Here is a 109797-nt window from a genome sequence, read left to right on the forward strand (position 1 = left end):
TGCTGTGCAAGTACCGGCTGTGGCAGGCGCGCACCGCTGACTGGCTGATCGTCAACTATGCCGAGCGCCAGGAGCTGACGAGCACGTCTGAGGCCAAGCGTGAGGCGCAGTCGCGAGGTGGCCGCAAGTCCAGGTGCATCGCCAACCACGGTTCCGAGTGCGGTTGCTGGAAGGAGCCCAAGTGAACTTGCAAGGTGACTTGAAGTCGAACTTCAACACGGACGGACGGACGGACGGACTTAGAACCAACTTGCGGCCGGATGTGAACCACGAGGTAGTAGACGCGGGCGCGCATACGGCGAACGAGTCGTGGATCAGCGTCGGCGAAGTGCTGGCCGCCGGGCTCCCTACGGTCGCCGGCGACAGGCACCCCGTAATCCGCACCGGCGAGCGCGCGGAGATCCCCGGCTACGTCCGGCTGGCAATCTGGCTGCGCGACGGTGGACGCTGCAAGCTCTGCGGTGACGTCGAGCCTCACGACGGCATGCTGCACCTCGACCACATCACGCCGTGGTCGGCAGGCGGGCCCGACACCAGCGACAACCTCCGCCTCCTCTGCGAGCGCCACAACATCGAGCGCAGCAACTACATCGACCACGCCCGCCCCGCTCGACCGGCGACGTGGTGGTGCATCAACTGCTACAGCCGCGACGGATACGGCTGGGAGTACGACGCGCACACGGTCCGTTGCCCGATCCACGGCCACCACGGCTGCCGCGTGACCGCGCAGTACCGCCGCCAGGTGCTCGCAGCAGCCCAGACCGGCACCGAGATCATCAACTGGCACGAGCGCGAACCGATGCTGCTCGCCAACGCCACCACGCTCGCCTACTGCGCTCACTGCAACGCACCCGGCATGACGGACCAGCCGCTGTGAACGCTGACGAAGCACGCGACCGCGCGGTCAACGCCCTCGCTAACCGCTTCCGTGCCTTCGGGGCAACGGACCCCGCCATCCGCGCGCACGAGTACATCGGCGGACTCATGGCTGAGGGGTGGACCTGGCAGCCGACGGAGAACCGCCCAGTGCCGCCGAAGCGCGACGACGAGTGCCAGCAGCACGCCGGCCAGTGGGCGGGGCGCTGCGCCGGGTGCGCCGCCGACCAGCTCGAGGCCGCCACCGCCAAACGCGCGCAGCGAACGCCGCCACCCAAGGTCCCCAAGCCGCCACTGCCACGCGTACACCCGCAGCCCATCCGCGAGCTGCTGCCCAGCCCGCACGACACCACCACCGAGGAGAACCGATGAGCAAGCCCAATTCCTACGGCAGCAAGAGCAACCGCGCCCGTCGCAAGGCCGTTGCCGACGAGAACGCGAAGGCCGAGCAGGTCGAGTGCATCGACTGCGGCGGTCGTCACCGCGACGGGCGGCACTACCGATGAGCGACCGCTGCCACCCCCACAACTGCCGGGCGTGCAAGAAGTGCGAGGGCCGTGTCGCGGGGACGGTCGAGCTGACCGAGGAGCAGCGGGCCGAGTGGCGCGAGAAGGCAGCCGCAGACCGGTGCCCGCCGCAAGACGGCCGCATCCTTGCCCTGCTGGACGCGCTCGACGCTGCTGAGGCCCGGCTCGCGGCCGTGGAGGCCGATCGGGACGAGGCGCAGGAGCAGGCGCGTGTTGCAGCTCGCACATGCTGTGGATGCCACACCGTCGCCGCCATGCGTGCCGACGCCGCTGAGGCCAAGTTCCAGCGGTGTCTGGAGTCGGAGAACCGGGCACAGGACGCGCTCGCCACCGCTGAGGCTGAGATCGCGAGGCTGACCGCCGATCGGGACTCCCGGCATGACGCATGGGCGGCTGCTCTCAAGCAGGCCCACGCCGCTGAGCGGCGGGCCGAGAAGGCCGAGGCCATGTGGGCGGAACGGTCCACTGAGCGTGACGCACTCTCGGAGAGGTTCGTCCGGTCCGAAGGTCTTCGCATCCAGGCTGAGAAGAACGAGGACTGGCTCAACGGCCGTATCGAGTACACCGAGGCCGAGAACCGTCGCCTGACCGCGCTGGTCGAGGCCGGGCTGGCGCTGGCCGACCTTGGCGTCCGCGAGCAGTGGCCGCCCGACGAGTGGCGCGCAGGCATTATCGCCGCGCTCGGGGGGACGGCATGAGCGCCGACACCGACGCCCTGGCAGCGCTGATCGCCAAGCACCACTGCGACTACAAGATCAGCAGGGACTTGGTGGTCACGTTCGACTGCGGGTTCGTCTACACGTTCGACCGCGAGGAAGTGTTCACCCTCCGCAACGCTCAGGACGCCCACCTTGCCGCCGTGATCGCCGCCCACCACCGTAAGCAACTGGCGCAGGCACACGCCGCGTGGTCAGCGAACGTGCAGGCGTCCATCGACGGTGCGGTGCGGAAGATGCAGGCCGCTGCGTGGGACGAGGGCCGCGACCACGGCGACGAGTGCGTCTCCCTGTTTGTCCGCTGCATTGACAACCCCTACCGGAAGGACCAGGAGGCCGACCGTGGCTGACCACGAGGCGCTGGTCGAGAGGGCCGCTGAAGCGTTGTGTGCCGCCGATCAGATCAGCACGTCGAGGACATGGCCGATTCTGCGCGACGAGGCCCGTGACAACTACCGCAAGCAAGCCCGCGCCGTGGTCGCCGCCGTCTCGGACGCGCTCAAGGCTGAGGGCCTGCGAGAGGCAGCAGACGACTACATGGCTGAGTGGGTCCGTCGCGGTCCTGAGCGCGCTGTCGTGACCCGCGAGTGGCTCCGTGCCCGCGCTGACCGGCTCGACCCGAGGGAGGGCGCATGAGTGAGCCGATCACGCCGGAACAGCGAGCCGATTGGCGGGAATCTGCCGAGTCTTGGCACGGGACCGACACCAGAAGCGAACGCATCATCGCTCTGCTCGACGCCCTGGACGCCGCTGAGGCTGAGCGGGACGAGTGGGAGGGCATGTTCAAGCGGTGCCTGGAGTCGGAGAACCGGGCACAGGACGCCCTCGCCACCGCTGAGGCCGACAACGCCCGACTCCGCACCGTGCTGGCGAAGGTCGAGGCGCTGGCCGACGAGTGGCTCGCGACGGGCAGCCTGCTCGCCACAGATGGAAGCCGAGGGCTGGCCCTCCGCGCCGCCCTCCGCTCCTGCGCCTGTGGCACCGACGCGACCGCCATGGACCCCGCCGAGGTGGTCGTACACAGCGCCGCGGGATGCCGGATCGAGCGGCGGGAGGGGACGTCATGAGCGTCAAGCGCGTCGACTGCTTCACGGTGGTCTGTGACTGGCACGGCTGCGGAGCGACCGTGTGCGACGAGAGCGACTACTCCGGCTGGGATGTCGACGGCATCGAGGTCGAGGTCGAGAACGCCATCGACGCCGGATGGCATCAGGCACGCGATCGAGGGATGCTCGGCCTGCTGAGCGCCGGAACCGTCTCGGGTGAGCACTACTGCCACCGTCACCCCGCCGCCTGGGCCAGCGACGCTGAACAGGTCGCCTCGATGACCCCGCCATACCTGCTGATCCACGACGGCGACACCGAGGACCCAGACGACGACGGCAGAGTCACGCTCGTCCTGCGCCAACTCGAAGACCCGCGACAGCAGCCTCTCGCGTTCGGAGTCGGTCGATGACCCCCGAGTGCGTCATGCCCGCCTGCACCCACCCCGGCGCCGGGATCAACCGCGCCGGCCAACCCGTCTGCACCGACCATGCCCTCGTCGTGGTGTCAGGCAGCTTCGTCCCCGACCGACACAGCGAAGGAAGTCACGAGTGAACTGCCTGTCATGCCACGCCACGACCACCAACGGACTCGGGTTGTGCGAGCTCTGCACCTACGCCGCGTCCGAAGCGCTGGGTCATCGCGGCATCGTGGTCCACTTCGGCAACCTCGCCCGACAGCGAAAGCCCGCCCGGCCCAACGGCTCGCTCGGTGGCCGAGGGACGTGGCTCATCAAGCGCGGCGAGGTCTCCGGCAGCGTCATCGACCACGCGCTCTCCTTGGCCGCCAATGACCTCGCGACATGGGCCAGGGCGCTCCATGACGACCGGCCGCAGTACCAGCCTCCCGAGCAGGCCGACACTGAAGCCGCGACCGTGGCCGCGCTCTGCGCCAGCCTCGCCGAGCACCTGACCACGATCGCCTGCCTGGAGTGGGCCGGCCAGTTCGTCCGCGACACCACCCGCCATTACGCAGCGCTGCGGGAACTCACTCGGACCGTGATCCCCGGCTGGTACGCGGGCGCATGCAGGATCTGCACGGCCGGCGAGATGCGCGTCGTGCCCGGCGACAAGCTCGCCTCGTGCCGCGACTGTGGGGCCACGACGTTCGCACGAGACTCGCTGGCGGTGATCCTCGAGGAGGCAAGCGGGTGGGTGGCAACGCCGAAGCGGATCGCCGAGGCCGTGGTGGCGCTGAGTGACAGCGAGCCGAGCGTCGCCAAGGTCTATGACCGCGTGCGACAGTGGGCCAACCGTGGCGACCTGGAGCCGATCTACCGCTACAAGCGCGACCACGTCTACGACCTGGAGCAGCAGCGCATCGTCGTCGCTGACGTCAAGATCGGCCGTGCGCGCTACCGGTTCGGTGACGTGTTCGACCTGCTGACCGCGACACGACCAGCGAAGGTCGAGCAAGTGTCGTAACGACGCGCTACCCTTGTCACAGTTTCGCGGTGCGAAGCGTCCCCAAGGGCCAGCCGAGGTGCTGGCCTTCGTCGTTCCAGGGGGTAGCCCATGGCCGAGACGATCCGGGTCACCGACGAGACCACACGCGCCGAGCTGATCGAAGCGCTCGGCAACCTCTGCGCCTACGCCAAGCGACAGCCGCACGTGCTCGGGGTCAGCAGCCCTTCGCGATGGGATCTCGCGCACAGACGGATTGATGCGGTGCTGGATGAGATGGGCCGGCGGGCGTGAAGGTCTGCGCCGAGCCTGGGTGCCCGGCGTTACAGGCCGAGCCGCGATGCTTGGAGCACAGGCGTCAACGCGAACGTGCACGCGGCACCCGACAACAGCGTGGCTACGACGCCGCGCACGACCAACTCCGTGCGGACTGGCAGCGCCGACTCAACACTGGCGAGCGTGCGACCTGCTGGCGTTGCGGAAATGATCTAGACCCCAAGGCTTGGACTCTCGGTCACTGCGACGACGACCGCACCATCTACCACGGACCCGAATGCCCGGCATGTGACTACGCGACCGCGGGGCGGACCATGTGTCCCCACCCGTCGCATGCATGATCATGCATTCCGGCGCATGACCCCAGGGGGAGGGGCCACCTGCGGACCGATCTAGGGACCGCGGGTAAGGCGCCCGAGGGGTCCGCCGGGTTCAGAAGGTCGCGACCGTCCCGTGTGATGCATAACCATGCAGCCCCCTTCTCGGGCTGTGACGTGACGCCTTGGCGCGATGCCCTGGCGTAACCAGATGCGGCGCGATGCCGCGATCAGGAGGCAGTCATGCCCAAGGGTGGAGCGCGCGCCAACTCAGGTCCCCCGCCTGACCCGAATGCCCTCCGCAGGTCGCGCAAGTCTGACCCTGCGTGGACGAAGATCTCGGCAGCCGGCCGCTGCAAGCCGGCTCCTGAGTGGCCGTCGCCCGAGCCGTCGTCGCGCGAGCTCGAGGTCTGGCGCCGCTGGTGGACACTCCCGCAAGCGCTCATCTGGGACGAGTCGTTCTCGCTGGACTACGTGGCGCTGGTCGCTCGCATGTTCGTGGAGGCCGAGCAGCCGAAGGCGCGCACCGAGGACCGCAAGAGCGTGAACTCGATGATGGCGACCCTGTTCCTGACGCCGGACTCACTACTCCGAGCCCGGATCTTGATCACGGGCGACGCCGAAGACGACAACGCCGCACCCGCTCCAAGCCGCGACGCTGGCGTGACCGACATCCGATCGCGGTTGAACCGTGGAGGCGCGTAGCGGCTACACGGTCGACTTCCCGACCCTGTGGATCGTTCCCGCCTGGCATGAGCGGCACTGCATCATCCCGGACGGCTTCCGCAAGGGCACGCCGTGGCGCCACTACGACTGGCAGCTCTGGGTCACCGTCAACCACTACCGAGTGAAGCCCGGCGTCGAGCCGTTCGATGACGAGGGCTACCCGACCCGGGCCGCTGCGTTCGAGAACCGCCGCACGCAGGTTATCGACGCGCAGAAGAAGGGCAAGGGTCCGTTCGCCGCAGTCATCACCTGCGGCGAGGCCGTGGGCCCGGTGCTGTTCTGCGGCTGGGCCGAGGGCGGTGAGTTCTACCGCTGCTCCGACCACGGCTGCCACTGCGGCTGGTCGTACACCTACGAACCAGGCGAGCCGATGGGGATGCCCTGGCCGACCCCGCTGATTCAGCTGCTCGCCACCTCCCAGGATCAGGTCGACAACGTCTGGCGCCCCCTGCAGGCGATGGCTCGCGGGCCGTACCTCTCGGGTCTGATGCGAGTGGGCGAGGAGTTCATCCGCCTGCCCAACGAGGGCCGGATCGACGCCGTCACCTCATCCGCACTCTCTCGCCTGGGCAACCCAATCACCTTCGCGCTGCAAGACGAGACGCAGCTCTACACCGAGCAGAACAAGATGGTTCGGGTCGCGGAGACGATGCGGCGCGGCCTTGCGGGCATGGGTGGCCGGTCGATGGAGACCACCAACTGCTACGACCCGTCGGAGAAGTCGGTCGCGCAACGCACTCATGAGTCGCGCGCCAAGGACGTCTTCAAGTTCTACGAGCCTCCTCCGCCCAAGCTCAACTGGTCCGTGAAGGCTGAGCGCCGGCAGATCGTCGAGATGGTCTACGCCGACTCCCCGCACGTCAACATCTCCGCGATCCTTGCCGAGGCCGAGGAGATCGGCGAGAACGACCCGGCGCAGGCCGAGCGCTTCTTCGGCAACCGCATCGTCTCCGGCACTGACGCGTGGTGCTCGGTTTCGAAGTGGAACGCGCTGACCGAGCCGCGCGAGGTGGGGCCTGGTACGCAGATCGTGGTCGGCTTCGATGGCTCGGACACCGACGACTGGACGGGCTTCCGCTGCGAAACTCGCGACGGCTACCAATTCACCCCGAAGTTCCCCGACGGCCGCCCGATGATCTGGGATCCGGCGAAGACCAACGGCCAGGTTCCGCGGGTCGAGGTCGACGCCGGACTCGCGCACATCATGGACCGCTGGAACGTGGCCCGGATGTATGGCGACCCGCCCTACTGGGAGTCCGAGATGGACGCCTGGGCCGAGAAGTACGGCGAGAAGGTCGTCATCCGCTGGTACACCCGCCGCATCCCGCAAATGCACTCGGCGGCCGAACGGCTCCTGACCGACATCGGCAAGGCGGGGACCGAGTTCGCCCACGACGACTGCCAGACGACCGCACTCCATGTCTCAGCCGCCAGGCGGTCCCATCGTCCCGGCGGGCGCTACGTCCTCGCCAAGCCCGGCGACGGTCGCAAGATCGACATGGCGATCCCCTCGATCCTCGCTCACGAGGCGTGTGGAGACGTGACGGCGGCCGGTTGGCCCGAGCTGACGACACAGACCTACTTCCGACTGCCTCGCTGACCCAAAGGAGGGCAACGCACATGGCGCTGACGCCCTTCGAGGTCGAAGTGATCGACCGCCTCAAGCGTCGACTCGACGACCGCGCGCTGAGCGACGAACTGCTGCTGCGCTACTACCTCGGCCAGCAGCGGCTCGAGCAGCTCGGCATGGCGATTCCTCCCTCGATGCGTCGCTTCGTGGTCATCGCCAACTGGTGCCGCACCGTCGTCGATACGACCAATGACCGCCAGCAGGTCCGTGCGCTCATCCTGCCCGGCGAAGAGACCGCGGACCCGCAATTGCGTGCCATCTGGGACGCATCGAACCTCGACGCACACGTGGCGATGTTCAACCGCGACCGGATGATCTACGGCCGAGCCTTCATGTCGGTCGGCGCCAACGAGGCGAACCGCGAACTCCCGCTCGTCCGGGTCGAATCGCCCCGCGAGATGGTCGCCGAGATCGACTACCGCCTGGAGCAGATCACCGCTGCGGCTCGGTTCTACGGGCAGACCATTACTGGTTATGGGCCGACGAACGTCACGCTCTACCTGCCTAACTCCACCATCTGGGTCGAGCGCGGCGAGGACGGCCGTTGGTACGAGGTTGACCGCGACGACCACAAGATGGGCGTCGTCCCTGTCGTGATGCACCTCAATCGACGCCTGTCCGGCTCTTGGCGCGGCGAGTCCCAGATGAACGACGTGATCCCGCTGGTCGACGCAGCAGCTCGGTCCCTGACGAACCTGCAGTTCGCGCAGGAGGCACACGGCATCCCGCGCATGTGGATGGCCGGTGTCGCCAAGGGGGACTTCGTCGACGAGGACGGAAAGCCGATCCCCCAGTTCGAGGCGTACTTCGACGCGATCCACACGATCACGGATCCTCAAGGCAAGGTCGGCCAGCTTACCGCGGCCGACCTCAAGAACTTCCAGACCGCCTTGGAGATCTACGGCACGCAGGCCGCGATCACCACCGCTTTCCCGGCCCGCTACTTCGGCCTCCTGCCCACGAACCCGCCGACCGAGGGCTCGATACGCGCGGACGAGGCCGGGCTGATCCGTTCGGTCGAAGCACAGAACCTCGAGGTCGGCATGACGCTGGGCTGGATGGGCGCGCTGGCGATGCGGTTCTCCACCGGACGCATCCTGGAAGCCAACCAGGTCCGTGTCGACTGGTTCGACCCAGCAACACCAACCGTGTCCCAGCGAGAAGACGCCTTGGCGAAGCGCCGCGCTGCCGGCGTGCTGTCCCGCGAGGGCTACTGGGACGAGCTCGGCTGGTCCGAGGCCCGCAAGGCCAAGGAACGCGCCTACTTCGACGCCGAAGCCCTCGACCCGGTCACCAAGGCCGTAATGAGCGAGCTGCAGGGACAGACCAGCGCGGGCGTCACGACTCGCGCGGCCGGGCTGTAAGGGGCGTAGGCGGTGGCCCAGACCGCCACGCCGCCCCCAGCGGCCCGTAAGCACTACCTGTGGTCCGCCCTGCTCGCCACACGGGCAGTACGCGAGGCGCGGAAGGCCCGCGGGCAGGGCGCGACGGCCGTCTCGCGGGTCATCGCGACCCACCAGATCACCGCAGCCACGCGAGCGCCGATCGCGGTCGCGCGGATGCTGCTGGAGCAGGAGATCCAACAGGAAGCTCAAGCCCTGCTGAACTCCGCAGCCTTCACGACCTCGTTGCAATCGCTCACGGCGATGGCCGAACAGATCGCCACCGACTACGAGTTCGACCGCCTGGTCTCCTCACTGGTCCAGGACGCCGCGAGGACCGCCGAATCGGTCGCCACGGCTGTCATCCCGGACGTTGGCTACGTCCGCTTCCTCAACCTGCCCTCCTGCTCGCGCTGCGCCGTTCTGGCGGGCCGCGTGTACCGCTACTCGACCGGATTCGAGCGGCACCCCGGGTGCGACTGCGTGATGCTGCCGACCACGATTGCCAATGACCGGCTAGCCCAAGACCCGATCGAGCTGATGAAGGCCGGCCAGGTCACGGACCTGCCTAAAGCCGACCGACAGGCGATCCTCGATGGCGCCGACTTCGGCCGCGTCGTCAACGCCCGCCTCAGGAAGGGCGGAGTGCGCGACTCCGGTCTCGTGTTGACCCGCGCCGGCCGCCCCACTCCTGCCGCGATCTACAAGGCGGCCAAGACCCGCGATGACGCCATAGCAGCGCTCGTCGCAGCGGGCTACGTCCGCACCTAAACCACCCGACGACGCGAGGTCGTCGGGAAATCACTCCGCGATGGAGGAGCCCGACATGTCCGAAGACGTCACCGACACGACCGCCCAGCAGCCGCCCGACCAGGCCGGCGAGGTCACCGACAAGCCTCTCGGCGAGAACGGCGAGAAGGCACTCAAGGCCGAGCGCGAAGCTCGCGCCGCGGCCGAGAAGTCGGCAGCCGCACTGCAGAAGCAGCTCGATGACATCGCCGCGGCGAACCTCTCCGACCTGGAGAAGGCGCAGAAGGCGGCAGCAGACGCTCAGGCCGAAGCCGCGAAGGCCACGACCGAAGCCATGCGCCTCCGGGTCGCAGCCAAGCACGGCATCTCGGACGAGGACGCCGACCTGTTCCTCACCGGCTCCGACCTGGAGACCGTCGAGCGACAGGCGACAGCGCTCGCTGCCCGGACATCAACCGGACCCAAGCCCGACCTCTCCCAGGGAGCAAAGGGCAACCCCGCCACCGGATCACCGGAGACGGACTTCGCCAACTTCCTCGGCGCGCAACTCAGCGGCCGAGGCTGACCTGACTAAGGAGTCAGATTTCACATGGCTACCAACCTCTCGAGTGTCAACCCGACCCTCCTTCCGCCGACCGTAACCGGGCCGATCTTCGACCAGGCCATCGAGTCCTCGGCCGTCATGAGCCTCGCCCGTCGGGTGCCGCTCTCCATCACCGCCAACACTGCGATCCCGGTATCGATGGACGTCCCCGCCGCTGGCTGGGTCTCCGAGGGCGGCGTCAAGCCGGTCGGCAACGGCGCCGTGAGCGTCAAGACCATGACCGGCAAGAAGGTCGCCCTGCTCGTCCCGGTCTCCCAGGAGGTCGCGATGAGCAACGCCGCTGGTCTCTACGACCAGCTGCGCCAGGATCTGCCCACCGCCATCGCCCGGGCCTTCGACTACGCCGCGATCCACGGCAAGGACCTGCGGACCGGGGGTGCCGGGCCGTTCGCCGACTACCTCAAGCGTGGCGTGACCAGCGTCGAGCTGGGCACCGCCGCCCAGAACGCCGGCGGCATGTACGCCGACCTGGTCTCGGGCGAGAAGGCGGTCACCGACAGCGGGTTCGACTTCACCGGATTCGCGGCCGACCCGCGCCTGCGCCCGACCCTCAAGATGACCACCGACACCCAGGGTCGTCCCCTGTGGGTCGACGGTACCCAGGCTGGGCTCGCTGGTGGCAACCTCATCGGTTTCCCGGCGTACTACAACCGCGGCGTCTCGGGCTCGTACCGACGCAGCGGCAACCTGGTGCAGGTCATCACCATCACGGGGACCCCGACTGGTGGCACGTTCACCATCTCGGGCAACGGCGCCACCTCCGCGCCCATCGCTTACAACGCCGCGTCCAGCGCCGTGCAGACCGCCGTACGGACGCTCGGTGGCCCGTTCGCCAACGCCACCGTCGCCGGCTCGGCTGGCGGCCCGTACACCGTCACTCTCGGTACCACGGGCGTCGCAACCGGCCCCCTCCGCGCCGACGGATCCGCCCTGACTGGCGGCACCAGCCCGGCCGCCGTCGTCGCGCAGTCGCCGACGACCGACACCAAGCTCCGCGCGATCGGCGGAGACTGGAGCCAGGCGGCCTTCGGCGTCGGCATGGACATCACGATCAAGGTCTCCGACACCGCGTCCTACGTGGACGAGGCCGGCGTGACCCACTCGGCGTTCCAGGAGAACCTCGTCCTCCTGCTCGTCGAGGCGTACTACGGCTTCGTGTGCAGCGACAACGCCTCCAAGGCGTTCGTCGCCTACACCGACGCCGTCTGATCTGAACCAGAAGCCTAAGAGGAGGCGGTCATGCCTGTCGCTACCGAATCTGACGTAGAGACCGCGCTTGGCCGCCCCCTCTTGGCCGCCGAGGCCACCCAAGCCAACTGGTGGCTCGTCGGCATCGAACTCGCCATCGTCCACCGCCTTGGCGACGTGAGCGCCCTCAACCAGGACGCTGTCAAGTACGTCGAGGCCGAGGCTGTTGCTGAGAAGCTACGGCGTCGCGGGACGAATGAATCCAGCATCACCGTCGCGGTCGATGACGGTTCAGTCACCCGCCGGTTCGACAACCCGTCTTCGGCCGATGACATCACGGATGAATGGTGGAGCCTGCTCACCCCGAGCGGCAATGCCGAGTCATCCTCGATCCGACCCGGATTCGAGCCGGACGCTGTACGCTGGCCGGTTCGGCCGCCCGGGAGCTGGTGCTGGCCCAACAGCGTCGACTGGTGGGGACGATGAGCTTCGTAGCCGACGCGATCGCCGTCGAACTTCCCTTCCTCCGCGCCGAGGCCCGCGCCCGCATGACCTCCATCTGCACCATCCGCCGACGCTCGGCCACCCGCACGACCGGCGCCGACGGCATGGACGTCAACACGTGGGACGTCACCCACACCGATCTCCCGGTGCGTATCTCGGGCAACGCCCGCGGTGCCGCATCGATCACGGCCCGCAGCGAGCGAACCACCGAGTTCAACCGCTCTGACCGCACAGCGAGCCTGCCGTACGACACGACCGACCTGATGGACGGCGACCTCATCGAGGTCATCGCGGGCGAGAGCGCCGGCACCGTCTGGCGGATCGTCGAGGCCGACTGGCAGGACCAGGCAACCGCACGCCGAGTCCCCGTTGACGCCGTCGACCGTCCTGAGGAGTGGTGAGCGTGCGCATCATCGTCACCGACACCCTGGACGACCTGCAGCACGACCTCGAGGACGCCGCCGCCAAGATGCAGCGCAGTGTCACGAGCGCCCTCAACGACGCCCAGAAGCTGGGCACGCAGGTCGCGCGCAGGCACGCTCAGGCTGCCTCAGGGCCGCACGGCAAGAACTTCTACAAGCGCATCACTGGCGAGATGCTGACCCCGACCAGTGCCGAGTTCGGCATCACCGCCGACCAACGAGGCGAACCAGTCGGTGCGGGCTTCCGCCACGGTCCGCCGAACCGCGACTTGGCGGCTGCTGGCGACAAGGCCGCCGCGGAACTCGCGTGGCAGATCCGAAGCGCTATCGACGGGGTGCTTTGGTGAGTGACGAGCATTACGCCGCCGCAGTCAAGACGGTCATCGCTGCCGCCCTCGCTGATCTCACTGCTGGCCCGGTAGTGGCCTACGACTACGACGAGATTCCTGGCACGAGTCGCGGCGACAAGCCCGGCACTCGTCCGGCACGCTACGTCGCGATCGATCTGTCTCGGCGCTACAGCGATAACCGTCGCGCATCTGGCGAGGTCTCGTTTCCGCTCGGTCGTCTCGGCACGCGGTACTGCGCCGAGTCCGTGACCAGTCTGCGCGAGATCCGGCGCCGCGTTCGTGCCGCGCTGGAGTCACAGATCCTTCCCGGCGACTTCGGACCGTTCGACTTCGAGATCGAGTCCGAGGAGCTTCACGCCGACGCGCTCGGCTACACCGCTGTCGACGACTGGACCTTCTGATCCATCGCGGCACTCGCCGCATCCGCCCCGCTTCGCCTACCCGCAAGGGAGATCCCGCCATGCCCAGCAAGAGCACTTCTAAGCCGGCGAACGAGCCCGTTCGTCTCGATGTCGATGCCGCCGAGTTCGGCGCTGACGTCGCCGCCGCCGCCGAGTCTGCCCCGGAGTTGGCGACCCGCCTTGATGCCATCGACGGCACTCCTGAGCCCGACGAGTTCGGCAGGTACCGCGTCCGCGACGAGGACACCGGCCACGAACTGTCCGTGCATGCCGCCGCCCTGCCTCACGGCAACTACACGGTCCTCGACGAGCTCGCGAGCGACCCCGTCACCAGTGACCCGCTTCCCGTGAAGCACCACGAGTCCCTGTCGAGCCACCCCGCAAGCGGCCAGCTGGCCGACCCCGAGAAGGAGAACGCCAATGGCTGACACGCTTCGCCCCGACCCGACCAAGGTCTACGAGCGCGAGAACTGGGTCTTTGTGCCCACCTTCGCGGACTACACGACCCCGCTCGCCACGGAGGCGATCGCGGCATCCGCCCTGGACATCACCCGCATCGCCTTCGCTGAGAATGGCCCGGCGCCCGATCAGTCGACCGAGCTCGTGAGCCAGAACAAGCGGTACGGCGATGGCCGCATCTTCCAGTTCGTCGGCGACACGACGTACAGCGGCGGCGACATGTTCTACCAGTTCGCCCCGCAGGCAGCCGCGGGCTCGGATGGCAAGAAGGCGTACGAGAAGTTCCTCAACACCTCGGGCACGATCACCGGATTCCTGATGCGTCGCCAGGGCGTGCCGCGCGCTACGACGATCACCGCCGGCCAGTTCGTCGACGTCTACCCGGTCGAGTTCGGACCCTCGCTCCCGACCAAGGTCGGCGACGGAGCCGCGGCCGAAGCCGCCGCGAAGTGCACGTACGCCATCACCGGCGCCCCGGCCCTGAACAAGGCCCTGGGCTGATCCCAACGCCGAGGCGGGCGGGTTCGACAGTCGCCCGCCTCGGTCCCAGGCCCTCGCGGGCCATTCGCTGTCGATCTGTCGTTCTGTCGAAGGAGAACCCCTCATGGCCACCGTGATCATCTATGCCGATGGCGACCTCGAGCGCCTCAACGCTCTGGTCCGCGACCGCGTGCTCGCCGAGGTCAAGCTGGCCGAAGCGAAGGCCGAGCAGGCGACGGCGCTGCGCTATGGCGACGGAGAGGACGTCGTGCTCGCCGAGGCCGTCGAGGCTGCTCGTCAGGCGTACGACGACTTCGAGGCCGAGGCTGCTGATCGCGCAGAGGCGTGGGAGCTCCAGCCGATCGGCCACACCGAGTTCCGCGAGCTCGTAGCGGCGCATCCGGCCCGCCGGATCCCGAACCCTGAGGCGGGCGCTCCGGGCGAGCCGGCGACCATCGTGCATCCCGATGACGCCGAGTACGCCGTCGACGTGACGGCATTCGGCCGGGCGCTCCTCCTATTCGTCGACCCCGAGGATCCTGAGATCCGCACGGTTACCCAGCCAGCAGACGGTCTCGTTCGTCGACTCAAGCGCCTGCGTGCCGGGCACTTCGACCGGCTCTGGCGCACCGCCTACGACCTCAACACCGAGGACGTGCTGGACCCAAAATGGCTGCGCTCCTCGACCGCGAGGACGTCGAGCGAGATCTAGGAGTCTCCGAGAGCCTCGGGCTGACGCTGACAGAGTTCGATTCGCTGCGACCGATTGAACGGCGCCTGCGGATCGCACGCTGGGCACGGAAGCGCGAGACCTGCTCAGACTGCGGCCGACCGATCTCCGAGTGCTCGGACCCGAGGCCGAACCGCTACGCCTACCGGCTGATCTGCTACCGCACGATGGAGGCCGCGGCTGCTCAGGCGGCGTACGACGACCTGCACCGCAAGGCCGCATTCCATGACGGCACCTTCACCAATTGGGGCGAGAAGCGATCGCCCGAACATCCCTACGCCCATAACGACGGCGTGACCATCGGCGTGGCCGATGAGGATCTGATGCCCTGGGACGCGTTCACGACGAAGGTCGACGCGTCACCCATCCCGCATGAGCCGCCAGCCGGCGAGCGCGAGATTCACGACGGCGAACACGCCGCCGAGGAGTAGCAGCCAGCCGCCAACAACGGACGCGCCGCCGCTGCCCAGCACGAGCCCAACGAAGCCGACAACGGCGCCGATCAGTGCCGCGCCGAGCCGTGCCGTGGCACTCATCGGCGTCTTCATGGAGTCCTTCGAGGGCGGAATCGGTCCGTCGCTCCATGCCCAGCGCGTCCACTCGCGGATGTTCGCCATGCGCTCAACCGTAAACCCGCCAGGAGGCTCCCGTGAGTGTTCGCCGAGAAGCGGTCCGCCTTGACGTCGAGGGCAACTTCGCCGAGAAGGTGCTCGAGGACGCGGCCGCGGTGAAGCTGCTCGATCACGAGCTCAAGAACCTGTCTGGGCACTCGGTCCAGACCTCGCGCTCGCAGGACCGGCTGGCGAAGGACATCGACAAGACCGGGCAGTCGGCTCGCAAGGCGTCCGGCGACCTCGACCGCTATTCGGGGCGCCTGGGCATCCTGGCTGCCGCCGTCGGCGCGTTCGGTCCTGGCCTGATCCCGATCGGCGGTGTCGGGATCGCGGGCCTGGGCGGTCTGACGAACGACATGGGCATGGCCGCTGTGGCTGGCGGGTCACTGATCGTCGCTTTCCATGGCGTTGTCGATGCCGCGAAGGTGATGAACAAGGCCGCACTCGAGCCGACCTCAGCGAACCTCGAGGCCGCGCATCAGGCGATGGAGCACCTTGTTCCCGCCGCGCGCCAGTTCGTGATCGAGTTCCAGAAGTTCCGCCCGCTGCTGGGCCAGATCCAGCAGTCGGCGGCCTCGGGCTGGTTCCCCGGTCTAACGAAGGCGATGCACGAGCTTGTCCCGCTCGCCCCGACGATCGAGAAGATCTTCCACGACGTCGGCACCGCTGGCGGGAACCTGGTCGCCCAGGGCGCGAAGGCACTGGCCGGCCCTCAGTGGCGCGAGTTCTGGCAGTTCATCGACACCGAGGCGCCGAAGGCCATGGCGGCGATGGGCAAGGTCGTCGGGTCGCTGGCCCACGGCTTGTCGCAGGTCTGGATGGCGTTCCAGCCGCTCAACGACGGATTCAACAACTGGCTCATCAACGCCGCGCACTCGTTCGACCTGTGGGCCACGAATCTCTCCAAGACCCAGGGCTTCCAGGACTTCGTTTCCTATATCGAGCAGACCGGCCCGCAGGTTTCGCAAGCTCTCGGCGCGATCGCCAAAGCGGTGATCGCGATCATGCGCGCCGCCGCCCCGATGGGTGGCCCGGTCCTGAAGGCGGTCACGGCATTCGCGGACGCGATCGCCAAGATTGCCGACTCCCCGCTCGGCACCCCGATCATGGCCGCCGTCACCGCGATGTCGGCGCTCAATATCGCCACCAAGCTCGCCACCGGCTCGATGAAGGCGCTCGGCATTCAGGCAGTCCTCACGGGCGAGGAGGCCGCAGCTGCTGGCGCTGCAGGCGGCGCTGGTGGCGGCCTTAAGGGTAAGCTTCTCGGCCCGACCCTTGCCGCGATGGGGCTCCAGTACGCGGCCGGCCAGTCGGGTTCCGCGACTTCGCAGAACGCCTTCGCGTCGGCAGCGGCGGCGCAAAACCTTGAGGGCATGAAGGCCCACTTGGCCGACATGGAGAGCCACTACAACGACTGGCAGCACCTTGCTGGTCACGGTGGCGGTTTCTTCGGCGGCCTAGGCGTCATCGCCCATCACCCGCTCGACGCCGTGAACGACTCATTCTCCGACGTGCTTGGCGAGGGTCGAAGCGGACTCAAGGCCAAGATCGACGCTGCAAAGCACGCCATCGCCGATCTCGAAGCACAGGAGAACGGCGCCAAGGGGTCTTCGCGCGGCCTTGCGACTGCGATGAACGGCCTCGGTTCGGCGATGAAGCAAAGCGCCCAGGAGGCGCTCGGTGCGTTCGACGCAGAGACGAACTATCGCGAGGCGCTCAAGGCCGCCAAGAAGCAGGCCGACAGCAACAGCGCAGGCATCAAGGGCAACTCCGATGCCGCGCTCAAGAACCGCGAGGCGCTGGGGCAACTGGCGGCAGCGTGGCAGAACCAGTCTCAGGCTGTGCGGTCGAACTCGAAGCGCCAGCACGAGGCCCGGCAGGACTTCATCAGGACTGCCGAGGCGATGGGCGTTGGCATTCCGGAAGCCCGTCGGCTGGCCAAGGCCATCATTGACATCCCGCCGAAGAAGGTCATTCCGGTCACGGTCCAGGACCAGCAGGCGAAGGATTCGATCAACGTCCTGCGGAACCTGATCGAGGGCCACCCGATCATTCAGACGATCAAGGTGCAGCACGTCGGTCAGGCGCCCGGCAACGTCTCGGGCTCCGGCGCGATGGGCGCTTACCTGAACGGTGGTAAGGGAAACGGCAAGGCCGACGGCGGCACGATTCCGAAGACCGGCCTGCCCTACGCCGACCGGCACCCGTACCTGCTCGCTGACGGCGAAGAGGTCATCTCCAACCGCTACGGGCAGGCCGACCGCCACCGGTCGCTGCTCAAGGCGATCAACGCCGGCCGACTCGCGGACGGCGGCACGGTCGGACGCTCCCGTGCGATGGGCGGGACCGTGCGCCACGTGATCGAGGTGAAGGTCGTTGGCGGCGAGCTGGACCTAGGTCGCGCCAAGCAGCAGATCCACGCGATCGCGCGAGAAGTCTCCAGCGACGAGGACGGCCAGCAGTCCGCTTTCGATGAGTTCGTGGGGTGAGTCGTGGCTGAACTGATCCTTGATGCTGGGGTCGACACCTGGGTGGTGCAGCCGTACCCGGACACCACTCGCGATGTCGCGAAGTACCCGGTCATCCAGAACAGCTTGCGCCGCACCCTGGTGCAGATCAACGGTCTCGATCGGCTGCCCTCGACGGCCGTCATTCTCTCGGCGACGCTGTCGTGTCCGGCGCGTGGTGCGTGGGATCCGCAACTGGTGTCGGTCCAGGCTCTTGGCCTGAACGCGGACGGGAGTCAGTGGCGGGTCGCGCGGGCGACGTGGAACAACCAGCCCGGCGTGGTCGGGTCGGCGGTCGCTACGTCGATCTCAGCTCTTGATGACGGCGATGCGGTCGACCTCGACGTGACGGCACTCGCGCAGGCGATCGTGCTCGGTCAGGCGAACTACGGGTGGCGGATCTTCACCGACAACGCCGCGACGCAGTCCTCGTTCTACGGCTTCGACTCTGGTCACGAGTCGTGGACGCTGATGGTTGAGTACACCCTCTCGCCCGAGGCGCCGGCGCAGTTGACGCCGCAGGGTGTGGTCGGGATCGCGAAGCCGGTCTTCCAGGTCGACGACCAGGACGACCTTGCGCAGATGCGGGTCCAGATCGACGACGACATGCTCGGCACGCCGCTGTACGACTCGGGGTGGGGCGGCGTCACTGGCCCGGCGCTCGACTCGGCGCGAACCGACCTCCCTGGCGGTGCCTACTCCGGCCTGGCTGACGGCATGATGCGCTACTGGCGGGTCGCGGTGAAAACGACCGACGGCGCGGAATCCGACTTCTCCGAGTGGGTGCAGATCACCCGCGACGTGAAGCCGACGCTCGCGGTCGACAGCCCGACCGGCGGCACGACGCGCTCGAGCACGCCCACCGTGACCGCGCACCTGTCCCCGGCCGGCACCGCCGACACTCGGTGGCGGGTCCGCGTGCTGGCGGCGACAACGCCGGATGTGCTGTGGGATTCCGGCACCGCATTGCAGGGCGCGACCCTGACGGCGAAGGTGCCGCGGAAGTGGCGCGGAAAGACCGTGCTCGCTGAGGACGTCTCCTACCGCTTCGAGGTCTCCGTGCTCGACCGGCCCGACCGCGTCGGCTCCTACGGCGACCCGCAGTGGATCACGTCCACGCAGACCGTGCTGCTCGACCACGACGCCTCCGAGGCGATCCCGTCCGGCCTCGTCGCCTCCCAGCCCACGGTCGGGGCGCCCGACGTGCTGCTGCACTTCACCCGCTCGGCGACCCCGGACTACTTCGAGGTGCAGCGCTCCGAGGCGGGCGGCAACTTCAAGACGCTGCCCTACGAGATCAACCCGGCTGACGCGCTGTACGACGCCCTGACGTGGGAGTGGGTCGACGTGACCGCGCCGCCGAATACCACGCTGACGTACCGCGTCCGGGCGGTCACGAACGACAACTCCTCGCCGTGGTCGGTCACGGACACCCTGACCCCCGAGGTCAAGGGCATGTGGATCCGCTCCGGCTACGGATCGATCGTTCTCGACGGCGACACCCTGGACGCGATCAAGCAGGTCACCAAGCGCGTCACCTACAACCTGCCCTATGCCTACGAGGACGTCGACATCATCGGTGCCGTCGGTGGCTACGCCGCGGACTCTCTCGACTTGTCGATCGACAACCGCGACCCGGACTACCAGTCAGTAGACGATGCGCGCGAGATCCTCGAGGAGGTCCGCAAGCACCCCGAGCAGCCCGTCCAGCTTGTCTGGGGCACCGTGTCGATCCCGGCCTACCTGCGCGACCTTTCTGTAGCGCCCGCCTCCGACTCGGTCTCCGCCCTGCGCGACCGCAAGCACGCGGTCTCGTTCGGGTTCTTCCAGACCGACGACGCCGCCGAGACCGGGTACGGCGCGGCGTATTACGACGTCGGGGTGTACGCCTGATGTTCGTCCCCTCGGGCCTCGCGAGTCATGACGAGCGGGTCGCGTGGCAGCTGGGCATGACCACGACCCATGCCCGCATGGTCACGGTGCGGGTGATGACCCTGGATCACCGGCAGGTCACCCGCGAGCTGCACGCCGAGATCATCGACGGCCAGGTCATCATCGACACCTCGCGTGATGCGATCAGCGCCTGCTCGCTCACCTTGCTCGATCCGACGCAGTCGATCGGGTGGGAGCCGAACTCTGCACGGGACTTCCCCCACCTGCAGCGGATGGTCCAGGTGATCGACGCCCGCCTCGTGGCCGGCGTCGGTGGGCAGCCGTGGTCGTGGGTCGAGTGCCCGGTGTTCACCGGGCCGGTGGTCGACATCGACCGCGACGGCGCCACGGTCACGATCTCGGCTGACTCCAAGGACCGGCTCGCGCTGTGCAACTTCCCTCGCGCGAAGACATGGCGGGCCAAGCTGCGAGTCGTCGACGTCATCACCGACATGCTGGTCAACTTCGCGGGCGAGAACCCGAACCGGATTCATCTGCCCCAAGGCTTGAAGGCCACGACACCGGAGCGGATCTCGGTGACCCGCGAGGATCTGGTGTGGGTCCAGGTCCGCCGGCTGGCCGAGTCGGTCGGGTTCAAGATCTTCTACGACGGCCGCGGGCACTGCGTGATGCGGCGCGCCTCGTCTTCGGCGGCGATGACGATCGACCGGACGTCGCTCGCGTCGGCCGTACGGATGGACCGCGAGGCGCCGGAGATCAAGAACCGGTGGATCGTGCTCGGCCCGAAGCCGAAGGCGCACAAGAAGCAGGTCACTGCCGACATCGCGCTCCCGAAGCGTCACCCGTGGTCGGCGCAGTCGCTGGGCCGCAGCAACGGCTCCAGCTTCGTGCCGCGGTGGCTGATCGACATCCAGAAGCCGGGCCAGGTGAAGAACCACTTGATCGCGCTCAAGATCGCGATCAAGCAGCGCAACGAGCAACTGCGGACCAGCCAGCAGGTCACCGTGGACCACCTGCCGTTCCCGCAGATCGAGCCCTACGACCTGGTCAAGGTCATCGACCCGCGCCTCGGGGTGTTCCTGATCCGCGCCAACCAGTACACCCTGCCCCTCGGCGACGGCGGCCCGGCCACGCTGGGCGCGGTCCGCAAGGCATCCCAGCAGCCACGGCACAAGCGTCGCCGCCGCAACGGTGAGCACAAGCACCACGGCAACCAGGGCAAGAGGTGGAACGCCGCATGAGCACCGTGGCGGGCACCTACAGCGGTCACGTCACCGCGATCAACACCGAAGTCCGATCGGCCTCCACGGTCACCTCCACGGCCGACGGCGCGACGGTCCTGGCTGTCGACGACGTCGCGGACTTCGCGGCCGAGGGCGGCACGCTGCGGGTCTGGGCCGAGGGCGTGACGTTCGCGGACACGCTGCTGCGCTACTCCGGCATCGACGACGACGCGGACACGATCACACTCCTCGACGCCGTCGCCATCACTGCTGGCGGACCTGCCCCCGCGGGCATGACCGTGACCTGCTGGGACACCGCCGACAACCGGCCCGTCACCGAGTGGATCGCATCGGTCTCCGACGACAGCGACCCCGAGGGCGGCATCGAGGCTGCCGTGCATCACTCCCTCATCAAGCTCTTGGTCGCCTCCGTGCGCGCTGGCGCCAACGAGTCCGTCACCGCGACCCGCGACGAGCACGGCCAGTGGACCGTGACCGAGGTCCACGGCAAGACCCCGATCACCGACGCCCCCCACGGCGAGCTGTACCGCGCCACCGACATGGGGCCCCTCGCCACCTCGACCGACACGATCCTGGTCTTCGACGGCCCAGGTCCGTTCCGTGGCGGCATGGGCGCCGCCTCGGGCATCTGGACCATCCCTGCTGACGGCCGGTACGTGATGACGCTCAACGTCGGCTGGGAAGCCGACGCCGCCGGCCAGCGGCGTGCGTGGATCGAGATCGACGGCGACGTTGCCGCACAGGTCCGACACAACGCCGCCAGCTCGCTCGGCACCTGGCAGTGCGTCACCCGCACCAAGTGGCTCGCAGCCGGGACACAGGTCGCGTTCTGGGCCTCGCACAGCAGTCCTACGAGCCTGCACGTCCTCGACGGGTCCGCCGCCACCATCACGAGTCTCGACTAGGAGCCGCCTGATGCCCACCCCGCTGCCGAAGCCCCCAAAGATCCTGCTCCGGGCGAACTCCTGGGCGTCCAAGGTCAACCAGTGGATCAACTACTTCGAGAACCACATGGACAACCTCGAGGCAGCCGGTCGGCCCGAATGGTTGACCGGTGTCGGCGTGCCGTCCACAACCCTGGGCGACACCGGCGACTGGTACCTCAACACCGCCACGAGCGACCTCTACGTCAAGACCGACGACACTCATTGGGTCTTCGAGCTGACCCTGGCCAGCGACGGCAACATCCCGTGGCGCTGGGGCACCGCCGCACCGGCTGCAGCGCTCGGCTCGGTGGACGACGGGTACGTGAACACGGCCACCTGGGACATCTACCGCAAGACGGCGACCTCGACGTGGACCCTGCAGGGCAACATCAAGGGCCTCACCGGACCCACCGGACCGGCAGGCCCGACGGGATCCACCGGTCCGACCGGGGCCACCGGGGCGACTGGACCGGCCGGCGCGACCGGTGCCACCGGACCGGCGGGCGCTTCTTCGGCATGGCGGCAGGGATCCGGCGCGCCCTCTACCGGCCTCGGCGTGGTCACCGACTGGTACATCGACATCGCGGCGTACGACGTCTACGAGAAGACGGCGACCTCGACGTGGACGCTGCGCGCCAACATCAAGGGCGCGACCGGTGCGACCGGACCTACTGGTGCGACAGGCCCCACGGGTGCCACCGGAGCAACCGGCGCCACAGGCTCGACCGGCGCCGCGGGTGCCGACGGGAAGACGGTCCGCAGTGGATCGGGCACGCCGTCCAGCGGGCTCGGTGTAGATGGCGACTTCTACATCAACACGGCAGCGAACACGATCTACGGGCCGAAGACCTCGGGCGCATGGGGCGCCTCGACGTCCCTGGTTGGGCCGACCGGCGCCACCGGGGCAACGGGACCCACCGGGGCTACGGGGCCGGTGGCGACCGCGATCTCCTCGCGCACGGTCACTGCAGCAACCACGGTCGCGGCATCGGACGCCGGTGGCTGCGTGACCCTGAACTCGGCCAGCAATGCGAACCTCACGATTCCCACGCTCGCCTCTGGCGGTCCGGCGGTCGGCTCGGTCGTCTACGCCTACCAGAAGGGCGTCGGCAAGTGGCAGTTCGCTCCAGCGTCCGGGGTGACCGTCAATCCGACCAGCACCACCACCCGCGCCCAGTACTCGATGGCGATGCTCTACCACGAGTCCACTGACGTGTGGGTCGTGGCCGGAGACATCCCGTGAGCGGTGTCATCCAGTCGATCGGGTCGATGCTCAAGCGGCCGGTCGCCAAGACCACGCCCACGCTGCGTACCTCAGCGCAGGCCGTGGTCAACAACGGATCGTCCGCAATCGTCGTCACCATCCCCTCGAGTGCGGTCGCGGGCGACTTCGCGGTGTTCTTCATCGGGGAGAGCTCTGGCACCTGCGACACCCCGAGCGGGCTGACGAAGGTCGACGTTTCCCAGATCGGCGACACCGCGAACCAGCCGTACATGCACATCTACACCCGCCGACTGGTCGCTGGTGATGTCAGCAGCGACTACGGCCTGTCGTTCACCTTCAACGCCGGTGCCAGCGATGGGCTCTGCGGCGCGGTCATGGTGTTCGCGAACACCTCCGGTTTCGGCGTCCGGCCGCAGTTCACCTTCCAGGCGCAGACCGACGTCGCGAACTCTCACACCCCGGCCGGCTGCTCGCTGCTCATGGGCCCCTATGACCTGTTCGTGGGCGCCGCGGTCACCCTTGCCTACGTCTCTGCCGGACTCTCGAACGCGCAGATGGCCACCGCGCCGACCGGCTGCACCATCGATCAGACGATGGCGGCCACCCGCGCTGCTGGAACCGGCGGCACGTGTCGCGGCCTCGCGGTCTTCCACGGACCTACCCACGCCCAGCGCGTCGAGTCGATGACGTTCAACGCCCAAGAGTGGGTGGTGATGGCGACCATGACCCTCGCGCCCATCCAGCCACGCGTCACCGACATCGACCAGGTGCCGCCCGAGCTCCTCGGCGTCCCGGTCTACAACTACTCCAACTCCTCGGGCGCCTGCGTCGTCTACGACCAGTCCGACGTCACCCGCGGCTGCAACACCTACCGACCCTGGCCCGAGCGAGTCGCGACCGCATGCGGCGCAGTGAACAAGCTCAACGACAAGGCGATGGGCGGCGCCCGTGCAGCCGACATCTGCACCGCAGCGTACGGCACCGCCACCTACACCTCGGTGCGGGCAGGCTCAGGCAACACTGCAGGGCAGAACAACCAGTACAACCCGCAGGCGCTCACACAGACCGCGCTGACAAACCGTCTCACCGCGCTCTACACAACCGATCTGGTCGGCAACGACTTCCTCCAGCTCGGCACCGGCACACAGGCCCTCACCAGCGCCCGGAACGCCGTCGATGCGCTGCTCAAGCTGATCCGCGCCGCCACGGTCAACGGCTCCGCGACCGGAGCGAGCTACACCGGCACATGGGCCGACGACTCCTCCGACGGCTACCTCGCTGGTGTCGCGAAGAAGACCACCACGCCGGGCGACAAGGTCACGATCAGCGTGACCGACAAGCCGGCTGTTGACATCGTCGTCATCGCCCACGACTCGGCCGCCGAGTCCCTCACCGGCGCGGCGTACATCGTCAAGGTCGACGGCACCACCGTCGCCACCGGCACCACCCACAACGAGCACCTCGCCACCGGCGTCTACAACAACTACAAGTTCTGCCAGAAGGTCATCTCGGTCACCGGCATCCCCGCCGGTACGCACGCGATCACCATCGAGCACGCCGGCGCGACCAACGACGTGCTGATCTACAACGGCCACATGCTCCCCGCGACAACGCCGCCGTGGATCGTGACCAACAAGATCTGGCCCCTGCCGGCCGCGACCTATACGACCTACGGCATGAGCGCCGCGCAGGCCGCGACCTACAACCAGCTCGTCCAAGACGCCGCCGACCAGTTCACCGACAAGCGAGTCCTGGTCTACGACCCGTCGGCCAGCGGCGTGTGGGACACCGGCGTCCACGTGTCTGCCGGAGACGGTCTCCACCAGAGCGACCTCGGGCACGCCCTGTACGGCCACGAGATCATCCGGCTCCTCAACCGGCACCTGCTCGCACCCTCCCGTGACATCGTCAACCCCACGTCTCTGGCGCCGAGCACCATCCCCTCGACATGGGACCTGATCGGAACCCGCCCGTTCTACGTCCCGACTGGCGTCACCTCGATCAACTTCGAAGGCGAAGGCGGCTCAGGTGGTGGCGGAGGCGGTGCGGCCGGTGGCGCCGGCAAGGGCGGTGGCGGTGGCGCGTACGCGCAGGCACCCAGCGTCCCTGTCACGCCCGGCGAACTCCTCTGGATCACCGTCGGCGCTCCCGGCGCCGGCGGCGCCGTCAGCACTGCGGGCACTGCCGGCACCGTCTCCAAGGTCGTGCGCGACTCCAACGGCGCGGTGTTGTGGAAGGCCGACTGCGGTACCGGCGGTGGTACCGGTCTGGGCGCGGTCGGTACTGGCGGACTGGCGGCCAACTGCGTCGGCACGACCAAGACCTCCGGCTCTAACGGCTCGACCACGACCGGTGGCGCCGGTGCCGCACCGCTTGGCGGCGCCGCAGCGACGTACAGCGGCTCAGGCGCCGGAACCGCCGGCAACCCGCCTGGTGGCGGTGGCTCGGGCGCGAACCCAGGCAACGCAGGCGGCCCCGGCGCCCGCGGTGTCGTGAAGCTCAGCTGAGAGGGAAACCCAGAACCATGACCGCGACCGAACCCAACGGCTGGGAGCTCAAGCGCAGCATCGACCAGCTGCGCTCCGACGTAGAGAAGAAGCTCGACGCCAACCGCGCCGATGCCAAGGAAGACACCAACGAGGTCCGATCCGACATCAACGGCGTGGGCTCCAAGATCGACGGTCTCTACCGCGTCTTCGCATCGGTCTCCGAGGTCAACGCCCTCGCCGGCCGCGTGGCCACTCTCGAGAGCCGGGCCGACAAGCGCAGCGAGCGGATGACGACCATCTGGCTTGGCATCGGGCTGACCGCCTTCACTTCCCTGACCGGCCTCGCAGGGACCGTCGTCACGATCCTGGCGCAGAAATGAACACCCGCCGAGTCAAGATCGTCGCAGCCTGGACCGCCTGGTCGGCATCCGCGATCCTCGTCATCGGCATCCTGCTCGGCCTGCTCGGCTGGGCCGTCGTGTCCACGCAGCACGCCTCGGACCGTCGCGACCGCCAGATCGCATCCCTGATCCAAGCCGTCCGAGACAGCGACCACGACGCCGCCCGGGACCGGCGTACGGCCGCGCAGAACCAGCGGTTACTCCTGGACTACACCAAGGCGCTCGCGGACCGTCAGGACGCGCTCCTCACCTACCTGCGCGCCCACGGCATCCACGTCCCTGCCCGGTTCATCACCGAAGTGCCGGCGCCCCGCATCGTGACCATCCATCCCCACCGCGGTCCGTCGCCGAAGCACAGCGGCGGCGGCACCTCGAGCAGGTCCCCGCGACCCACTGGCCCCGGGAAGTCCGGCCACGCGCCCGGTCACCGCAAGCACCGCCCGCACGGCCACAAGCACCACTGACCATCTCGGGTCCAACTGCCCCGCACCACCCGGTGCCAGGGGGCTTTCGTCATGCCCACAGGAGATCGAAGATGAGCACCTCGCAGAACGGCTGGCCGGCGCTCGCGGCCGACAGCCCGCACCTCCACCGCTGGATCATTCCCGCGCGCTCCGGCTCGAGCACCCTCATGCTGCGCGATGGCTCGGCCGGCTTCATCCTCGCCTACATCGCGCTGCGCCTGGCTGAGACGATCGTGCCCCTGTTCGGCAAGGTCCTCGACGACTGGGGCTACGCCTACCGGCCCGTGCGCGGCTACACCACGACGCTGAGCAACCACTCCAGTGGCACCGCGATGGACCTCAACGCCACGCGTCACCCGCTCGGCCGCGTCGGCACTTGGACGAGCTCGCGCGCCGCGAAGATCCGCACCCTGCTCGGGCTCAAGATGCTGCGCCACGTCGTGCGCTGGGGTGGCGACTACCACGGACGCAAGGACGAGATGCACTTCGAGATCAACGCACCGCTCGACGTGTGCGAGCAGGTCGCCAAGCGGCTCATGTCCACCACCCGCGGGAAGCGGATCCTCGCCGCCAACCCCGGCCAGGCCCAGGTGATCCTGTCGTGAACGACCGCGCGCCTGCCTGGCAGCGGGTCGCCGTGACCATCGGCTGCGCCTACGAGCTCGTCGCGCTCTGGTCTCCGCTCCCGACTATCACGAACTTCGCGCACCGCCGACCCGCGCTCGCCGGCCTCCTCGTCGGCGCGCTCTCCGTCCACTTCCACCCGCAGGAGGTCATCCGATGAAGGTCGGTTGGTACAACGTCGAGTACGGCCACCCGGTGCGCGAGCACGTAGCGATGATCCTGGCTCGCTTCGAGCGCGAGCGGCTCGACACCATGATGCTCACCGAGGTCGCCGACTACGCGGCCCGCCTCAAGATCGAGGCCGCGAAGGTCGGGTACGCCCTCGTCACCAAGGGCAGCACGCACGCCGAGCTGAACCAGGCGATCCTGGTCCGCGGCGGCGTCCACATCGGCAAGGTCTGGACGATCCCGATGAAGGCGTCCTACTTCGCCCGCAACGGCGACGTACGTCGCTCCCAGCCGCCGCTGGTGGCCCGGCTCAACGGCATCAACCATGTCGTCGTCCACGCCCCTGTGCATGCCTGGGTGCCTGGCAAGGGTGGCCGCCACTTCACCGGCCCGATCCGCCGCCGTCTGGCCTACCGCGCCTACATGCTGCGGCTCGCGCGAGCCGTCAAGCGCATGGCCTGGCCCGCGATCATGGGCCCGGACTGGAACGCCAACCCCGACACGCACGGCCGCTGGTCCCCCGCCTGGCTGGCCCACAAGATCGGCGGCGAGATCGTCCGACCCCACGCCTCCACGGGCCACGGCGAGATCGACTTCGCGATCACCAAGGGCATCCGACTCACCAACGTCCGCGTGCGCCCCAACCCGCCCGGCCTGCCGCACTCCGACCACCTGCTCGTCACCGCCCAGGTGGCCTGACATGGCCAGCTGCACCTTCCCCGAGTGCCCCAACGCCGCACCCGGCACCGCTGCCTACTGCAGCCACCACGCCACCTACGAGATGGAGGACTGACCCATGAACCGCATCAACCCGTACGCCAAGGCCGTCGCTGCCGGTGTCGCAACCTTCGCCGGCGCGCTCGGCACCGCACTCACCGACGGGACCGTGACCGGCTCGGAGTGGTGCGGCGTGGTCGCTGCCACCGCGATCGGCATCGGTGCCGTCTTCGGGATCCCGAACAAGCCCCGCGCCTGATCCCGGCTCGGCCGCCCCCGCGCGAGCCGAAAACGAAGCCGCCCCGCTCCTCCATCGGAGGAGCGGGGCGGCTTCGCGCCATTTCTGGAAACGAGTCCTACTGGATCACCATCTGCGGCTGGCCCTGCACCACCATCTGGCCGCCGTTCTGCACCCAGCGGCGACCCAGGTGATTCTCAATGATCTTGAAGGCGCCAGCCGAGAACGCGTGGGTGGTTGCGTGGTGGATCGACAGCGCCAGGTCCTGGAGCTCCTCGTCATCCTCGAGGTGAACGACCTTCAAGCCCTTCTCCTCGAGCTCGTCACGAGTGATCGCGCGGCTGTGTGAGAGGTGCTGCTTGTCGTTCGCCAGCCACTCGGCCACCTCTTCGGCCTTCTCTACGCGATCCTCGTCCTCCACGAACATGTACGCCTGCAGCCACTCCGAAACCAGCGCTTTCGACAGCGCCGCAGCGTTCTCGCAGATGTTGAGGAGGCCAGGCGGGTACTGCTGGAGGGTGGGCAGCCACGCCGTGATGGCCTCAGGCTTCTCGGCGCACTCCTTCTTCGCGGTCTCGAACTGATCGATGAGCGCCCCTGCAGGGATCGGGATCCCCGGAGGCAGGGTCAGTTGTGGATCGATCGGCCCGAGCTGCGAGTGCTTCCCCATCACAATCTCGTCCGCAGCCATCGACCACATCGTCGCTGCCGACATCGCGTACATCGGAACGAACACCCGGATGTGGTTGAACTTGGTGCGCAGGTAGCGGACGATCCGATCCGTTGCCTCGGCCTGGCCGCCAGGGCTCATGAGGATGAGGTCGAGCTCGTCGCCTGGCAGGTCTCTGAAGACCTCCATCATCCCCTGCATGTCCTGCAGGTTGATCTGTACGTTCGGATGGTTAGCGAACATGTTGGCCGAGTAGGCAATCACGCTCCGCCCGGTGTGCTCGTGGAGGGCGGTGAGGTACTTCTGCCGCATCCCATCGACGTCGACGTTGCCGTTATTCGCCGCTGCCTGAGCATTCAGCTCGTTGAGCAGGTCACCCCAACTCGGCACGTCAGGCGTTGCTGGAAGTGCTGAACTTGACGGGCGCGAAGGTGAACGATCGCATCTGAGGGATCCGTGCGTGCGCGGCGTTGAAGGCCGCAAGGGCCGCGCTTACCTGAGGAAGGTTGGCGCCCTTCCCGACGAGTTCGGCGCGCTGCTGGTCGCTCGTGGGGGTCGTCGTCGTCATGACTCGAGTATGCACGCGTGAGGTGAATTCGTCTGCGTTCTGGAGCATCTCTTGGCGCCTTAGATGCCCCTGATGTCGCTAGATGCCCCCGCAGATGCTCGGCCACCATCCACCGCGTCACCAGATGCCACCCATGCGCATCCCCCTCGGCGTACGCCACCAGCCCCTCCCACCGGTACGGCTGCACCGACTGCCGACGCCACTCCAACAACACGCCCGGATAGGTGTGCGGTCCACCGAACGCGCGCGTGACGTCCACCCAACAGTGCTGCGGCTGCGGACGCATCGGATGACGCGGGCCGTCGGTCACATCAGTGTTCGGCAAGTGCGTAGCCGCCCGAGTCGTCAGTCATTGTGACCGTCACGTCACTGGTCCGACCGTCCTTCCAGTTCATGTGACACTCCGTCGTCTCACCGCGCTTCTGCTCGATCGAATCAGGGCACTCAACGCTGTCCAACGAGCCGTATACCGCCCCGAACCCGGTCGCTGCCCCGTCGATCGCGATGTTCAGGTAGTGGATCTTGACCTGCAGGCCGAGGTCGTGACCGCTGATCGTCTTCGTGCCGCACGCCGTCAAGGACAGAGTGAGCGCAGCCACGGCAAGGGTCTTGAACATCATGCGCGTCACCGTACGACGCGCTGTCGGGATCCGCTGAGGAATCACGCCACGAACCCACCCCGCCGCGCCGACCGCGCTCGGTGCCCGTCCCGTCGCCGCCGCAGCCGCCGCACCAGCTGCGCGTCATACGCCAGCGCCTCCGGGGTGTCGATCAGGGCCCCGAGCACCTGGAGGTACCGAGGCAGGGACATGTCGAACCGCTCACGCACGGCGGTCTCCCGCGCGCCGGGGTAGCGGAACCACGAGCGCTCCAGCTCGAGCATCGCGCAGTCGCGGTCGGTCAGGGCCATGGGGAGAGGGTGGCACCCACCGCCGACAGTTCTCACCGTGTGGCTACAGCGTTGGCTACAGAAGCCAGAAGGCCGGCCCTTGCGGGACCGGCCTTCTGAGCGTGTTTTCTTGGTGGAGGTGAGGGGATTCGAACCCCTGACCTTCTCATTGCGAACGAGACGCGCTACCAACTGCGCCACACCCCCAAGCAGGAAAAAGTTAGCACCCTGATGTTCGGCTGTCCGAATCCGGGTCGGGTGGTTTCGCGACGGGACGCTGCTCGACCTGCCCGACCGCCGAACAGCGAAGCGGCCGGGGCGATGCCCCGGCCGCTCACGTGAAGCTGCTCGTCAGAACGACGACTCGCCCTCGGCGGACTCGCCGCTGGCCTGGTCGCCGAACGTCTCCTGGCCGGCCTCGGACTGCTCGCCGTAGGAGCCCTCGGCGGTCTCGCCGTACTGCTGCTCCGTGGCTTCCTGGGGAGCCGCCTCGCCGTACGACGACTGCTCCGAGCCCTGCTCGCCGTAGGACGACTGGCCCTCGGCGGAGTCGCTGGACTCGCCGTAGGACTGGCCCTCAGCCGAGTCGCTGGACTCGCCGTAGGACGACTCGCCCTGCTCCTGGCTCTCGCCGAACGAGGACTCCACGCCCTCGGTCTGCTGCTGGAGCTCGTCCGAACCGAAGTTCTCCTGGGTCATGCTGATCAACTCCCGAGACATGCCTGGCCGGGAACCTCCCGGCCTCCGCCCGAGCGGCGGCACTACCACCTTCCGTCACCGTGAGGGCAAACACAAGGACCGTTCTGCCGATGTCCATCGGCCGAACGGTCCTCGGGTGGATCGGGTGCGGCTCAGGAGCCGGTCGCGCGGCGCTCGGCGGCCTGCTCGGCCTCCGTCTTGCTGCTGCGACGCTGGGCCTCGGCCTCGCGGGCGAGCTCGGAGTCGCCCTCGTTGCGGCCCGAGCTCCACACGCCGGTGGAGTCGAGGTCGATGGTGCGCACCGTGCGCGAGGCGGTGGCCTTGGCGACGTACGTCGGGAGCGTCATCGGGACCGGCTCCCAGGTCGAGGGCGACGCGGCGCCGACGGCGGGGATCTCCTCGGTGTTGTCGCCGACCTCGTCGGCCGCAGCCTCCTGGTCTCGGGACGGTCGCTGCGCGACCTCCTCGACCACCGGGGCGTCCTCGTCGGCGAGGGCCTGGTCGGCGAGGGTCGTACGCCGCTTCTTCACCACTCGGGTGCGGGCGGCGGTCTCCTTCTTCACCATCAGGCGGCACGCGACCAGCCAGGCGGTGATGAGGGCGACCGGGGCGACCAGGAAGACCCAGCCGATGACACCACCGGCGGCGAGGGCGACGGTCGCGACGAGGGTGAGCAGCAGCAGGCCGAGGACGCGGCGGCGGCGCGCGGCCGCCTGGCGCGCGGCCTGACGGCGCAGACGCAGCTGGAGCGGGGTGAGCCGGACCGGCTCGACGACGTACTCGTCCTCGTCCTGGTCTCGGGACGGTCGCTGCGCGGCCTCGTCGACCACGGAGGCGGGCGTGCGCGGCGCGAGCGCCTCGACGACCTCGGCGGTCGCGGCGACGGCCTTGCGCGGGTCGAGGACCCGGAGTCGGTCGGAGAAGCTCTCCACGGAGCGGGTGGCCTCGGCGTCCTCGCTCTGCTTGAGCGCCTTCGGGACGAGGTACACGGCCCATGCCGCAGCAAGGGCGACGAAGATCAGTGCGCTCATGTCCACAACTGCAGGTTATGAGTGGCGGGGCAGGACCGGTCGGAAGTCAACCGGTGTGTCACAGATTGACCTGTGTGACTGGTGGGTTGGGGCTCGGCCGGGATCAAGTAACACGTCGTTCGCGGGTCTTCCACGTCCGCGGAGACACTTCCATGCTGTCGTGGCGACGTGAGAGTGCAGAAAACGGGGCGGGAGACGTGCGAACGACGTGTTACTTGTTCCCGAGCACCCGTGCTAGTTGTCCCCGAGCACCCGGTCCAGACGGGCCAGCAGCCCGAGCGGCACGTCGTCGGCGGTGATCGCGAAGATCCGGTGGTCGCGCCACTCGCCGTCGATGTGCAGGAACCGTGGGGCGTAGCCGACCTCGGTCAGCCCGAGCTTCTCCACGACCCGCAGCGAGTTGGCGTTCTCAGGACGGATGCAAATCTCGATGCGGTGCAGCCCGCAGGTGATGAAGCAGTGGTCGACGACCATCGCGACGGCCCGCGGCATCACCCCGCGACCGGCGTACCTCTCGTCGATCCAGTAGCCCACCGAGGCGAACTGTGCCGAGCCACGCACGATGTTGTTGACGCTGATCTGGCCGGCGAAGGTGCCGTCGACCTCGATGACGAAGGGGTACGTCGTCCCGCGCCGGCCGGCCTTCTTGAGCCGGCGCACCAGCGCACGGAACGTTGTCGGTCGGCCGTCGCCGCCGGGCGGGACCGTGGCGTCCCAGGGCCCGAGCCAGATCCGGTTGCGGCGGCGCGCCTCACGCCAGGCGCGTGCGTCGGAGGAGCGCAGCTCGCGCAGGGTGACGGTCGGATCGACCCCGGACATCAGCTGGTTGGGCCACCGGCGGCCGGGGACCGAGGTGACCATCCGGGAGCAATGGTCGCTCCCGACGATCTGCTCGACGGCGTGCACCAGCACGGGCCGCAGCACCTCGAGGGCGTCCGTCACCCCGCCGCGCGAGCCGGGCAGGTTCACCACCAGGCAGTCGCCGGCGACCCCGGCGAGCCCACGCGAGAGCATCGCGGTCGGGACCCCCTTCGCCGCCCCGGCGGAACGGATCGCCTCGGCGATGCCGGGGATCTCCCGGTCCAGCAGTGGACGGGTGACCTCGGGCGTGCGATCGGTGGGCGTGAGACCGGTGCCGCCCGTGGTCAGCACGACCCGGGCACCCGCCGCGATCGCCGCGGAGATGGCGCTGCCGACCGGCGGGCCGTCCGGCCGCACCACGGCCTCGTCGACGACGAACCCCAGCTCGGCGAGCGCCTGGACGAGGAGCGGTCCGGTCTCGTCGGCGTACACCCCGGCCGCTGCGCGGTTGGAGGCGACGACGACCGCGGCCGGCAACCCGCTCATCGGGCCCAGTCCCCCGACTTGCCGCCCGTCTTGGTCTCGACGCGTACGTCGGAGATGACGGCTGCCTTGTCGACGGCCTTGACCATGTCGACCACGGTGAGCGCGGCGACGGAGACCGCGGTCAGCGCCTCCATCTCGACGCCGGTGCGGTCGGTCGTGCGGACGGTCGCGGTGATCGCGACGCCCTCGTCGACCACCTCGAGGTCCATGACGACGCCGGAGATGGCGAGCGGGTGGCACAGCGGGATCAGGTCGGGCGTCCGCTTCGCACCCATGATCCCGGCGATGCGCGCGACGGCGAGCGCGTCGCCCTTGGGCACACCCTCACCACGGAGCAGCGCGACGACCTCGGGCGTGGTGAGCACGCGGCCGGTGGCCACGGCGACCCGATGGGTCACCGACTTCTCGGAGACGTCGACCATGCGGGCTGCGCCGGACTCGTCGACGTGGGTCAGGCGCGGCTCGCTCATGGCCTGAGGATCTCAGGCGTCCGGACCGGCGAGGACCTCGCCCGCGGGAACACGCCGGGCACCCTCACCCTCGAGCGCGACCGCGCCGACGACCTGCACGCCGTTGCCGAACGTCCAGTCGCCCTCGACCGTCAGCGAGCTGGCCTTCTGCAGCGACGGGACGCCCTCGGGGAAGCGCTGGTCGAAGTCGCGCACCAGCTTGTAGTGCGTGCTGTCCAGGTCGACGTACGGGATGTCGGCGGCGACCTGGGTGAGCGCGAAGTCGGGGCCGACCTCGTAGACGTCGCTGCGGAGGATGAGGAGGTCGTTGGTGGTCTTGACCGGGATGAAGCGGTCCCGGCCGACCTCGATCAGGGTGGCCCCGTCGAAGACCTCGATCGCCGCACCCATCGCGGTCTCGACCTGGACCACCTTCGGCGTGGACGCGTCAGCAGGGTCGACCGTCTTGACGTTGCGGATCATCGGAAGTCCGAGGATGCCGTCGCGCTCGTCGAGCGCGGCCTTCATCGCCCGCAGGTCGAACCAGATGTTGTTGGTCGAGGTGTAGCGGTGGCGCTCGAGGTCGGCGTGAGCAGCCTTGTCCTCCTCGGCGATCTGCGCGGTCTCCCGCAGCACGATGCGGCCGTCGGACTTGCGGCGAGCGAAGTGGCCGCCCTTCTTGTCCGAGGCCGTACGCCGCACCGCCTCGATGGCGAACGGAGCGCCACTGGCCGCGAACCAACCGGCCACCCGCGGGTCGGGGACCGCGCCGAGGTTGTCGGAGTTGGAGACGAACGCGTAGCGGAACCCGGCCGCGAGCAGGGCGTCGATGGTGCCGGAGCCGCGCAGCGCGGTGTAGATGTCGCCGTGTCCCGGCGGGCACCACTCGAGCGTGGGGTCCTTGGGGTAGGTGACCGGGACCAGGTCGTCGACGAGCAGCTTGGGCACCTTGTTCTGGAGGAACTCCAGCGGCAGGCCCTCGACCGGGAGGTCGTCGTAGCGCGCAACCGCGTCGAGGGTGTCCTCGGAGGTGCGGAACGAGTTCATGAAGAGCAGCGGCAGCGGGGCGGCGTACGTCGTGCGCAGGTGCAGGATCTGGCGCGCGATCACGTCGAGGAACGACAGGCCCTTGCCGATGCAGAGCAGCGACTTGGCACGGTCCATGCCCATGGAGGTGCCGAGGCCGCCGTTGAGCTTGATGACGGCCGTGTGGGCGATCGCGTCGGCCGCGACGTCGTCGGCGACGACCACGTCGGCCAGGCGCTCCATGTCGATCGGGTCGATGGTGTCCTCGCGGATCATCCCGGTCTCGCCGCTCTCCAACAGCCCGTAGTAGTGGGCGAAGGTGTCGATGGCGACCTGGTCGACCCCGGCCGCCGCCATCTTGGCCCGCGCCATCTCCAGGCCGTCCACGCGAGCTGCAGTCATGCGCTCGATCGTAGGCTGATCCGGTGATCGAGGGACAACCGGCGGCGAAGGTCGCCGCGCGCGACCAGCTGCTCACCGCGCGCCGCCGGCGGCCGCTGGTCGAGGTCGGCTCGGACGCGCGCTCCCTGGCGGAGGTGCTGCTGGACGCCCCGGAGGTACGCCGGTCCGCGACCGTCGCGTGCTACGTCTCGCTCGGCAGCGAGCCCGGCACCACCGCGCTGCTGGACGCGCTGGTCGACGCCGGCAAGCGGGTGGTCCTGCCGGTGCTGCTGCCCGACAACGACCTGGACTGGGCCGTCTACTCCGGCCCTGCCTCGCTCGCCCCTGCCCGGCGCGGGTTGCTCGAGCCCGTCGGCCCCCGCCTCGGCGTGGACGCGGTCGCGACCGCCGACGCCGTGCTCGTGCCCGGGCTCGCGGTCTCCCCCACCGGCATGCGGCTCGGACGCGGCGGTGGGTCCTACGACCGCGCCCTGGCACGCGTGCCGGTCGGCACCTTCACCTGTGTCCTGCTGTACGCCGACGAGGTCGGCGTACCCGTGCCGGCGGAGCCGCACGACCGGCCGGTGACGGCCGCCGCGTCACCGCGAGGAGTCGTCCGGTTCTAGCGTCAGGACGTCCTTGCCGGCGCCCTTCACCGCCTTCTCGGTGAACAGCCACGGCAGCGTCTGACCCTTGACCCACAGCTTGGTCTGGTCGGCGTAGTGCGGGTCGAAGGCATGCCCGGAGACGCCGGTGAGGTTGATCCAGCGGGCGGCGTCCAGATCGGCCATCGGCACGATCATCCGCATCGACGGGGCCACCGTGACGTCGTACCCGTCCCGTGCGTCCCACGACGTCGCGTCGACCAGCGAGCCACCGCCGCCGACTCCCCCGGCGTCGCGGTTGAACAGCCGCTCGACCAGGCCGATGCCCGACTCGCCGAGCGTCGAGCTCCTCAGCTCGAGCCGGTGGATGCCACCCCAGGACCACCGGCTGGCGTCCGGTGACTCCAGCCGGGTGAGGTCGTCGCGCGCGGCGATCATCGAGGCACGCAGGATGTCGTCGCGCGTCTCGACCTTGTCGGTGGTGACGTCGTCCCAGAACCGGTCGTCGGGCCGCTGCAGCAGCCCGCTCACCACGTCGAACCAGCGGCTCGCGCCGTCGGGCTGCAGCGACGTGGGCAGCTCGTCGGCGAACGTGCGGTGCAGCAGCTCGCGCCACACCACGTTGAAGTACGCCGCCGCGGCGCTCTCGGCCGCCTGGCCGCCGTTCCACGTGGCGAGCAGGCGCTGGCCGTCGGAGTAGTAGCCGGCCGGCAGGTGGATCCTGGCGAGGTAGGGCTGCAGCACCCTCGCCATCGGGTTGATGTCGTCGAGCTGGATCGCGGCCATCGTGGCGACGCCGATCTTCTGCCCGTTGGCGCTCGCGGCACGGAGCCGCTCGGCGATGCGCGTCGAGCGGTAGCCGCGGTCCCAGTCGTCGGCCAGGTGGTAGCGGTAGTCGCTCGGATCGACGACGGCCTGGTTGGCGGTGACGATCATCCCCGAGCTCGGGTCGAGGACATGGGGCAGCTGCTGGAAGGGGATGAAGCGCCCGGTCCAGTCGTTGCGTGGGTCCCAGCCCGCGACCGGCACCAGGCCCGAGTCGCCGTTGCGCCGGATCGGCACGCGGCCGGTCGCCTGGTAGCCGATGTGGCCGGCGGTGTCGGCGTACACGACGTTCTGGCCCGGTACGGCGAACCCGGAGAGCGCCTTGCGGAACGAGGACCAGTCACTGGCGCTGTCCAGCGCCAGCAGGGCGTCGGCGGTGGGGCGCGGCTCGAGCGCGGTCCACGACAGGGCCACCCCGGTCGACCACCCCTTGGCCCGGGGCAGGCTCGTGGCCACGGCCTGGCCGGCCCGGGTGATGCTCTGCAGCAGACCGTCGTCGGTCAGGTCGACCTCGCTGTTGGTGGCGTCGAGCCGGGTCAGGTCCGAGAGCAGCGGGCCGTGCTCGGTCGAGCGCACCCGCAGGGTGATGTCGTCGCCACCACGGACCTTGATCGTCTCGGTCCGCACAGCGAGCTTCTCGCTGCGGCCGCCGTGCTGCCAGCGATCGCCATGCACCCGCTCGACGTACAGGTCGCTGACGTCGGGCCCGAGGTTGGTGAATCCCCAGGCGATGTGGGCGTTGTGGCCGATGACCACGCCGGGGACGCCCGCGAAGCTGAACCCCGCGACGTCGAGGTTGCAGTCGTTGTCGACCACCCGGCAGTGCAGGCCGACCTGCATCCACACCCCCGGCATCGAGACGCCCAGGTGCGGGTCGTTGGCCAGGATCGGCTTGCCGCTGTCGGTCAGCGCGCCGGAGACGGCCCACGCGTTGCTGCCGATGCCGTCGGGCTTGGGTCCGGTGTTGACCGGTCGGGTGACGCCGCGGCCGACGATCGGCGCATGGTGGACGAAGTCGTACGCCGGGAACAGCTCGGCCGCGCGCCCCGACCCGACCGCCGCGGTGCTGAGCGCGCGGGCGATCTCGTCGTCGAGGTTGCCGCGCAGGTCCCAGGCCATCGCCTTGAGCCAGGAGATCGAGTCGATGGCCGACCACTTGGCCGGGTGGTAGTTCAGTCCGGAGACGTCGAGCAGCGCGTACTCCAAGGAGATCCGCGAGAGCGGCCGGCCGGCGAGGTAGTCGTTGACGCCCTGCGCGTAGGCGTCCAACGCGTCACGGGTCGAGGGGTCGAGCAGCGCCAGCTCCTGGCGGGCGACCCGGCGCCAGCCCATCGTGCGGGTGACCAGGTCGGTCTCCAGACCGGCCTTGCCGAACATCTCCGAGAGGCGGCCGGCGGTCGCGTGCCGGCGTACGTCCATCTCGAAGAAGCGCTCCTGCGCCGAGACGTAACCCTGCGCCAGCATCAGGTCGTGGGTGGTGTCGGCGTAGATCTGCGGGATGCCGTGGCTGTCGCGGATCACCTGGACCGTTCCGTCCAGCCCGTCGAGCCTGAGATGTCCCTCGGTCTGCGGCCAGCTGCGGCGTACGACGACGACGCCGGTCACCAGACCGGCGAGCAGCAGCACGACGAGCGCGAGCGCGATGTACGCCGTCCAGTAGAAGGCGCGCGGCCAACGATCGTTCGGGGTTCCCTCCACCATGATGGGGAACATCTTGCCGTGTCGTATCGTTGGCGCTCGACAACCGGGAGTGCTAATCGCACCCGGACCGAAGGAGGACAGATGCCGACCTACCAGTACCGCTGCGCCGACTGCGGCCACTTCTTCGAGATCGTCCAGTCGTTCTCCGACGACTCGCTGACCGTCTGCCCCGAGTGCGAGGGCACGCTGCGCAAGGTGTTCAACGCCGTCGGCGTGGTGTTCAAGGGGTCGGGTTTCTACAAGACCGACAACAAGTCGTCCTCCTCCCCCTCGAGCACCGCTGCCTCCTCGTCGTCGGCTTCCTCGTCGGGCGCGTCGAGCTCCGACAGCAAGCCCGCCGCCTCCTCGACGCCCTCCGCCTGACCCGTCCGCGCGTGCCTGTGGACAAGGCGGCGCGGGGCTTCCCGGGGTGAGCGACCCGGCCTAGCGTCCGCCGCATGGACCCTCGGACCCCGCTCCCTCCTCGTCAGCGCCTCGGGCGCCTCGCCACCTCGGTACGCCGGGCGGTCCTGCGCCGACGCCGCCTCCTCGCCGCGGGGCTGGCCGCGGTGGCGGTGGGCGCGACGGTGCACGCGGTCGCCCCGCCGGCGCCGGCCCGGACCGCGGTGACGGTGGCAGCGCACGAGCTGCCTGCCGGCAGGCAGCTGGAGCCGGGCGACCTCACGACGACCGATCTCCCGCCCGGCGCGACCCCCGACGGGCTCGCACAGGCACCGGTCGGCCGGATCCTCGCGGCTCCGCTGACCAGGGGCGAGCCGGTCACGGAGGCACGACTGGTCGGGCCCAGGCTCGCCGATGCCGCGTCCGGGACGACCGCGCTGCCCGTGCGGATCTCCGACCCCGGCCAGGCCGCGCTGCTGACCCCCGGCGACCGGATCGACCTGCTCGCCACCGACCCGCAGCACGGCTCGACCAGCACGATCGCCGAGCACGTGGAGGTCCTCGCCGTACCTCCCGACGGCGACAGCACCGGTGGCGGGAGCCTCACCGGGCGGCTCGTGGTGGTCGGAGTGCCGTCCGAGGAGGTGCAACAGGTCACGGCCGCCGCGGTGGTCGCGTTCGTGACCTTTGCCTGGCAGAACCGGTAGATTCCCCGCGTTAGTCCCCCAAGAACCTCGGTAAATAGGAGCGGAAACAACATGTCCGGATTCAAGAACTTCCTGCTGCGCGGCAACCTCGTCGAGTTCGCCGTCGCGGTCATCATGGCCACGTCCTTCGGTGCGGTCGTCACCGCGTTCGTCGCCTGGCTCACCGCGCAGATGCCCGACTCGGCGAGCAAGTACTTCTCCAACGACCCGAAGTCGTTCGGTGCCTTCCTCAACGCCGTCATCGCGTTCGTCCTGCTCGCGGCGGTCGTCTACTTCCTCGTCGTGGTGCCCTACACCAAGGCCAAGGAGCGCTTCTTCCCGGAGGAGGCCGCCGGCCCGTCCGAGCTCGAGCTGCTCACGCAGATCCGCGACTCGCTGGCCACCAAGGCCTGATCACGACGCAGCACCTGCGAGTGCCGTCTCACCCTCCGTGGTGAGGCGGCACTTGTGATTTCAGCCAGCGCTCCGAGGCGGACTCGCGGTCCCTGCCCGAGCGCTCGCCCGGCTCTTCACGGTCGTCACTCGTGGCGTCGGGCAGCACGTCGCCGAACACCTCGGCCAGGCGCCGCTTGCGCTGCCAGTCGGCCTCGGGCTTCTCCTCGCTCATGAGGTCCGAGCCTAGGAGGTGCAGAGGCCGGCGGCCTGGCGCTCGGACTGGGACAGGCCCTGGTCCGGCTTCGGCGTACCCGACGGACTCGCCGAGCTGCTCGCCGACGGCTCGACCGTCGTACCGCTCGTGGCCTTGCCGGTCGGCGTGGCGGTGGCCGAGCCGCTGGGGTTCTCGGCCGCACTGATCGACTGCTCGCGGAACTCCTTGGTCAGGGGCTCGTCCTCGGCCGCCAGCCGGAACAGGCGCTTGACCGAGGGAAGCCAGGCCAGGCGGTTGGGATCGCTGGGCGCGAGCTCCCAGGGCGTGGTGACGAACTTGATGTCGTTGAGGCCGACGCCCTTGGCCGCCTCGGCGACGCTGGCCATCTGGCCGACGTTCTTGAAGTCGGTGGTGAGCGAGCCCGCGAGGGCGTTGACGAACTTCAGCATCCGGTCGGGGCGCGCGACCATGCCGGCCGAGACGGCCTTCTTGATCATCGAGGCCATGAAGGACTGCTGGCGCTTGATCCGGCCCGTGTCCATGCCGTTGCCGACGGTGTAGCGGACCCGGACGTAGCTCAGGGCCTGCTGGCCCTTGATCTCGCGGGTGCCCGGCATCAGCTTGATGTGGTGGGCGGGGTCGTCGATCTCCTGCGGGATGCAGACCTCGACGCCGTCGAGCGCGTCGACCATGTTCTTGAAACCGTTGAAGTCGACCACGACGTAGTGGTCGACGCGGATCCCCGAGAGCTGCTCGAACTGCTGGACCGTGCACGCCGCGCCGCCGACGGAGAACGCGTCGTTCCACATCACGTTGGAGGCGGCGGGGATCTCGGTGCCGTCGGACTTGTAGCAGGCCGGGCGGTTCACCAGGGTGTCGCGCGGGATGGAGATGCCGTAGGCGAACTTCCGGTCGGCGGAGAGGTGGAACAGGATCGTGGTGTCCGACCGCTGCCCGATGTTCTTCATGCCGTCGATGTTGTCGCCCTTGCCCGTGCGCGAGTCCGAGCCCATCACCAGGATGTTGAGGGGGCCGGCCTTCAGCTTCGCGGGGCGGTTGTGCAGCTGGGCGGAGATGTCCTTGTGGTTGAGCAGACCGTTCCAGTGGTTGTAGGCCAGCACCACGCCGCCACCGGTGATGAGCGCGAGCGTGAGGAGGGCCGCGACGATCACACGGGCGACGATCTTGCGCGGCTGGAACGCCCTGCGTCGGCCGCGCGTACGCCGCGAGCCGGTGACCGAGGTCCCCACACGGCGGGCCCTCTGGCCCGGCGGGGGTACGGATGGATCCTGGGTCATCTCTTCAGCCTCGTCGTGCGCCACAGGGCGAATGGTCCGAGAACGGTCGAATGAACGGTACGGGAACCGACCAACCCGTGCCGCATCGTCGTCAGTGCCACCTGCCACAATGTCCGCCAAGCCCCAGTAGCTCAGTGGATAGAGCAGCCGCCTCCTAAGCGAAAGGTCGCAAGTTCGACTCTTGCCTGGGGCACCACACGCTCGGCGGTGCCGAGGCGCCGCGAGCTGCGTGTCGAGACCTCAGCCGACGTGGACGGCGTACGCCGCGGCGTACCCCTCGGGGACCTCGATGTCGCGGACCTGCCAGCCGTCGATGAAGCGCTGCGGGTCGGTGCCGGTACCGAGGTAGTCGGCCTGCGGCTCGCGGCCCAGGCCGATGCCGAGGCCCTTGAGATAGGCCTCGGTGCGGGTCCACGCGCGGGTGAACCGCTGCGCGGCCTGCGCGTCGTCGGGGGCGGCCGAGACCTCCTCGGCCTCGTCGGGGTGGAGCACGCCGACCAGGCCGGCGAGACCGTCGGGGTCGGGGCAGCGCTCGGTGTCGATGCCGACCGGGCGGTCCGCGAGCGCGACCAGGACCAGTCCCGGCGTGTGGCTGAGGGAGAACTCCAGGTCGCTGCCCTCGATGCGCGGGCGGCCGTGGGGCTCGCCGCAGCGCGGGCAGTCGTGGCGCCCGAACCGGATCTCGCCGGGCTCGGTGCGCAGCGCCGTCGCGATGATCCGCCGGGTCGCCGCGTGGGCGATCTCGTACGGGCGACGCAGCTCGGCGCGGACGTAGGAGCCGGCCTGCGTGCGCTCCTCGGCGTCGAGCCACTCACGGGCCGCGTCGAGCTCGGCCTCGGTGACCTCGTCGGTCCGCAGCACCCACACCGCGGGGTCCCCCGGCGCGACGTCCGCGAGGAGCGGCGGGTCGAGCAGGGAAGGTACGCCGAGAGGTTGGAACGACATGCCTCCAGCCTGCCCTATCGCTGGGCGCCCTACGCCTCGGCACTGGTCGCCGGTTGTGAAGCGGAGCGAGGTCTATGGGCCTCGCTCCACTTCACAACCTCAAAGCAACAACTGCTTGCGGCAGATCAGACCTGCGGCGGGGCCGGCGGAACGGCGGTCGAGGCCGTCGGAGCGGCGTGCGCCGGAGCAGCGTTGCCGGCCCGCTTGGACTCGGCGGAGATCGAGTCGAGCCAGCCGTCCCAGCGTCGCGCCATCGGGCCGATCAGGCCACCACCGACGCCGACGATCAGGATGCCGCTGATGGTGCCGAGGACGGCGATCAGGACCGGCAGGGTCACCGAGAGGCCGATGCCGACCTGGTTGAGCGCGGCGATCACGCCGAGGGCGACGATGAAGCCCGCGACGATCTTGGCGAGCAGTGCGCCGTACGAGACGCCACCGAGCGAGGCGGCCAGGATGTCCTTGACCGCGTTGGCGACCGCACCGGCGATGACGACGATGATGATCGCGACGAACGCCTTCGGCAGCCAGTGGACGATGTCGTCGACGATCTGACTGACCGGGTTGGTCGGACCGAACGCCGTGAGCGCCAGCTGCAGCGCGATCAGCAGCACGAAGTAGTAGACCAGCTTGGCGATCAGGTCGATCGGCTTGATCTCCGCAGCCGCGAGCGCCTGGTCGGCGCCGGCCTTGTCGAGGACCTTCGTGAAGCCGACCTTGGTCAGCACGATGGCCAGCCCCTTGGCTACGGCCTTGGCGATGATCCAGCCGATGAAGAGGATCACCAGGAAGACGACCAGCTTCGGGATGAAGCTGATGACGGTCTTCAGGTTGTCGCCGAAGATTCCGCCCCAGTCGATGTTGATCGAGAGCGTGGAGATGAGAGTTGTCATGAGGTCCTGCCTTCCCGAGATGGAGACAACCACTTGATGAGGGGGACGTCGGAGTCGCTCCGAGGTCGTTCCTCACCGACCACCCTAGGCACAAAGATCGGCCGATGGACAGAGGTACGGCCGCGCCGCACGGGCTCACGGACGGCTCCGCCGATCCGGCCCCGGCCAGTCACAACGGGCGATTCCGCCCGGATGGGTCAGGCCTCAGGCCCTCCGGAACTCGATCCCGGCGGCCTGCAGGCGCCCGAGGAGAGCGTCACCCATCGCGACCGCGGGGGTGACCTGTCCGGAGGTGTCCGGCAGGTCGTCGAGGGCCAGGCACATCGCCGACTCGGCGAGCATCTTGGACGTCTCGGTGTAGCCGGGGTCGCCGCCGGAGACCTGCGTGCGCACCGTCACCGGCTCGCCTGACTTCGGCGCGGTCGAGGCGACGAAGTCGACGGTGAACCACGTCTTCTCGCGGCGCCGCTCGTCGGGGCCGCTCCCCTGGGGCACCTTCTTCTTGAGGAACTCGCGCACGGGCGCCACCTGCGCGCCGGCGAGCAGCATGCCGACCCCGGCGGCACCACCGGCGGCGTACCGGAGCGTCTTGGTCCCGGCGAAGTGGGTGTACCCGAAGTCCGGGCCGTACGCCGGCAGCGCGGCTCCGCTGCGGGCGACCACGAACGGGTCGATGGTGGGCAGCGGCAGCAGCCAGTAGCCGAGCGCGCGGTCGCGGCCCGGCTTGCCGTTGATGGCACGCGAGCGCCGACCCTCGGGGCGCGGCTCGATGCGCTTGCGGGCCTTCATCGCGTCACTCATCTGCTTCGCGCGCGAGAACGCGGTCATCGCGGAGTGGAAGGTGCCGCCGGAGAACGTGCCGTTGCTGCGGGCGACCCCGCGCATCCGGACCGGGTCGGTGATCTCGCCGCCGCAGGCCTCGGCCAGTGCCTGGACGGTGAAGTAGGCGCCCAGGTCGTGCGGGATCGAGTCGAAGCCGCAGGTGTGCACCAGCCGGGCGCCAGTGGCACGGGCGGTCGCGTCGTGGGCGACGTACATCTTGTCGACGAACTCGGGCTCGCCGGTCAGGTCGACGTAGTCGGTGCCGGTGGCGGCGCACGCGGCGACGAGCGGGCCGCCGTGCTGGAGGTAGGGGCCGACCGTCGTCGCGATCACCTTGGTGGAGGCGGCGACCTCGGTCAGGCGCACCTCGTCGGTCGCGTCGACCAGCAGGAGGGGAAGGTCGGCGCACGCCGGGTTGATGGTCGCCAGCTTCGAGCGCACGTCCTGGAGCTTGGTCTCCGAGCGGCCCGCGATCGCCCAGCGCAGCTCGGCGGGAGCGTGCTCCGCGAGGTACTCGGCGGTGAGGCCGCCGGTGAAACCGGTGGCACCGAACAGGACGACGTCGAAGGATCGCGATCCGCGATCGGCAGCAGCCATGCCCCGATCGTGGCACCGTTGCGCGCACGATGGAACCTCAGGGTCCGGACCTCCGTCATAGGGACGTGGACGACAACGACGAGACCGCCTTCACGGCGTACGCCGAGACGGCCTGGCCCACGCTCGTCCGTGCTGCCGTGTTCCTGGGCGCGGGCATGCACGAGGCCGAGGACCTCGCCCAGCAGACGCTGGTGCGGTGCTACGGCGCGTGGGAGCGGGTGAACGGGGCCGACAACCGCGACGCCTACGTCTACCGGATGCTGGTCAACGCGTTGCGCGACGAGCGACGAACGGGCTGGTGGAAGCGGCGGCGCGACCTGCCCCAGGGGGTCGAGAGCGCCTCCGGGTCGACCACCGACGCCAGCGAGGCGATCGTCATCGCCGACGCGGTCCACCGGGCGCTCGACCGCCTGACCAAGCCCAACCGGGACGTCGTCGTCCTGCGCTACTTCGCCCAGCTCTCCGAGGCGCAGACCGCGTCCGCGCTGGGCATCCCCGCCGGCACCGTGAAGAGCCGGCTCTCCCGCGCGCTGACCCAGCTCGCGGACGACGACCACCTCGCCGACGTACGGAGCCTGTGATGAGTGACCTCGAGAAGAACTGGGACGACCTGCCCGTGGGGCCGGTACCGATCGACGCGATCCTGCACGAGGCCCACCGGGTCGACATGCGCGCCGAGATGCGTGCCGAGCTGCGGGCGGAGGCGGAGGCCACGGCGCTGTCCACCGCCGCCGCCCGCGCCAGGCGGCGCCGCGCGATCGGCCGTCCGCTGGTCGCCGCGGCTGCCGTCTCGGGCGTCGCCGCCGCCCTCGTCGTCGGCATCAACGCCGGTGGCGGGAACGGCGGGTCCGGCGGCAACGGCGACCTCCACGCCGCCGCCTTCCAGGCCGACGTCAAGGCCGCCACCTCCTGCGACGACCTGCTCGGCACCTACCGCCAGCGCGCCGCCAAGCTCGTCACCGCCTGGGGGTGGGGCGGTGGGCCGATGATGTACGCCGACGACGGCATGCGTCGCGCACCGATGCACGCGATGGCCAGCGCACCTGAGGCTGGTCGTTACACCGACACCTCGGGGCTGCTCGACAGCATCAACTCCATCCAGTCGGCCACCAAGTCTCTCGATGGTCTCGTCCAGACCCAGGGCCGCCAGTCCAGCAAGACCGGCACCAACACCCAGGAGTCGGGGGTGGACGAGCCGGACACCGTGAAGACCGACGGCAAGATCCTGGCCCAGCTGCACGACGACGAGCTCTGGCTCTACGACGTCTCCGGGCACGACGTACGCCGCCTCTCCTCGATGCCGATCCAGGGCATCGACTCCCCCGAGATGCTGCTGTCCGGCCACACGCTGGTCCTGGTCGGCGCGGACTCGTCCGACACGAACGTCCCGTTCACCCGGGTCACCACGATCGACCTCAGCGACCCGAGGGCACCGAAGCAGACCGACAACGTCACCTACAGCGCGAGCCTGCTCTCGGCCCGCCAGCACGGCGACGCGATCCGGCTGGTGCTCAGCTCGGGCCTGCCGGACCTCGACTTCACCCAGCCGCACGGCGACGTCACCGAGCGCGACGCGCTCAAGGCCAACCGCAAGGTGGTCGCCGACTCCACGATCAGGGACTGGTTGCCGATCATCGCCCACGGCAGCGACGACCGGCAGCTGCTCGACTGCACCGACGTCGGCATCCCCGACGCCAAGGTCGGCCTGGACACCGTCTCGGTCGTCGGCTTCGAGGCAGGTACGCCGAACGACGTGAACGCGATCGGCCTGGCCGGCGCGACCGACATCGCCTACGAGTCGACCGACCACCTCTACCTGGTGGCCAGCCCGACGTCGTACGGCTGCTTCGACCGGTGCCTCGCGGCGGGCATGCTGCGGCCCGACCGGCCGTACGTCGGCCCCGAGGGCGGCACCAGCTACCTCTTCGACTTCGCGCTCAACGGCGACAAGGCGGTGCACGTCGCCTCGGGCGAGGTCGAGGGCCGCATCCGCGACCGCTGGTCGATGGACGAGAAGGACGGCGTGCTGCGGATGGCCGTCGGCCCGACGTCGGAGACCGGCAGCTTCAACTCCTTGGTCACGATGAAGAAGCGCGGCGAGGAGCTGTTCGAGATCGGCCGGGTCGACGGGATCGGCCGCAACGAGGAGCTCGAGTCGGCGCGCTGGTTCGACAACCTGGCGATCCTGGTGACCTACCGCAACACCGACCCGATGTTCGCCATCGACCTGACCAAGCCGTCCCGGCCCCGGCTGATCGCGAAGGTCAAGCTGCCCGGCTACTCGGCGTACCTCCACCCGCTCGGCCCGCACCGCCTCATCGGCGTGGGCGTCGGCCCCGGCGGCAACACCCAGGTCGGCCTGTTCAACACGACCGACATGCGCCACCTGCACCGGATCGCGCAGGCGCACTTCCACAACACCGACCCGCTCGCGGCCAACGACCCGCGCAGCTTCACCTGGGAGGCGAAGTCGCGCACCGCGCTGACCGTCATCGAGCGCTGGGGCGCCAGCCGGGTCGGCTACCTGGCCTCGCTCGAGGTGCGCTCCGGGAAGCTGGTCAAGCACAAGACGCAGGTGGAGTACGGCGACGACGTCGACCTGGTGCGCGCCGTACCGCTCGGCGACGGACGGGTCGTGGTCACCACCGGCGAGGGTGCGCACTTCTGGCACCTGGCCCCCACCAGGTGACGTCGTAGGCTCGGAGCATGTGCCGCAACATCAGGCCGCTGAACAACTTCGAGCCTCCGGCGACGTCCGACGAGGTCACCGCCGCTGCCCTGCAGTTCGTCCGCAAGGTCAGCGGGACGGTCAAGCCGAGCCAGGCCAACCAGGAGGTGTTCGACCGGGCCGTCGCCGAGATCGCGCACATCACCCAGCACCTGCTGGAGGATCTCGTCACGACCGCCCCGCCGAAGAACCGCGAGGAGGAGCGTCAGAAGCAGATCGAGCGGAACCGGGTCCGCTTCGGCTGAGGCGTCACCCCAACGGCTTGTAGAACACCTTGCCGGAGCGGTCGTGCGCGTCACCGCTGCGGAAGTCGACGCCATCGACGATGGAGCCATCGCCCTTGCTGCCACCGCACAACGGGAAGAAGGCGGTGACCACATCCGTCGAGCGGTCCCAGCGCACGTGCGCGCCCCTGCAGCGCACCTTGGGATACACGTCGACCTCGCTGATCGCGTTGGCCCGGACCACCGTCGAGCCGGGCTTGTGGTCGACGGTGTAGTTCCAGCCCCAGCCGGCAAGGCCGGCGCCGAGGACGAAGTGCCCCGAACGCGGCAGCGCACGGATCCGCATCCGCAGGCTGAAGCCGTGGTCCAGGTTCGCCACCCGGACGCGCAGGATGTCGGCACGCGCCGGCGCATCTCCACGGGCGTCGGTGTGGACGCAGGTGCTGCTGCAGTAGTACGCCTCCTCGGCCGTGGCCGGAGTCGCGGTCACGGACAACAGCCCGGTCGCGAGCAGGATGGCGGTGATCCAGCGGAGGCGGTGCATGGGGTTCTCCCGTCGGCAGATGACCAGCCCGAGAGACGCGTGGAAACTAGCACCGATTGCCGCCGGAGGAGCGAGCGCTGCGGGACGGCGTACGCCAAACAACCGGGGCTCTCACCGAACCTCAGGCCCGTCGTACCTGATGTTCTGGCCCCGAAATCGCCGATTTGAGGGCCAAAAGATCAGGTACGACGGCCTACAGAACCTTCACGAAGATGTGGTCGGCGGCCTCGGGGAAGATCTCGGCGGTCTCGCCGCCGGAGCCGACCAGCACGCCCTCGGCGGTGGCCTGGATGGTGATGGTCTTGTCGGGGAGGGCGCCGACGCGGCGCATGGCGCTCATCAGGGCCTCGTCCTTCTGCATCTCCTCGGAGATGCGGCGTACGAGGGCGCGGCCCGACTCGGGGCCGGCGGCCTTCGACAGCGAGACGACGTCGGTCATGAAGGCGTCGGCCTCGGCGTTCTGGCCGAGCTCGGTCAGGCCCGGGATCGGGTTGCCGTAGGGCGACTGGGTCGGGTTGCCGAGGAGCTCCATCAGCCGGCGCTCGACGTTCTCGGAGATGACGTGCTCCCAGCGGCACGCCTCCTCGTGGACCAGCTCCCAGTCCAGGCCGATGACGTCGGTGAGGAGGCGCTCGGCCAGGCGGTGCTTGCGCATCACCCGCGTGGCCAGGCGAGTGCCCTCGTCGGTGAGCTCGAGGTGCCGGTCGCCCTCGACGGTCAGCAGGCCGTCGCGCTCCATCCGGGCGACCGTCTGCGACACCGTCGGACCGCTCTGGTGAAGGCGCTCCGCGATGCGCGCGCGCAGCGGGACGATGCCCTCCTCCATCAGCTCGAAGATGGTCCGGAGGTACATCTCGGTGGTGTCGATCAGGTCGCTCACGCGACCAGTCTCTCAGGCGAAGGTGATGTTGAAACGATGGAGTCCGGCGGCCAGGGTCTCGATGTCCTCGACCGACCACGACTCCAGCTTCTGGGTGGCGCCCTCGCGGCGGGCGGCGTGCACCTCGTCGAGGCGACGAGCACCCTCCGGCGTGACGGAGAGCAGCTGCGCGCGACGGTCCTGCGGGTCGGTCGCCCGCGTCATCAGGCCGAGGTCCACCAGCTGCTGGACGTGCCGGCTCACCGAGCCCTTGTCGATGGCGAAGATCTCACCGACGGTGGTCGCGCGCAGGGGGCCGTGCGCCTGGACGTGCCCGAGGATCAGGTACGAGCCGGCCTGCAGCTCCGGGTGCACCTGGTGCGCCCGTGCCGCGATGCCCCGCCGGGTCCTCCCGACGAGGACGCCGAGCTCGGCCTGCAGGGCGTTGAACGCCTCCATACGCGAATCCACACCCGCAACCTATCGCGCGAATCGTGACCAGGTCGTTATCTGACTAGTCCGCGGAATGTCGTCTGATTCCTGCAACCACCGGGCACTACGGCGCATCTGCACAGGCATGAACCCCCTCTCGAAGACCACGAAGACCGCCCGCGTCGGACTCCTCGCCGTCACCCTCGTCAGCGCCCTCTCGGCCTGCGGGAACGGCGCGGCCGACGCCCAGGACCCCGTCACGACGACCCCGACCACCACCGCGACCGCGACCCCGGCGTCGACCCCGTCCGCCTCCCACGACCTGGTGATCGCACCGGGATCCGTGGGCGCCGTGCACGCCGGCGACACGATCCGCCAGGCGCTGCACACGGGTCTGGTCGCGAAGGGCGCGATCCTCTGCCCCGGCGAGCGGATCCACTGGCGGTCGGACCGCACCGGCAAGAAGTACTTCGTCTACACCCGCGCGAACACCGTCACCCAGGTCTCGGTGAAGACGCCCGGCCCGCACCTCTCGAACGGCATCGAGGTGGGGTCGACGTACCGGAGCCTTCTGCACGCCTACGGCAGCGACCTCTCCCAGCCCTCCCACGACGGTTGGCCCGGGACCTCGCAGGTGTACGTCGAGGCCGACGGCGACCCGAGCCACGTCTACCTCTCGTTCCAGATCGACGGGGCGAAGCCGACCGGCGCCTCGAAGGTCACCGAGATCGCGGTGACCGACGGGCGCCGGGCGGGCTTCATGTACGACTGCTGAGGCTCACGCCACCTCGGCGGCGGCGAACTGTGCGGCGTGCAGGCGGGCGAACGGCCCGTCCGCCGCCAGCAGGTCGGCGTGCGAGCCCTGCTCCACGATCCGGCCGTCCTCCATCACCAGGATGAGGTCGGCGTCGCGGATCGTCGAGAGCCGGTGCGCGATGACGAACGAGGTCCGGTCGGTGCGCAGCGCCGCCATCGCCTGCTGGAGCAGCAGCTCCGTGCGGGTGTCGACCGAGGAGGTCGCCTCGTCGAGGATCAGCAGTCCCGGCTGGGCCAGGAACGCCCGCGCGATGGTGATCAGCTGGCGCTCGCCGGCCGACAGGTTCGCCCCGTCGTCCTCGAGCAGGGTGTCGTAGCCGTCGGGCAGCGAGTGGACGAAGCGGTCGACGTACGTCGCCCTCGCGGCAGCGAGCATCTCCTCCTCGGTCGCCTCCGGGCGGCCGTAGAGGATGTTGTCGCGGATCGTCCCCTCGAACAGCCAGGTGTCCTGCAGGACCATGCCCACGCGCGAGCGGAGGTCGGCGCGCGTCATCTCGGTGATGTCGACGTCGTCGAGGGTGATCCGGCCGCCGCTGAGCTCGTAGAACCGCATGATCAGGTTGACCAGCGTGGTCTTGCCGGCACCCGTCGGGCCCACGATCGCGACCATCTGGCCCGGCTCGGCGACCAGCGAGAGGTCCTCGATGAGCGGCTTGGCCGGGTCGTAGGAGAACGAGACGTCCTCGAAGGCCACGCGCCCCCCTCCGGTGGTTGAGTACGAGCGAGCGCCAGCGAGCGAGGTATCGAAACCACCGACGTCCGGGACCTGGTCCTCGGCATCGAGCAGCTCGTAGACCCGCTCCGCCGAGGCGACACCGGACTGGAGCAGGTTCGCCATGGAGGCCAGCTGGGTCAGCGGCTGGGTGAACTGGCGCGAGTACTGGATGAAGGCCTGTACGTCGCCCAGCGACAGCGAGCCGTGCGCCACGCGAAGGCCACCCACGACGGCGATCACGACGTAGTTCAGGTTCCCGACCAGCATCATCACCGGCATGATCAGGCCGCTGACGAACTGTGCACGCCAGGCCGACTCGTACAGCTCGCCGTTGTGCTCGGCGAAGACCTCCTCGACGGCCTGACGGCGACCGAAGACCGACACCAGGGCGTGGCCGGAGATCGACTCCTCCACGTGCGCGTTGAGCTTGCCCGTCTGGCGCCACTGGTTGATGAACTGGGATTGCGACCGCTTCATGATCCGGGTGGTCACGAACATCGAGATCGGCACCGAGATCAGCGCGAGCAGTGCCAGCTCCCAGCTGATCCAGAGCATCATCGACAGGACCGCGACGACCGAGAGCAGCGCCGTGAGCATCTGGCTCATCGTCTGCTGCATGCTCTGCGCCAGGTTGTCGATGTCGTTGGTGATGCGGCTGAGCAGCTCACCGCGCGGCTGGCGGTCGAAGTAGGACAGCGGCAGCCGGTTGACCTTGTCCTCGACGTCGGTGCGCATGCGCCTGATCGAGCGCTGCACCACCCGGTTGACGAGGAGTCCCTGCAGCCAGGCCAGCAGGGAGCCCACGACGTACACCGCCAGCACGAGGAGCAGCGCGTGGCCGACCGCCGTGAAGTCGATGCCGGTGCCGGGGATCAGGTCGGCGTGCCGGATCAGGTCGGCCCTGGTGTGGTCACCCTGCGCGTCCAGGTGTGCCGCCACCTGCTCCTTGGTCAGACCCTTCGGCAGCGAGCCGCCGAGGAAGCCGTTGAACACCTTGTCGGTCGCGTGGCCGAGCAGCCGCGGGCCGAGCGCCATCAGGATCGTCGAGCCGAGGGCGAGCAGCAGGACGGCGTACAGCATCGGCCGCTCCGGCGAGAGCTCGCGCAGGAGCCGCTTGGCCGAGTCGTTGAAGTTGGTGGCCTTCTGGCCCATCGCGACGCCACCCATCGGCCCGCCGCGGCCGGGGCCGCCCGGACCGCCGACGACCCGCTCGGTCGTCTTCATCTCCTTGCTCATGCCACGGCCTCCTCGTTCTCGCCGATGCCCTGCGAGGCTGCGATCTCCTGGTACGTCGGGTTGCCGGCCACCAGCTCGTCGTGCGTGCCGCGGCCGACGATCTCGCCGTCGTCGAGGACCAGGATCAGGTCGGCGTCGCGGATCGTGGCGATGCGCTGGGCGACGATCACCACCGTCGCGTCGACGGTGACCGGCTTGAGCGCGGCCCGCAGGCGCGCGTCGGTGGCCAGGTCGAGCGCGGAGAACGCGTCGTCGAACAGGTAGATCTCGGGGCGGCGTACGAGCGCTCGCGCGATCGCCAACCGCTGGCGCTGGCCACCGGAGACGTTGGTGCCGCCCTGGGCGATCGGGGTGTCGAGCTGCTCGGGCATGGCGCGGACGAAGTCCTCGCCCTGCGCGATCCGCAGCGCCTCCCACAGCTCCTCGTCGGTGGCCTCGGGCCGGCCCTGGCGCAGGTTGGAGCCGACGGTCCCGGTGAACAGGAACGCCTTCTGCGGGATCAGCCCGAGGGTGGCCCAGAGGACCTCCTCGTCGAGGTCGCGTACGTCGACCCCGTCGACCTTCACCGAGCCCGCGGTCGCGTCGAGCAGGCGCGGGATCAGGTTGATCAGCGTGGTCTTGCCGGCGCCCGTCGAGCCGATCACGGCCACCGTCTGGCCGGGCCGCGCGCTGAAGCTGACGTCGCGGAGCACCGGCTGCTCGGCGCCCGGGTAGGTCAGCGAGACGCCCTCGAGGTCGAGGTGACCGTGGACCGTGAGCTCGGTGACCGGGCTCTGCGACGGCACGACGGAGGAGTCGGTGTCGAGGACCTCGGTGATGCGGTCGGCGCACACGGCCGAGCGCGGGACCTGCATCAGCATGAAGGTGCCCATCATCACCGACATGACGATCTGCATGAGGTAGGAGAGGAATGCGGTCAGCGCGCCGGGCTGCATCGACCCGTCGGCGATGCTGTGCCCGCCGAACCAGATCAGCGCGACGCTCGCGCCGTTGGCCACCAGCATGACGATCGGGAACATCGCCGCCATCCAGTTGCCGGCCTTGAGCGAGACGTGCGTGAGGTCCTGGTTGGCCTTCGCGAAGCGCTCGGTCTCCAGCGGCTCGCGCACGAACGCCCGGACCACGCGGATGCCGGTGATCTGCTCGCGCAGCACCTTGTTGACCGCGTCGAGACGCTCCTGGACCAGGCGGAAGTACGGCACCATCCGGCTCACGACCAGGCCGATCAGCACGGCGAGCACCGGCACGACCACGGCGACCAGCCACGACATGGCGAGGTCGACGTGCATGGCCATCGCGATCGAGCCGACCATCAGGATCGGGATCTGCACGGCCATCGTGCAGGTGAGCATGGTCAGCATCTGCACCTGCTGCACGTCGTTGGTCGCGCGGGTGATCAGCGACGGCGCACCGATGAGGGTCACCTCGCGGGCCGAGAACCGGCCCACCTGGGCGAACACGTTGCGGCGTACGTCGCGGCCGAAGGCCATCGAGACGTGCGCGCCGAACCAGGCCGCCGCGACCGCGCACACCGCCTGGGCGAGCGAGACCGCGAGCATCAGGGCACCGGTGTGCACGACGTACGACGTGTCGCCGCGGACCACGCCCTTGTCGATGATGTCGGCGTTGAGGCTGGGCAGGTAGAGCATCGCGCCGGTGGCGACGAGCTGGAGCAGGACGATCGCACCGAGCCAGCCCTTGTAGGGCCTGAGGTGGTCACGCATCAGACGGAGCAGCATTACTCCTCGTTGTCCTTTCTGAGGACGCCGTCGAGAAGGGTGTCGACGATCTGTTCCGGGGTGAGGCGGCGCCCATCGGAGATGTGGGGATGGGTGCCGGAGAAGGTGAGCAGGCGCAGCAGGTGTGCCAGCTCGTCGGGCCGACAGGTGAGGCGCTCCACGTCGGGCTCGATGAGCGAGACCAGGATCTGCTCGGCCCGAAGACGGTCGGCCTCGACGCTGCGGTGGGACCGCGGCCGCCCGACCATGCCGACCGCGGTCATCAACGCGAAGATGCCCGCGAACCGGATCTGGAGCAGGGCGACGGCGTCGAGCAGCCGCGCGCGCAGCTCACGATCGCGATCGACGATCTCGAGGTCGGCCAGGAAGGGCGTCATGTCCATCCCGGCCTCCACCGCCGCGTCGACCAGCTCGTCCTTGGAGCCGAAGACCCGGAAGATCGTCCCCTCGGCGACGCCCGCCGCCTCGGCGATCTGCTTGGTGGTGACGTTGCGGCCGTGGCGGTGCAACAGCGGCAGGGTGGCGCCGATGAGGGCCGCCCGGCGCTCGTCGGGAGACATCGGAGCGGCGCGGACCATGCCCACACCTTAGATGAGTGAGCACTCACTCACAAATGGATTTCCCGTGAGCAACCGGCAAACCTTGGGAACCGGTCTGGACCACGACGGGACCGTGTCACGATAGTCGCTGGCAGCTCGGGTGCCGGCCCCGTCGGGCGCGACGGGGTGCAACGACGCGCACCGAAACGGGGATTGAAGTTGGAGCAGGGAACGCTGCGCGAGCTCAAGGCCGACGACGGGACCGACGCGCTGTCCGCCAAGCGTTCGCTGGCGATCCTGCGCGCCGTCTCCGAGGCCCTCTTTCCGATGCATGCCGCCGGTTCGGCGTACGGCGCCTTCGGGCCGGACAGCATCATCATCGACGGCGACAACGTGCGGCTGGCCGACACGGCGACGTACGACGAGAAGTACGCCGCCCCCGAGCTGCGGGCCGGCGGCGAGCCGACGCCTGCCTCCGACGCCTTCTCCTACGCCTCGCTCGCGCACCGGCTGCTGGCCGGCGACGCACCGGCCTTCGACCCCCGCGGCGTACCCCTCCCGATCGTGGAGCGCCACCCCGGCTTCCCGGCGTTCGCCGCCGAGGCGATCACCCGAGCACTGCAGGTCGACCCCGCCAAGCGGCCGCTGCCGAAGGTCCTCGACACCCTGCTCCAGGTCGTGCCGATCGACCGCTGGCCGGCCACGGCCGACCGCGTCATCCCGACGCCCGAGCCGGCGGCCGCCCCCGAGCCCGCGGTCGACCAGGCCGCGCAGCGACCCGCTCGAGACCTCGCCGGCGACGCACGCAGCGCCGACCAGATCCGCGAGGAGCGCAACGAGGAGTTCCGCCGCGCCCTCTCCCCCGGCCACGCCGTGCCCCGGATCGCCTGGAACCCCGCCGACCACTCCGCGCAGTCCGACTCGCGCCCGTTGATCGACTGGACCGCCACCGACGACCCGACCCGCCCCTCCCACGAGGTGCCCGAGATCCGGTGGAGCCCCAAGGCCCTGCACGGCGGCGACCCGCTCACCGACGAGCTTCCGGTCGTGGAGGGCCCCGCGCCCGTCGACCCCATCGGCGAGGCGATCGAGGAGGCCATCGCCGACCCGGTCGAGGCCGAGCCGTCGCCCGTCGTCGCCACGTCCGAGGTCTTCGCCGCCGAGGCCGCCGAAGAGGACTCGGCCGCCGAGGATGAGGCCCCGGAGGACTCGACCACCGAGGACGAGGTCTCGGAAGACTCGACCACCGACGACGAGGCGACCGAGGACGAGCAGGCCGAGGACGAGCCCACGGACGACGAGGCCGCCGACGACGAGGCCACCGAGCCGTCAGAGGAGCGCGTGCGCAGCACCCGCCGCCGCAGCAAGGGACTGACGGCCGACCAGGTCCAGAAGATCGCGCTGGCCGCGATCCTGGTGCTGGTGCTGATCGCGGGCCTGATCTTCGCCCTGACCCACCGCGACGGGCCGAAGTACGACCCGACGCTTCACGGCGCGAGCCGCTCCCTGACCCACTCGGTCCCGGTCCAGGAGTAGCGCAACCGGTCGTGCAGGCGCCCCTGCCGGCCCTGCCAGAACTCGAAGACCCGCGGCGCGACCCGGTAGCCACCCCACCCCGCCGGCACCGGCACGTCGTCGGTGAAGCGGGCGGCGGCGTCGGCGTACCTCTGCTCGAGCTCGGCGCGCCCGCCGATCACCTGCGACTGCGGCGAGGCCCAGGCGCCGAGCTGGGCACCACGCGGCCGCGCCGAGAAGTACGCCGCCACCTCGGCCTGGTCGAGCAGCGTCGCGACGCCCTCGACGCGGACCTGCCGCTCGACCGGGTGCCACGGGAAGAGCAGCGCACACTCCGGGTGGGCGGCCAGCTCCTCGCCCTTGCGCGAGGTCGTGTTGGTGAAGAACCGGAAGCCGGACGCGTCGTACCCCTTGAGCAGGACCATCCGCGCGGACGGGCGGCCGTCGGGCGAGACGGTGGCGACGACCATCGCGTTGGGCTCGTGCACACCGGCCTCGACGACGTCGCCGAACCAGCGGCCGAAGAGGGCCCACGGATCACTCCCGGCGTCGGCCTCAGCCAGCCCGCGGTCGCCGTACTCCCTCCGCAGGGCTGCCAGCTTGGCGCCCGGCGACAAGGACTCCGCAGATTCACTCACCCGCCCAACCTAGGCGGTCGGCGGCGGGTGCGGCAGAATGCCGAAGATTGCCGCGCCACCAGCTCCCGGAGCGCAGCAGCACCTGTCCACCGACGAAGGAGTCGCCCGATGACCGAGGTTCACCACGGACTGGAAGGCGTCGTCGCCTTCGAGACGCAGATCGCTGAGCCGGACAAGGAAGGCTCGGCCCTGCGCTACCGCGGTGTCGACATCGAGGACCTCGTCGGGCGCGTCCCGTTCGAGAACATCTGGGGTCTGCTGATCGACGGCACCTACACCCCCGGCCTGCCTCCGGCCGAGGCGTACAACCTGCCGGTGCACACCGGCGACGTACGCGTCGACCTGCAGTCCGCGATCGCCGCGCTCGCGCCCGCCTTCGGCTTCAAGCAGACCTACGACTCCACGCCGGAGGAGGTCCGTGCGGACCTCGCCCGCGCCGCCGTCATGGTGCTGTCGTACGCCGGCCAGTCGGCCCGCGACATCCACCAGCCGATCGTCCCGCAGCGCGAGGTCGACAAGGGCCAGACCCTCGCCGAGAAGTTCCTCATCCGCTGGCGCGGCGAGGCCGACCCCAAGCACGCCCACGCGATCGATGCCTACTGGTCCTCGGCCGCCGAGCACGGCATGAACGCCTCGACGTTCACCGCTCGCGTCATCACCTCGACCGGTGCCGACGTCGCGGCCGCCCTCTCTGGCGCCATCGGCGCCATGAGCGGCCCGCTGCACGGCGGGGCGCCGTCCCGCGTCCTCGGCATGATCGAGGACGTCGAGAAGTCCGGCGACGCGCGCAAGTACGTCAAGGACCTGATGGACTCCGGTGAGCGCCTGATGGGCTTCGGCCACCGCGTCTACCGTGCCGAGGACCCGCGTGCCCGCGTGCTGCGTCGTACGGCCCGCGAGCTGGGCGCCGAGCGCTACCAGGTCGCCGAGGCTCTCGAGCAGGCCGCACTGGCCGAGCTGCGCGAGCGTCGCCCCGACCGCGTCCTGGAGACCAACGTCGAGTTCTGGGCGGCCATCGTCCTGGACTTCGCGCAGATCCCGGCACACTTGTTCACCTCGATGTTCACCTGCGCCCGCACCGGCGGTTGGTCGGCCCACATCCTCGAGCAGGTCAAGACCGGCCGCCTGATCCGCCCCTCGGCGGTCTACACCGGTCCCGCCACCCGCCCCGCCTCCGCGGTCGAGGGCTGGAACGACGCCTGGGGCAAGTAGTCCCGTAGCCAGACGTACCCGTAGGAAGGGGAGCCACCGATCCGGTGGCTCCCCTTCCTCGTTGTTCACACGAGTCACAACGGGTACGTCCGGGTACGGGCCTGTGGAGAGCGACGAGCACCCAGCGGGACTTTGTTGCAGGCTGATCGGGTGCTGGTGGCGGAGGAGCTCGTGCGGAGGGGAGGCGTGGCGACCCGCGCTGCGCTCATCCGGGCGACCTCGCGCCGTCAGGTCGATGCCGCTGTCGCGGCCGGCCTGGTCCTGCGTCCGGCGCGCGGCCGCTACGTGGTCGCCCAGGCCGACGAGGCCCGGGTCGCAGCGCATGCGCTGAGCGGCACGCTGTGCCTGGCCAGCGCAGCCCTGCACTGGGGGTGGGCGGTGAAGACGATCCCGGAACGTCCGCAGGTCACGGTCCCCAAGAACCGGAAGGTCGACCCCCGGCGGACGGCGGGCGTCGACCTGCGCCGGCTCACCCTCGGGCCGGACGACATCGTCGACGGAGTGACTGGCCAGGATCGGACCCTGCTGGACTGCCTGCGGCACCTGCCCTTCGACGAGTCGCTCGCCATCGCGGACTCCGCGCTCAGGTCCGGCTACTCCCCCAGCCGCCTGCGGGCGATGGTGCGTGATGCGCGGGGCACCGGAGGGGGCCGGATGCGACGGGTGGCGGACCTCGCGACGGCGGACAGCGCCAATCCCTTCGAGTCGGCCCTCCGGGCGATCGCTCTCGGGGTCTCCGGCCTCACGGTCCGACCGCAGGTCGCCATCCGTGACGACGGAATCTTCCTCGCCCGGCCCGACCTCGTGGACGAGGACCTCCGCATCGTCCTGGAGGCCGACTCGTTCGAGTGGCACGGCGGGCGAGCCGACCTTCGCAAGGATGCGCGGCGCTACAACGCGCTCGCCGTCCGCGGTTGGCTCGTGCTGCGGTTCTCCTGGGAGGACGTCATGTTCGAGCCGGAGCTGGTCAGGTCGACCCTGGAACGGGCCGTAGCCGGACGTACCCGTTCACGCTGCGAGGCGTGCCCGACCGCCGCGTGAGTCACAGCGGTCGCACCAGTCACAACGGGTACGTCCGGCTACGAGAGCCTCTTGCCGAAAGCACGCAGGCCCGGCTCATCGGCGTAGTGGCCGAAGCCAGGGATCGCCGCGTAGCCCGCGGTCTCGTACAGCGCGATCGCCTCGGGCTGCCTCGGTCCGGTGCTCAGCACCGTCAGGTCGTGACCCGCCGCGGCAGCGGTGCGCTCCAGCTCGGCCAGCACACGCCTCGACAGGCCCTGCCCGCGGGCCTCCGGGACGACGTACATCCGCTTGATCTCGACCGCACTGGTGCCGCCGAGCTCACGGACCGGCGAGACCCGCCAGGCGCCGGTCGCCACCGGCGCACCCGCGGCGTAACCGACCATGAACAGCCCGTTCGGCGCAAGGAAGGCGGCCGGGTCGACCGCGCTCTCGTCGGGTGAGCCGTAGCGGTCGACGTACTCCTGCTGGACGCGGGCGATCAGCGCGGTCGCGTCGGGGTGGTCGTAGCCGGTGACGCGGAGGTCGAGGTCCTCAGGCAAGCGAGGCCCCGCACTTGTCGCAGAAGGACGCGTCGGCGTCGTTGCGGGTACCGCAGCCGCGACAGAACGGGCCGCCGGCGGATCCAGCCGAACCGCCCTTGATGTAGTCGAGGCTGTCCTTGGCGACCGGGGCGAGCTCGCCGGCGGCGTACCGGACCCCGGCGCCCATGAACCCGAGCCGGGCGAGAGTCATGCCGATCCCGAACATGACGAAGCCACCGAGGAACATGCCCATGGCGGGGAGCGGCGATGCGTCGCTGAACGACTCCCCCAGGTGGACGAACTTCACGAAGCCGCTCACGCAGATCGCCAGGCCGAGGACCGCGAGGATCGGACCGATGATGCGGAAGGTCGTGCGCAGGCTGTTCTGGTGCTGAAGACCGGGGGTGGCAGCCATGGTGATTCCTCTCGGGAAGCGAGTGCTCGGTGGTGACCTTATGCCCGCCCGGTCCGCTCGTCAGACCGGTTTTCCCCATCCACTTTCCGGCTGACAGACTGACCCCGTGACCGAGATCCAGATCCCCGCAGAGCTCAAGCCGGCGGACGGCCGTTTCGGTGCTGGTCCGTCGAAGATCCAGACCAGCCACCTCGATGCGCTCGCCGCCACCGGCGACGCCCTGATGGGCACCTCGCACCGCCAGGCACCGGTGAAGAACACCGTCGGCCGTGTGCGTGAGGGCCTGGCGAACCTCTTCGACCTGCCCGAGGGCTACGAGGTCGTGCTCGGCAACGGCGGCGCCACGGCGTTCTGGGACATCGCGGCCTTCGGCCTGATCGAGCAGAAGTCGCAGCACCTCACCTTCGGTGAGTTCTCCAGCAAGTTCGCCAGCTCGGTCAAGGCCGCGCCGTGGCTGGACGCCCCGTCGGTCATCTCCTCCGACCCGGGCTCGCGTCCCGAGGCCGTCGCCGAGGCCGGCGTCGACGTCTACGGCTGGGCGCACAACGAGACCTCGACCGCCGTCATGGCCCCCATCGAGCGCCCCGCGGGTGCCGACGATGGCTCGCTGGTCCTCATCGACGCGACCTCTGGTGCCGGCGGCCTTCCGGTCGACCTCACCCAGACCGACGTCTACTACTTCGCGCCGCAGAAGTGCTTCGCCTCCGACGGCGGCATCTGGTTCGGTCTCTTCTCCCCCGCCGCGATCGAGCGTGCGGAGCGCATCCAGGCCTCCGACCGCTACATCCCGCCGTTCTTCGACCTGAAGACCGCGATCGACAACAGCCGCCTCAACCAGACCTACAACACGCCGTCGGTCGCCACGCTGTTCCTGATGGCCGAGCAGCTCGACTGGATGAACAGCCAGGGCGGCATCAAGGGCATGGTCGAGCGCACCACCGCCTCGTCCAACGCGCTCTACGGCTGGGCCGAGACGACGTCGTACACGACGCCGTACGTCGCCCGCGCCGAGGACCGTTCGCTCGTCATCGGCACCATCGACTTCGACGACACCATCGACGCGGCCCAGGTCGCCAAGGTGCTGCGCGCCAACGGCATCGTCGACACCGAGCCCTACCGCAAGCTCGGCCGCAACCAGCTGCGCATCGCGATGTACCCGGCCATCGACCCGGCCGACATCGAGCAGCTGACCAAGTCGATCGATTACGTCGTCGGCCAGCTCTGATCTGCCCTAGCCTTCGGGCATGTCGCTCTCCCGCCGTCAGCTGCTGACGGCGGGAGGCGCCGTTTTCGGGGCCGGCACGCTCGCCGCGGTCGGTGTCGAGACCGAGGCGCTGCCCGGGCGTTCGTGGGTCTACCGGCACCTCGGGATCGACGGTCGCGCCGGCGGGGTGCCGGACGTCCGCGGTGGCAAGGTGCTGAACGGCAGCTTCCGCTCCGCGCTCCGCCTGGGCGCGACGGTCGGCTGGTCACTGGCCCTGCCACCCGGACACGGGCCCGACGGGCTACCGGTCCTCGTTGCCCTGCACGGCCGCTACGAGGACCACACCTACGCCATGGACCACCGTCAGCTGGCGCTCGACCTGTTCTTGGCCGACGCGGTCGCCCACGGCGTACCGCCGTTCGCGATCGCCGCCGTCGACGGCGGGGACACCTACTGGCACCGTCGCCGGACGGGTGAGGACGCCGGCGCGATGGTCGCCCACGAGCTGCTGCCGCTGCTCGCCGAGCGCGGCCTCGACACCGCGCGGCTCGCGCTCCTCGGCTGGTCGATGGGCGGCTTCGGCGCGATGCACTTCGCCCTCCAGCTGGGGCCAGCGATGGTCAAGGGCATCGGCGCGATGAGCCCGGCACTCTGGCACCACTACGCCGACAGCGCGCCCGGCGCGTTCGACGACGAGGCAGACTTCGCGGCGAGCTCGCTCTTCGGCAAGCAAGGCGAGCTCAGCCAGACGCAGCTGAGGATCGACTGCGGCGAGAGCGATCCCTTCTACTCGGCCACCAAGGACTTCCGTGCCGGCTTCCCGGCCGGCCACACACCGGCCGGCGGGTTCTCGCTCGGCGCGCACAACGGCGACTACTGGCGTCGGGTCGTCCCGCACCAGCTCGAGTTCCTCGGTCAGGCGCTGAGCGCCTGAGGTCCACCCCGGCTCGCGCGGAGACGATCGACCAGCGACCAGCCGGCCATCACGAGCGCGACCATGACCACCGCCGCGAGGGCGTCGAGCACGTAGTGCTCGCCGTAGTAGACGAGCATGAACGCCATCAGCGGCGGATAGGCCAGCAGCAGGAAGCGCCAGGGCGACCGCAGCCGGCTGATGCCCCACCACGCGATGAGCACGGTCAGGCCGGTGTGCAGCGACGGCATCGCCGCGACCTGGTTGCCGACGGCCGAGAGGCTCTGGTGGTGACCGGTCGTGGCCGCGTGCACCGCACCGACGTTGAAGAAGCCCCGCGAGGTGATGCGCGAGACGTCGGAGCTGATCAGGCCGTCGCGGGCCGCCATCCACGGCGGGGCCATCGGGTAGAGGACGTAGATCGTCACGGTCACGACGAGCACCGTGAGGTAGCGGCGCATGAACCAGACCCACTCGGGCCGGCTGCGCTTCCACAGCAGGACCGCCACGGTGAGCGAGGCGAAGAAGTGGGTGTAGTAGACGCAGGTGAGGAGCACGTCGTACCAGCGCGGCGCGATCGCCTTCGTGCACGGCGCCCCGCACAGGTGGGCCTGCAGCCACTCGGTCGGCAGCGTTCCGCCGAAGAGCCACCGGTCGAAGTCGATCGGCTCGGTGCGATGCACGCTGACCAGCCCGATGTTGTCCGACAGCCCACGACTCATGAGGTAGAAGGTGAGCAGCGCGAACACCGGCCACCAGTCGCGCAGGAAGTCCAGGTGCTCGCGGGCGGGCCGGCGTACGTCCCAGGCGACGGTGGCGGCGCCGAGGAAGGCCGCGACCAGCAGCGACTGCTTCGGAAGGCCGAAGAACTTGATCCAGAGCACCAGGGCGACGACGTACGCCGCGATGCCCACGAGCCGCGCGGCATCCATGCTTCGCCGCTCGACCGCAGCAGTCTCAACCGTCATGTAGGGAACCTCCAGCGAAACTTTAGGGATCGAGACGGTCGTCGTCACGTGAAATCACCTGACGGACACGAGGAGGCCCGTCAGGCCGAGAGCAGCCGCAGCGTGGCCCGCTCGTAGGCGAGCCGCCTGGTGTCGGGATCGAGGTGGCTCCGGCGTACCGCCGCCGCGATCGTCCGGCCCTCCTCGTAGGCGTCGACCACCCGCGGATCGACGTACGCCGAGCGCGCCAGCGCCGGTGTGTTGCCGAGGAACTCCGCGACCTCGCGCATGGCGGCGGCCACGGCGCGTCGGCGTCGCGCCTGGCTGGCCTCCGGACCCGGGGCCTCGGCGAGCGCGGCCGCGGCGAGGACGGTGCCGTGCCAGGTGCGGAAGTCCTTCGCCGTGGCCTCCATGCCGGAGGCCGCACGGAGGTAGTCGTTCACATCGGACGGCACGAGCCGGCGCCACGCACGCCCCTCCCGGAAGGCCAGGAGACCCGGGTCGTCGGCACGCCGCCGGCGCATCCGCTCGACCACCTCGACCACGGCGGGGTCGTCGATCTCGACGTGGTGCTCGATCCCCGACTTGCCCGTGAAGTCGAAGTGCAGCACCGGCCCGTGCCGGCGTACGTGCTCCCGCTCGAGGGTGGTGAGACCGAACGAGCCGTTCGCCTCGGCGTACACGTCGTTGCCGATGCGGAAGCAGCCCAGGTCGATCATCCGCACCGCCAGGGCGCACGCGGCATCCCGGTCGAGCGAGGCCGAGCCGAGGTCCTCGGCGACGTGGGCACGCACCCGCGGCAGCCGGCGCCCGAAGCCCAGGACCCGCTCGTGCTTCTCCGCCGAGCGGCGCTCCACCCAATCGGGGTGATAGAGGTACTGCCGACGCCCGGCGTCGTCGACGCCGACCGCCTGGAGGTGGCCGTTGGGCCGCGGGCAGATCCACACGTCGCGCCACGCGGGCGGGATCACCAGGGCGCGGCAGCGCTCGGCCTCCGCGGGCCCGAGCCGGGCGCCGTCCTGGTCGAGGAAGACGAAGCCGCGTCCGCAGCGGCGACGGGTCCACCCCGGCTCCGCCGGAGTCGTACGACGAAGACGGCCGGCCACCCGCGACCGGTACCCGTCAGCGGCGCCGCCAAGCGATCGCGCCCACGAGGACTGCCGCGAGCAGGGCCACCGCGCCACCGGTGATCCACGGCCAGGCGGCGTCGGTGTCGCGGGTCGGCATCGGGTCGCCCGAGGCCGGCGCGACGGACGACTTCCCCGCGAGCGCCTGCTTCACCTCCGACGACAGCGCGAGCTGCAGCACGGGCGCGCCGACACCCTCGGAGGACAGGTAGATCCGGCCGTCCGTTCCGACGCCGATGCCCTCGCCCTGCTGCTGCTTGGGCAGGTCGAAGGTCGCCACCCGGTCCAGCGCGGGCCAGGTGTAGATGGCGGCCTGGCCGTAGTTGCGCAGCACGAGGTGCTTGCCGTCGGGGAAGAACGCACCATCGGTGGCCAGGCCCAGCAGCCCGGAGTGCGCCAACGTCAGCCGGTTCTCGCCGGGACCGAGTCGTTTCGGGGCGGCGTACAGGCGGCCGATCCAGTCCTTCGACACGACGTACAGGCGCCCGTCCACGGGGTCGCGCAGGAGCGTCTCGGCGTCGTGCGGGCCGTCCGGGTAGACCAAGGTGTACGCCGATCCGGCGACCGTGCGATCGCCCCGACCCACCGGGACCTCGGTGACCGTGACGGTCGTGCGCGAGTGGAAGTTGTCGCCGATGTCGCCGACCCAGACGGTGCCGTGCGCGCCCGGCGCCAGGCCCTCGTCGTCGGTCGGGCTGGCGTCCCAGTGGGTGACGCCGACGGTCTGGCAGGTGGCGGGATCCACGGCGAAGGCGCGTGCGGTGTCGCCGGAGTCGTTCATCGTCACCAGCAGCCCGTCGACGGCGACGATCCCGCTCGCCTCGTCGATGGCGGGGTCCTGGAAGGCGCACAGCTCGTGACCGCCGCCGGGCCCGGAGGCCGATGCCGCGACGGTCGCGCCGACGGCGAACGGCAGGGCCAGCAGCACGGCGGCCGCCCGCTCCCGCCGGCCCATCAGGCCTCGACCCCGAGCAGCTCCCCGAGGCGGGGGCGGATGCCCCAGGCGGTCGTCAGGCCGGCGTACTCCTCGAGGTCGCCGGGTGCGCCCGTGCGCAGCGCACGCAGCATCGTGTTGCGGGGCGTGTGCTGGGAGTCGACGAACTGGACGACCTCGACGCGGTAGCCGCGCGAGCGCATCAGCTCGGCGCGCAACGCGTCGGTGAGCGTGTCCGCGAAGCGCTCGCGCAGGATCCCGTCGCGCAGCAGCGAGGCGTACGCCGGCGGCGGGCTCGTCTTGCGCAACTGGGCCGCGATGTCGTGGTGGCAGCAGGGCGCGGCGAGCACGAGCGGGACCTCCCACTCCACCGAGCGCGCCAGCGCCTCGTCGGTCGCCGTGTCGCACGCGTGCAGCGCCAGCACGACGTCCGGTGACTCCACGGCGGCCTCGCCGATGGTGCCCACCACGAACTCGGCATCGACCCCGAGCTCGGTGGCCAACCGGGCGTTGTGGTCGGCCGACTGCTGCTTCACGTCGACGCCGATCATCCTGATCGGCAGGCCGCGGACGCCGGCGAGGTAGCGGGCGGCTGCGAAGGTCAGGTAGCCGTTCCCGCAACCGAGGTCCACGACCCGCAGCGGATCGGCGGCGGTCGGTCGGCGTACGGCGCCGGCGGCGATCGCGTCGCGCAGCGCGACGTCGAGCAGGCGGAGGAACTCCTCGACCTGCTTGTACTTCGCCTGCCGCGACGGCTTGATCCGCCCATCGCGACCGGCCAGGCCGAGGGCGGCGAAGACCGGGTCGTCGTCGGGCAGCAGCCGGTCCTTGTCGCGGTCGTGCGCGCGGACCGGAGCGGCCTCGACGCCGCCCGAGCGCGACACCAGGGCCTCACCCTTCTTGGTGTAGCGCAGCTGCAGCGTGGCGTCGGTCGACTCGACGTGCCAGTTGCCGAACGGCTCGGCGAGCAGGCCGTCGACAGCGGCCTCCGCCTCGGCACCGAGCCCGAAGTTGGCGGTGTGGGCCTGGGTGGCGTCGTACCTCACGACCTGCAGGTGCCGCCCGGCCTTGAGGTCGACCCAGCGCAGCTCGACGCGCCGCCCGGCGGGGGCCTCGAAGCCGCGGCGGCGGCCCGAGACGACAGCCCGCACCAGCCGCTCGGCGTCCAGGACGGCCGCGCGCACGGTGTCGGGCGTGGTGCTCACTTCAGCAGGGCCGCGATCACCACGACGAGCAGGAGCGCCACCAGCGCGACCGGGATGACGAGTCGGCGTTGGCGCGGGTTCACCCGGTCAATCTACCGGTGGGCCTGCCGCGAACATCACCCCGGGCGCCAGTCGGCCGCGCGGGTCCAGCGCCCCCTTCACGGCCCGCAGCGCCGCGACGTCGGCCGCACCACGCTGCCGTTCGAGCCAGGCAGTCTTGGCCCTCCCGATCCCGTGCTCGGCGCTGACCGAGCCACCGAGCTGCAGGACGAGCTCGAGCACAGCACGCTCGGCGGCCTCGGCCTCGTCGGGCGCGACCCCCATCAGGACGACGTGCGCATTGCCCTCGGCCAGGTGCCCGAACACACAGGCCCGGACGCGCAGCCGGTCGAGCTCGCTCACCAGCTCCGCGAGACCCGAGACCGGCACACAGACGTCCAACCGGATCCCGGGCGTCCCGAGGTCGGCGGCGGCGCGGGTCGTGACCTCCGACATCGACTCCCGATAGGCCCACAGCCGTTCCGCCGGGGCGGGGGCGATCGTCGCGTCGACGATCGGCAGCCCGCTCAGCGCCGTCGCGACGTCCTCCGTCCCGGAAACCTCCACCAGCACGTACGCCGCGCAGGACGCCTCGAACGGCGTGCGCAGGCCCGCGTGCTGCTCCAGCAGCGCCATCCCGTCGGCACGGAAGTACTCGGCCGCCTCGATCGTCAAGCCCGCGGCCCGCAGACCCGCCAGGACCGCCTGCGCGTCCTCGACCGACTCCACGCCGGCCAGCACCGCCTCCGCCGGACCCGGCGGATCGGTCAGCCGCAGCACCACCTCGGTGATCACGGCCAACGTGCCCTCCGAACCGCACAAGAGGCCGGCGAGGTCGTAGCCGACGTTGTCCTTGACCAGCCCGGCGGTGCGACGTACGACGGAACCGTCGGCGAGGACGGCCTCGACACCGGCCAGCTGCAGCCGCGTCGTGCCGTGCCGCACCACCCGCAGACCGCCCGCGTTGGTCGCGACCACTCCCCCGAGCGTGGCGGACGCGCGCGACGCGAGATCGATCCCCAGGTGCAGTCCGGCCTCGGTCGCGGCCCGCTGGCCGTCGGCGACGGTCACGCCGGCCCCGGCCCGCAGGAGCCGGTCCTCCACGTCGACCCGCAGCTCGGTGAGCCGGCGGGACGAGACGACCACCTCTCCCCTCGGCACTGCCCCGACCAGTCCCGTGTTGCCGCCCTGCGCCAGCACGGGGACCGCCTCCTCGGCGCAGACGGCCATGACCGCCGCGACCTCGTCCACTGACCCCGGACGTACGACGGCGGGGGTGGATCCGGTCCAGCGCCCGGTCCAGTCGGTCACGTGACCGGCGAGGAGGTCGGGGTCGGTGAGGACATGTGCCTCCCCGACGACCTCGCGCAGCCGGTCGACGACCGTCATGTTCGGGCCGCGGCGATCGCGTCGCGCACCGAGCGGTAGACGGGCAGCTCGCCGGCCGCGATCGAGGAGAGCGGCACCCATGCCACGGCCTCGGTCGTGCCGCCGGACTCCATCACCCGCGGCTCGCCGTCCTCGACGGAGGCGCGGTAGACGATCCCGATCGCGTGGAAGTCCTCCTCGCGACCGTTCGGCGCGGTGCCGGTGAAGTGGTGGTCGAGCACGGTCAGGAGCCCGTCGACCGAGCCCTTCAGCCCGGTCTCCTCCCACAGCTCGCGCACGACCGTCTCGGTCGGCGACTCTCCGTGGTCGATCCCGCCGCCGGGCAGGTGCCAGGTGCCGGGGTTCGGTGCGAGGTCGGAGGTCCGGGTCAGCAGGACCGCGCCGTCACGCTCGACATAGGCGTACGCCGCCGCCCGCTGCCGCTGCTCGATCTTGTACGCCGCCAGCGCCTCCGCGACGACCGCCGCGGTCGGCAGCGACCCGTCCAGGACCGCCGCGATCGGCTGCCACGCGGAGTCCATGGTCGAGCCGTCGACCTCGGTGACCCGCGGCGCCGGCGAGTCGGCCGGGACCCAGCCCTCGAACACGAGCCGCACCGAGTGCTGGTCGACGCGGCGGCCCTGCCGCCAGGTGTCCTCGGCGCGCGCGGAGAACACGTGGGCCGTCTCGCCGACGGTCGCGGAGAGCCCGGTCTCCTCGTAGATCTCGCGCACCACCGCGTCCCGCGGGTTCTCGCCGTGGTCGACCCCACCGCCGGGCAGCGACCACAGCTCGTTGCGGGTCACCTTGGGCGCGAGCCGGGACAGCAGGATCTCCTCGCCCCGCACGATCACGGCGTACGCCGCGAGCCGCTGCACCTTCTGCGCCATCACTCCAGCCTAGGCAAACGGGGGGCGGGAGTCGCGGGCGATCGATCGCCGACCGGCCCAGCGCCACACGCGCGCGGCGCGGTCGCGGTCCTCGTCGTCGACCAGGTTGCCCATCCAGCGCAGGGCCAGCGTCATCATGAGGTCGGAGCGCATGCCGATCGGACCGAGCGCGTTGAGCACCTTGGGCACGGTCACCACTCCCGCGAGCCGGCGCGCGATCGAGAACGCCTCGCCATAGTGCTCGCGCAGCAGGGCGGGCCACAGGTCGGTCAGCGCCGCGTGGCGGGCCTCGGCCAGCACCTCGGCGACCAGCCGACCGGTCTCCAGGCCGTAGTCGATGCCCTCGCCGTTGAGCGGGTTCACGCAGGCGGCGGCGTCACCGACCAGCGCCCAGTTGGGGCCTGCGACGTTCGACACCGCGCCACCCATCGGCAGCAGCGCCGAGGTCGGCATCCGCAGCTCGTCGCCGAGCCCGAACGCGGCGCGCTGCTGGTCGGCGTACAGGCTCATCAGGGGCTTGATCGCGATGTCGGCCGGCCGCTTCGCGGTGGCCAGCGTGCCGACACCGAGGTTCATCTCGCCGGCCGCCGAGCCGAGCGGGAACAGCCAGCCGTAGCCGGACAGGATCTTGCCGTCCTCGCCCCGGAGCTCGAGGTGGGAGGAGATCCACGGATCGTCGGCCATGGTCGAGGCGACGTACGTCCTGCCGGCGACGCCGTAGACGGTGTCGCGGTGCCACTCGCGTCCGAGCAGCTTCCCGAGCGGTGACCGTACGCCGTCCGCCACCACCAGTCGCTTGCAGGCGATGTCGAAACGCTCGCCGCCCCGGCCACCGGTCTCGAAGGTCACCGCGACCACGCGACCGGACTCCAGCCGGACGTCCACGGCACGGGCCCCGTCGATGCCGACGGCTCCGGCCTTGATGGCGGTGGTCCGCAGGTGGTCGTCCAGCTCGGTGCGCGGGATCGCGCTGCCCCAGTCGGGCAGGCTGCCTCCGGGCCACGGCAGGTGCAGCGTCTGCCCGAAGCCGTGCGCGCGCAGGCCGTGGTTGACGGTGTGCGAGCGCACCCAGTCGCGCAGCCCGAGCTTCTCCAGCTCGCTGATCGCGCGCGGCGTGAGGCCGTCGCCGCAGGTCTTGTCGCGCGGGTAGACCGCCGCATCGGCGAGCACGACGTCGAGTCCGAGCCGCGCGCACCAGGCCGCGGCGCCGGACCCCGCCGGCCCGGCCCCGACCACGAGGACATCGGTGGTCTGGGGCGTGGGCGCGGTCACGCCGTCATCCTCTCAAAGCGTCACGGACGCACGTACGCCCGGTGGCTGAGCAGGTGGATCCGGGTGTTCGCGCACGCCGTGCCGGGGTGCGCGATGAACTGCGACCGGGTCGCGTTCGGCACGTAGACCCGGAAGCCGTCGACGTGGACCGGCCGGCAGTCGGAGCTGTCGTAGGGACCGGTGCTGGTCTGCGACACCGCGCTCACCAGACGCTGGCCGGGCTTGACGACGTACGTCCGCGAGGTCCCCTCGCGGTCGGCCGCGGCACCCACCTGGCTGCCGTCGCCGTGGCCGACGAACGACAGGCCGCCGAAGCCGCCGGTGCGGCAGGCGTGGTCGGAGACGTTCTTGAGGACCAGGTTCCAGTAGGTGTGGCTCATGCCCGAGTCGTCGTAGTGGTAGCTGGCGTGCAGGTTCGCGTTGCGGCACTGCGGCACCGTCGTGGCCGCCTCGCCCGCCTGGGCGGTCAGCGGGACCAGCAGGGCGGAGGCGGCGATCGTGGCGCCGGCGATGACAGCGGAGATCTTCTTCATGTCCTGTCTGATGCACGCGGACCGCGATCGGTTGCAGACCGGATCAGGTGTTGTCGACCTCGGTGTTGTCCGGCCGGTTGGCCAGGCGCTCCTCGCGCTCGCGCAGGATCTGGTCGACCGGCGTGCCGTCGTACCCCACGCCGTCGGCGGGCGGGTGCTCCGAGCGCCCACGCTCCATCGGCGGCGGTACGTCGCCGACGCTGGCCTCGCTGGGATCCACCGCCGCCCTCTGCGAGCCCGGAGGCTCCTGCTCGACGGTGTATCTCTCGGGCGCGTCGTCGTAGCCCGGCTCGTCGGTGAACATCCCCTTGCGGGTGTCGAAGTCGCGCCCGGTGTTGTCCACCTCGGCGTTCTCGGGCAGGGGCCTGGGGCCCTCGTGGTCAGCCATCGCGGTCACCTCCGTGTTCGTGCGGCATCCCGCGCCCGTACCCCGCTCCCGCCGGATCACACCCGGCTCAGTCCGCGAGGGCGATCCCCTGCTCCGCCGCGAGCGCGCCCGTACGCCGGGCCAGGTCGATGTCGCGCAGGGTGATGCCACCGGCGTCGTGGCTGGTCAGCAGCACGCTCACGGTCGGGTAGGTCAGCGTCAGGTCGGGGTGGTGGTCGGCCGCCTCGGCGGCCTCGCCGAGCGCGTTGACCAGCCGCAGGCCGGTCACGAAGCTGCCGGTGGCGTACGTCGCCACCAATGCGTCTCCCTTGACGCTCCAGCCCTCGGGCGCGATGGCGGCGATCTCCTCATCGGTCAGCAGCTGTTTCGGGTCCATGGCTTCCACGGTGCCACGCAGGTCGTTGGTTGAGTAGCCCGAGCCGCTAGGCGAGGGCGTGTCGAAACCAGCGACTGCTCGGGAGCGACTGGATCTCGATACGCACAAGGCCCTCGCGAGCAAGCTCGCGAGGGCCTTGGTGCTACTCGATCTGGCTCTTGCACCAGAACGTCACATCGCTTCAGTTCTGGTAGGAACCAAAGTCGAAGTCGTCCAGCGCGACAGCCTGGCCACCACCGAACTCGTAGTCGTAGGCCTCGTAACCCGTGACGGCGTACGCCGCCTGGCGGGCCTCCTCGGTCGGCTCGACGCGGATGTTGCGGTAGCGCTCCAGACCGGTACCGGCCGGGATCAGCTTTCCGATGATCACGTTCTCCTTCAGGCCGCGAAGGCTGTCGGAGCGACCGTTGATCGCCGCGTCGGTGAGCACCCGGGTGGTCTCCTGGAAGGAGGCCGCCGAGAGCCACGACTCGGTGGCGAGCGAGGCCTTGGTGATACCCATCAGCTCGGGACGACCCGAGGCCGGCTTGCCGCCCTCGGAGACGACGCGACGGTTCTCCTTCTCGAAGCGACCGCGGTCGACGAGGTCGGACGGCAGCAGGCCGGTGTCACCGGACTCGAGCACCGTGATCCGGCGCAGCATCTGCCGCACGATGATCTCGATGTGCTTGTCGTGGATCGACACACCCTGCGACCGGTAGACCTCCTGGACCTGGTCGACGAGGTGCTGCTGCGTCCGGCGAACACCCAGGATGCGAAGCACCTCCTTCGGGTCCTCGGTACCGGCGTTGAGCTTCTGGCCGACCTCGACGTGGTCGCCGTCCTCGACGAGCAGCTTGGAGCGGCGGGACACGACGTACTCCTGCACCTCGCTGCCGTCGTCGGGGGTGATGAGGACCTTGCGGGCCTTGTCGGTGTCCTCGATCTGAACGCGGCCGGCGGCCTCGGAGATCGGGGAGACGCCCTTCGGGGTACGAGCCTCGAAGAGCTCGACGACGCGGGGAAGACCCTGCGTGATGTCGTCGGCCGACGCCACACCACCGGTGTGGAAGGTACGCATGGTCAGCTGCGTGCCGGGCTCACCGATGGACTGGGCGGCGATGATGCCGACCGCCTCACCGATGTCGACCAGCTTGCCGGTGGCCAGCGAGCGGCCGTAGCACTTGGCGCAGGTGCCCGTGGCGGCGTCACAGGTCAGGACCGAACGGACCGAGACCTCCTCGATGCCGGCCTCGAGCAGCCCGGCGATCGCGACGTCACCGAGGTCGTCACCCGCCCGGACCAGCACCTCGCCGGTCTTGGGGTGGGCGATGTCGACGGCGGCCGAGCGGGCGTACGCCGCGGTCTCGGCGTTGTCGTCCTTGACCACGACACCGTCGACGGTGACGCCGATGGTCTTGGGCAGACCACGCTCGGTGCCACAGTCCTCCTCGCGGATGATGACGTCCTGCGAGACGTCCACCAGACGACGGGTCAGGTAACCCGAGTCGGCGGTACGCAGCGCGGTGTCGGCAAGACCCTTGCGAGCACCGTGGGTGGAGATGAAGTACTCCAGGACCGAGAGGCCCTCACGGAAGTTGGCCTTGATCGGGCGGGGGATGATCTCGCCCTTCGGGTTGGCCACCAGACCACGCATGGCGCCGACCTGGCCGATCTGGTTGAAGTTACCCGAGGCACCCGAGTTGACCTGGATGTAGATCGGGTTGGTCGAGTTGTCGGCGTACGCCGCACGCATCGACTTGCCGACCTCGGCACTCGCCTCGGTCCAGATCTCGATGAGCTCCTGGCGGCGCTCCTCGTCGGTGACCAGACCACGCTCGAACTGCTTCTGGATCTTCGCGGCCTTGGCCTCGAAGACGGCCAGGATCTCCGGCTTGTTCGGCGCGACGATGACGTCGTCGATCGAGACGGTGACGCCCGAGCGGGTGGCCCAGTAGAAGCCGTTGTCCTTCAGGGCGTCCAGGGACGCCGCGACCTCGACCTTGCTGTAGCGCTCGGCCAGGTCGTTGACGATGACACCGAGCTCCTTCTTGCCGACCTGGTAGTTGACGAACGGGTAGTCCGCCGGCAGGGCGTCGTTGAAGATCGAGCGACCCAGGGTCGTCTCGAACGTGGTGACCTCGCCCGGCTCGACACCGTCGACGATGGCGTCGTCGAAACGGATGTTGACCTTGCTCTGCAGCGTGATCTCGCCACGGTCGAACGCCATGATCGCCTCGGCCTGCGAGCCGAACGAACGACCCTCACCGGGCTGGTCGGTCCGGTCGGACGTCAGGAAGAACAGGCCGATGATCATGTCCTGGGTAGGCATGGTCACCGGACGGCCGTCCGACGGCTTGAGGATGTTGTTCGTCGACAGCATCAGGATCCGCGCCTCGGCCTGGGCCTCGGCGGACAGCGGCAGGTGGACCGCCATCTGGTCACCATCGAAGTCGGCGTTGAACGCGGTGCAGACGAGCGGGTGCAGCTGGATGGCCTTGCCCTCGACCAGCTGGGGCTCGAACGCCTGGATGCCGAGTCGGTGCAGGGTGGGCGCACGGTTGAGCAGCACGGGGTGCTCGGCGATGACCTCTTCGAGGACGTCCCACACCTCGCGACGCGCGCCACGCTCGACCATCCGCTTGGCGGACTTGATGTTCTGGGCGTGGCTCAGGTCGACCAGGCGCTTCATGACGAACGGCTTGAACAGCTCGATCGCCATCTGCTTGGGCAGACCGCACTGGTGCAGCTTGAGCTGCGGACCGGAGACGATGACCGAACGACCCGAGTAGTCGACGCGCTTGCCGAGCAGGTTCTGGCGGAAGCGACCCTGCTTGCCCTTGAGCATGTCGGAGAGCGACTTGAGCGGGCGGTTGCCCGGACCGGTCACCGGACGGCCGCGGCGGCCGTTGTCGAACAGCGAGTCGACGGCCTCCTGGAGCATCCGCTTCTCGTTGTTGACGATGATCTCCGGAGCACCCAGGTCGAGCAGTCGCTTGAGCCGGTTGTTGCGGTTGATCACGCGGCGGTACAGGTCGTTGAGGTCGGAGGTCGCGAAGCGGCCACCGTCGAGCTGGACCATCGGGCGCAGGTCCGGCGGGATGACCGGGACGGCGTCCAGGACCATGCCGATCGGCTGGTTGCCGGTCTTGCGGAACGCGTCGACGACCTTGAGCCGCTTGAGCGCCCGCACCTTGCGCTGACCCTTGCCGGTCGCAATGGTCTCGCGCAGGTTCTCGACCTCCTGGGCGATGTCGAAGTCCTGCAGGCGCTTCTGGATCGCAGCAGCACCCATCGAGCCCTCGAAGTACTTGCCGAACCACGTCTTCATCTCGCGGTAGAGCACCTCGTCGCCCATCAGGTCCTGGACCTTGAGGCTCTTGAAGGTGTCCCAGACCTCGTCGAGGCGGTTCAGCTCGATCTCGAAGCGCTTGCGGAGCTGGTTCATCTCCCGCTCGGCGCCGTCCTTGACCTTGCGCTTCTGGTCGGACTTGGCACCCTCGGCCTCGAGGGCCGCGAGGTCCTCCTCCAGCTTCTTGGAGCGGTCGTTGATGGTGTTCGCCAGGCGGTCCTCGATGGACTTGCGCTGCAGACCGACCTTGGTCTCGAGGGAGGACAGGTCGCGGTGACGGGCCTCCTCGTCGACGGAGGTGATCATGTACGCCGCGAAGTAGATGACCTTCTCGAGGTCCTTCGGGGCGAGGTCGAGCAGGTAGCCCAAGCGCGACGGAACGCCCTTGAAGTACCAGATGTGCGTCACGGGAGCAGCGAGCTCGATGTGACCCATGCGCTCACGACGGACCTTCGAACGGGTCACCTCGACGCCGCAGCGCTCGCAGATGATGCCCTTGAAGCGCACGCGCTTGTACTTGCCGCAGTAGCACTCCCAGTCCCGGGTGGGACCGAAGATCTTCTCGCAGAAGAGGCCGTCACGCTCAGGCTTGAGCGTGCGGTAGTTGATGGTCTCCGGCTTCTTGACCTCACCGTGGCTCCAACCGCGAATCTCGTCCGCGGTGGCCAGGCCGATCTGAAGCTGGTCGAAGAAGTTGACGTCCAACACTGTTATCTAGATTCCTTCTTCTCAGACTTCTTCGACGGACAGGTTCTCGCGGCGGGAGAGGTCGATGCCCAGCTCCTCGGCCGCACGGAACACGTCCTCGTCGGCATCGCGCAGCTCGATCGCGGAACCGTCCTGCGAGAGGACCTCCACGTTCAGGCAGAGCGACTGCATCTCCTTGACGAGAACCTTGAACGACTCCGGGATACCCGAGTCGGGGATGTTCTCGCCCTTGACGATGGCCTCGTAGACCTTGACGCGACCAGGCACGTCGTCGGACTTGATGGTGAGCAGCTCCTGCAGGGCGTAGGCGGCGCCGTACGCCTCCATCGCCCAGACCTCCATCTCACCGAAGCGCTGGCCACCGAACTGGGCCTTACCGCCGAGCGGCTGCTGGGTGATCATGGAGTACGGGCCGGTCGAGCGCGCGTGGATCTTGTCGTCGACCAGGTGGTGGAGCTTGAGGATGTACATGTAGCCGACGGCCACGGGCTCCTTGAACGGCTCACCGGAGCGACCGTCGAACAGGTGCGCCTTGCCGTCCTCCTTGACCATCCGCTCACCGTCACGGTTGGGGAGCGACTGGCCGAGCATGCCGATGATCTCGTCCTCGCGCGCACCGTCGAAGACCGGCGTGGCGACCTTCGTGTTCGGCTCGGCCTTGTCGGCGCCGATCGAGGTGAGGCGCTTGGCCCAGTCCTCGTTCTGCACGTCGGCACCGAGGTGCCAGCCCTGCTTGCCGAGCCAACCGAGGTGGAGCTCGAGGATCTGACCGATGTTCATGCGTCGCGGAACACCGAGCGGGTTCAGGATCACGTCGACGGGGGTGCCGTCGTCCATGAACGGCATGTCCTCGATCGGCAGGATCTTGGCGATGACGCCCTTGTTGCCGTGACGACCGGCGAGCTTGTCACCCACGGAGATCTTGCGCTTCTGCGCGACGTACACGCGAACCAGCTGGTTCACGCCCGGCGGCAGCTCGTCGCCGTCCTCACGGTCGAAGACGCGGACGCCGATGACCGTGCCGGACTCGCCGTGCGGGACCTTCATGGAGGTGTCGCGCACCTCGCGCGCCTTCTCACCGAAGATCGCGCGGAGCAGGCGCTCCTCCGGGGTCAGCTCGGTCTCGCCCTTGGGCGTGACCTTGCCGACCAGGATGTCGCCGGTGCTGACCTCGGCACCGATGCGGATGATGCCGCGCTCGTCGAGGTCGGCCAGCATCTCGTCGGAGACGTTCGGGATGTCCCGGGTGATCTCCTCCGGACCCAGCTTGGTGTCGCGGGCGTCGACCTCGTGCTCCTCGATGTGGATCGAGGTGAGGACGTCCTCCTGCACGAGGCGCTGCGACAGGATGATCGCGTCCTCGTAGTTGTGGCCCTCCCACGGCATGAAGGCGACGAGCAGGTTGGTGCCCAGCGCCATCTCGGCCATGTCGGTGCAGGGACCGTCGGCGATCGGCGAGCCGACCTCGACGCGGTCGCCCACGTTCACCAGCGGACGCTGGTTGATGCAGGTGCCCTGGTTGGAGCGGCTGAACTTCTGCAGGCGGTAGCTGGAGTAGCTGCCGTCGTCGTTCATCGTCTCGATGACGTCGGCGGAGACCGCCTTGACCACACCGGCGGTGTCGGAGGTGACGACGTCACCCGCGTCGACGGCGGCGCGGTACTCGATGCCGGTGCCGACGATCGGGCTGTCGCTGCGGATCAGCGGGACGGCCTGACGCTGCATGTTCGCGCCCATGAGGGCACGGTTGGCGTCGTCGTGCTCGAGGAACGGGATCAGGGCCGTCGCGACCGACACCATCTGGCGCGGGGAGACGTCCATGTAGTCCACGTCGCCGGCCGCGACCTCGCCGACCTCGCCGTGGCGCTGGCGCACCAGGACGTTCGCCTCGACGAACTTGCCCTTGGCGTCGAGCACGGCGTTGGCCTGCGCGATGACGTAGCGGTCCTCGTCGTCGGCGGTCAGGTAGTCGATCTTGTCGGTGACGATGCCGTTCTCGACCTTGCGGTAAGGCGTCTCGACGAAGCCGAACGGGTTGATCCGACCGTAGGAGGCGAGCGAGCCGATCAGGCCGATGTTCGGGCCTTCAGGCGTCTCGATCGGGCACATGCGGCCGTAGTGCGACGGGTGGACGTCACGGACCTCCATGCCGGCGCGGTCACGGGACAGACCGCCCGGACCCAGCGCGGACAGGCGGCGCTTGTGGGTCAGGCCCGAGATCGGGTTGGTCTGGTCCATGAACTGCGAGAGCTGGGAGGTTCCGAAGAACTCCTTCAGCGCCGCGACCACGGGGCGGATGTTGATCAGCGACTGCGGCGTGATCGCCTCGACGTCCTGGGTGGTCATCCGCTCGCGGACGACGCGCTCCATGCGAGCCAGACCGGTGCGCATCTGGTTCTGGATGAGCTCACCGACCGTGCGCATGCGACGGTTGCCGAAGTGGTCGATGTCGTCCGGGTTGATCTCGAACGTCTCGTCCTGGCTGTCGGTCAGCTCGACCCGACCGTCGTGGAGACCCACGAGGTACTTGATGGTCGCGACCATGTCGGCGATCGTCAGCGTCTGCTGGTCGAAGGCCTCGTGCTGGCTGAGCTTCTTGTTGATCTTGTAGCGACCGACCTTGGCCAGGTCGTAGCGCTTGTTGTTGAAGTAGTAGTTCTTCAACAGCGTCAGCGCGGCCTCGCGGGTCGGCGGCTCGCCCGGACGGAGCTTGCGGTAGATGTCCAGCAGCGCGTCGTCGGGACCCTGCGTGTTGTCCTTCTCCTCCGTCAGCTGGATCGACTCGAACTGGCGGAGCTCCTCCATGACGGCCTCGTAGTCGTAGGCCTCGCCGGTGTCCTCGGCGACGGCCTGGAGGGCCTTGAGGAGAACGGTGACGTTCTGCTTGCGCTTGCGGTCGAGGCGTACGCCGACCATGTCGCGCTTGTCGATCTCGAACTCCAGCCACGCGCCACGGCTCGGGATGAGCTTGGCGGTGAAGATGTCCTTGTCGGACGTCTTGTCGGCGGTGCGCTCGAAGTAGACGCCCGGCGAGCGGACCAGCTGGGAGACGACGACACGCTCGGTGCCGTTGATGACGAAGGTGCCCTTGGGCGTCATGAGCGGGAAGTCGCCCATGAAGACCGTCTGGCCCTTGATCTCACCGGTCTCGTTGTTGGTGAACTCGGCCGAGACGTAGAGCGGAGCGGAGTAGGTGAGGTCCTTCTCCTTGCACTCGTCCACGGTGTACTTGGGGTCGTAGAAGACCGGGTTCTCGAAGGACAGAGACATGGTCTCGGAGAAGTCCTCGATCGGGGAGATCTCCTCGAAGATCTCGGTCAGACCAGACTTGTCCGACACGTCCTCGCCTGCAGCCCGACGGGCGGCGAGGCGCTCCAAGTGGGCCTCGTTGCCGATCAGCCAGTCAAAGCTGTCGGTCTGAAGGGCGAGGAGCTGCGGGAGCTCGAGAGGTTCGTTGATCTTCGCGAAAGAGATGCGGGACTTACCGGGAGTGGTACGCGCGGCCAAGAGGGGTGTCCTTCGACGGGTTCGCTCTTCGAAACGCCGTCCCACCACAACATCCGCCACCGGACAGGCAGATGCGCATTTGAGGGCAGGCGCAAAGCGCCACGATACCGGAGGCATGGGCGCGGTACAACACCGGCCCCGTGTCAACTCACGATGCTGCCCCGAGCATGCTCGCCGGAGGCGCTCAGGTCAAGCACCCCCGCCGATTATCCCCAGGCTCGAGCACGGCCCGTGAGGCCGACGATCAGCTGCAGTCGCGCTCGGTGCACACGTCCGCGAGCTGCCACTGACCGGTCTTGTCCTTGACGAGCGAGAAGCTGGCCCAGACGTTGAGCGTCCTGCTCGGGCTCGCGAGCTGCTTGAAGTCCTGCCGGATGAAAGCGACGACGAGCGCCCGCTTGCCGTCAGCACTCGCCCGGGTGAGGCCCGTCGCCGGTGCGTCGGTCACGACACCCTGCGAGACGACGATCCGGTCCTTCTTCGCCTCCGGGGTCAGCGCCTTCCACAGGTTGGCCTGCTTGGCCGCCATCGCGGGGGTCATGTACTGCTGCAGGTTCTTCAGGTCGGAGTCGAGGGTGCGGTAGTCGTATGACATCGCCGGCACGATCTTGTCCGCCACGAACTGCTCGGCCGTCCGATCGGTGTCCGCGATGGTCGCCGCCTGCTCGGCACGCGGCTTCACGTCGGGAGCATGGATCGCCCAGGCCGCCGCCGCGACCGCGAGGGCCGCGCCGATCCCGGCCAGCGCCAGCGACCACACCGGCGGACCGGTGCGCGGAGTCGTCGTCGGTGCGGGCCGTACGTCGACCGGCTCGCCGTCCGCATCCGGTGCGGGCTCCGGATCGCTGAGCGCATCCGGCTCGGTCTCGGCCTGGGTCTCGGGCGGGGTCTCGACGGACGCCTCGGTCGGCGCGACCGGCGCCGGCTCATCCTCGGCAGCGTCCGGCTCGTCGTCCGTCTCCGCGGCGCGCTCGTCGGCGAGCTGCTCGTCGTACGCCGCCCGCTTGTCGGCGTCGAGGAGGACACCGGCCGCGTCGTTGTAGGCGCGGAACCGGCGATCGCCGGGGTCGAGATCTGCGATCGCGGACTTCCACGCTGCACGGATCTCGGCGGCGTCGGCGGTCTCGTCGACGTCGAGCAGGTCGTAGAGGTTCAGGCCCATCAGTGCGATCCCTCGTTCGGCGTACCGCTCAGGCTGGGCGCCTGCGACGGCTGCTGGCCGCCCTGCTGACCCTGGCTCCCCTGCTGACCGACCGACTCACCGAACGGCGGCAGTCCGTCGTCGACGTCGTCGATGTCGTCCACCAGCCACTGACCGTGCTGCTTGACCATCGAGACGACGTAGCGGAACTGCACCGGGTCGAACTCGATCCACGCGCCCTTGCGCTTGGGGTTCGGGTAGGCGAGGCGGACGGTGCCGGCCACGATCGCCTGAGCGGAGTCGGCGTCGATCGAGGACAGCCCGGCGGCGTACACGTGCGCGGAGCGCCGGGTCTGCGTCTGCTTCACGGTGGCCGCCGCGAGCCGGCTGTTGTCGAGGAAGACCGAGCCGAACTTGGCGGTCATCTCCTGCGAGAGCGCGTCGTACTTCGGCATGTCGCCGGAGGCGTCGAGCATGTCGGGGCTGTAGGTGTTGAACCTGGTCGCCACGTCCTGGGCGCGGCCGAGCGCCTGCTCCCGGTCGAGCGCGACGTTCGCGGCGGGATGGTGCAGCGAGTCGACCTTGTCGAGCGGGTCGCCGCCGCTGCTCTTGCGGGCGATCTCGACCACGGTGACCACCAGCGCCACGACGAGGAGTCCCAGGAGGACGAGGAGGATGAATCGCCGAAGAGCCGGCGAACCTACCGCCGAGCCATGAGCGGTTGGAGGTACAGCCACGTCCACGCGTTCCTTCCGAGGGTCGAAGGCGCCACGCTACCGGCCGAGGCCAAGCCATCGGCGTGCGGCGCGCCCCACGTCAGCTTGCCCGTGCTCGGGTCGTACGACGCAACCGTCCGCTGGGCCAGGTTGCTGTAGTCGGGCGCCACCCGACGCAGGTTCTGCTCGCCACGGGGGTCGCTCTTGGTGACCGGCTCGGTGCACCGTGCGGCGGTGTTCAACGGCCAGTTCTCGCCGTTGTTCGGACCGCGATGGCGCGTGCCGCCGTAGCCCTGGTGGCACAGCGCGAAGGACACCGGCGGGATGACCAGGCCGAAGCGCGCGTCCCACTGGTGGGTGTCGGCTTCCTTGTCGACGACGACGTAGCCGGCACCGACGGCGTACGGGTAGATCGCCAGGACCCACTTGACGCCGTTGAGGTGCTTGACCACGACGCGGTTGGTGAGCATGACGTTCTTGATCAGCGACCCGAGGTCGACGCCGTTGGCGTCGAGGAACGCCTTGAGCTGGTCGGCGGCGAACCCGCCGCGCCCGATCACCTTGCGCAGGTCGGCGTCGTGTCCGGCGAGCGCGGTGCTGAACGCCGACAGACCGCTGGCGAAGTCGCGCAGCGCGGAGTCGCTGTCCACCTGGGTGTTCAGGACGGTGTTGCTGTGCTCGATCAAGGAACGCGTGACCGCGAAGTTCGCGTCGGCGGACTTGATGAACGAGGTGCCGGTGTCGATGATCCGCTCGAGGTCGGGCCCGGTGCCGTCGAACGCCTTGCCGAGCTCGCGGACCGTCGTGGCGAGCGACTTGCGGTTGACGCTGTGGACGGTGCTGACGATGTCGCCGAGGAACTTCTGGGTCTCGATCGGGACCTCGGTGCGGTCGATCTCGCTGCCGTCGGCGAGGTAGGGCCCGTCGTCGGTCTGCGGCTGGAGCTCGACGTACTGCTCACCGACGGCGGAGCGGTTGCCCACGACCGCCAGGGTGTTGCTGGGGATCTTGTCCCACTTGTTGTCGATGTCGAGCTTGACGTCGACGCCGTCGTGGGTGAGGACCATGTCGCTGACCTGGCCGATGTCGACCCCGCGGTAGGTCACCTCGGCGCCGGTGAAGATGCCGCCGGACTCCTTGTAGTGGGCCGTGACGCTGTAGGAACGGTCCAGGACCAACCGGTCGAGCTTGGCGTATCGCGCGCCGACGTAGGTCACGCCCACGAGCGTGATGATGACGAACACGACGAGCTGCATCTTGGTGCGCTTGGTGATCACGGGCGCGCTCCTTCCGTCGCGAGGGGCGCCGCCATCAGCTTGGCCATGTCAGCGCCGTACGTCGCGTCGAACCTGCTCCACCGCGCCTCGTCGGCCGCGTTGCGGGCGGCCTGACGGCGACCGAACGCGGGCGCGGTGCGGCCCAGGCCCAGCTGCTGCAGCAGCGTGCTGATCGGGTTGGGGGAGGTCGACGTACCGGAACCGCCGGAGACCGCGCAGAACAGGCTCGAGGCGTTGCAGATCTCCTGCAGCAGGTGCTGCGGGAGCGCGGCGCACGCGGCCTGGTCGGGCGGGGTCTTGAGGCAGCCCTGCAACGCCGCCTGGGCGCCCGAGCAGAGGTTCTTGATGTTGATCAGCTGGTCGAGCGGGCTGTCGGGCAGCTGGCTGATCGGCACGCACAAGACATCGGGCAACGAGAGGTTGTTCAGGTCGAGGTCGAGGTTGACCGACAGGTTGACGTAGTCGCCCATGTGCAGGTTGCGCGCGACCTGCGGGTCGCGCCCGACGGACTCGTCGATGAACGGGTAGGTCAGGAACGTGCTGAACGCGTTGACGAAGTCGCTGCCGGCGTTCGAGATGTTCGTGAGCACGGGGTTCAGCGCCCGGAGGGAGTCGATCGTCGAGGCCTTGGTCGCCTGGATCACGCGTACGCCGACGTTGCCGAGCCGCGCCAGCGCCTTGAGCATCAGGCGCAGGTCGGTGCGCTGGCGACTCAGCGAGTCGAGCGCGCTGGGCAGCTTCTCCAGCGCCTGGTCGATCGAGCCCATGTGCTGGCGGGCGACGACCGCGAGGCGGTTGATCCCGGTGATCGCGTTCACGATCTGCTGCTTGCGGCCGTTGATCTGGCTCATCAGCTGGGAGACCTGGGTCAGCACGGAGCGGGCCGAGTCCTCGCGACCGGCGAGGGTCTTGTTCAGCTCGCTGGTGATGATCTTGAGCTTGCCGATGCCGCCGCCGTTGAGGACCATGCTCAGCGCGCCGAGCACCTCCTCGACCTCCGGGTTGCGGCCGGTGCGGTCCAGCGGGATGGTCGCGCCGCTCTCGAGCCGACCGGTCTCGCCGGTCGGCGGCGGGTCGAGCGAGACGAACTTCTCGCCGAGCAGGCTGGTCTGCCGGATCGTCGCCCAGGCGTTGGCGGGCAGGTCGACGTCGTTGCGGATCTTCATCGACACGTCGGCGGTGTAGCCATCGCGCGTGATCTTGGTGATCTTGCCGACCGTCACGTCGTTGACCTTGACCGCGGACTGGGGAACCAGGTCCAGCACGTCGCGGAACTTCGCGTCGACGGTCATCGGCTTGTCGCCGACGCTCGCTCCACCGGGGAGCGGCAGTCGGTAGACGTCGAAGCCGCAGCCGGTCATCAGCAACGCGCCGACCACGAGGCCGACGAGCGCGCACAGGCGCCGTGAGGATGCAGTCATCAGTTGGCCACCATCCCGCCGAGCGTCGGGTCGTACGACGGCTGCTGGTACCAGCTGCCCTGCCCGAACGGCGAGGTGCGCTTGAGCCCGAGGCCCCTGATCGTGTTGCACACGCTGCCACTCGGGTCCTGCGAGGCCACCAGACCGCACAGGAAGTTCGTCGGGTTCTGGGTGAGCTCGTTGACGAGGTTGCCGATGTTCGCGTTGGTGTCGAGCGAGGCGGCCTTGGGGTTGTAGGTGTGGTAGAGGTTCGTCAGCGCGAGCGGGGCGGCGCGCAGGACCTCGTCGAGCTGGTCGCGGCGCTTGACCAGCACCTGCGAGACGCGGTTGAGACCCTTGATGTTGCGGCCCAGCACACCCTTGTTCGACTTCACGAAGCTGCCGACCTGACCGAGCGCCTCACCGAGGTTGTGCAGGGCGGCGGTCAGGTTCTGCCGCTCCCCCGCCAGCAGGGTCGAGATCTTGCCGAGCGAGCTGTTGAAGCGACGTACGGTGCCGTCGTTGTCGGCCAGGGTCGTCATGAACGAGTTGAGCTTCGTCGCCGAGTGGAACAGCTCGTCCTTGTTGTCGTTCAACGTCGAGCTGAACTTGCTGAAGTCCTCGATGGTCTGGTGGAACTGCGCACCCTGTCCGCCGAAGTTCCGCGCGGTCTGGTTGAGCAGGTCGGTCAGCGCGCCCCTGCGGTTGGCGCCGTTGGGGCCGAGCGCCACCGTTAGCTTGTCGATGCTGCTGTAGATCTGGTCGAGCTCGAGCGGGATCGCGGTGTTGTCGGCCTTGATGATGGTGTTGTCCGCCATCACCTTGCCGTACCGGTACGCCGGCGCGAGCTGGACGTAGCGGTCGCCGACGACGGCGGGCGAGACGATGACCGCCTTCGCGTCGGCGGGGACCTTGACGTCGCTGTCGTAGGACATGACGACCTTGACCTCGGTGCCCTCGGGCACGACCTTCTCCACCTTGCCGACGGCGACGCCGAGGACGCGTACGTCGCTTCCGACGTACACCGAGACCGCCCGCGGGAAGTACGCCGTCACGGTCTTGTCGCCGCTGCCGCTGCCGAAGAGGTAGAAGGCACCAGCCACGACCAGTGCACCGATGATGGCCAGCGGGAGCCAGCGCTGGATCGTCGCGCTCATGAGACGCCTCCCTTCAGCCCGGGGATGGGTGGCAGGTCGTAGACGTAGGTGTCGAACCAGGGACCGTTGCCCAGGGTGCTGGCGAAGACGCGGTAGAACGGCGCCATCAGCCGCAGCGAGTTGTCGAGGTTGTCGTCGTTCTTGTTGAGCACGTCGACCACGTTGGCCAGGTGGGTCAGCGCCGGCTTGAGGTCGGCGCGGGAGTCCTTGACCAGGCCGGTCAGCTGCACGCTGAGCGTCACGGTCGACTTGAGCAGGTTGTGGATCGCGGCCTTGCGCTGCAGCAGCGCGGTGAACAGCGTCGAGGACTGACGCATCAGGCCGACGATGTCCTGGTCACGCGAGTCGAGCACGGTCGAGACCCGGTCGACGCTCTTGAGCAGCGTGTTGAGCTGCGCGTCACGCGCCGCGACGACCCGCGACAGGGCCGAGACACCCTTGAGCGCCCGGCGGAAGGACGCCGGGGTGTTGCGGGTCAGGTCCGCGAGGGTGGTCAGCGAGCGCGCCAGCTGTCCGGTGTCGATCCTCCCGGACTTCTTGGCCAGACCTGAGAACGCGTCGACGACGTTGTACGGCGACGTGGTCCTCGACGTGGGGATGGTCGTGCCCTTGCCCAGGTCGCCGCCACCCGCGGGCTCCAGCCCGAGGTACATCGAGCCGAGGATCGTCTTGACCTGGATCGCCGCACGCGTCTCGTCGCCGAGCTTGGCATCGGTCTTGATCTTGAAGCCGACGTGGACCTTATCGCCCTCGAGCTTGACCGAGTCGACCTTGCCGACCCGGACGCCGGCGATCCGGACCTCGTCGTTGACCTTCAGGCCACCGGCTTCGGTGAAGTCGGCGTAGTAGGTGTCGCCGCCGCCGATCAGGGGCAGGTCCTGAGCACGCAGGGCCGCCACGAGGCAGAGCACGAGCACCAGGATGCTCAGGGCACCGACGATCACAGGGTTGCGTTCACGGAACGGCTTCATCGTCTCCCCCTCATCCCAGCGAGCAACGGTCGGCACCCGTTGCATAGGTCGGGTTGGCGAGGACGTGCTTGCCGACGCGAATCGTCGCCTTGAAGTGGCACAGGTAGAAGTTGAACCACGAGCCGTACGTCGCCGTGCGTCCGATCTTGGTGAGCTTGATCGGGAGCACCTGCAGCGTCCGGTCGATCTCGGACTTGCCGGCGTCCAGCGTGGTCGCCACGCTGCGCAGCTGGTGGATGTCGGAGACGAACGGCTGCCGGATGCCCTGGAGCAGGCCGGCGGTCTGGACCGACAGCGCCGAGATGCTGTCCAACGAGTTGAGGATCGGGCCGCGATCCTGGTTCAGGCCGGTGACCAGGCGCTTGAAGCTGGTGATCAGGCGCGAGAGCTGGTGGTCGCGATCGGCCACGTGGTTGAGCACGAACGAGAGGTTGTCGAGCAGCTGGCCGATGACCGTGTCGCGGTCGGCGAGCGTCTGCGTCACCGAGGCGGTGCTGTCGAGCAGGCTCTGCAGCGTGCCACCCTCACCCTGGAACACCTGGATGATCTCGTAGGACAGCTTGTTGACGTCGTCGGGCGAGAGCGCCTGGAACAGCGGCTTGAAGCCGTTGAACAGCATGGTCAGGTTGAGCGCGGGCGTGGTGCGCGCGACGGGGACGGTGCCACCCGGAGGTACGACGGTCGGCGAGCTGCCCTGCTGGTAGAGGTCGATGTAGCGCTGGCCGAGCAGGTTGCGGTACTTGATCTGCAGGTGGCTGGCGTCGTCGATGCGGATGTCGGAGTCGACCTTGAACGTCACCTCGGCCTGGTTGTCCTTGGTGATCGCCAGGTCCTTGACCGTGCCGACCTTGACGCCGGCGATGCGGACGTCGTCACCCTTGTTCACGCCCGCGGCATCGGTGAAGTCGGCCTTGTACTCGTGGGTCTTCTGGAACGAGAGGTTGCCGATGATGATGATGAGCAGGCTCGTGGCCAGACCGGTCGTGAGGACGAACGCCATCAAGCGCGCGAGGTCGCCGGTGGTCTTCTTGTCGAGTCCCATGCGTGGCATCAGCGACCACCTCCCGCGGCCATCGGGCCCGCCTGCAGCAGGGCGAGGTCGTCGCCGCCGGCGGCGTACTGCGCGGCCAGGACATGCCGCAGCGCGGCGACGTCAGCCGTCGTGCCCTGGTAGCCGGGCCGGTCGACGCCGAAGCCGGGGGCCGGACGCTGCGCGTTGCCCTTGCCGCTCTGGCCGCGACGCACTCCGTCGTCGATGAACGGCAGCGGCGGGTAGGGGTTGCTCGAGGTGTACGGGAGATTCGGCAGTCCGTGGCAGCTGGCCGCGGGTGCGTGTCCGAGGTGCGGGCGGTCGGCAGCGGTGTAGGGATGCGGCTGCTTGGGCAGCGGGATGAGCTTGATGTGCAGCTCGAAGCCCCGGAACGCCTGCGCCAGACGTCCCTGCACGCGGACGATGGTCTGCGACATGCACGGGATCGTGGCGGAGTACGGCGCCACCGTGCGCAGGATCTGGGTGCTGGTACGACCGGTCTCGGCCAAGTTGTCCGCGTTGGCGGCCAGGAAGGCGCGCGCCGTGTCGGAGAACGCGGCGATCGAGCGCAGCGTGTGGTTCAGCACCGTCTCCTTGGCCTCCAGCGTGCCCGTCGTCTTGACCGTGTTGTCCAGGATCGTGGCGACCTGCGGGAGGATGTCGGCGTACAGGTTCGACACCTTGCCGCTCTCGTCGAGGTCCTGCAGCAGCGCCGGGATCTCCGGGTTGAGCTTCTTGAGGTAGCCGTCGACCGTCGACAGGTTCTCGCCGAGCTTGTTGCCACGGCCCTCCAGCGCGGTGGAGATCGCGGTCAGCGTCGCGTTCAGGTCGGCGGGCCGCACGGTGCGCAGCAGCGGGTAGAGGTCGTTGAGCACCTGCTCGACCTCGACGCTCATCTGCGACTTCGTGATCACCGCACCCGTCGCGATCGTGCCGACAGGGCCGGTCTTCGGGATCTCCAGGGAGACGTACTTCTCGCCGAACAACGTCTTCGGGACGATCGCGCCCGTCACGTTGGCCGGCACCTCGTGGATCTTGTCGGGGTAGAGGCCGAGCGTGATGCTCGCACCCTGCTCGCCGTGCGCCTGGGACTTGAGGACCTCGCCCACGATCACACCGCGCACCTTGACGTCGGCGCGGTTCGGCAGCTGCAGCCCGATCGAGGAGGTCTCCAGGGTGACGCGGTCGTAGCTGGAGAACTGCTTGGTGAAGATGGCGTAGGTCAGCCAGACAGAAGCGACCAGCAGGCAGATGAAGAGGATGCCGAGGAGGCGATGCGCGGAGAGCAGCTTGGGCATGGTCGTCAACCTGCCAATCGGACCGTGGTCGACGCGCCCCAGATCGCCATCGACAGCAGCAGGTCGACGACGTTGATCGCCACGATGCTGGTCCGGACGGCGCGGCCGACGGCCACACCCACGCCGGCGGGGCCGCCGCTCGCGGTGTAGCCGTGGTAGCAGTGGATCAGGATCACGATGACGGCGAAGACCAGCACCTTGCCGAACGACCACAGCACGTCACCCGGTGGCAGGAACGTGTTGAAGTAGTGCTGATAGGTGCCCTTGGACTGGCCGTAGTAGAACTGCACGACCAGCTGGCTGGCGACGTAGGACGACAGCAGGCCGACGACGTAGAGCGGGATGATCGCGATCAGGCCGCCGAAGACGCGGGTCGCGACCAGGAACTGCATCGACGGGATCGCCATGACCTCGACGGCGTCGATCTCCTCGGAGATGCGCATGGCGCCGAGCTGGGCGGTGAATCCGCAGCCGACGGTCGCCGCCAGGGCGATGCCGGCGACCAGCGGCGCGATCTCACGGGTGTTGAAGTACGCCGAGACGAAGCCGGCGAACGCCGCAGTGCCGAGCTGGTTGAGCGCGGCGTAGCCGGACAGGCCGACCTGGGCGCCGGTGAAGAACGTCATGCCGAGGATGACGCCGACCGTGCCGCCGATGACGGCGAGCGCACCGGAGCCGAGGGTGACCTCGGCCAGGATCCGCAGCACCTCGCGCGGGAAGCGCTGCACCGCACGCGGCACGTTCACCAGGACGCGCAGGTAGAAGGCCAGCTCGTGGCCGAGGGTGTCGAGCCCGGCCAGGGGCCGCTCGTAGATCGCCTTGATGTTCGCCATCTGCTCAGCCCGTCTTCGGCGGAACGATCTGGAGGTAGATCGTGCTCAGGGTGAAGTTGACGACGAAGAGGAGCAGGAAGGTGATGACGACCGACTCGTTGACCGCGTCGCCCACGCCCTTCGGGCCGCCCTTGGCGGTCATGCCCTTGTAGGAGGCGACCACGGCTGCGATGAGACCGAACGTGGCGGCCTTGATCAGGCCGATCCACACGTCGGGAAGCTGCGCGAGCGCGGTGAAGCTCGCGAGGTACGCACCGGGGGTGCCGTCCTGCAGGATCACGTTGAAGACGTAGCCACCGGCCACGCCGACGACGCTGACCATGCCGTTGAGGAAGACCGAGACGAGGATGCAGGCCAGGACGCGGGGTACGACGAGTCGCTGGATCGGGTCGATGCCCAGCACCATCATGGCGTCGAGCTCTTCACGGATCTTGCGTGCGCCGAGGTCGGCCGCGATCGCCGAGCCGCCGGCGCCGGCGATCAGCAGTGCGGTGCCGATCGGCGCCGCCTGCTGGATCACCGCGAGAACCGACGCGGAACCCGTGAACGACTGCGCACCGAACTGCTTGATCAGGCCACCGACCTGCAGTGCGATGACCGCACCGAAGGGGATGGCGACCAGCGCCGTGGGAACGATCGTGACCGACGCGATGAACCACGCCTGCTGGATGAACTCACGGGTCTGGAACGGACGGCGGAAGAGTCCCCGACCGACGTCCAGTGCGAACGCGAAGAGACTCCCCGCCGTTCCGACGGGCCTCAGGACCCGAGCGGCCGTCAGTGACATGACACCGTCAGTGCGACTGCTGAGCGCCGCTGGCGTGCTCGGCCTCAGCGGTGAAGGAGCCCGGGGGCGGGATGATGCCGTGCTCGCGGCACCAGGCGCCCGGCTCGCGCTGCGAACGGCGCGGGATGCCGTTCGACGGCTCGAGCTGCAGCGGGATCGGGGGCAGCGGCGGAAGGTTCATGTCCTTCTCGGCGGCCAGCTGGTCGGCGTCCTTCTCCTCGGACATGCCGATCGGGCCGACGGTCTGCGCGTTGAGGAACTGGCGCACGACCGGCTCGTCGGAGGACAGCAGCATCTCGCGCGGGCCGTACATGGCCAGGTGCTTGTGGTAGAGCAGACCGATCTGGTCGGGCACGATCCGGACCGAGTGGATGTCGTGCGTGACGATCAGGAACGTCGCGTCGATCTGCGCGTTCAGGTCGATGAAGAGCTGGTTGATGAACGAGGTGCGGACCGGGTCCAGACCGGAGTCGGGCTCGTCGATCAGCAGGATCTCCGGGTCGAGGACCAGGGCGCGGGCCAGGCCGGCACGCTTGCGCATACCACCCGAGATCTCGCCGGGGAGCTTGAACTCGGCGCCGAGCAGACCGACGAGGTCCATCTTCTCCATGACGATGTCGCGGATCTCGGACTCGCCCTTGCGGGTGTGCTCACGCAGGGGGAAGGCGACGTTGTCGTAGAGGTTCATCGAGCCGAACATCGCGCCGTCCTGGAACAGCACGCCGAACAGCTTGCGGACCTCGTAGAGCTCCTTCTCGGAGCAGGACGCGATGTCGGTGCCCTCGATGACGATCGAGCCCTCGTCGGGCTTGATCAGGCCGATGAGGGCCTTGAGGAAGACGGACTTACCGGTACCCGACGGGCCCAGCATCACGGAGATCTCGCCGGCCGGCAGGGTCAGCGTGACGCCCTTCCAGATCAGCTGCTTGCCGAACTGCTTGGTCAGGTTCGTCACTGCGACATCGACGCCCATGTCAGCCCTCTCTCAAAACTGTTGTCACCCACCTGAGCCTTGGTGGGCGGGAGGCTCGCACCTCATGCACTTGCCGACCCGGCGGTGCACATCAAATCAACGCGGGGCCGTGCGGCAGGTTACGCGTAAACCGTGGTGCTCGTCACGCTGTTGTCGCTATCCGAGACTCGATCGAGGCCATTGCAGGCTCAGAAGGGGCAAAAAGCAGACGTGCGGACTCCCCGGAGGGAGCCCGCACGTCGAGTGCGACTCAGTTCGAGTCAGGCAGTCACTTGAGGGTGACGGTGGCGCCGGCGGCCTCGAGGGCCTCCTTCGCCTTGTCAGCCGTCTCCTTGTTGACGCCCTCGAGGATGGCCTTCGGCGCACCCTCGACCAGGTCCTTGGCCTCCTTGAGACCGAGGGAGGTGAGCGCGCGCACCTCCTTGATGACGTTGATCTTCTTGTCACCAGCGGCCTCGAGGACGACGTCGAACTCGTCCTGAGCAGCGGCCTCCTCGCCACCAGCGGCGCCACCGGCGGCCGGGGCAGCGGCAACGGCGACCGGAGCAGCGGCGGTCACGCCGAAGGTCTCCTCGAACTGCTTCACGAACTCGGACAGCTCGATCAGCGTCATCTCCTTGAACGCGTCGAGCAGCTCGTCAGTGCTGAGCTTCGCCATGATGGCGTCTCCTTTGTTTCTGTGGCCGAGCCCCTGCGGGACCCGTACCGGTTTCAGGTGGTGTGGTACGTCGGCCTGGGATCAGGCGTCGGTGGACTCGGCAGCAGCCTCGGGGGCCTCGGGGGCCTCCTCGGCAGGCGCCGGGGTCTCCTCGGCAGCGGCCGGAGCACCGGCACCACCTGCGAGGATCGTGGGGTCCTGCTGGGCCTTCGCCTCCAGGGCGCCGGCGAGCCGGGCAGCCTGGGCGAGCGGGGCGTTGAGCAGGTAGACGGCCTGGGAGAGGCTGGCCAGCATCGCGCCGGCCATCTTGCCCAGGAGCACCTCGCGCGACTCGAGATCGGCCAGCTTGGCGATCTCCTTCGCGTCGAGGAGGTTGCCGTCCAGAACTCCACCCTTGATGACAAGGGCGGGGTTGGCCTTGGCAAAGTCACGCAGACCCTTGGCCGCCTCGACCACGTCGCCCTTGATGAAGGCGATAGCGGTCGGACCGGTCAGCAGGTCGTCGAAGCCGTCGATCCCTGCCTCCTTGGCAGCGATCTTGGCGAGCGTGTTCTTGACCACGGCGTAGTTGGCGTTCGCACCGAGGGAGCGGCGAAGGTCCTGCAGCTCCTTGACGGTGAGACCGCGGTACTCGGTCAGCACAGCGCCAGCGGAACCACTGAACTCGTCAGTGATCTCCGCGACGGCGGCCTGCTTGTCTGCCCGCGCCATGGGTCTCCTCCTTGATCGGACGAGACCGCCTGCCTACCCGGCCCTAAGATGACGAATGCCCCGGGCGTAGGCCTCGGGGCATGGACTCGGGCGACGGTGTCGCTCGGGCGCTGCTTCGATTCCTACGCGGGTCGCCCTCTCGGGACCTTCGATCACGCCCACCGGAGCGGGAGTGAACGACCAGCGGTCTCTGGTTTCAAGAGGCAAGACTACGGACGCCCGTACGACGTACCAAATCGCCGGTGCTGGCACGATGGACCCGTGACCACGCTGACCCAGGCCTCCCCCGAAGACCTCGCCGCGCGACTGGCCGCCGCCCAGGCCGACTATGCCGCCCTCCAGGCCACGGGCCTGAAGCTGGATCTCACCCGGGGCAAGCCCGGCAGCGACCAGCTCGACCTCTCCAACGGCCTGCTCTCCCTGCCCTCCACGGTCAAGGACGCCAACGGCACGGACGTGCGCAACTACGGCGGGCTCGAGGGTCTGCCGCAGATGCGCGCGATCTTCGGCGAGCTGTTGGGCGTCGACGCGGCCCAGGTCGTCGCCGGCGGCAACTCGAGCCTGTCGATGATGTACCAGGTCATCACCTGGCTGCTGCTGAAGGGCGGCCCCGACTCCCCGCGCCCGTGGGGCCAGGAGGAGACCGTCAAGTTCGTCTGCCCGGTGCCGGGCTACGACCGGCACTTCACGATGCTTGCCGAGCTCGGCATCGAGATGGTCACCGTTCCCATGCACGAGGACGGCCCCGATGTCGCCGCGGTCAAGGCGCTGGTCGCCGACGACGCCAGCGTCAAGGGCATGTGGCTGGTCCCGACGTACGCCAACCCGACCGGCTCCGTCACCACCCAGGAGGTCGCGGCCGAGCTCATGGCGATGCCGACGGCCGCGCCGGACTTCCGGATCTTCTGGGACAACGCCTACGCCGTGCACCACCTCACCGAGGTCGAGACGAAGTCCGCCGACGCGCTCGGCCTGGCCTCGGTCTCGGGTCACCCGAACCGCCCGATCATGTTCGCCTCGACCTCCAAGATCACCTTCGCGGGCGCAGGTGTCGCCTGCTTGGCGGCCTCGCCGGAGAACGTCGCCTGGTACCTCCAGCGCCTCGGCTTCGCCGCGATCGGCCCGGACAAGATCAACCAGCTGCGTCACGTCGAGTTCTTCGGCGACGCTGACGGCGTACGGGCGCACATGGTCAAGCACCGCGAGCTGATCGCGCCGAAGTTCGCCGCCGTCCAGGACGCGCTGACGTCCCGGCTGGAGGGTCTGGGCATCGCGACCTGGAGCAAGCCGGTCGGCGGCTACTTCGTGGACCTCGACGTGCTGGACGGCACGGCGTCGCGCACCGTCGAGCTCGCCAAGGAGGCAGGCATCGCCCTGACCCCCGCCGGCTCGGCGTTCCCCCACGGCAACGACCCCGACGACCGCAACATCCGCCTCGCTCCGACGTTCCCGACGCTGGACGACGTCGTCACCGCGATGGCGGGCGTGGCCGTGTGCGCCGAGCTGGCTGCGCTGGAGAAGCTCACCGCCTGACCGGCGTACGACGAAGCCCCGGTCCCACTGAGTGGGGACCGGGGCTTCGTGCGTGGATCAGACGGATCTCGATACGCGCGTTGCGGCTTCGCATGCTCAGCCGCAGGCGCTACTCGATCTCCCGCCCTGATCCGCGGACTCGCAAGCTCGCCCGCGGGGGCGTGATCAGGCCTCGTCCTCAGCCGCCACGTTCTTCGTGCGGTTGGGGTCGACCTGGACGCCGGGGCCCATGGTCGTGGAGACGGTGACCTTCTTGACGTAACGGCCCTTGGAGCTGGCCGGCTTGAGACGCAGCACCTCCTCGAGGGCAGCGGCGTAGTTCTCGGCGAGCGCCTGCTCGGAGAACGAGGCCTTGCCGATGATGAAGTGCAGGTTCGAGTGACGGTCGACGCGGAACTCGATCTTTCCGCCCTTGATGTCCTGGACGGCCTTGGCCGGGTCCGGGGTCACGGTGCCGGTCTTCGGGTTCGGCATGAGGCCGCGGGGACCGAGGACGCGGGCGACCTTGCCGACCTTGCCCATCAGGTCCGGGGTCGCGACGACGGCGTCGAAGTCGAGCCAGCCGCCGGCGATCTTGTCGATGAGCTCGTCGCCACCGACGAAGTCGGCGCCGGCCTCACGGGCGGCGTCGGCCTTCTCGGCGTTGGCCAGCACGAGGACGCGGACGGTCTTGCCCGTGCCGTGCGGCAGGGAGACGGTGCCACGGACCATCTGGTCGGCCTTGCGCGGGTCGACGCCCAGACGCATGACGACGTCGACGGTCTCGTCGAACTTCTTCTTGGAGGAGCCCTTTGCGATCTTGATCGCGGCCAGCGGGGCGTAGAGCTCGTTCTTGTCGAACGTCTCCGACGCCGCGCGGTAGGTCTTGCTGCGCTGCATGATGTGTTCCTTTAAGTCAGTGAGGAGATGTGGTCAGCGGGCCAGCGCGGCCCTTCCACGGGGATTCAGTCGGTCGTGACGCCCATCGAGCGGGCAGTGCCCTCGATGATCAGCATGGCGGCCTCGATGTCGTTCGCGTTGAGGTCCGGCAGCTTGGTCGTGGCGATCTCGCGCACCTGGTCCTTGGTCAGCTTGCCGACCTTGTCCTTGTGCGGGACCGACGAACCCTTGGCCAGGCCGGCGGCCTTCTTGATCAGCTCGGCGGCCGGCGGGGTCTTGGTGATGAAGTCGAACGAGCGGTCTTCGTAGATGGTGATCTCAACGGGGATCACGTTGCCGCGCATGGACTCGGTCTGGGCGTTGTACGCCTTGCAGAAGTCCATGATGTTGACGCCGTGCGGACCGAGGGCCGTACCGACCGGCGGAGCCGGGGTGGCCGAGCCGGCCTGCAGCTGCACCTTGACCAGCGCGGCGATCTTCTTCTTGGGAGGCATTCCCTTGTTCTCTCTTTCTTCTCGTGGTCATGACGAGACGTACGTCGTACGTCTCTGCCACCTGCAGGGCCGCGGTGTGCGACCCACTCAGCCGGTGAGGAAGGTCAGACCTTCTGGACCTGGCTGAAGCTGAGCTCGACCGGGGTCTCCCGGCCGAAGATCTCGACCAGCGCCTTGACGCGCTGCGCCTCGGCGTTGATCTCGGTGATGGTCGCGTGGAGCGTGGCGAACGGACCGTCGACGACCATGACGGAGTCGCCGACACCGAAGTCGGCGACCTCGATCGGCTTCTTCGCGGTCGGGGTCGCGGTGCCACCGCTGCTCGTGGCCGCAGCGGCCTCGGCCTCGGCCTCGGCGAGCGCGACGACGGCCGGGGCGAGCATGTTCTCGACCTCGGTCATGCTGAGCGGGACCGGCTGGTGGGAGTGGCCCACGAAGCCGGTGACCGACGGGGTGTGGCGCACACAGCCCCACGACTCGTCGGTGAGGTCCATGCGGACCAGGACGTAACCGGGGAGAACGGTGCGCTTGACCATCTTGCGCTGGCCGTTCTTGATCTCCGCGACCTCCTCGGTGGGGACCACGATCTCGTGGATGTAGTCCTCCATGTTGAGCGAGTGGATGCGGTTCTCGAGGTTCTGCTTCACCCGGTTCTCCATGCCGGAGTAGGTGTGCACGACGTACCAGTCGCCCGGCTTGGCCCACAGCTCGGCGCGGAACGCCTCGAGCGGGTCGACGGCGACGGGCTCGGCGTCGGCAGCGACCTCTTCGGTCTCGTCGGCGGCGGGCGCCTCGTCGACGGCATCCGTGGCGACCTCAGGGGTCTCCTCTGCCTCGACGGTGGCGGCCTCGTCGTTCTCGAGGACCGGGTCGTGCTGCTCCGACACGTCTTGCTCCATCAGTTGCGGGTGAATTACGGGTTGGTGCTCTTCGAGCCGCCGAAGACCTCGAACGCCAGCTTGCCCAGACCGAGGTCCAGCAGCGAGACGAGCGCGATCATGAACAGCACGAAGGCCAGGACGACGAAGAAGTACGTCGTGAGCTCGTCGCGCGTCGGCCAGACGACCTTGCGCAGCTCGGCGACGATCTGGCGGTAGAAGGTGATGGGCCCGGTGCGCTTGGCGGCCGGCTTGTCGCCCCGGTCGTCAGATGCGCGGACCGCGGGGGTCTCCGACACGCTCCTTCACCCTTCCTCGTCCTACGTCGTCCAGTGCTTCGTCGTCATCTCTTCGCAGGGCACGAGGGACTTGAACCCCCAACCCTCGGCTTTGGAGGCCGATGCTCTGCCAATTGAGCTAGTGCCCTTCAGGGGAGATCCGATGGGTCGTGCCGGGTTGAGGGCGCGACTCACCATGTGGAAAACCACCAAGGGCGAGTCTACGCACAGTGCACAACGCCGACCAATCGCGGTCCCTAGGATGATCGCGTGACCACTGGCCGGGACCTGCGCCTGCTGCCGAAGGCCCACCTGCACCTGCACTTCACCGGATCGATGCGCCACGCGACCCTGCTCGAGCTCGCCGAGCGCGAGGGCCTGGCGCTGCCCGACGCGCTGGTCGCGGAGTGGCCCCCGCAGCTCTCGGCCGCCGACGAGAAGGGCTGGTTCCGCTTCCAGCGCCTCTACGACGTCGCCCGTTCGGTCATCCACACCGAGGCCGACGTACGCCGCCTCGTGCTGGAGACGGCCGAGGACGACGTCGCCGACGGAAGTCGTCGCCTGGAGATCCAGGTGGACCCCAGCGGGTACGCCGCCCGGTTCGGCGGCATCACCGCGTTCACCGATCTCGTGCTCGACGCCGTCCGCGAGGCGTCCCGCGCGACGGGGCTCTCGATCGGCGTGGTGATCGCGGCCAACCGCACCCGTCACCCCCTCGACGCCCGCACCCTGGCCCGCCTGGCCGCGCAGTACGCCGACCGTGGGGTGATGGGCTTCGGGCTGTCCAACGACGAGCGGCGGGGCGAGACCGACGCGTTCGCACCGGCGTTCGCGATCGCGGAGCGGGCCGGGCTGATGCTGGTCCCGCACGGCGGCGAGCTGCGCGGCCCCGAGCACATCCGCACCTGCCTGCACCGGCTCCATGCGGGACGGCTCGGGCACGGCGTACGAGCCGCCGAGGACCCCCGTCTGCTCGACGAGATCGCGGCCGCCGGGGTCGCGCTGGAGGTCTGCCCGACGTCCAACGTGGCGCTCGGCGTCTACTCCGACCTCACCTCGGTGCCCGTCCCGGCACTGCTCGCCGCGGGGGCGACCGTCGCCCTGGGGGCCGATGACCCGCTGCTGTTCGGGTCGCGGCTGGCCGGTCAGTACGCCACGATGCGCGCGGCCCACGAGCTGAGCGACGAGACGCTCGCAGAGCTCGCACGGATGTCGCTGCGCGCGAGCCGCGCGCCCTCCGACGTGCTGGCCTCGGCGTTGGCGGGTGTCGACGACTGGCTCAGAGCGAGCAGCCCAGCATCACCGGCTCGTTGACCAGGGTGATGCCGTAGGCCCTCTCCACGCCGGCGCGGACCTCGCGCGCGAGGTCGAGCAGGTCCTCGGTCGTCGCGCCGCCGCGGTTGGTCAGCGCGAGCGTGTGCTTGGTGGACAGCGAGACCCGCTCGTTGCCGTGACCCTTGGCGAATCCGGCGTGCTCGATCAGCCAGGCGGCGCTGGTCTTCACGGTGCCGTCGCCCTGGTCGTACGCCGGCGCGCCCTGCGGCACGCTGGCCGGATCGACCACGGGGTTGGTGAAGAACGAGCCGGCGCTCCAGGTGTCGTGATCGGCCTGGTCGAGGACCATGCCCTTGCCGGCACGCAGCCCGAGGACCGCCTCGCGCACGGCCGCGAGCGGCGCGGACTGCCCCACCTCGACGCCGAGGGTGCGGGCGAGCTCGGCGTACGCGATCGGGACGGAGTCGGCGCCCACGGGGAGCCGGAACGTCACGTCGAGGACGACGTGACGCCCACCCGCGTCGTCGTACCGGTCTGCCTTGAAGCGGGAGTGGCGGTAGCCGAAGCCGCAGTCCGCCGCCTCGAAGGTGCGGATGCCGCGAAGCCTGCGGTCCCAGACACGGACCGAGGAGATGGTCTGCGAGACCTCCTGGCCGTAGGCGCCGACGTTCTGGATCGGCGTCGCACCGACCGTTCCGGGGATGCCGGACAGCGCCTCGACACCGACCCATCCGGAGGTCACGGCGTGCTCGACGAACACGTCCCACGGCTCACCCGCGCCGACGGTCACCACGACGGCGCCCGGCTCGTTCACGGCCTGGACCCCGCCGCCGACCATCTGGACCACGGTGCCCTCGAAGCCGTCGTCGGCCACGACCAGGTTGCTGCCGCCGCCGAGCACCAGGACCGGCTCCCCGGCCTGGTCGGCCTCGTCGACGGCCGCGATCAGCTCGTCGGCGTTGCGAGCGCGCACCCACCGACGGGCCGGGCCGCCGAGGCGGAGCGTGGTGTGGTCGGAGAGGAGCTCGGTCACGCGGATGACCCTAACGACAGAGGCCCGGTCCCTGGCGGGACCGGGCCTCTGCGAAAGAGATCTCAGAAGAAGATCAGCGCTGCTCGCGGTGAGCGGTGTGCTTGCGGCAACGGGGGCAGAACTTCGACAGCTCGATGCGGTCGGGGTCGTTGCGGCGGTTCTTCTTGGTGATGTAGTTGCGCTCCTTGCAGTCCACGCACGCGAGCGTGATCTTGGGGCGAACGTCGCTGCTCTTGCTGGCCACTGGAGTCCTCGGTTCTGGTTGGTGCTGCGGGGAAGAGTGCTGGTAGCGGGATGGGGGATCGAACCCCAGACCTCACGATTATGAGTCGTGCGCTCTAACCGTCTGAGCTACCCCGCCACAAGACAAGAGCGCCGGGCCGACGGATCGGCCGGCGCCCTGATCTCAGAGCCCCCTGTCCGGATTGAACGGACGACCCCTTCCTTACCATGGAAGTGCTCTACCACTGAGCTAAGGGGGCAACGCGGGGAAACATTACCGGCGTCGATCCGAGCCGCAAAATCCGGGGTCCTACCTGGGGTTCAGGCCGTGATCCGGGCAAAAGGACGGGCTTCCTCGAGCTCGTAGGCCAGCTCGATCAAGGTGGCCTCCTGACCCGCGCCGGCGCCGAACATCATCCCCTGCGGCAGGCCGGTGGAGGTCGTCGCGAGCGGCAGGGAGATCGCCGGGTCACCGGTCGCGTTCTGCAGGGGCGTGAAGGCCACCCACTGCAGCAGGCGCTCCATGATCACCTCGAACTCCTGCGTCGGGTCGAGCCACCCGATCCGCGGAGTGGGGATCGCCAGGGTCGGGGTCAGCGAGACGTCGTACTTCTGGTGGAACAGCGCCGACTCCGCGGTCGTACGCCGGAGCCGCGCGATCGCCCGCGGGAGCTTGTGCAGGTTGCGGCGGGCGTGACGGTCCAGGCCGAGGGTGAGGTTGTCGTGCTTGGCCTTGTCGAAGGTGCGGCCGTGCAGGAGTCGTCCGCCGCGGAGCATCGCCATCGCGAGGGCGCTCCAGTAGAGGAGGAAGTCGTCGGCGAACTGCTCGGTGACGGGCGGGTCGACGACCTCGACGGTGTGGCCGAGGTCTTCGAGGAGTCGGGCGACGTCCTCGGTCAGCGCCGTCACCTCGGCGTCGGCCGAGTGCTGGACGCCGGCAGTGTTCAGGGCGATCCGCAGGCGCCGCTTGCCCGGCCGGGTCAGGTCGCCGATGGGCGAGAGCTCGACGTTGCGGAAGGCCCGCTCGGACTCGCGCAGGAACGCCGCGGTGTCGCGGACCGTGCGGGTGACGACGCCGTCGGAGACGATCCGCACGGGCATGTCGCGGAAGGTCTTGTCCTGGGCGAAGCGGTTGCGGGTCGGCTTGAGACCGACCAGGCCGTTGACCGATGCGGGGATGCGGATCGAGCCGCCACCGTCGTTGGCGTGGGCGATCGGGACGGCGCCGGAAGCGACGAGCGCGGCCGAGCCGGAGCTCGATGCCCCGGCGGTGTGGTCGGTGTTCCACGGCGTACGGACCGGACCCAGGCGGGGGTGCTCGCACGAGGCCGAGAAGCCGTACTCCGAGAGCCGGCTCTTGGCGATCGGGTTCAGGCCGGTCGCCAGGAACATCTCCGCCCAGTCACCGTCGGCCTTGGCCGGCCGACCCTCCCAGGCGTCGGTGCCCTGCATGGTCGGGACGCCGCCGAGGTCGACGTTGTCCTTCAGCAGGGCCGGGACGCCGGCGAAGTAGCCGGTGTGCGGCTCGCGCGCCCGCGCGCGAGCGCGGTCGTAGAGGGAGACCGCCACCGGGTTGAGCTCGCCGGCGACCTTCTCCACGCGCGAGATGGCCGCCTCGACCACCTCGTCAGCCGTCACCGCACCGCGGTCGAGGGCCTCCACCAGCCCGACGGCGTCGTACTCACCCAGGGCGTCGTCACCGAACGCGTGCACTCGCATGGAGCGAGGTTAGTCGGGCGTCACCAGAGGACGAGCGCGAAGAGCGGAACCAGTCCGCTGATCGTCAGGGCGGTGAGCCCCATCGAGAGGCCGGCGAAGGCTCCCTCGGTGTCGTCCTCGCGCAGCATCCGGGAGGCGCCGATCCCGTGCGAGACCGCGCCGACCGCGAGGCCGCGGGCGCGGCGGTCGCGGATCCGGACCAGGTTGAGGACGGCCGGCCCTGCGATCGCACCGAAGATGCCGATGGTGATGGCGAAGACCGCCGCCAGTGGCGCGATGCCGCCGAGACGATCGGTGATGGCGAGCGAGACGGGTGTGGTGGCGGCCTTGGTGGCCAGGCTCTTCTGCAGCAGCTCGTCGGCGCCGGTCCAGCGGGCGACCAGGGCGGCCGACACGATCGACACGCTCGCGCCGGCGACCAGGGCGACCACCATCGGGATGACGAAGCCGGTCAGCCGGTGGGCCTGCCGGTGCAGCGGTACGGCGAGCGCCACCGTGGCCGGCCCGAGCCAGACCGAGATGACCACGGCCGCGTCCTTGTAGACGTCGTAGTCGATGTCGAGGAGCTGGAGCGCGATCGCGACGGTCGCGATGGCGACCAGGACGGGCTGGGCGAGCGCGTGGCCGCCGAGGCGCCTCTGCAGCTCACGGCCGAGCTGGTAGCCGCCCAGGGTGATGCCGACCAGGCCGAGTGGTGAGGCGAGGACGTCGTGGAGGACGTCGACCGGGTTGTTCACGACGCCTCCCCGGTCTGCAGGTCGCCGTGGGCCCCGGCAGGCAGGTCGTCGGGGGTCTTGCCGAGGAGCCGCTCGAGTAGGACGGCGGTCCACCCGACGACGACCAGCCCGAGGAACCACGAGACGGCCATCGCGAGCGCGATCGGCAGCGCGTGGTCGCCGATGGTGCGCACGTAGACGACGACGCCGACGCCGGCCGGGACGAACAGCAGCTGCAGGTGGCCGAGCAGCGCGGTCGAGGTGCGGACGATGGCGGCGTCGTCCGGCGTACGACGAAGGCGCAGCCACCCGAAGCACAGCAGCATCCCGATGACCTGGCCCGGCACCGGCAGGTCGAGGGACTCGGAGATGAAGGAGCCCGCGAGCTGGAAGCCGACCAGCCAGGCGAGCCCTGCGATCACGCGGCGCCCCGACGGAAGCAGGTGGTCAGGTGCGGGTCGAAGATCCCGATCGCCTGCATGAGGGCGTACATCGTGGTCGGGCCGACGAACACGAAGCCGCGCTTCTTCAGCGCCTTCGCCAGCGCGACCGACTCGGGTGAGGAGGCCAGCCACTCAGCTGCGCTCGCGGGCGCCGGCTCGACGTCGGGCGCGAAGCCGAGAACCAGCTCCTCGAGCCCCCCGTGCTCGCGCAGGTCGAGCGTGGCGCGCGCGTTGGTGATGGTGGCCTCGATCTTGCGGCGGTTCCGCACGATGCGCGCATCCGTCATCAGACGCTGCACGTCGAGGTCGTCGTACGCCGCGATCGCCTCGGCGTCGAAACCGGCGAACGCCTCGCGGAAGCCCGGCCGCTTGTTGAGGATGACCGCCCAGGACAGGCCGGACTGGAACGCCTCGAGGGTCATCCGCTCGAGGTACGCCGCCTCGCCGCTGACCCGGACGCCCCACTCGGTGTCGTGGTAGTCCCGCATGACGCCCGGACCACCGGCCCACGGGCAGCGCATCAGGTCGTCCACCGGACCATTGTGACGGCAGCGCCGGGTCGTCGCCGCACCTCCACCCCACCGTCGCGATCCGTTCACCGGCAGCGGGGAGCCTGCCCCCATGCGCATCGCCCAGCTCGCGAACTTCGTCGGCGCCTCCTCGGGCGGGATGCGGACCGCGCTCGCCGAGCTCGGCAAGGGGTACGTCGGCGCCGGCGTCGACCGTCTCCTCGTGGTGCCGGGCCCGGTCGACCGGGTCACCGAGACCGAGCACGGACTGCTCGCGGAGGTTCGTGCGCCCAGGGTCGGCGGCGGCTACCGGCTGATCGTCGAGCCGTGGCGGCTGGTCGAGGTGCTGGACAGGTTCGCCCCCACCTCGATCGAGTGGAACGACAAGCTCACCCTGCTGCCCGTCGCGTGGTGGGCCCGCCGCGCGGGCGTGCCGACGGTCTGCCTCTCCCACGAGCAGCTGACCGACATGTTCACCATGCGCAGCGGCCGGCCGACGACCTCGCGGATGTCGATCGCCCTGGTCAACCGGCTCGTGGTGCGCTCCTTCGACACCCTCGTGGTCACCTCGCGCTACGCCCAGCAGGAGTTCCAGCGGCTGGCCGATGCGGTCGACTGCCCCATCGAGCGGGTGCCGCTCGGGGTCGACCTCGACACCTTCCGGCCGGTGCCCGGCGACGCGTCGGGCCGCTCGGCGGACGAGCCGGGAACGCTCAAGCTGATCCACGTCGGCCGCCTGTCCCGTGAGAAGTCGCCGCACCTCGCGGTCGCCACCGCGGCCGAGCTGCACCGGCGCGGCGTACGCCTCCGGCTGGACGTGTACGGCGAGGGCCCGCACCTCGGTGAGCTCGAGGACGTCGCCGGGAGCGCTCCGGTGCGGTTCCACGGGTACGTCGACGGGCGGGCCGAGCTGCGCGACCGGATCGCGGCGGCCGACATCTCGCTGTCGGTCTGCCCGGGCGAGACGTTCGGCCTCGCCGTGCTCGAGTCGTTGGCCTGCGGTACGCCGGTCGTCACCGCCGACCGGGGCGGCGCGCGCGAGCTCGTCGACCGCACCTGTGGCGCCTGGGGTGCGCCGACGGCGCAGTCGCTGGCGGACGCCGTACAACGGCTCGCCGCGCGACCGGAGGCCGGTCGTCGCGCTGCTGCTCGGGTGCGGGCCGAGCAGTTCCCCTGGTCGCGGACCGTCGAGTCGATGCTGGCGATCCATGCCGGCGAGCGGGCTCAGCTGTCGCTGCCCGCCTGAGGTCTCGCAGGTTTCCCAAGGGATGCAGGGAAACCTGCGCTTCCCCATGGTTGCAACGCCTGGGAAGCGCAGGTTTCCCTGCATCCCTTGGGAAACCTGCAGCACGCTCGGCGCGATCCATCAGCCGAGGACGGGGACCTCCGTGATGCCGCCGATCCGGGTGCGGGCACGCCCGGTGAGCAGGAGCACCCCGGTCAGCCCGGCGACCAGCATGCTGCCGAGGACGATCGCCTCGTAGGCACCGTGCAGCGAGGAGTCGAGGGGTGCGACGAGGCCGAGCACGACCGACCCGGCGACCAGCGCCCGCGCCGCCGGCGGCGAGAGGCGCAGCGGCGCGAGGAAGGCCGGGATCAGCAGCAGGTACCAGAGGTGCACGACGGGCGCGAGGAGCACGAAGGCGCCGGTCGTGACGGCGACGGCACGCAGCGCGCCGGCGCGGCCGCCGGTGCGGGCGGTGAGCGCGACCCAGCCGATCATGCCGAGCGCGGCCAGCATGGCGATCGCCCGCACGGCGTTGCGGAACAGCGCGGCCGGGGTGTCGAGGCCGAGGAGACGGGCGAGGCCGTCGAGGGCTCCCCCGAGGAGCGTCGAGACCGAGAGCGGGGTGTTCACCTCGCCCGGCACCGCGAGCGCCGCGATCCATCCGTTGCCCAGCCCGGTCGCCAGACCGAGTCCGAAGAGCGTCGCCAGCGCCGCGAGGCCGACCTTGGCGAGCTGCCGGACCCGCGCGGACGTGCTCGCCGACAGGGGAAGCGTCGCGAGCGCGATGCCCACGCAGACCAGCCCGCCAGGAATCTTCACCGACGCGGCAAGACCGGCGATCACCGCACCCTGGAGCCAGCCGCGCTCGACGCCGACGACGAGCGCGGCGGCCATCAGGCCGACCATCAGCAGGTCGTTGTGCAGCCCGCCGACACCGTTCGCGAGCATCAACGGGGAGGCGACGACCAGGGCGCTGGCCAGCGCCGGGTTCACACCGGTCCACCGGGCGAGCCTCGGGACGGCCCACACCAGCAGCGCCAGACCGACCAGCGCGAGCAGGCGGTGGGCAAGGACCAGCACCCACGGGTTGCCGGTGAACCCGGCGACCAGCCTGCCGAACGCGAGCGGCAGCGGGCCGTACGGCGTCGTCGTGTCCATCCACATGGGGTCGACCGCCTGCACCACCGGCGCCATCGGCATCGGCAGGACCGGCCCGTGGGGCAGCAGCGCGGCGGGGCCGTAGGCGTACGGCGAGTACCCGGCATGCGCCAAGGCGCCCTGGGCGGCGTACGACCAGCCGTCGCGGGAGAACAGCGGCGGGGCCAGGAGCAGCGGCACAACCCACACGACGGTGGCGAGGCGGACCAGGTCGATGCCGTCACGCCACTCGCCGGCCGGGAGGTGCGCGACGTACCGGCAGAGCATCAGCCAGGAGTGCGCGAGCAGGCCCAGGCCGAGGAGCACGACGGCGAGACCGGCCATCCGGCCGACCTCGGCCTGCCGGAGCGCGGCGAGCGGGACGAGGGCGAGGACGGGCGCGCTCGCCGGCAGCGTCGAGACCACCAGCCCGCCCAGCAGGACCAGCACGCTGCCGGTCAGTCCACGGTTGATCACGGCCGCAACGTAGGGACCGCGGGTGCACGGACGGCGAACGCGCGTCGACCCCGGGTCGAACGCTGGTGACGCGTCCGGCAGCGGGCACCGAGCGGACGGCCGCGCTTCACCCGGCGCGACGCCAGGGGCCACCGACCGTTCACGCGGCCCGGCGACATTCGCCACGTGAAGATCGCGATCGTCACCGAATCGTTCCTCCCCCAGGTCAACGGCGTCACCAACACCGTCGTGCGCACCGTCGACCGACTCGTCGAGACGGGCCACCAGGTCGTCGTGATCGCGCCGGGCCCCGGCCCGACGTCGTACGCCGGTGTCGACGTCGTGCGCGTCCGCTCCGTCGCGATGCCGGGCTACCGGTCGTTCCGGGTCGGTCTCCCCGACCGCCGGGTCGCCGACACCCTCGCGGCCTTCCGGCCCGACGTCGTGCACCTCGCCTCGCCGGCGGCGATCGGCATGACCGGCCTGCGGGCCGCGGAGCGACTCGGCCTCCCGACCGTCGCGGTCTACCAGACCGACCTGACCGGGTTCGCGGACCACTACAACATCCCGGCGACGGCACTGATCGACCGCTGGACCGGCCGGCTGCACCGGCGCTGCGACCGCACCCTGGTGCCCTCCTCGGCCTCGCACGCGCAGCTCGCGGCGCTCGGGGTGCCGCAGATGCACACCTGGAGGCGGGGTGTCGACCTCGACCAGTTCGACCCGGCTCACCGGTGCACCGAGCTGCGCGCGACCTGGACCGGCGGTCGCGCCGACCGCGTCCTCGTCGGCTACGTCGGCCGGCTGGCCGCCGAGAAGGAGGTCCAGCGCCTGCGCGAGGTGGCCGACCTACCCGGTGTCGAGCTGGTGGTCATCGGCGACGGACCCGATCGGGGCCGCCTCCAGCGCGGGCTTCCGCACGCGACCTTCACCGGGATGCTGTCGGGCGCCGAGCTGGCGTCGGCGTACGCGAGCCTCGACGTGTTCGTGCACACCGGTCGCGCCGAGACGTTCTGCCAGACGGTCCAGGAGGCACAGGCGAGCGGCGTACCCGTCGTCGCTCCAGCCTCCGGAGGCCCGCTCGACCTCGTCGAGGACGGCCGGACCGGCCTCCTCTACGACCCGGACGCAGCAGGCGCTCTCCGGTCGGCCGTCGACGCGCTCGTGGGCGACGCCGTCCTCCGCGCCCGCCTCGCCGATGCCGCCGTCGACGCCGTGGCCGACCGCTCGTGGGCATCCGTGATCGACCAGCTCACCACCGTCCACTACCCCGCCGTGATCGGCGGACCCACGGCCCTCGCGGCCTGACCCGGGAGGAAGAACCATGACCCTTCGCATCAGCGTCATCGGCACCGGCTACCTCGGTGCGACGCACGCCGCCTGCCTGGCCGAGCTCGGCTTCGACGTCGTCGCCATCGACAACGACGAGGCGAAGATCGCCTCGCTCGCCCGGGGCGAGCTGCCGTTCACCGAGCCGGGACTGCCCGAGCTCCTCGCCAGCGGCATCGCCTCGGGCCGGCTGCGGTTCGCCACCTCGCTCGACGAGGCGGCCGACTGCGACGTCCACTTCATCTGTGTCGGCACCCCCCAGTCGGCCACCGGCCGCTCGGCCGACCTGACGGCGGTCTTCACGGTCACCCGGCGACTGGCCCGCGTCGTACGCCGCGACAGCCTGCTCGTCGGCAAGTCGACGGTGCCGGTCGGCACGGCCGCCGCGCTGCGCGACATGGTCGCCGAGACGGTCGCGGGCGGCGTACGCCTCGACGTCGCGTGGAACCCGGAGTTCCTCCGGGAGGGGTACGCCGTCCAGGACACCCTGCACCCCGACCGGCTCGTCCTCGGGGTGGCCGACGGCGGCGAGGGCGCTGTCGCGCTGCTCCGCAAGGTCTACGCGGCCGCGCTCGCCGACGGCACGCCACTGCACGTCACGGACCTCGCGACCGCCGAGCTGGCCAAGGTCGCGGCCAACTCCTTCCTGGCCACCAAGATCTCCTTCATCAACGCGATCGCCGAGGTCAGCGACCGATCCGGGGCCGACGTGGTCGCGCTGGCCGACATCCTCGGCGACGACACCCGCATCGGGCGGCGCTTCCTCGATGCCGGCGTCGGCTTCGGCGGCGGGTGCCTGCCCAAGGACATCCGCGCGTTCGCGGCCCGCGCCGACGAGCTCGGTGCGCGCGGCATCGGCCGCCTGCTGGGCGAGGTCGACGACATCAACGCGCGGGCCCGCAGCAGGGTTGCGGAGCTGGTGGTCGACGAGTGCGGGGGCGACGTGCGCGGCCTGCGGATCGGCGTGCTCGGCGCCGCCTTCAAGCCCGGCAGCGACGACGTGCGCGACTCCCCCGCGCTGGCCGTCGCCGCGGCGCTGAAGGCCGCCGGCGCGGAGGTCCGCGTCTACGACCCCGAGGCCGCGCTCAACGCCCGGGCCGTGCACCCACAGCTGACCTACGTCGCCAGCGTCGCGGCCGCCCTCACCGGAGCCGACGCCGTCGTGCACCTGACCGAGTGGCCCGAGTTCCGCGAGATCGACCCCGTCGCCGCTGCCGGTCTCGTACGCCGCAAGGTCGTCATCGACGCACGCAACAAGCTCGACCACGACCGCTGGGCCGAGGCAGGGTGGAAGCTCGTCGGCATCGGCCGCGGCAGCCGGCGTACGTCCAAGGTCGTGGGCGCCGGTTGGCTGATCGGGGAGGACGCGGCCGAGCCGAGGGCCACGCCTCGCGAACGGCTCCGCGCGCTCCTCGCTCGCGGGTGACCCGGACCCGCGCCGCCGCGACGGCGGGACTCGCCCTCGCCGGGACCGCGCTCGTCGGCGGGATCTCCGCGCGGCTGACGCTCAGCGCCCAGGCGCGGCTCGCTCGCCGGGCGATCGGCAAGCCGCTCGGCGAGCAGGCACCGCCGGCGGACGGCCGCTACAAGAAGAGGTACGGCGACCCGATCCGGCTCGTCGTGCTCGGCGACTCGATCGCGGCCGGGCTGGGCGCCACCAAGCGCAAGGAGACGCTCAGCGGCCAGCTCGCGCGACGCCTCGCGAAGCGGACGAGCCGCGCGGTCGACGTACGCTGCGTCGCCGTCGTCGGCGCCGAGACCTCGATGCTCGCGGCCCAGCTCGAGGCGCTCCCCGAGGGCCGCAGGATCGACGTGGCGCTGATCGTGGTCGGCGGCAACGACGTGATCCACCGGGTGCCACGCTCGGTCTCCACGGACGCGCTGCGGGAGTGCATCCTGGCGCTCCAGGCGCGCGGAGCGGCCGTGGTCGTCGGCACCTGTCCCGACCTCGGCACCGTGGTCGCGGTGCCGCAACCGCTGCGCTCCCTCATCCGCGCGGGATCGCGGCAGCTCGCCGGCGCGCAGCGCGACGTCGCCCTCGAGCTCGGTGCCGTGCCGGTGTCGCTGGCACGCCTGGTCGGCCCGCACTTCCTGGCCCGACCCGACGAGATGTTCGCCGAGGACCGCTTCCACCCCTCTCCTGCGGGCTATCGCCGCGCCGCCAAGGCACTTCTCGGACCGGTCGCCGAGGCACTCGGTGGTCCGACTCCGGTGGCGTGAGGCCTACCCTGCGGGGCATGGGCCTCTTCACGCCGATCGCGATCAAGCTCGGTTCGTTCTCCTGGATGCCGCGGCTGCTGCCGCAGATCACCTGGATCGACAAGCAGCTGCAGCGCTGGACGCGCGGCCGGGTCGGCTTCGTCGACCTGGCCGGGCTCCCGTCGCTGATGCTCACCGTCGCGGGGCGCAAGAGCGGGATCCCGCGCTCGACTCCCCTGCTCTGCGTCCCGTGGCGCGGCGGCTGGCTGATCGCCGGATCGTCCTTCGGCGCCCCGAAGCCGCCGATGTGGGCGGGCAACCTCCGGGCCGCCTCGACCGTGTCGGTGCGCTACCAGCGCCGCGAGGTCACCTGCACCTGGACCGAGCTGCTCGGCGCCGAGAAGGAAGAGGCGTGGGCGCACATGGTCACCGTGTGGCCCAACTACGACAAGTACGTCGAGTGGACCGACCGGGTCATCCCGGTCTTCTGGCTGCGTCCCGCTGCCTGAGGCTCACGTCAGGAACGAACCCAGAAGGGCCCGGTCATCAGACCGGGCCCTTCGGCGTACTTGCCGTGGCAGGTGAAGGAATCGAACCTTCGCCACCGGTGAAGCATGTGCTCGAGGGCCGCGGCACGCAGGTTGTAGGTGCGATAGTGGCCACGACATCCACCGGTGCCATCAGATAGGTCGCAGACCTCTCGGCGATCTGGGGATCCTCGCTTGCGGCCGTCGAACATGATCTTGTGCCGGTCGCGGTAGGCGCGCAGCGCGTCGACGTCGCCGCCCGGGTAGACCAGCACGTTGGCGCCGTCGGCGAGCAGCTCACGCGCAGCCGACTGGCCCGCGCGCACCACGCCGAGCTTGCGGGCGATGTCGCCGACGACCAGCAGCATCGTGATGACCTCGTGAGCGAGCCCGAAGAGCGGCCGCCTCGACGGTGAAGTACGTCGCGCCAGCAGGAACGCGAAGGTATCGGGGATGTTCGCGCCCCCGCTGTGGTTGCCCACGAACAGCGCCGGCTCGTCGACCGGGGACGTTCTCGAAGCCCTCGACCTCGGGCCGGTGGTAGATCTGCAGCACCAGCCAGAAGCGCGGCAGCATCCGGCGGATGAACTCCGGGTCGCGCCCCCGGAACCCCTCGGGGATCTTGCGGAGCCTGCGAAGCGCGAGCCGCATCCGCACAGTGTGACGGATCAGCCGTGCGCGTGCATCACGTGCTTGACGCGGGTGTACTCCTCGACGGCGTAGTGCGACAGGTCCTTGCCGTAGCCGGACTGCTTGAACCCGCCGTGCGGCATCTCGGCGACGAGCGGGATGTGGGTGTTGATCCACACGCAGCCGAAGTCGAGCGCGACGGCGCAGCGCATCGCGGTGCCGTGGTCGGCGGTCCAAACGCTGGAGGCGAGGGCGAAGTCGACGCCGTTGGCCAGCGCGATCGCCTCGGCCTCGTCGGCGAAGGTCTGCACCGTGATGACCGGTCCGAACGTCTCCTGCTGCACGATCGCGTCGTCCTGGCGTACGCCGGCGACGACCGTCGGGGCGTAGAAGTAGCCACGCTCCCCCACGCGCTGACCACCGGTGAGCACGCGGGCGTGCTCGGGCAGACCGTCCACGATCGCGGAGACCCGGGCGAGCTGGGCGGCGTTGTTGAGCGGGCCGTACGTCGCCTCCGCGTCGGCGGGACCGGCCGTGCGGAGCTCCCCGACGGCCTTGACGAGACGCTCGGTGAAGTCGTCGGCGATCTCGGACGCGACGAGCACGCGGGTGACGGCCGTGCAGTCCTGGCCGGCGTTGAAGAACGCTCCGACGCAGATGCCCTCGATGGTCGCGTCGACGTCGGCGTCGGCGAAGACCAGCGCCGGCGCCTTGCCGCCGAGCTCGAGGTGGGCCCGCTTGACG

The 109797-nt window shown here is 69.6% G+C and carries 120 protein-coding genes and 5 tRNA genes (2 of these 125 cut by a window edge); 58 read left to right on the forward strand and 67 right to left on the reverse strand.

Annotation, left to right across the window (positions count from 1 at the left end):
* The 25 genes from ACYVJ3_RS01760 to ACYVJ3_RS01880 form a co-directional block, all read left to right on the forward strand.
* Positions 1-185, forward strand: the 3' portion of a protein-coding gene (locus ACYVJ3_RS01760; RefSeq protein ID WP_460850764.1) for a hypothetical protein. 205 nt of this gene lie to the left of the window's left edge; the window shows 185 of its 390 coding nt (coding positions 206-390); the start codon falls outside the window, past its left edge; its stop codon occupies positions 183-185.
* Between the two features lie 143 nt (positions 186-328).
* Positions 329-877 carry an HNH endonuclease gene (locus ACYVJ3_RS01765; protein ID WP_460850765.1) on the forward strand — a complete coding sequence of 183 codons (549 nt, stop codon included), beginning with the start codon at positions 329-331 and terminating at the stop codon, positions 875-877.
* On the forward strand, positions 874-1248 hold the full coding sequence (locus ACYVJ3_RS01770) for a hypothetical protein (protein WP_460850766.1): 375 nt from the start codon (positions 874-876) through the stop codon (positions 1246-1248). Before ACYVJ3_RS01765 ends, ACYVJ3_RS01770 begins: the two co-directional genes overlap by 4 nt.
* The gene (locus ACYVJ3_RS01775; RefSeq protein ID WP_460850767.1) at positions 1245-1382 is read left to right on the forward strand and encodes a hypothetical protein; all 138 of its coding nucleotides are present in this window, start codon (positions 1245-1247) and stop codon (positions 1380-1382) included. Before ACYVJ3_RS01770 ends, ACYVJ3_RS01775 begins: the two co-directional genes overlap by 4 nt.
* Positions 1379-2101 carry a hypothetical protein gene (locus ACYVJ3_RS01780; protein ID WP_460850768.1) on the forward strand — a complete coding sequence of 241 codons (723 nt, stop codon included), beginning with the start codon at positions 1379-1381 and terminating at the stop codon, positions 2099-2101. Before ACYVJ3_RS01775 ends, ACYVJ3_RS01780 begins: the two co-directional genes overlap by 4 nt.
* The gene (locus ACYVJ3_RS01785; RefSeq protein ID WP_460850769.1) at positions 2098-2469 is read left to right on the forward strand and encodes a hypothetical protein; all 372 of its coding nucleotides are present in this window, start codon (positions 2098-2100) and stop codon (positions 2467-2469) included. The genes ACYVJ3_RS01780 and ACYVJ3_RS01785 overlap by 4 nt, the downstream gene beginning before the upstream one ends.
* Positions 2462-2755, forward strand: coding sequence for a hypothetical protein (locus ACYVJ3_RS01790; protein WP_460850770.1), 294 nt, complete (start codon positions 2462-2464; stop codon positions 2753-2755). Before ACYVJ3_RS01785 ends, ACYVJ3_RS01790 begins: the two co-directional genes overlap by 8 nt.
* Positions 2752-3186 carry a hypothetical protein gene (locus tag ACYVJ3_RS01795; RefSeq protein WP_460850771.1) on the forward strand — a complete coding sequence of 145 codons (435 nt, stop codon included), beginning with the start codon at positions 2752-2754 and terminating at the stop codon, positions 3184-3186. The genes ACYVJ3_RS01790 and ACYVJ3_RS01795 overlap by 4 nt, the downstream gene beginning before the upstream one ends.
* On the forward strand, positions 3183-3575 hold the full coding sequence (locus ACYVJ3_RS01800; protein ID WP_460850772.1) for a hypothetical protein: 393 nt from the start codon (positions 3183-3185) through the stop codon (positions 3573-3575). The genes ACYVJ3_RS01795 and ACYVJ3_RS01800 overlap by 4 nt, the downstream gene beginning before the upstream one ends.
* A gap of 139 nt (positions 3576-3714) precedes the next feature.
* Complete coding sequence (locus ACYVJ3_RS01805) at positions 3715-4587, forward strand: hypothetical protein (protein ID WP_460850773.1); 873 nt, start codon at positions 3715-3717, stop codon at positions 4585-4587.
* Between the two features lie 90 nt (positions 4588-4677).
* The gene (locus ACYVJ3_RS01810; RefSeq protein ID WP_460850774.1) at positions 4678-4860 is read left to right on the forward strand and encodes a hypothetical protein; all 183 of its coding nucleotides are present in this window, start codon (positions 4678-4680) and stop codon (positions 4858-4860) included.
* A 542-nt stretch (positions 4861-5402) separates the two neighbouring features.
* Entirely contained in the window at positions 5403-5864 is a 462-nt protein-coding gene (locus ACYVJ3_RS01815) for a phage terminase small subunit (protein ID WP_460850775.1), read from the forward strand.
* Entirely contained in the window at positions 5851-7485 is a 1635-nt protein-coding gene (locus tag ACYVJ3_RS01820; protein WP_460850776.1) for a hypothetical protein, read from the forward strand. Before ACYVJ3_RS01815 ends, ACYVJ3_RS01820 begins: the two co-directional genes overlap by 14 nt.
* A gap of 20 nt (positions 7486-7505) precedes the next feature.
* Positions 7506-8879: a phage portal protein gene (locus ACYVJ3_RS01825; protein WP_460850777.1), complete on the forward strand. Its 1374-nt coding sequence runs from the start codon at positions 7506-7508 to the stop codon at positions 8877-8879.
* A gap of 12 nt (positions 8880-8891) precedes the next feature.
* A complete protein-coding gene (locus tag ACYVJ3_RS01830) occupies positions 8892-9668 on the forward strand; it encodes a hypothetical protein (RefSeq protein ID WP_460850778.1) in 777 nt (258 codons plus the stop codon).
* A 55-nt stretch (positions 9669-9723) separates the two neighbouring features.
* Positions 9724-10212 carry a hypothetical protein gene (locus ACYVJ3_RS01835; protein ID WP_460850779.1) on the forward strand — a complete coding sequence of 163 codons (489 nt, stop codon included), beginning with the start codon at positions 9724-9726 and terminating at the stop codon, positions 10210-10212.
* Positions 10213-10236: 24 nt separating this feature from the next.
* A complete protein-coding gene (locus tag ACYVJ3_RS01840; RefSeq protein ID WP_460850780.1) occupies positions 10237-11460 on the forward strand; it encodes a phage major capsid protein in 1224 nt (407 codons plus the stop codon).
* A 30-nt stretch (positions 11461-11490) separates the two neighbouring features.
* Positions 11491-11925: a hypothetical protein gene (locus ACYVJ3_RS01845; RefSeq protein ID WP_460850781.1), complete on the forward strand. Its 435-nt coding sequence runs from the start codon at positions 11491-11493 to the stop codon at positions 11923-11925.
* Entirely contained in the window at positions 11922-12344 is a 423-nt protein-coding gene (locus ACYVJ3_RS01850; RefSeq protein ID WP_460850782.1) for a DUF6093 family protein, read from the forward strand. The genes ACYVJ3_RS01845 and ACYVJ3_RS01850 overlap by 4 nt, the downstream gene beginning before the upstream one ends.
* A 2-nt stretch (positions 12345-12346) precedes the next feature.
* Complete coding sequence (locus ACYVJ3_RS01855; RefSeq protein ID WP_460850783.1) at positions 12347-12712, forward strand: hypothetical protein; 366 nt, start codon at positions 12347-12349, stop codon at positions 12710-12712.
* Positions 12673-13116, forward strand: a complete 444-nt coding sequence (locus ACYVJ3_RS01860) for a hypothetical protein (RefSeq protein ID WP_460850784.1) — start codon at positions 12673-12675, stop codon at positions 13114-13116. Before ACYVJ3_RS01855 ends, ACYVJ3_RS01860 begins: the two co-directional genes overlap by 40 nt.
* 59 nt (positions 13117-13175) lie before the next feature.
* Positions 13176-13544: a hypothetical protein gene (locus ACYVJ3_RS01865; protein WP_460850785.1), complete on the forward strand. Its 369-nt coding sequence runs from the start codon at positions 13176-13178 to the stop codon at positions 13542-13544.
* Entirely contained in the window at positions 13537-14076 is a 540-nt protein-coding gene (locus tag ACYVJ3_RS01870) for a phage tail tube protein (RefSeq protein ID WP_460850786.1), read from the forward strand. The genes ACYVJ3_RS01865 and ACYVJ3_RS01870 overlap by 8 nt, the downstream gene beginning before the upstream one ends.
* Positions 14077-14179: 103 nt before the next feature.
* Positions 14180-14767, forward strand: coding sequence for a hypothetical protein (locus tag ACYVJ3_RS01875; RefSeq protein WP_460850787.1), 588 nt, complete (start codon positions 14180-14182; stop codon positions 14765-14767).
* Positions 14725-15216: a hypothetical protein gene (locus ACYVJ3_RS01880; protein ID WP_460850788.1), complete on the forward strand. Its 492-nt coding sequence runs from the start codon at positions 14725-14727 to the stop codon at positions 15214-15216. Before ACYVJ3_RS01875 ends, ACYVJ3_RS01880 begins: the two co-directional genes overlap by 43 nt.
* Here the strand turns inward: ACYVJ3_RS01880 and ACYVJ3_RS01885 are convergent.
* Positions 15145-15402 carry a hypothetical protein gene (locus tag ACYVJ3_RS01885; RefSeq protein ID WP_460850789.1) on the reverse strand — a complete coding sequence of 86 codons (258 nt, stop codon included), beginning with the start codon at positions 15400-15402 and terminating at the stop codon, positions 15145-15147. The genes ACYVJ3_RS01880 and ACYVJ3_RS01885 overlap by 72 nt on opposite strands.
* A 32-nt stretch (positions 15403-15434) precedes the next feature.
* On the opposite strand from ACYVJ3_RS01885, the gene ACYVJ3_RS01890 reads away from it, so the two are divergent.
* The 12 genes from ACYVJ3_RS01890 to ACYVJ3_RS01945 all read left to right on the forward strand — a co-directional run bounded on the left by ACYVJ3_RS01890 (position 15435) and on the right by ACYVJ3_RS01945 (position 28316).
* Entirely contained in the window at positions 15435-17888 is a 2454-nt protein-coding gene (locus ACYVJ3_RS01890; RefSeq protein WP_460850790.1) for a hypothetical protein, read from the forward strand.
* 3 nt (positions 17889-17891) lie between these two features.
* Positions 17892-19799, forward strand: coding sequence for a DNRLRE domain-containing protein (locus ACYVJ3_RS01895; protein ID WP_460850791.1), 1908 nt, complete (start codon positions 17892-17894; stop codon positions 19797-19799).
* Positions 19799-21040, forward strand: coding sequence for a hypothetical protein (locus ACYVJ3_RS01900; protein WP_460850792.1), 1242 nt, complete (start codon positions 19799-19801; stop codon positions 21038-21040). Before ACYVJ3_RS01895 ends, ACYVJ3_RS01900 begins: the two co-directional genes overlap by 1 nt.
* A complete protein-coding gene (locus ACYVJ3_RS01905; RefSeq protein WP_460850793.1) occupies positions 21037-21948 on the forward strand; it encodes a hypothetical protein in 912 nt (303 codons plus the stop codon). The genes ACYVJ3_RS01900 and ACYVJ3_RS01905 overlap by 4 nt, the downstream gene beginning before the upstream one ends.
* A 10-nt stretch (positions 21949-21958) precedes the next feature.
* On the forward strand, positions 21959-23212 hold the full coding sequence (locus ACYVJ3_RS01910; protein ID WP_460850794.1) for a collagen-like triple helix repeat-containing protein: 1254 nt from the start codon (positions 21959-21961) through the stop codon (positions 23210-23212).
* On the forward strand, positions 23209-25701 hold the full coding sequence (locus ACYVJ3_RS01915) for a hypothetical protein (RefSeq protein WP_460850795.1): 2493 nt from the start codon (positions 23209-23211) through the stop codon (positions 25699-25701). Before ACYVJ3_RS01910 ends, ACYVJ3_RS01915 begins: the two co-directional genes overlap by 4 nt.
* 17 nt (positions 25702-25718) lie before the next feature.
* Positions 25719-26063, forward strand: a complete 345-nt coding sequence (locus ACYVJ3_RS01920) for a hypothetical protein (protein WP_460850796.1) — start codon at positions 25719-25721, stop codon at positions 26061-26063.
* Entirely contained in the window at positions 26060-26548 is a 489-nt protein-coding gene (locus ACYVJ3_RS01925) for a hypothetical protein (protein ID WP_460850797.1), read from the forward strand. The genes ACYVJ3_RS01920 and ACYVJ3_RS01925 overlap by 4 nt, the downstream gene beginning before the upstream one ends.
* A 71-nt stretch (positions 26549-26619) precedes the next feature.
* Positions 26620-27153 carry a M15 family metallopeptidase gene (locus ACYVJ3_RS01930; protein WP_460850798.1) on the forward strand — a complete coding sequence of 178 codons (534 nt, stop codon included), beginning with the start codon at positions 26620-26622 and terminating at the stop codon, positions 27151-27153.
* Positions 27150-27332: a hypothetical protein gene (locus ACYVJ3_RS01935; RefSeq protein ID WP_460850799.1), complete on the forward strand. Its 183-nt coding sequence runs from the start codon at positions 27150-27152 to the stop codon at positions 27330-27332. Before ACYVJ3_RS01930 ends, ACYVJ3_RS01935 begins: the two co-directional genes overlap by 4 nt.
* Entirely contained in the window at positions 27329-28039 is a 711-nt protein-coding gene (locus ACYVJ3_RS01940) for a hypothetical protein (protein WP_460850800.1), read from the forward strand. The genes ACYVJ3_RS01935 and ACYVJ3_RS01940 overlap by 4 nt, the downstream gene beginning before the upstream one ends.
* A gap of 97 nt (positions 28040-28136) precedes the next feature.
* Positions 28137-28316, forward strand: coding sequence for a hypothetical protein (locus ACYVJ3_RS01945; protein ID WP_460850801.1), 180 nt, complete (start codon positions 28137-28139; stop codon positions 28314-28316).
* Between the two features lie 97 nt (positions 28317-28413).
* Here the strand turns inward: ACYVJ3_RS01945 and ACYVJ3_RS01950 are convergent, their stop codons facing one another.
* From ACYVJ3_RS01950 to ACYVJ3_RS01995, 10 genes are all read right to left on the reverse strand, one after another.
* Positions 28414-29355: an SDH family Clp fold serine proteinase gene (locus ACYVJ3_RS01950; RefSeq protein ID WP_460850802.1), complete on the reverse strand. Its 942-nt coding sequence runs from the start codon at positions 29353-29355 to the stop codon at positions 28414-28416.
* A gap of 1 nt (position 29356) precedes the next feature.
* Positions 29357-29533 (reverse strand): hypothetical protein, encoded by a 177-nt coding sequence (locus ACYVJ3_RS01955; protein WP_460850803.1) that lies wholly within the window; start codon positions 29531-29533, stop codon positions 29357-29359.
* Between the two features lie 311 nt (positions 29534-29844).
* Complete coding sequence (locus tag ACYVJ3_RS01960; protein ID WP_460850804.1) at positions 29845-30153, reverse strand: DUF4333 domain-containing protein; 309 nt, start codon at positions 30151-30153, stop codon at positions 29845-29847.
* A gap of 41 nt (positions 30154-30194) precedes the next feature.
* On the reverse strand, positions 30195-30443 hold the full coding sequence (locus ACYVJ3_RS01965; protein ID WP_460850805.1) for a DUF3263 domain-containing protein: 249 nt from the start codon (positions 30441-30443) through the stop codon (positions 30195-30197).
* Positions 30444-30553: 110 nt separating this feature from the next.
* Positions 30554-30629 (reverse strand) — tRNA-Ala (locus ACYVJ3_RS01970).
* A gap of 144 nt (positions 30630-30773) precedes the next feature.
* A complete protein-coding gene (locus tag ACYVJ3_RS01975; protein WP_460850806.1) occupies positions 30774-31121 on the reverse strand; it encodes a hypothetical protein in 348 nt (115 codons plus the stop codon).
* 152 nt (positions 31122-31273) lie between these two features.
* Complete coding sequence (gene sepX / locus ACYVJ3_RS01980) at positions 31274-32152, reverse strand: divisome protein SepX/GlpR (RefSeq protein WP_460850807.1); 879 nt, start codon at positions 32150-32152, stop codon at positions 31274-31276.
* 234 nt (positions 32153-32386) lie between these two features.
* Positions 32387-33499: a GNAT family N-acetyltransferase gene (locus ACYVJ3_RS01985; RefSeq protein WP_460850808.1), complete on the reverse strand. Its 1113-nt coding sequence runs from the start codon at positions 33497-33499 to the stop codon at positions 32387-32389.
* Positions 33496-33969 carry a cyclic pyranopterin monophosphate synthase MoaC gene (gene moaC, locus ACYVJ3_RS01990; protein ID WP_460850809.1) on the reverse strand — a complete coding sequence of 158 codons (474 nt, stop codon included), beginning with the start codon at positions 33967-33969 and terminating at the stop codon, positions 33496-33498. Before moaC ends, ACYVJ3_RS01985 begins: the two co-directional genes overlap by 4 nt.
* Positions 33970-33981: 12 nt before the next feature.
* Positions 33982-35376: a UTP--glucose-1-phosphate uridylyltransferase gene (locus ACYVJ3_RS01995; RefSeq protein ID WP_460850810.1), complete on the reverse strand. Its 1395-nt coding sequence runs from the start codon at positions 35374-35376 to the stop codon at positions 33982-33984.
* 23 nt (positions 35377-35399) lie between these two features.
* Here ACYVJ3_RS01995 and ACYVJ3_RS02000 point away from each other — a divergent pair, with 23 nt between their 5' ends.
* Entirely contained in the window at positions 35400-35981 is a 582-nt protein-coding gene (locus ACYVJ3_RS02000) for a 5-formyltetrahydrofolate cyclo-ligase (protein ID WP_460850811.1), read from the forward strand.
* On the opposite strand, the gene ACYVJ3_RS02005 is transcribed toward ACYVJ3_RS02000, so the two are convergent.
* Complete coding sequence (locus ACYVJ3_RS02005) at positions 35955-38486, reverse strand: penicillin acylase family protein (protein ID WP_460850812.1); 2532 nt, start codon at positions 38484-38486, stop codon at positions 35955-35957. The two genes, ACYVJ3_RS02000 and ACYVJ3_RS02005, sit on opposite strands and share 27 nt — an antisense overlap.
* An 81-nt stretch (positions 38487-38567) precedes the next feature.
* Here ACYVJ3_RS02005 and ACYVJ3_RS02010 point away from each other — a divergent pair, with 81 nt between their 5' ends.
* The 3 genes from ACYVJ3_RS02010 (at position 38568) to ACYVJ3_RS02020 (ending at position 39967) form a co-directional block, all read left to right on the forward strand.
* Positions 38568-38849, forward strand: a complete 282-nt coding sequence (locus ACYVJ3_RS02010) for an FmdB family zinc ribbon protein (RefSeq protein WP_460850813.1) — start codon at positions 38568-38570, stop codon at positions 38847-38849.
* Between the two features lie 74 nt (positions 38850-38923).
* Positions 38924-39574, forward strand: a complete 651-nt coding sequence (gene cpaB, locus ACYVJ3_RS02015) for a Flp pilus assembly protein CpaB (RefSeq protein WP_460850814.1) — start codon at positions 38924-38926, stop codon at positions 39572-39574.
* A 51-nt stretch (positions 39575-39625) separates the two neighbouring features.
* The gene (locus ACYVJ3_RS02020) at positions 39626-39967 is read left to right on the forward strand and encodes an MscL family protein (RefSeq protein WP_460850815.1); all 342 of its coding nucleotides are present in this window, start codon (positions 39626-39628) and stop codon (positions 39965-39967) included.
* 28 nt (positions 39968-39995) lie between these two features.
* Here ACYVJ3_RS02020 and ACYVJ3_RS02025 read toward each other — a convergent pair whose 3' ends face one another.
* On the reverse strand, positions 39996-40181 hold the full coding sequence (locus tag ACYVJ3_RS02025) for a hypothetical protein (RefSeq protein ID WP_460850816.1): 186 nt from the start codon (positions 40179-40181) through the stop codon (positions 39996-39998).
* An 11-nt stretch (positions 40182-40192) separates the two neighbouring features.
* On the reverse strand, positions 40193-41461 hold the full coding sequence (locus ACYVJ3_RS02030) for an LCP family protein (protein WP_460850817.1): 1269 nt from the start codon (positions 41459-41461) through the stop codon (positions 40193-40195).
* A 120-nt stretch (positions 41462-41581) separates the two neighbouring features.
* Here ACYVJ3_RS02030 and ACYVJ3_RS02035 point away from each other — a divergent pair.
* Positions 41582-41657, forward strand: a tRNA-Arg gene (locus ACYVJ3_RS02035).
* 44 nt (positions 41658-41701) lie between these two features.
* Here the strand turns inward: ACYVJ3_RS02035 and ACYVJ3_RS02040 are convergent.
* The 3 genes from ACYVJ3_RS02040 to ACYVJ3_RS02050 all read right to left on the reverse strand — a co-directional run bounded on the left by ACYVJ3_RS02040 (position 41702) and on the right by ACYVJ3_RS02050 (position 44718).
* Positions 41702-42406: a 4'-phosphopantetheinyl transferase family protein gene (locus tag ACYVJ3_RS02040; RefSeq protein ID WP_460850818.1), complete on the reverse strand. Its 705-nt coding sequence runs from the start codon at positions 42404-42406 to the stop codon at positions 41702-41704.
* Positions 42407-42531: 125 nt separating this feature from the next.
* A complete protein-coding gene (locus tag ACYVJ3_RS02045; RefSeq protein ID WP_460850819.1) occupies positions 42532-43299 on the reverse strand; it encodes a membrane protein in 768 nt (255 codons plus the stop codon).
* A 204-nt stretch (positions 43300-43503) separates the two neighbouring features.
* Positions 43504-44718, reverse strand: a complete 1215-nt coding sequence (locus ACYVJ3_RS02050) for a saccharopine dehydrogenase family protein (protein WP_460850820.1) — start codon at positions 44716-44718, stop codon at positions 43504-43506.
* Between the two features lie 65 nt (positions 44719-44783).
* Between ACYVJ3_RS02050 and ACYVJ3_RS02055 the strand changes: the two genes are divergently transcribed.
* Genes ACYVJ3_RS02055 through ACYVJ3_RS02065 form a run of 3 tightly spaced genes read left to right on the forward strand, consistent with a single transcriptional unit; the run spans position 44784 to position 47691 of the window.
* Positions 44784-45299, forward strand: coding sequence for a SigE family RNA polymerase sigma factor (locus ACYVJ3_RS02055; protein WP_460850821.1), 516 nt, complete (start codon positions 44784-44786; stop codon positions 45297-45299).
* Positions 45299-47407, forward strand: a complete 2109-nt coding sequence (locus ACYVJ3_RS02060) for a beta-propeller domain-containing protein (protein WP_460850822.1) — start codon at positions 45299-45301, stop codon at positions 47405-47407. The genes ACYVJ3_RS02055 and ACYVJ3_RS02060 overlap by 1 nt, the downstream gene beginning before the upstream one ends.
* A gap of 17 nt (positions 47408-47424) precedes the next feature.
* Entirely contained in the window at positions 47425-47691 is a 267-nt protein-coding gene (locus ACYVJ3_RS02065; RefSeq protein ID WP_460850823.1) for a DUF2277 domain-containing protein, read from the forward strand.
* A 4-nt stretch (positions 47692-47695) separates the two neighbouring features.
* Here ACYVJ3_RS02065 and ACYVJ3_RS02070 read toward each other — a convergent pair whose 3' ends face one another.
* From ACYVJ3_RS02070 to ACYVJ3_RS02080, 3 genes are all read right to left on the reverse strand, one after another.
* Positions 47696-48214 (reverse strand): hypothetical protein, encoded by a 519-nt coding sequence (locus ACYVJ3_RS02070; protein WP_460850824.1) that lies wholly within the window; start codon positions 48212-48214, stop codon positions 47696-47698.
* Between the two features lie 193 nt (positions 48215-48407).
* Entirely contained in the window at positions 48408-49094 is a 687-nt protein-coding gene (locus tag ACYVJ3_RS02075; RefSeq protein ID WP_460850825.1) for a metal-dependent transcriptional regulator, read from the reverse strand.
* 12 nt (positions 49095-49106) lie between these two features.
* Entirely contained in the window at positions 49107-49544 is a 438-nt protein-coding gene (locus tag ACYVJ3_RS02080) for a MarR family winged helix-turn-helix transcriptional regulator (RefSeq protein ID WP_460850826.1), read from the reverse strand.
* Positions 49545-49650: 106 nt separating this feature from the next.
* On the opposite strand from ACYVJ3_RS02080, the gene ACYVJ3_RS02085 reads away from it, so the two are divergent.
* The gene (locus tag ACYVJ3_RS02085; protein ID WP_460850827.1) at positions 49651-50280 is read left to right on the forward strand and encodes a hypothetical protein; all 630 of its coding nucleotides are present in this window, start codon (positions 49651-49653) and stop codon (positions 50278-50280) included.
* Between the two features lie 3 nt (positions 50281-50283).
* Here ACYVJ3_RS02085 and ACYVJ3_RS02090 read toward each other — a convergent pair whose 3' ends face one another.
* Genes ACYVJ3_RS02090 through ACYVJ3_RS02100 form a run of 3 tightly spaced genes read right to left on the reverse strand, consistent with a single transcriptional unit; the run spans position 50284 to position 54589 of the window.
* A complete protein-coding gene (locus tag ACYVJ3_RS02090) occupies positions 50284-52272 on the reverse strand; it encodes an ABC transporter ATP-binding protein (RefSeq protein ID WP_460850828.1) in 1989 nt (662 codons plus the stop codon).
* Positions 52269-54011: an ABC transporter ATP-binding protein gene (locus ACYVJ3_RS02095; protein WP_460850829.1), complete on the reverse strand. Its 1743-nt coding sequence runs from the start codon at positions 54009-54011 to the stop codon at positions 52269-52271. The genes ACYVJ3_RS02090 and ACYVJ3_RS02095 overlap by 4 nt, the downstream gene beginning before the upstream one ends.
* Complete coding sequence (locus tag ACYVJ3_RS02100; RefSeq protein WP_460850830.1) at positions 54011-54589, reverse strand: TetR/AcrR family transcriptional regulator; 579 nt, start codon at positions 54587-54589, stop codon at positions 54011-54013. Before ACYVJ3_RS02100 ends, ACYVJ3_RS02095 begins: the two co-directional genes overlap by 1 nt.
* A 180-nt stretch (positions 54590-54769) precedes the next feature.
* Here ACYVJ3_RS02100 and ACYVJ3_RS02105 point away from each other — a divergent pair, with 180 nt between their 5' ends.
* Complete coding sequence (locus tag ACYVJ3_RS02105) at positions 54770-56086, forward strand: protein kinase family protein (RefSeq protein ID WP_460850831.1); 1317 nt, start codon at positions 54770-54772, stop codon at positions 56084-56086.
* Here the strand turns inward: ACYVJ3_RS02105 and pdxH are convergent.
* Entirely contained in the window at positions 56038-56703 is a 666-nt protein-coding gene (pdxH, locus tag ACYVJ3_RS02110; RefSeq protein WP_460850832.1) for a pyridoxamine 5'-phosphate oxidase, read from the reverse strand. The genes ACYVJ3_RS02105 and pdxH overlap by 49 nt on opposite strands.
* Before the next feature lie 108 nt (positions 56704-56811).
* On the opposite strand from pdxH, the gene ACYVJ3_RS02115 reads away from it, so the two are divergent.
* A complete protein-coding gene (locus tag ACYVJ3_RS02115; RefSeq protein ID WP_460850833.1) occupies positions 56812-57915 on the forward strand; it encodes a citrate synthase 2 in 1104 nt (367 codons plus the stop codon).
* A 150-nt stretch (positions 57916-58065) separates the two neighbouring features.
* The gene (locus ACYVJ3_RS02120) at positions 58066-58956 is read left to right on the forward strand and encodes a DUF559 domain-containing protein (protein ID WP_460850834.1); all 891 of its coding nucleotides are present in this window, start codon (positions 58066-58068) and stop codon (positions 58954-58956) included.
* Between the two features lie 38 nt (positions 58957-58994).
* Here ACYVJ3_RS02120 and ACYVJ3_RS02125 read toward each other — a convergent pair whose 3' ends face one another.
* The gene (locus ACYVJ3_RS02125; RefSeq protein WP_460850835.1) at positions 58995-59477 is read right to left on the reverse strand and encodes a GNAT family N-acetyltransferase; all 483 of its coding nucleotides are present in this window, start codon (positions 59475-59477) and stop codon (positions 58995-58997) included.
* Positions 59470-59874 carry a DUF7577 domain-containing protein gene (locus ACYVJ3_RS02130; protein ID WP_460850836.1) on the reverse strand — a complete coding sequence of 135 codons (405 nt, stop codon included), beginning with the start codon at positions 59872-59874 and terminating at the stop codon, positions 59470-59472. The genes ACYVJ3_RS02125 and ACYVJ3_RS02130 overlap by 8 nt, the downstream gene beginning before the upstream one ends.
* Before the next feature lie 106 nt (positions 59875-59980).
* On the opposite strand from ACYVJ3_RS02130, the gene serC reads away from it, so the two are divergent.
* Positions 59981-61099 carry a phosphoserine transaminase gene (gene serC / locus ACYVJ3_RS02135; protein WP_460850837.1) on the forward strand — a complete coding sequence of 373 codons (1119 nt, stop codon included), beginning with the start codon at positions 59981-59983 and terminating at the stop codon, positions 61097-61099.
* A 19-nt stretch (positions 61100-61118) separates the two neighbouring features.
* Complete coding sequence (locus ACYVJ3_RS02140) at positions 61119-62012, forward strand: alpha/beta hydrolase (protein WP_460850838.1); 894 nt, start codon at positions 61119-61121, stop codon at positions 62010-62012.
* Here ACYVJ3_RS02140 and ACYVJ3_RS02145 read toward each other — a convergent pair.
* From ACYVJ3_RS02145 to rplJ, 25 genes are all read right to left on the reverse strand, one after another.
* Entirely contained in the window at positions 61994-62959 is a 966-nt protein-coding gene (locus ACYVJ3_RS02145; protein ID WP_460850839.1) for a phosphatase PAP2 family protein, read from the reverse strand. The two genes, ACYVJ3_RS02140 and ACYVJ3_RS02145, sit on opposite strands and share 19 nt — an antisense overlap.
* 80 nt (positions 62960-63039) lie before the next feature.
* Entirely contained in the window at positions 63040-64044 is a 1005-nt protein-coding gene (locus tag ACYVJ3_RS02150) for a DNA topoisomerase IB (protein WP_460850840.1), read from the reverse strand.
* Between the two features lie 16 nt (positions 64045-64060).
* Complete coding sequence (locus tag ACYVJ3_RS02155; RefSeq protein WP_460850841.1) at positions 64061-65020, reverse strand: hypothetical protein; 960 nt, start codon at positions 65018-65020, stop codon at positions 64061-64063.
* The gene (locus ACYVJ3_RS02160; protein WP_460850842.1) at positions 65020-66204 is read right to left on the reverse strand and encodes a class I SAM-dependent methyltransferase; all 1185 of its coding nucleotides are present in this window, start codon (positions 66202-66204) and stop codon (positions 65020-65022) included. The genes ACYVJ3_RS02155 and ACYVJ3_RS02160 overlap by 1 nt, the downstream gene beginning before the upstream one ends.
* An 87-nt stretch (positions 66205-66291) precedes the next feature.
* The gene (locus ACYVJ3_RS02165) at positions 66292-67632 is read right to left on the reverse strand and encodes an FAD-binding oxidoreductase (protein ID WP_460850843.1); all 1341 of its coding nucleotides are present in this window, start codon (positions 67630-67632) and stop codon (positions 66292-66294) included.
* Positions 67629-68501, reverse strand: coding sequence for an NUDIX domain-containing protein (locus ACYVJ3_RS02170; RefSeq protein ID WP_460850844.1), 873 nt, complete (start codon positions 68499-68501; stop codon positions 67629-67631). The genes ACYVJ3_RS02165 and ACYVJ3_RS02170 overlap by 4 nt, the downstream gene beginning before the upstream one ends.
* A gap of 9 nt (positions 68502-68510) precedes the next feature.
* Complete coding sequence (locus tag ACYVJ3_RS02175; protein ID WP_460850845.1) at positions 68511-69773, reverse strand: geranylgeranyl reductase family protein; 1263 nt, start codon at positions 69771-69773, stop codon at positions 68511-68513.
* Positions 69774-69793: 20 nt separating this feature from the next.
* Entirely contained in the window at positions 69794-70306 is a 513-nt protein-coding gene (locus tag ACYVJ3_RS02180; protein WP_460850846.1) for a DUF4232 domain-containing protein, read from the reverse strand.
* Between the two features lie 43 nt (positions 70307-70349).
* Positions 70350-70694, reverse strand: coding sequence for a hypothetical protein (locus tag ACYVJ3_RS02185; protein WP_460850847.1), 345 nt, complete (start codon positions 70692-70694; stop codon positions 70350-70352).
* A gap of 67 nt (positions 70695-70761) precedes the next feature.
* Positions 70762-71070: a 4a-hydroxytetrahydrobiopterin dehydratase gene (locus tag ACYVJ3_RS02190; RefSeq protein WP_460850848.1), complete on the reverse strand. Its 309-nt coding sequence runs from the start codon at positions 71068-71070 to the stop codon at positions 70762-70764.
* Between the two features lie 181 nt (positions 71071-71251).
* Positions 71252-75109 carry a DNA-directed RNA polymerase subunit beta' gene (locus ACYVJ3_RS02195; RefSeq protein WP_460850849.1) on the reverse strand — a complete coding sequence of 1286 codons (3858 nt, stop codon included), beginning with the start codon at positions 75107-75109 and terminating at the stop codon, positions 71252-71254.
* A 21-nt stretch (positions 75110-75130) separates the two neighbouring features.
* Positions 75131-78616 (reverse strand): DNA-directed RNA polymerase subunit beta, encoded by a 3486-nt coding sequence (rpoB, locus tag ACYVJ3_RS02200; RefSeq protein WP_460850850.1) that lies wholly within the window; start codon positions 78614-78616, stop codon positions 75131-75133.
* A 244-nt stretch (positions 78617-78860) separates the two neighbouring features.
* A complete protein-coding gene (locus tag ACYVJ3_RS02205) occupies positions 78861-79778 on the reverse strand; it encodes a hypothetical protein (protein WP_460850851.1) in 918 nt (305 codons plus the stop codon).
* Positions 79778-80404 carry a hypothetical protein gene (locus tag ACYVJ3_RS02210; RefSeq protein ID WP_460850852.1) on the reverse strand — a complete coding sequence of 209 codons (627 nt, stop codon included), beginning with the start codon at positions 80402-80404 and terminating at the stop codon, positions 79778-79780. The genes ACYVJ3_RS02205 and ACYVJ3_RS02210 overlap by 1 nt, the downstream gene beginning before the upstream one ends.
* A 53-nt stretch (positions 80405-80457) precedes the next feature.
* Positions 80458-81750, reverse strand: a complete 1293-nt coding sequence (locus tag ACYVJ3_RS02215; RefSeq protein WP_460850853.1) for an MlaD family protein — start codon at positions 81748-81750, stop codon at positions 80458-80460.
* On the reverse strand, positions 81747-83171 hold the full coding sequence (locus ACYVJ3_RS02220; RefSeq protein WP_460850854.1) for an MCE family protein: 1425 nt from the start codon (positions 83169-83171) through the stop codon (positions 81747-81749). The genes ACYVJ3_RS02215 and ACYVJ3_RS02220 overlap by 4 nt, the downstream gene beginning before the upstream one ends.
* Positions 83171-84307 (reverse strand): MCE family protein, encoded by a 1137-nt coding sequence (locus ACYVJ3_RS02225; RefSeq protein ID WP_460850855.1) that lies wholly within the window; start codon positions 84305-84307, stop codon positions 83171-83173. Before ACYVJ3_RS02225 ends, ACYVJ3_RS02220 begins: the two co-directional genes overlap by 1 nt.
* A complete protein-coding gene (locus tag ACYVJ3_RS02230) occupies positions 84304-85278 on the reverse strand; it encodes an MCE family protein (protein ID WP_460850856.1) in 975 nt (324 codons plus the stop codon). Before ACYVJ3_RS02230 ends, ACYVJ3_RS02225 begins: the two co-directional genes overlap by 4 nt.
* A 10-nt stretch (positions 85279-85288) precedes the next feature.
* Positions 85289-86329 carry an MCE family protein gene (locus ACYVJ3_RS02235; protein ID WP_460850857.1) on the reverse strand — a complete coding sequence of 347 codons (1041 nt, stop codon included), beginning with the start codon at positions 86327-86329 and terminating at the stop codon, positions 85289-85291.
* Positions 86329-87606: an MCE family protein gene (locus ACYVJ3_RS02240; RefSeq protein WP_460850858.1), complete on the reverse strand. Its 1278-nt coding sequence runs from the start codon at positions 87604-87606 to the stop codon at positions 86329-86331. Before ACYVJ3_RS02240 ends, ACYVJ3_RS02235 begins: the two co-directional genes overlap by 1 nt.
* A 5-nt stretch (positions 87607-87611) precedes the next feature.
* Positions 87612-88439, reverse strand: coding sequence for an MlaE family ABC transporter permease (locus ACYVJ3_RS02245; protein ID WP_460850859.1), 828 nt, complete (start codon positions 88437-88439; stop codon positions 87612-87614).
* A gap of 4 nt (positions 88440-88443) precedes the next feature.
* The gene (locus tag ACYVJ3_RS02250; RefSeq protein WP_460850860.1) at positions 88444-89226 is read right to left on the reverse strand and encodes an MlaE family ABC transporter permease; all 783 of its coding nucleotides are present in this window, start codon (positions 89224-89226) and stop codon (positions 88444-88446) included.
* Positions 89227-89233: 7 nt separating this feature from the next.
* Positions 89234-90199: an ABC transporter ATP-binding protein gene (locus tag ACYVJ3_RS02255; RefSeq protein ID WP_460850861.1), complete on the reverse strand. Its 966-nt coding sequence runs from the start codon at positions 90197-90199 to the stop codon at positions 89234-89236.
* A 268-nt stretch (positions 90200-90467) separates the two neighbouring features.
* Positions 90468-90857 (reverse strand): 50S ribosomal protein L7/L12, encoded by a 390-nt coding sequence (rplL, locus tag ACYVJ3_RS02260; RefSeq protein WP_460850862.1) that lies wholly within the window; start codon positions 90855-90857, stop codon positions 90468-90470.
* Positions 90858-90938: 81 nt separating this feature from the next.
* The gene (gene rplJ, locus ACYVJ3_RS02265) at positions 90939-91568 is read right to left on the reverse strand and encodes a 50S ribosomal protein L10 (RefSeq protein ID WP_460850863.1); all 630 of its coding nucleotides are present in this window, start codon (positions 91566-91568) and stop codon (positions 90939-90941) included.
* A 261-nt stretch (positions 91569-91829) separates the two neighbouring features.
* On the opposite strand from rplJ, the gene ACYVJ3_RS02270 reads away from it, so the two are divergent.
* Positions 91830-93101 (forward strand): PLP-dependent aminotransferase family protein, encoded by a 1272-nt coding sequence (locus ACYVJ3_RS02270; RefSeq protein WP_460850864.1) that lies wholly within the window; start codon positions 91830-91832, stop codon positions 93099-93101.
* A gap of 165 nt (positions 93102-93266) precedes the next feature.
* On the opposite strand, the gene rplA is transcribed toward ACYVJ3_RS02270, so the two are convergent.
* From rplA to ACYVJ3_RS02295, 5 genes are all read right to left on the reverse strand, one after another.
* Positions 93267-93980, reverse strand: coding sequence for a 50S ribosomal protein L1 (gene rplA, locus ACYVJ3_RS02275; protein WP_460850865.1), 714 nt, complete (start codon positions 93978-93980; stop codon positions 93267-93269).
* 65 nt (positions 93981-94045) lie between these two features.
* Complete coding sequence (gene rplK, locus ACYVJ3_RS02280; RefSeq protein WP_460850866.1) at positions 94046-94474, reverse strand: 50S ribosomal protein L11; 429 nt, start codon at positions 94472-94474, stop codon at positions 94046-94048.
* 104 nt (positions 94475-94578) lie between these two features.
* Positions 94579-95373, reverse strand: a complete 795-nt coding sequence (gene nusG, locus ACYVJ3_RS02285; protein ID WP_460850867.1) for a transcription termination/antitermination protein NusG — start codon at positions 95371-95373, stop codon at positions 94579-94581.
* A 14-nt stretch (positions 95374-95387) separates the two neighbouring features.
* A complete protein-coding gene (gene secE / locus ACYVJ3_RS02290; protein WP_460850868.1) occupies positions 95388-95651 on the reverse strand; it encodes a preprotein translocase subunit SecE in 264 nt (87 codons plus the stop codon).
* 55 nt (positions 95652-95706) lie between these two features.
* Positions 95707-95779, reverse strand: a tRNA-Trp gene (locus ACYVJ3_RS02295).
* 121 nt (positions 95780-95900) lie between these two features.
* Between ACYVJ3_RS02295 and ACYVJ3_RS02300 the strand changes: the two genes are divergently transcribed.
* Positions 95901-96944 (forward strand): adenosine deaminase, encoded by a 1044-nt coding sequence (locus tag ACYVJ3_RS02300; protein ID WP_460850869.1) that lies wholly within the window; start codon positions 95901-95903, stop codon positions 96942-96944.
* Here the strand turns inward: ACYVJ3_RS02300 and ACYVJ3_RS02305 are convergent.
* The 8 genes from ACYVJ3_RS02305 to ACYVJ3_RS02340 all read right to left on the reverse strand — a co-directional run bounded on the left by ACYVJ3_RS02305 (position 96910) and on the right by ACYVJ3_RS02340 (position 101559).
* Entirely contained in the window at positions 96910-97944 is a 1035-nt protein-coding gene (locus tag ACYVJ3_RS02305) for a UDP-N-acetylmuramate dehydrogenase (protein WP_460851094.1), read from the reverse strand. The two genes, ACYVJ3_RS02300 and ACYVJ3_RS02305, sit on opposite strands and share 35 nt — an antisense overlap.
* Positions 97945-98011: 67 nt before the next feature.
* Positions 98012-98182 (reverse strand): 50S ribosomal protein L33, encoded by a 171-nt coding sequence (gene rpmG / locus ACYVJ3_RS02310; RefSeq protein ID WP_460850870.1) that lies wholly within the window; start codon positions 98180-98182, stop codon positions 98012-98014.
* Positions 98183-98222: 40 nt separating this feature from the next.
* Positions 98223-98299: transfer RNA gene (locus ACYVJ3_RS02315), tRNA-Met, on the reverse strand.
* A 49-nt stretch (positions 98300-98348) separates the two neighbouring features.
* A tRNA-Thr gene (locus ACYVJ3_RS02320) sits at positions 98349-98420 on the reverse strand.
* 61 nt (positions 98421-98481) lie between these two features.
* Complete coding sequence (locus tag ACYVJ3_RS02325) at positions 98482-99879, reverse strand: amidase (protein ID WP_460850871.1); 1398 nt, start codon at positions 99877-99879, stop codon at positions 98482-98484.
* A gap of 20 nt (positions 99880-99899) precedes the next feature.
* Positions 99900-100616, reverse strand: coding sequence for an LrgB family protein (locus tag ACYVJ3_RS02330; protein WP_460850872.1), 717 nt, complete (start codon positions 100614-100616; stop codon positions 99900-99902).
* Complete coding sequence (locus ACYVJ3_RS02335; protein WP_460850873.1) at positions 100613-101017, reverse strand: CidA/LrgA family protein; 405 nt, start codon at positions 101015-101017, stop codon at positions 100613-100615. The genes ACYVJ3_RS02330 and ACYVJ3_RS02335 overlap by 4 nt, the downstream gene beginning before the upstream one ends.
* Positions 101014-101559 carry a DNA-3-methyladenine glycosylase I gene (locus ACYVJ3_RS02340; protein ID WP_460851095.1) on the reverse strand — a complete coding sequence of 182 codons (546 nt, stop codon included), beginning with the start codon at positions 101557-101559 and terminating at the stop codon, positions 101014-101016. The genes ACYVJ3_RS02335 and ACYVJ3_RS02340 overlap by 4 nt, the downstream gene beginning before the upstream one ends.
* A gap of 100 nt (positions 101560-101659) precedes the next feature.
* On the opposite strand from ACYVJ3_RS02340, the gene ACYVJ3_RS02345 reads away from it, so the two are divergent.
* Positions 101660-102793: a glycosyltransferase gene (locus ACYVJ3_RS02345; protein WP_460850874.1), complete on the forward strand. Its 1134-nt coding sequence runs from the start codon at positions 101660-101662 to the stop codon at positions 102791-102793.
* 120 nt (positions 102794-102913) lie between these two features.
* On the opposite strand, the gene mptB is transcribed toward ACYVJ3_RS02345, so the two are convergent.
* Entirely contained in the window at positions 102914-104389 is a 1476-nt protein-coding gene (mptB, locus tag ACYVJ3_RS02350; protein ID WP_460850875.1) for a polyprenol phosphomannose-dependent alpha 1,6 mannosyltransferase MptB, read from the reverse strand.
* A 165-nt stretch (positions 104390-104554) separates the two neighbouring features.
* Here mptB and ACYVJ3_RS02355 point away from each other — a divergent pair, with 165 nt between their 5' ends.
* From ACYVJ3_RS02355 to ACYVJ3_RS02370, 4 genes are read left to right on the forward strand one after another with little or no spacing between them, the layout of a single operon-like run.
* Complete coding sequence (locus ACYVJ3_RS02355) at positions 104555-105676, forward strand: glycosyltransferase family 4 protein (RefSeq protein WP_460850876.1); 1122 nt, start codon at positions 104555-104557, stop codon at positions 105674-105676.
* A 16-nt stretch (positions 105677-105692) separates the two neighbouring features.
* The gene (locus ACYVJ3_RS02360) at positions 105693-107123 is read left to right on the forward strand and encodes a UDP-glucose dehydrogenase family protein (RefSeq protein ID WP_460850877.1); all 1431 of its coding nucleotides are present in this window, start codon (positions 105693-105695) and stop codon (positions 107121-107123) included.
* Complete coding sequence (locus ACYVJ3_RS02365; RefSeq protein ID WP_460850878.1) at positions 107120-107917, forward strand: SGNH/GDSL hydrolase family protein; 798 nt, start codon at positions 107120-107122, stop codon at positions 107915-107917. The genes ACYVJ3_RS02360 and ACYVJ3_RS02365 overlap by 4 nt, the downstream gene beginning before the upstream one ends.
* A gap of 17 nt (positions 107918-107934) precedes the next feature.
* Complete coding sequence (locus ACYVJ3_RS02370) at positions 107935-108405, forward strand: nitroreductase family deazaflavin-dependent oxidoreductase (RefSeq protein WP_460850879.1); 471 nt, start codon at positions 107935-107937, stop codon at positions 108403-108405.
* A gap of 8 nt (positions 108406-108413) precedes the next feature.
* On the opposite strand, the gene ACYVJ3_RS02375 is transcribed toward ACYVJ3_RS02370, so the two are convergent.
* Positions 108414-108791 carry a hypothetical protein gene (locus ACYVJ3_RS02375; RefSeq protein WP_460850880.1) on the reverse strand — a complete coding sequence of 126 codons (378 nt, stop codon included), beginning with the start codon at positions 108789-108791 and terminating at the stop codon, positions 108414-108416.
* A 300-nt stretch (positions 108792-109091) separates the two neighbouring features.
* Positions 109092-109797: the final stretch of an aminobutyraldehyde dehydrogenase gene (locus ACYVJ3_RS02380; RefSeq protein ID WP_460850881.1), read on the reverse strand. 713 nt of this gene lie beyond the right edge of the window; the window shows 706 of its 1419 coding nt (coding positions 714-1419); its start codon lies off the right edge, out of view; its stop codon occupies positions 109092-109094.

It is taken from the genome of Nocardioides montaniterrae (assembly GCF_054782655.1).

What these genes read in the sequence shown, in the direction of transcription:
- ACYVJ3_RS01775 (WP_460850767.1), top strand. Translation starts at nt 1,245, where the DNA reads ATGAGCAAGCCCAATTCCTACGGCAGCAAGAGCAACCGCGCCCGTCGC.
- ACYVJ3_RS01780 (WP_460850768.1), top strand. Translation starts at nt 1,379, where the DNA reads ATGAGCGACCGCTGCCACCCCCACAACTGCCGGGCGTGCAAGAAGTGC.
- ACYVJ3_RS01785 (WP_460850769.1), top strand. Translation starts at nt 2,098, where the DNA reads ATGAGCGCCGACACCGACGCCCTGGCAGCGCTGATCGCCAAGCACCAC.
- ACYVJ3_RS01795 (WP_460850771.1), top strand. Translation starts at nt 2,752, where the DNA reads ATGAGTGAGCCGATCACGCCGGAACAGCGAGCCGATTGGCGGGAATCT.
- ACYVJ3_RS01800 (WP_460850772.1), top strand. Translation starts at nt 3,183, where the DNA reads ATGAGCGTCAAGCGCGTCGACTGCTTCACGGTGGTCTGTGACTGGCAC.
- ACYVJ3_RS01810 (WP_460850774.1), top strand. Translation starts at nt 4,678, where the DNA reads ATGGCCGAGACGATCCGGGTCACCGACGAGACCACACGCGCCGAGCTG.
- ACYVJ3_RS01815 (WP_460850775.1), top strand. Translation starts at nt 5,403, where the DNA reads ATGCCCAAGGGTGGAGCGCGCGCCAACTCAGGTCCCCCGCCTGACCCG.
- ACYVJ3_RS01825 (WP_460850777.1), top strand. Translation starts at nt 7,506, where the DNA reads ATGGCGCTGACGCCCTTCGAGGTCGAAGTGATCGACCGCCTCAAGCGT.
- ACYVJ3_RS01835 (WP_460850779.1), top strand. Translation starts at nt 9,724, where the DNA reads ATGTCCGAAGACGTCACCGACACGACCGCCCAGCAGCCGCCCGACCAG.
- ACYVJ3_RS01840 (WP_460850780.1), top strand. Translation starts at nt 10,237, where the DNA reads ATGGCTACCAACCTCTCGAGTGTCAACCCGACCCTCCTTCCGCCGACC.
- ACYVJ3_RS01845 (WP_460850781.1), top strand. Translation starts at nt 11,491, where the DNA reads ATGCCTGTCGCTACCGAATCTGACGTAGAGACCGCGCTTGGCCGCCCC.
- ACYVJ3_RS01850 (WP_460850782.1), top strand. Translation starts at nt 11,922, where the DNA reads ATGAGCTTCGTAGCCGACGCGATCGCCGTCGAACTTCCCTTCCTCCGC.
- ACYVJ3_RS01865 (WP_460850785.1), top strand. Translation starts at nt 13,176, where the DNA reads ATGCCCAGCAAGAGCACTTCTAAGCCGGCGAACGAGCCCGTTCGTCTC.
- ACYVJ3_RS01870 (WP_460850786.1), top strand. Translation starts at nt 13,537, where the DNA reads ATGGCTGACACGCTTCGCCCCGACCCGACCAAGGTCTACGAGCGCGAG.
- ACYVJ3_RS01875 (WP_460850787.1), top strand. Translation starts at nt 14,180, where the DNA reads ATGGCCACCGTGATCATCTATGCCGATGGCGACCTCGAGCGCCTCAAC.
- ACYVJ3_RS01880 (WP_460850788.1), top strand. Translation starts at nt 14,725, where the DNA reads ATGGCTGCGCTCCTCGACCGCGAGGACGTCGAGCGAGATCTAGGAGTC.
- ACYVJ3_RS01885 (WP_460850789.1), bottom strand. Translation starts at nt 15,402, where the DNA reads ATGGCGAACATCCGCGAGTGGACGCGCTGGGCATGGAGCGACGGACCG.
- ACYVJ3_RS01900 (WP_460850792.1), top strand. Translation starts at nt 19,799, where the DNA reads ATGTTCGTCCCCTCGGGCCTCGCGAGTCATGACGAGCGGGTCGCGTGG.
- ACYVJ3_RS01905 (WP_460850793.1), top strand. Translation starts at nt 21,037, where the DNA reads ATGAGCACCGTGGCGGGCACCTACAGCGGTCACGTCACCGCGATCAAC.
- ACYVJ3_RS01910 (WP_460850794.1), top strand. Translation starts at nt 21,959, where the DNA reads ATGCCCACCCCGCTGCCGAAGCCCCCAAAGATCCTGCTCCGGGCGAAC.
- ACYVJ3_RS01920 (WP_460850796.1), top strand. Translation starts at nt 25,719, where the DNA reads ATGACCGCGACCGAACCCAACGGCTGGGAGCTCAAGCGCAGCATCGAC.
- ACYVJ3_RS01925 (WP_460850797.1), top strand. Translation starts at nt 26,060, where the DNA reads ATGAACACCCGCCGAGTCAAGATCGTCGCAGCCTGGACCGCCTGGTCG.
- ACYVJ3_RS01930 (WP_460850798.1), top strand. Translation starts at nt 26,620, where the DNA reads ATGAGCACCTCGCAGAACGGCTGGCCGGCGCTCGCGGCCGACAGCCCG.
- ACYVJ3_RS01940 (WP_460850800.1), top strand. Translation starts at nt 27,329, where the DNA reads ATGAAGGTCGGTTGGTACAACGTCGAGTACGGCCACCCGGTGCGCGAG.
- ACYVJ3_RS01945 (WP_460850801.1), top strand. Translation starts at nt 28,137, where the DNA reads ATGAACCGCATCAACCCGTACGCCAAGGCCGTCGCTGCCGGTGTCGCA.
- ACYVJ3_RS01955 (WP_460850803.1), bottom strand. Translation starts at nt 29,533, where the DNA reads ATGACGACGACGACCCCCACGAGCGACCAGCAGCGCGCCGAACTCGTC.
- ACYVJ3_RS01960 (WP_460850804.1), bottom strand. Translation starts at nt 30,153, where the DNA reads ATGATGTTCAAGACCCTTGCCGTGGCTGCGCTCACTCTGTCCTTGACG.
- ACYVJ3_RS01965 (WP_460850805.1), bottom strand. Translation starts at nt 30,443, where the DNA reads ATGGCCCTGACCGACCGCGACTGCGCGATGCTCGAGCTGGAGCGCTCG.
- ACYVJ3_RS01975 (WP_460850806.1), bottom strand. Translation starts at nt 31,121, where the DNA reads ATGACCCAGGAGAACTTCGGTTCGGACGAGCTCCAGCAGCAGACCGAG.
- sepX (WP_460850807.1), bottom strand. Translation starts at nt 32,152, where the DNA reads ATGAGCGCACTGATCTTCGTCGCCCTTGCTGCGGCATGGGCCGTGTAC.
- ACYVJ3_RS01985 (WP_460850808.1), bottom strand. Translation starts at nt 33,499, where the DNA reads ATGAGCGGGTTGCCGGCCGCGGTCGTCGTCGCCTCCAACCGCGCAGCG.
- moaC (WP_460850809.1), bottom strand. Translation starts at nt 33,969, where the DNA reads ATGAGCGAGCCGCGCCTGACCCACGTCGACGAGTCCGGCGCAGCCCGC.
- ACYVJ3_RS01995 (WP_460850810.1), bottom strand. Translation starts at nt 35,376, where the DNA reads ATGACTGCAGCTCGCGTGGACGGCCTGGAGATGGCGCGGGCCAAGATG.
- ACYVJ3_RS02005 (WP_460850812.1), bottom strand. Translation starts at nt 38,486, where the DNA reads ATGGTGGAGGGAACCCCGAACGATCGTTGGCCGCGCGCCTTCTACTGG.
- ACYVJ3_RS02010 (WP_460850813.1), top strand. Translation starts at nt 38,568, where the DNA reads ATGCCGACCTACCAGTACCGCTGCGCCGACTGCGGCCACTTCTTCGAG.
- cpaB (WP_460850814.1), top strand. Translation starts at nt 38,924, where the DNA reads ATGGACCCTCGGACCCCGCTCCCTCCTCGTCAGCGCCTCGGGCGCCTC.
- ACYVJ3_RS02020 (WP_460850815.1), top strand. Translation starts at nt 39,626, where the DNA reads ATGTCCGGATTCAAGAACTTCCTGCTGCGCGGCAACCTCGTCGAGTTC.
- ACYVJ3_RS02025 (WP_460850816.1), bottom strand. Translation starts at nt 40,181, where the DNA reads ATGAGCGAGGAGAAGCCCGAGGCCGACTGGCAGCGCAAGCGGCGCCTG.
- ACYVJ3_RS02030 (WP_460850817.1), bottom strand. Translation starts at nt 41,461, where the DNA reads ATGACCCAGGATCCATCCGTACCCCCGCCGGGCCAGAGGGCCCGCCGT.
- ACYVJ3_RS02040 (WP_460850818.1), bottom strand. Translation starts at nt 42,406, where the DNA reads ATGTCGTTCCAACCTCTCGGCGTACCTTCCCTGCTCGACCCGCCGCTC.
- ACYVJ3_RS02045 (WP_460850819.1), bottom strand. Translation starts at nt 43,299, where the DNA reads ATGACAACTCTCATCTCCACGCTCTCGATCAACATCGACTGGGGCGGA.
- ACYVJ3_RS02050 (WP_460850820.1), bottom strand. Translation starts at nt 44,718, where the DNA reads ATGGCTGCTGCCGATCGCGGATCGCGATCCTTCGACGTCGTCCTGTTC.
- ACYVJ3_RS02060 (WP_460850822.1), top strand. Translation starts at nt 45,299, where the DNA reads ATGAGTGACCTCGAGAAGAACTGGGACGACCTGCCCGTGGGGCCGGTA.
- ACYVJ3_RS02065 (WP_460850823.1), top strand. Translation starts at nt 47,425, where the DNA reads ATGTGCCGCAACATCAGGCCGCTGAACAACTTCGAGCCTCCGGCGACG.
- ACYVJ3_RS02070 (WP_460850824.1), bottom strand. Translation starts at nt 48,214, where the DNA reads ATGCACCGCCTCCGCTGGATCACCGCCATCCTGCTCGCGACCGGGCTG.
- ACYVJ3_RS02085 (WP_460850827.1), top strand. Translation starts at nt 49,651, where the DNA reads ATGAACCCCCTCTCGAAGACCACGAAGACCGCCCGCGTCGGACTCCTC.
- ACYVJ3_RS02090 (WP_460850828.1), bottom strand. Translation starts at nt 52,272, where the DNA reads ATGAGCAAGGAGATGAAGACGACCGAGCGGGTCGTCGGCGGTCCGGGC.
- ACYVJ3_RS02095 (WP_460850829.1), bottom strand. Translation starts at nt 54,011, where the DNA reads ATGCTGCTCCGTCTGATGCGTGACCACCTCAGGCCCTACAAGGGCTGG.
- ACYVJ3_RS02100 (WP_460850830.1), bottom strand. Translation starts at nt 54,589, where the DNA reads ATGGTCCGCGCCGCTCCGATGTCTCCCGACGAGCGCCGGGCGGCCCTC.
- ACYVJ3_RS02115 (WP_460850833.1), top strand. Translation starts at nt 56,812, where the DNA reads ATGACCGAGGTTCACCACGGACTGGAAGGCGTCGTCGCCTTCGAGACG.
- ACYVJ3_RS02130 (WP_460850836.1), bottom strand. Translation starts at nt 59,874, where the DNA reads ATGGCTGCCACCCCCGGTCTTCAGCACCAGAACAGCCTGCGCACGACC.
- ACYVJ3_RS02140 (WP_460850838.1), top strand. Translation starts at nt 61,119, where the DNA reads ATGTCGCTCTCCCGCCGTCAGCTGCTGACGGCGGGAGGCGCCGTTTTC.
- ACYVJ3_RS02145 (WP_460850839.1), bottom strand. Translation starts at nt 62,959, where the DNA reads ATGACGGTTGAGACTGCTGCGGTCGAGCGGCGAAGCATGGATGCCGCG.
- ACYVJ3_RS02155 (WP_460850841.1), bottom strand. Translation starts at nt 65,020, where the DNA reads ATGGGCCGGCGGGAGCGGGCGGCCGCCGTGCTGCTGGCCCTGCCGTTC.
- ACYVJ3_RS02165 (WP_460850843.1), bottom strand. Translation starts at nt 67,632, where the DNA reads ATGACGGTCGTCGACCGGCTGCGCGAGGTCGTCGGGGAGGCACATGTC.
- ACYVJ3_RS02170 (WP_460850844.1), bottom strand. Translation starts at nt 68,501, where the DNA reads ATGGCGCAGAAGGTGCAGCGGCTCGCGGCGTACGCCGTGATCGTGCGG.
- ACYVJ3_RS02180 (WP_460850846.1), bottom strand. Translation starts at nt 70,306, where the DNA reads ATGAAGAAGATCTCCGCTGTCATCGCCGGCGCCACGATCGCCGCCTCC.
- ACYVJ3_RS02185 (WP_460850847.1), bottom strand. Translation starts at nt 70,694, where the DNA reads ATGGCTGACCACGAGGGCCCCAGGCCCCTGCCCGAGAACGCCGAGGTG.
- ACYVJ3_RS02190 (WP_460850848.1), bottom strand. Translation starts at nt 71,070, where the DNA reads ATGGACCCGAAACAGCTGCTGACCGATGAGGAGATCGCCGCCATCGCG.
- ACYVJ3_RS02205 (WP_460850851.1), bottom strand. Translation starts at nt 79,778, where the DNA reads ATGGGCCTGAACCTCTACGACCTGCTCGACGTCGACGAGACCGCCGAC.
- ACYVJ3_RS02220 (WP_460850854.1), bottom strand. Translation starts at nt 83,171, where the DNA reads ATGACTGCATCCTCACGGCGCCTGTGCGCGCTCGTCGGCCTCGTGGTC.
- ACYVJ3_RS02225 (WP_460850855.1), bottom strand. Translation starts at nt 84,307, where the DNA reads ATGAGCGCGACGATCCAGCGCTGGCTCCCGCTGGCCATCATCGGTGCA.
- ACYVJ3_RS02230 (WP_460850856.1), bottom strand. Translation starts at nt 85,278, where the DNA reads ATGAAGCCGTTCCGTGAACGCAACCCTGTGATCGTCGGTGCCCTGAGC.
- ACYVJ3_RS02235 (WP_460850857.1), bottom strand. Translation starts at nt 86,329, where the DNA reads ATGCCACGCATGGGACTCGACAAGAAGACCACCGGCGACCTCGCGCGC.
- ACYVJ3_RS02240 (WP_460850858.1), bottom strand. Translation starts at nt 87,606, where the DNA reads ATGCCCAAGCTGCTCTCCGCGCATCGCCTCCTCGGCATCCTCTTCATC.
- ACYVJ3_RS02245 (WP_460850859.1), bottom strand. Translation starts at nt 88,439, where the DNA reads ATGGCGAACATCAAGGCGATCTACGAGCGGCCCCTGGCCGGGCTCGAC.
- ACYVJ3_RS02250 (WP_460850860.1), bottom strand. Translation starts at nt 89,226, where the DNA reads ATGTCACTGACGGCCGCTCGGGTCCTGAGGCCCGTCGGAACGGCGGGG.
- ACYVJ3_RS02255 (WP_460850861.1), bottom strand. Translation starts at nt 90,199, where the DNA reads ATGGGCGTCGATGTCGCAGTGACGAACCTGACCAAGCAGTTCGGCAAG.
- rplL (WP_460850862.1), bottom strand. Translation starts at nt 90,857, where the DNA reads ATGGCGAAGCTCAGCACTGACGAGCTGCTCGACGCGTTCAAGGAGATG.
- rplJ (WP_460850863.1), bottom strand. Translation starts at nt 91,568, where the DNA reads ATGGCGCGGGCAGACAAGCAGGCCGCCGTCGCGGAGATCACTGACGAG.
- rplA (WP_460850865.1), bottom strand. Translation starts at nt 93,980, where the DNA reads ATGCAGCGCAGCAAGACCTACCGCGCGGCGTCGGAGACGTTCGACAAG.
- rplK (WP_460850866.1), bottom strand. Translation starts at nt 94,474, where the DNA reads ATGCCTCCCAAGAAGAAGATCGCCGCGCTGGTCAAGGTGCAGCTGCAG.
- nusG (WP_460850867.1), bottom strand. Translation starts at nt 95,373, where the DNA reads ATGGAGCAAGACGTGTCGGAGCAGCACGACCCGGTCCTCGAGAACGAC.
- ACYVJ3_RS02325 (WP_460850871.1), bottom strand. Translation starts at nt 99,879, where the DNA reads ATGCGAGTGCACGCGTTCGGTGACGACGCCCTGGGTGAGTACGACGCC.
- ACYVJ3_RS02340 (WP_460851095.1), bottom strand. Translation starts at nt 101,559, where the DNA reads ATGCGCTGCCCGTGGGCCGGTGGTCCGGGCGTCATGCGGGACTACCAC.
- ACYVJ3_RS02345 (WP_460850874.1), top strand. Translation starts at nt 101,660, where the DNA reads ATGCGCATCGCCCAGCTCGCGAACTTCGTCGGCGCCTCCTCGGGCGGG.
- ACYVJ3_RS02360 (WP_460850877.1), top strand. Translation starts at nt 105,693, where the DNA reads ATGACCCTTCGCATCAGCGTCATCGGCACCGGCTACCTCGGTGCGACG.
- ACYVJ3_RS02370 (WP_460850879.1), top strand. Translation starts at nt 107,935, where the DNA reads ATGGGCCTCTTCACGCCGATCGCGATCAAGCTCGGTTCGTTCTCCTGG.
- ACYVJ3_RS02375 (WP_460850880.1), bottom strand. Translation starts at nt 108,791, where the DNA reads ATGCTGCTGGTCGTCGGCGACATCGCCCGCAAGCTCGGCGTGGTGCGC.